Here is a 97,608-nt window from a genome sequence, read left to right on the forward strand (position 1 = left end):
GGAACGGCAAACTTTTATGCAGGTGGCGTCGGTTCGGTTCGTGGTTATGCTTCATCAACCCTTGGTCCGCGTGAAGGTGGAAAGGGCGACGCTGTAGGGGGTAACCGGCGCTTGGTGACCAATCTTGAGTTGTTGTTCCCGATGCCGGGCCTCAAGAACGACAAGTCTGTTCGCTTGAGTGGCTTTATCGACGGTGGTACGGTGTGGGGCGAGCAGGACAAGTTTAACTTCAAGGATTTGCGCTATTCGGCAGGTCTTGCCTTAAGTTGGTTGGCGCCTATCGGGCCGCTGAAATTCAGTTATGCCAAACCGCTCAATAGCAAGCCTGAAGATAAAGTCGAGCGCTTCCAGTTCAGCCTGGGAAAGATTTTCTGAACGGTGCTGGAACATTTTGCGAGGAAATTGCCGTGAAACGCATAAAGCCCCTATTAATTTCGTTGGCCTTGGTGTTGGCGCCAGCAGTGGCGTCTGCCAACGAGCTGAAGATTGGGTTTGTCAATCTTGAGCGCATCATGCGTGAGTCGGCGCCTGCGGTGAAGGCTTACAAGAAGCTGGAAAAGGAGTTCTCTTCCCGCGAGACTGATCTGAAAAAGATCACCGAGCAGATCCGTAGCAAGCAGACGGAGCTCGACAAGGGTGGCTTGACCATGCCAGAGACTGAACGACGCAACAAGGAGCGTGAAACGGTTAAGTTGCAGCAGGATTTTCAGCGTATGCAACGCGAATACCGCGAAGATTTGAACGCCAGAAAGAACGAAGAATTGGCAGGTATTCAGGAACGGGTGTACTCGACGATTCAGAAGATCGCCGATAGCGATAAGTACGATGCCGTTTTACAGGAAGCGGTGTACTACAACCCTAAACTTGATATCACAGACAAGGTTCTCAAGGCTCTGTCAGATAAATAGCATGCCCACGGGACAGATTTGGTGTTTTGCTTGGTTGCCCGATCTGTGCCCGTTTGCTGTAGAAAGGTTTGGTTTTGCCCGCGTCTTCTGTGTCTTATCGTTTGTCCGAGCTGGTTGATCGATTTGGTGGTGAGTGGCTTGGCTCTGATGTTGTGGTTTCCCAGGTGGCTAGTCTGGAGAATGCAGATTCCAGCCATATCAGTTTTCTGTCCAACCCGAAGTATCGCAAGCAGCTCAGTACCAGCCGTGCCGGGGCGATTATCGTTGAAGCCTCGTTGCGAGACGCTATTACGGTCCCGCGCATTGTCTGCGCCAATCCTTATCTCTACTTTGCCAAAGTATCGTCACTATTGAACCCGAGAGGACGCCCTGCGCCGGGCATTCATCCGTCGGCTGTGATCCATTCTTCGGCAGTCGTGGACGCATCAGCCCACATTGGACCGCATGTTTCGATTGGCGAAGGTGTGGTGGTTGGTGCGGATTGCATTTTGCATCCTGGCGTACAACTGGCGGCATACGTGCAACTGGGGTCTGGATGCGAGTTGCATGCAAACGTGGTGATCTACCAGGACTGCATTCTCGGCAACCGGGTGACCCTGCATAGTGGCGCGGTGATAGGTGCCGATGGTTTCGGGCTGGCATGGGATGCCGATCACTGGTTCAAAATTCCGCAGATCGGCCGTGTGCTGATTGGGGATGATGTAGAGATCGGTGCTTCCACCACGGTGGATCGTGGTGCGCTCAATGACACCATTATTGAAGAAGGGGCCAAGCTGGATAATCAGATCCAGATTGGGCACAACGTTGTGATCGGGGCCCACTCTGCGCTGGCCGGCTGCGTTGGCGTGGCGGGGAGTACCCGTATTGGTCGCTATTGCACCTTTGGCGGTAGCGCCATGATCCTCGGTCATCTGGATATTGCAGACAAAGTCAATGTCATGGCTGGCACGCTGGTCGGAAAGTCGATTCGCCAGGCTGGGACCTACACCGGCTGGTATCCCGTACAAAAACATGAGGACTGGCTCACCAATGCGTCGCATTTGCGGCACCTGGATGCGCTGGCCAAACGAGTAAAAGAACTCGAAATCAAAATCGCGCAGCTCGACACCCAAGGCGAGCACAACAAAGAGGGAGACAAACCATGAACGCGATGGATATCCAAGGAATTCTCAAGTTTTTACCCCACCGGTTTCCGTTTTTGCTGGTGGATCGGGTGAAGGAGCTTGAACCCGGCAAGCACATCGTTGCAATGAAGAATGTCAGCATTAATGAGCCATATTTCTGTGGGCACTTCCCGCACTATCCTGTCATGCCAGGCGTCTTGATCGTTGAGGCATTGGCACAGGCTGCCGGTATTCTGTCGTTCAAGACCATGGGCGACGCCCCGGATGAGAAGTCGTTGTATTTTTTTGTCGGCATTGATAAGGCCCGTTTCAAGGCGCCCGTTGTTCCTGGCGATCAACTTGAACTGCGGGTAGAGATCGTGCGGCAGATGCGCGGCATCTGGAAGTACAACGGAACGGCATTGGTGGGGGGCGAGGTGGTTTGCGAAGCCGAGCTGATGTGTGCCAAGCGTGATATTCCGGCAAACGATTCACAGTAAGATTCATCAACCATCGGGGCTACCGGCCCCACTAAGGCGGGTTGGCATGGGTGTTGCGGGCCAGTTCAGGCAGGCCCTGCCAATCTGATGACGATCTCGCAGCTACACCATGAGGCGCATCCGCTGCTGCGTTGGGCTGTGACGTCGGGGGCTAAAGCCCTGAAGACTTCCAGCCGTGCTCAGGCAGCTTGCCCGCCAATCTTCTACTACTCAGCCTCGTTACAGAGGGCTTGTCTTATGCCAAAAATTCATCCAAGTGCGCAGGTGCACCCAAAGGCCGAGCTGGCCGATGATGTCGAGGTTGGTGCGTTCGCTTTCATTGGGGAGTCGGTCACCATCGGTGCGGGCAGCAACATCGGCCCTCATACCGTGATTGAAGGTGTCACTGAGATCGGTACCAACAACCGCTTCTATGGTTCTGCCTCGATTGGCTGCGCGCCGCAGGACAAAAAGTATCGTGGCGAGCCGACGCGGCTGGTGATTGGTAACGACAATACGGTATTTCAGTACGTCACGATATCGACGGGAACGGTGCAGGACGGCGGCATCACCCGGCTGGGAGACGACAACTGGATCATGGCGTATTCGCATATTGCGCATGACTGCCAGCTGGGGAGTCATATCATTCTTGCCAATAATGCTACCCTGGCTGGCCATGTCTACCTGGGGGACTGGGTGTTTCTTGGCGGGTTCACTACCGTTCACCAATTCTGCAAGATCGGCATGCATGCCATGACGGCATTTACCGCTGCCGTATCGCAGGATATTCCGCCTTACATCACCGCAGCGGGCAACCGGGCGGCACCCGCAGGAATCAATAGCGAAGGGCTACGCCGGCGAGGTTTTAGTGCCGAACAGATTACCGAGATCAAGCGCGCCTACAAGATACTCTATCGACAAGGGCTGAGTCTGGAGGAGGCTCGGCGCCAGATCGAGGAGCGCAGCCAGTTGTGTCCTGAGCTACAGGCGTTTGTTGATTTCTTCCCTACCATTACTCGCGGTTTGATTCGTTAGAACCATGTCTCAACAACTCTTCATGGGCGGGGGCTCGCCCCGTATAGCTATTGTGGCCGGCGAAGCTTCCGGTGATGCGCTTGGCGCTGCGCTGGTGCAGGTGCTGTCGCAGCGACTGCCTGGTGCGAAATTTGCCGGCATTGCTGGACCAAAAATGCAGTCCGTAGGGGTATACAGCGCGTTTCCAATGGAAAAGCTGGCGGTGCGGGGTTATCTCGAAGTGTTGAAGAGCTTGCGCGAATTATTGGCCATGCGACGTCAGCTCAAGCAGATGATTTTGCGCGAAAGGCCAGATGTGCTGATCGGAATTGATGCGCCAGATTTCAATTTGGGACTGGAGCTGGCGGCCAAGCGCGCGGGCATTCCTACCATTCACTATGTCAGCCCCTCCATCTGGGCTTGGCGGGGGGAGCGCATTCACAAGATCAAACGGGCAACCAGCGATGTGCTCTGCCTGTTTCCGTTCGAGAAACCCCTGTATGACCAAGTCGGCGCGAATGCCACCTATGTTGGTCATCCGCTGGCTGATGAAATCCCCTTGAAACCCGATCGCGCTGCCATGCGCGAGACACTTGGCTTGTCCCAAAGCTCGCTGATATTTGCCTTGCTGCCGGGGAGTCGGCGGAGCGAGCTGGACTTTCATGCCGAGCTTTTTGTGCAGACCGCGTTGCGCCTGAATCAGCGCTTCCCGACGGCGCAGTTTCTGGTGCCGCTGATCACCCGTGAGACTCGTGAGCAGTTCGAGACCGCACTGTATCGCCATGGCGCGCATGAACTTCCCCTGCGCATGATGTTCGGCCATGCCCATGATGCCATGGTGGCAGCTGATGCCATTCTGGTGGCTTCCGGTACGGCAACGCTGGAAGCCGCTTTGGTCAAGCGTCCGCATGTCATCACCTATCGGTTGTCGAATACTACTTACCGCATGGTGAAGAAGAAGATGCACTTGCCCTATGTCGGTCTGCCCAATGTGTTGGCTGGCCGGTTTCTGGTTCCTGAGTTGTTGCAGGACGAGGCAACGCCCGCCAATCTTGCGCAGGCCCTGGCCAATTGCGTCGAAGACCGCCATCTGGTGGCGGCTTTGGTCGAGAAGTTCGAGGGCCTGCATGAGTCCTTGCGTTGCAACGCGGCAGAGAAGGCAGCGGAGGCGGTTATGCGTCATTTGCAGCGAGGAGCGGCCTGATGTTGGTGTGCGGTGTGGATGAGGCGGGGCGTGGCCCACTGGCGGGCGCGGTATATGCGTCAGCGGTTATTCTTGGGCCGGATCACGGCATTGAAGGATTGGCCGATTCCAAAGCACTGACGGCCGCCAAGCGGGAGCTGCTTGCTGTTCAGATCCGCGAACGGGCCTTGGCGTGGTCGGTGGCGACGGCAACTGTTGCGGAAATCGACCAGCTCAATATTCTCAAGGCGACCATGCTGGCAATGCAGCGGGCGGTGGCCGGGCTCGCCGTATCGCCTGACAAAGTGCTGATCGACGGCAACCGTTGCCCGACCTTGCCCTATGCCTGTGAGGCCATCGTCAAAGGGGATGCCAAGATCAGGGAAATCTCGGCAGCGTCGATTCTGGCAAAGGTGGCACGGGACGCCGAACTACTGGCGCTTGATCAGCAATATCCCGGCTATGGCTTCGCTGAACACAAAGGCTACCCCACGGCAGCCCACCTGGCGGCGCTGGCAGCGTTGGGGCCCTGCCCACAGCATCGCACGTCTTTCGGGCCTGTTCGCGCTTGTCTCGGTCAACGCCAGGGGGAGTTGTGGTAGCGGGCAAGCGCGATCTCACCAGTGAAGGTGGGGTCAGATAAACCTGCAATAAATCAAACCTCTATCGCACACCCCCGTCCCCACCGGCGCGACAAGACCTGCCGCCTGCCGCCAAAAATCGTACCAGCCCGCTATTTTCTGCATAAAAACCTGCTTACTTGAATTTGTCATTCCCGCAAACCGGCATCTAAACTGGACCTGACATGGTTCCGGCCTTTGCCGGCAAAGGAATGTGCGATGTTTGTCGTCGTTGGCTACATCTTCATGGTGGTCTGTATTTTTGGGGCCTATGCCGCGCACGGTGGGCACCTGGGTGTGCTGTGGCAGCCATCCGAAATTGTCATCATCTTTGGCGGGGGGCTGGGCGCCATGATTGTGGCGTATGGCGGCACACCGCTGAAGGCAGTGATCAAGGCACTGCCAAGCGTGTTCAAAGGCTCCAAATTCAACAAAAAGTTTTACATGGACTTGTTTGCACTGATGTTTGAAGTGCTGTCCAAGGTCCGCAAAGAAGGCTTGATGTCGATTGAAGGTGATGTCGAAGATCCGCACTCCAGTCCCTTATTCAGCAAGTATCCCGCTATCGCACATGATCACCACGTCGTCGAATTCATCACTGACTACTTGCGACTGATGGTTGGCGGCAACCTGAATGCCTTCGAAATCGAAAACCTGATGGACGTCGAAATCGAGACTCATCATCACGAGGCGGAAATGCCGGTCAATGCCATTACCAAACTGGCCGATGGCCTGCCGGCGTTCGGTATTGTTGCGGCGGTGATGGGGGTGGTTCACACCATGGGCTCCTTGCACCTGCCACCTTCGGCACTCGGCCAGTTGATTGGTGCTGCGCTGGTGGGCACTTTCATGGGGATTTTGCTGGCGTATGGTTTCGTCGGCCCACTGGCAACCGTGCTTGAAATCAAAGTGGCAGAGAGCACCCGTGTCTTCCAGACAGTCAAGGTGACCTTGCTGGCGAGTCTGAATGGCTACGCACCGCAAGTGGCGGTCGAGTTTGGCCGTAAGGCGCTGGAGTCGGTACATCGCCCGACCTTCCAGGAGCTTGAACAGTACGTGAAGGAAGCGAAGAGCCGCTGATTGATGCTGTGCAGTCCGTTACCGCATAGAGGCAACGACCGATGAGTGATGATTCCCAACGGCCCATAATCGTCAAGAAGATCAAAAAGGGGGGGCATGGACACCATGGCGGCGCCTGGAAGATTGCTTATGCAGACTTCGTGACGGCGATGATGGCGTTCTTCCTGCTGATGTGGCTATTGGGTTCGGTGACCAAGGGCGACCTGAAGGGGATTGCAGATTACTTCCAGAATCCGTTCAAGGTTGCGCTGTCGGGGGGGAGTGGTGCCGGTGAGTCGCAGAGTGTGATGCAGGGGGGCGGCAAGGATCTGACCAAGCAGGCGGGTGATTTTCTGCGCAGCCCGGAGGATGGTAGCCGCCGTCAGTCGAAGCGCGGTGAAGAAGCGACCCGGCTCAAAACGCTGAAGAACAAACTCGACAAGATGATGAGCGACAAGAGTGGCAGTCTGGCGCAATTCAAGGATCAACTGATTCTTGATCTGACACCGGAAGGGCTGCGTATTCAGATTGTCGATCAGCAAAAGCGCGCCATGTTCAAAAGTGGTAGTGCCCAGCTGGAGAATTACACCAAGGACATTCTGCACGCGCTGGCGGAAACCTTGAATTCTGTGCCCAATAGTATGAGCTTGTCCGGCCACACGGATGCAGCAGGCTTTTCCAGTGGCGATCGTGGCTATAGCAACTGGGAATTGTCGGCAGATCGGGCCAATGCCTCGCGACGCGAGATGATCGTTGGGGGGTTGAGCGAAGAGAAGGTGCTCCGCGTTGTCGGGTTGGGGTCAGCGGTTCCTTATGATGTGAAAGACCCGCTGAGTCCGATCAACCGGCGTATCAGCATCATCGTGTTGACGGAGGATGCCGCAAACGACATTCGCAAGCAGGCTGGCAGCGGTGGTGCCGTCAAGGAAGAGGAATTCGGGGCCATTCCCGCTGAGGCGGCCAAAACTGCCGAAACAACGGCCAAGCCGGGGCAGTGATCGGGCATGACTTCAATACTTCTGCGTGCGGTGTTGGTTCAGATCGTTGCCTGCTTGTTGGCGACCTTGGCCAGCTGGCTACTTACCGCGCTGTGGCCGTATTGGCTAGTCACGCAGGCGGCCTTTGCTGTGGGGCTGTCTTGGGCGCTGCGTTTGCCACGCTGGTGGCTGGTGATTCATGCAGGGTTCTTGCCGTTGGCGGTGCAGGCGCTGCAGTGGCAGCTAGACCCGGTCTGGTATCTGTTGGCTTTTTTGCTGGCTTGGTTGCTGTTCGGCGCTGTCTACAAAAACCGGGTTCCCCTGTATCTGAGTAACCAAAGGGCGCTGCAGCGCCTGGATGGCTTGATCGCGCCCGGTGCCAGGGTGGTGGATCTGGGGGCTGGTGTTGGTACGGCGCTCAGTTACCTAGGGCGGCGGCAGGACATTGCCGTGACGGGTGTCGAGCATGCGTGGGTGCCGTGGCTGTTGGCGAGGTTGCGACTGTTGCTGCAAGGGCGAAAAGTGGGATTGCTACGATCAGATCTGATGCAGGTCGATCTTGGGCAGTTCGATGTGGTGTATGCCTTTTTGTCGCCAGCGATCATGCCGGGTCTGTGGCAGAAGGTTCGCAAGGAAATGCAGCCCGGGTCTTTATTGGTCAGCAACAGCTTCGAGGTTCCGGGCGTGACGCCGACACAGGTGATCACCCTTGATGACTGGCGGCATTCCTCTCTTTTCGTATGGCGGATCGAATGACCGGCTTAGTCAAACCGCGTACCTCTGCGCCTTCCGATCCTTGGCTGACATTCTGGGCCAAACGCCCGCTCCCCATTCTGCAATCGACGAAGGCTGCGTTGGCCCAATTTTCCGGACGTGCGGAAACTGCGCGTGCCAATGAAATCACTGCCATAGTGCTGCGCGACCCGCTCCTGACTGCGCACGCCCTGCGCTTCATCAACCAGCGCCCGAGCGCCAGTCTCGCCAGCGAAGTCGTGTCGATAGACAATGTGATCATGCTGATGGGCATCAATGCCTTTATCGGCTTTTCCAAGCTGCCGGCAGTCGAGCAGCTGCTGTTGCCCAAACATGCGCCTCATTACTACCAGCTGCTCAACGAAATCGTTCAGGCCCGCCTGGCAGCCAAGCTAGCCAGAGAGTTTGCCACGCTCCGCTACGATGCAAGGCTTGATGAAATCCACGTAACGGCCTTGCTGGCTCGTCTGCCCTATATGCTGCGCACCATCGAGCCCGGCCTGCCTGAGGCCGCACCCAGGACAGACCTGGAACAGGTTGGCGTCAAACTATTCGAGGCGTGGAAGCTGCCTGAGTCGTTCAGCATTCTGCTGGGGGAGTCAGGGGCGACCCAACGTGCCTTGCTGGAACAGACAGCGATTCGCCTGGCCACCCGGCTACATACGGGCTGGTGGGATGAGCTGGTTGAGGACGACTTGCGCATTCTGGCCGCAACGCTGGGCATTGAGCCGCCAGAGGTCTGGCGCATTGTCAGTGGTACCATGCTGAAGATGGCAGCCAAGGATTGGCCGTATCCACAGGTTCCACCGCCTGCCCGCTGGCTGCCGATGATCCCCGGCCCCTGGCCCAAACCCAAGGTTGCTGCTGCGCAGGCAGCACCTCGCCAGACCTTGCAGGACATCATGCTGCAATTGGTGCAGGCCGGGGAAAGCGGCGCCAGTTTCAACCAGATCATGTCGATTGCCATCAAGGCGATTGCCGTGGGTATCGGGATCAAGCGCATCGTGTTTGCCATACTCATGGCCGGGCATAACTGCCTGAAAACCCGCTATCTGCACGGTGCGCCAAATCAAGACCCCTTGCACGAACTGCAGATTGATCTGACTGCACCGCATATTGTCACCAAGCTGATGCTCAAGCCGCAGAGCATCTGGCTGAATGCTTCCAACCATGCTCAATATGAATCCATGCTGCCGCGCGGACTGCGGCAGACGATTGGTCCTCACGAATTTTTTGCCATGTCTCTGTTTGTTGAAGATAAACCGGTCGGCATTTTTTATGCCGACAACCTGGGTAGTCCCGCCTTGAGCGAGGCGCAATACCATGCGTTCAAGCAAGTGTGCCTGGTTACCGGCAAGTGCCTGACCCAGCAAGCGCGGAGGGTTGAACGATGACAGCCAGCCATCACAGTGGGCGCGAGGTAATCCATTCGCGCCACAATCCCTTGTTCAAACAATTGGTGAAACTGGCCGGCAGCCGACGCGAGCGGGCCAAAGCCGGTTTGGCGCTGCTGGATGGGGTGCATCTGATTGAAGCCTGTATCGACGCAGGCTGGCAGCCGGAAAAGCTCGTGGTATCCGAGGCGCTGGATGAAACCCCGCAGCTGGACGAGTGGATCGAGTGCTGCCACGGCAAGGCCGTCTGGATGGCTGAAGCCTTGTTCCGTGAGATTACCGAGATGGAATGCCCGACCGGCATTCTGGCCGTGGTGGCGATTCCGGCTGCTGCCGCACCCAGGCTCGATGGCTGCTGCCTCGCTCTTGATGGCGTGCAGGATCCGGGTAATGTCGGCTCCATCATGCGTACCGCTGCAGCCGCAGGGGTGGATCAGGTCTGGCTATCAACCGGCTGTGCCGATGCCTGGTCCCCCAAGGTGTTGCGGGCGGGAATGGGCGTGCATTTTTCCTTGCCTGTGCTGGAGAAGGTGGATCTGGTGGCGGCATTGAGCCAGTTTAAAGGCAAGGTAGCGGTTACCAGCTTGAGGCAGGCTACACCGCTTTACGCCACCGACCTGCGCGGCGATTTCGCGATGGTGATGGGCAGTGAGGGCGGCGGGGTGTCGGCGGCAGTTGATGCGCTGGCTAAAGTCCGGCTGACCATTCCGATGAAGCCGGGGGTTGAGTCACTGAACGTCGGGGCGGCTACGGCGGTATGCCTGTATGAGCGGATGCGCCAGCAGGAGTATTCCTGACCCCGGTTGAAAAATGGGCGATGGATTGCCTGGTTCGAGCTGATCTGCCTATCAAGAGGCAGCCACATCCGGCGTCGAGTTAGCGGGTAAAACCATGGCGGCCACTTGGCCGCCATGTTTTTTTAGAGCCGCATTGCAGGCATCAGGTCTGCGGTAACCAGCGGGCGCGAAGGCTGCGCAAGGCGGCCATCAGCTGGCGTCCTGAGTCACTATTGGCTTGCATGACGACATTGCCAGCCAGGCACAGGGCGATGCCGGCAAAGCTGGTCAGGTGCCAGACATAGCCTTCAAACAAGCTGGAGAGCAATAGCGCGATGATGGGTGTCAACACGATCGAATAGGCAGCCTTGGCCGCCCCGATGCGTCCGACCAGGGTCAGATATGCCGCAAAGGCGATGATGGAGCCGAATATCGACAGATAGACCAGCGAGCTGATGTACCGGAGCGAGGTGTCGAAGGTCAGCGACTGCCCGCTTGCCAGGGTGTAAAGCACGCTGGCGGTGCCACCGTAGAGCATGCCGAAGCCGATGGTCGGCAACAGGGGTAGCTGAGCTTGCTGATTGCGTTGGGATACCAGATTGCCCAGCGAGGCGACGCAGGTGGAAGCCAGACCAATACCAACGCCCAACCAGGCATTTTCGCCATTCACATGGGTCAACTCGGGCCAGAACACCAAGGCGACGCCTGCGGTACCCATTGCCGCCCCCAGAACGGAGCGCCGGCTGATCGGCTTGCCAAAGGCCAGACGCATGCCCACCAGATTCAATACCACGATAACGGAGAACAGCACTGCAACCAGCCCCGAGCTGACATACCGTTCCGCCTGATAAACCAGCATGTAATTGAGTCCGAACAGAAACAGCCCTTGTGTCGCCATCCAGCCATGTTCACGCAAGCGGAAGGCCAGTTTCTCGCCTTTGGCCGCGCACCAGATCAGCAACAGGCTGCCAGCCAGCAGAAAGCGATAAGCCACCGATGCCGAGGTAGGCACCGTTCCGTACTGGAAAGTAATGGCCAGCCAGGTTGAGCCCCAGATGACGACAGTGATGAGGTAAAGCAAATAGCTGGGCATGGCTGTTCTTCCGATTGATTTTTGAATTTGATAGGGACATAGCCATGGCAGATTAGGCCGAATGGATAGGAATCAACAGCAACGGCCGGTCAGAACGCCGCATGGCTGTATTGTTAAACAGGCCGTGACGGTTATTCGCGAGCCTGTGTCAACGGAACCTAGCCGCCTGTCGGACTTTCGAAGCGCGGGCGGAATTCACGGGTTGAACAGCCCAGGTTTGCTGGCTTTTTCGTTGCATAGGCTCACTATGCGCCTCAAAAAGCCAGCAAAACGGGTCTCGTTCCCCCGTGTTTCCGCCTCCGCGCCCGAAAGTCTGACAGGCTGCTAGCCAATACGGACGGCGGGGATTGCGGCGGTGCGGGTGCCGGGTATCGCCTCGTTATCCTGTGTGTGGTAGCTCATTACCAGCGACAGCTTGGTCTGCGTGGTCTGGTTGTTGCCGGCGGCGTGAAAGGTCGCGCTATGGAAAAACACGACATCGCCCGCTTCCAGAGACGGGAACACCGCTGTGGCAATCAAGCGTTGGCTTTCCGGCAGATCGGTGCGCAGAAAAGTGCGTTCGTCGAAGTATTCCGCTGGTAGATTGACCCGATGGCTACCTGGAATGAAGCCCAGGCAGCCGTTTTCAGGAAACTCCCGCCCCAAGGCCAGCCACACGGATACCAGATTGCTCTCTTTGAAGCTCCAGTATCGGATGTCCCGATGCCAAAGCGTCTTGCTGGAGTAGCTGGGTTGCTTGGTCATCAAACTGTTGTGGTGGGCCTGGGTCAGGGCGATCGGCTTATCGCCCAGCAACTGCCGGACTTTGGTGGTCATGGCCGGATAGTGTGCCCAGTGCCGGAAGGCTTCGTCACGCTGATAGACCTGCAGCAGGCGCCGGATGGTGCGCCCACCCTCCGCTTCGCGAGATTCGGGCGAGCCGGGGTAATGCAAGTCCGCTTCATATTCCACTGGCGCCAGCCCTGCGGCGAGCCCTGCTCGCGCTGCCTCGGCCACGGCGTTGCGCATTGCTGCATCTGCCAGCCCTCGCACAATCAGAAAGCCTTGTTCGGCAAATTGTTGAACTTCGGTATCGGAAAGTAACAAGGAGGTGTTGAGATCAGACATGGCGGCAGTGACTTGAAACAGGGTTGATGGGGCAGAGAACGGTTTAGTTTAGTGTTAGGCGCTGTTGACGTTTTGTTTCCGGTCGCGCCGGGCCGAGTTTTGGGGCAGGGCGAGGCAGGATGAGTGCAGTTTAGCGAGCTAAATAAGCGAACGCTAACGACGCCATGCCCCAAAAATCGACCCGGCCTTGCGTGGCTGTTGCCGCAAAGCGGCTTACAGCCACGGCATCCCCCTTGCGGGGGCGGAGGGTTTCGCCGGATTTGGGCCTGCTGCCGCGTTGACTGCCAGGCTGTTGGCTTGCAATGCAAGCCTTACAGCCTGTGCGCCCAGACGGGAAATCGCGTGGCTTATCACTAAGCGGCGCGCTTTTTGCCTTGCAGCAGGCCCAAATCCGACGAAACGCGATCCGGAAATAAAACGTCAACAGAGCCTAATTGAAGAAGACATTCGGCCAAGGCACGGCCGGATAAAGGGGCTGATGGCGCAGATCTTCACCTCAGCTTCGCTCAGCCTGCTGGGTAGACCTGCCGCGTTGCAGGAAATTCATCGCCAGGCCGAAATTTGCTGGGAGGTAAAGGGACTCGCACATTGGCGGCAACAGGTTCATAGTGCCGGGTTTTGCCTGACATCGTGGCGAATTATGGAAAACCGCCCCACAACAAACGACGATACCGAAATTCTCGAACTGTTGAACAACTTGATGCACGGTCTGAAATATCAGCTTCAGCAGGCCTTCAATCAGGAGCAGGATGGCCTCACGTTGCTTGAGGCACGGGCCTTGCGCTATCTGGCGCGCAATCCCGAGAGTACTCAGGCCGAGCTGGTGCAGAATTTTGGCAGGGATAAAGCACAGATAGCCCGCCTGATCAGCCAATTGCTTGAACGCGGCTTGCTGCAACGGCAGCCGGATGCGCTGGACCGGCGCTGCCACCGCCTGCAACTGACCGAAGCCGGGCACGCCTTGCAGCAGCAGGTTCATCGACACCGCGCTGCGCTGGCAGCACGAATGCTGGAAGGGTTTGAAGCGACCGAGCGAGAAGTGCTGGTGCAGATGTTTGCACGCCTGCAGGCCAATCTGGGCGAGACCGTTGTAGCGCAGAATCTGGATGGTTGATTACATCAACCAATTCAATTAAATTAGTTGAACTGATCAACTATTGAACGATGACCCGCGGCGTTGCGTCGTGTCTGCTCATCCTATTTCTGCTTTCATGTCTGTTTCCATCCCGCAAGACGTTTCCCGCCAGAATCCCAACTGGTTGATTGCCATTCTGGGTGCCCTGGTAGCCTTTGCTCCGCTGTCGATTGATATGTATCTGCCCGCACTGCCTGAAATGGGGGGTGAATTCGGGGCAAGTGCCGGTCAGTACACGCTCGCGGCGTACTTTATTGGCATGGCGCTGGGTCAGTGCCTGTATGGCCCGTTGTCAGACCGCTTTGGTCGCAAGCTTCCACTTTATGTCGGCCTGACCTTGTATGTGCTGGCGTCTGCGGGTTGTGCCCTGGCGCCAGACCTGCCCAGTTTGCTGGTTTGTCGATTCGTGCAGGCTTTGGGTGGCTGTGCCGGACTGGTGATCCCTTTGGCCATGGTGCGGGATCTATTCGACCCGCAAATGACCGCAAGGGTCTTGTCGCGGTTGATGCTGGTGATGGGGGTAGCGCCCATGCTGGCGCCGCTGGCTGGCTCACAGTTGCTGCAAGTGGCTGGCTGGCGGGCCATTTTCTGGGTGCTGGCGGCCAGTGGCCTGGCGGGTTTGCTGGCGATCCGGTTTGGTTTGCAGGAATCGTTGCCTCCCCAGCTTGTGAAGCCGGTATCGGTTGGCGGGGCCTTGCGCACTTTCGGACAGCTGCTGGCCGATCGCCACTATCTGGGCCATGCCCTTGCCGGCGCCTTCGCCAGTGCCGGCATGTTTGCATACATCGCAGGTTCGCCGTCGGTGCTGATCACGCTGCATGGATTGTCTCCACAGGCGTATAGCTGGGTGTTCGGCATCAATGCGCTGGGCCTGATCACCGCCTCGCAGTTCAATCACCGTCTGCTGGCAACGCGCTCCCCCGAGAAAGTGTTGACGCTGGCGTTGTGGGTCATGGCCGTTTGCGGCCTGGGTCTGTTCGCTGCGGGTATGGCGGCACTGACGCATTCGGCAGGCTTGCTCAGCCTGTTGCTGCCCTTGTTTGGATTTGTGATGCTGATTGGCTTTGTCGGGCCAAATACTTCAGCGGGAGCCATGGCCGGGCAGGCGGGTCAAGCGGGTAGTGCCTCGGCCTTGCTGGGGACTTTGCGCTTTGCGATTGCAACCGTGGCCGGGGCATCGGTCGGCCTGCTCGACGATGGCACGGCACGACCGATGGGTTTGATGATGGCGCTGTGTGGCGGGGCTGCGTTAGCTTGCTATCTTGGCCTGGCCCGATCCAGCCGGGTTGGCCAAACTGCCTGAAACGCCGAACCTGGACTTACTGCGACTCGACGACCAGCCGGGTGTTGATCGGTTGGATTGGCCGGGCATTCATCGGGAACTCCTGACGGAAGCGTGCCAATTGCCGCTCGGAAATCTGCTGCGGATTCTTCATGACGATCCAGCGCACCCCCTCGCTGCAAGGTGGGGTGGTCAGTGAACCCATGAAAGTATAAAAGCCCAGCTTCAGTGGAAGCAGGCTGGCTGCACTGACGTGTGTTTCCTCGTACTGACGGGTTTCGCCATGCTCGGTTGGCATCCTGTCCCACAGGGCTTCGAGGGTTGGATTGTCGCGGCCTTTTTCAAACAACACACCAATCACCGCCAGTCGGCCATCTTCGCTACGGTGGACCAGATGCGCAACCAGCGGAAAGGCCCGACCGTTGATCTGCTCTTCACTCGGGGTGTGAAAGTGAAACTGCAGTAGCTGGTAGCGTTCGCCAAAGGCCGTGATATAGCTGCCTGGGTCATAATTTGCCTGGATGGTATGGCCATTGTTGACGAGGTTGATCTTGGAGATGCCGTAGCTGAATTCGATCTTGTCTATCTTCTGCCCGACGACGCTGGTGATGTTGATCGGTGACTGTTCCTTGCCGTCCCGACACAAACTGTAGGCCGGGTTCATATTCGCCCAGCCAGCTGGCCCGTTTGGTCCACCATACCCCCAGTGCCCGCCGCCACTCGGGCCGCTCTCATGCTCATTCTTTTCGGCAGGCTCCTTGGCCTTGGCAGGTGCCGGCCGGGCGGCAGGTTTGGGGGCAGCGTGAGGCTTGGCGGCGGGTGCTGCCGGCTTGGGTTCATTGGCCAGAGCAGGGGCAGTCAGGCTGGCAGCGGCCAGCGCGCATAGCATAATACGCATCGTGAATCCTCTCAGTTGTTTGATTGGTGCGGTGACCTTGGTATAGCAGGAGATAACCCTCCGGGCCGGGTCGATTTTTCGGGGCGTGGCGTGGTTAGGGTTTGCATATTTAGTTTGCTAAACGGTGCGCACCCTGCTTTGCCCCGCTTCAAAACTTGGCCCGGCGCGACCGGAAAACAGACCGTCAACAGGGCCAAGGCAGAGTGAAGGGCGCTGTACGAGGGCGCTGATGGCGAGGAGGCCGTGGAGGTGCAGATGGATACAGGAATCAGCGTTGAGTTGTTTGCCCCCTGCGGCTGGCAGGTTGGGCAGCATGCCGTTGCCGATGACGCCAAATTGCTGCTGCGCGTGCTGGCCATGCTGGAGTCGGCGCAGCCGGGCGTTGAAGAGGTGATGCGACCGGATGATCAGCACTGGCAGGCGCTGGAGGCGAGGGTGGATCTTTGCCTGCATTTACTCAGCGAGTTGTTGAGTGCCCAATCACCGCCACCGCCTGCAGTGCCGATCAGCCTGTCCTGCGAAGGGGCGCGGTTCATCAGTCCGCATCCGCTAACGCCGGGGGAGCGGGGCGTATGGTCTGTCTGGCTGGCAGATCGGCTGGCCAAGGCGTTACGGCTGGACACCGTCGTAGAAACGTGTCAGCCACACCCGCAGGGGTACCAGTTGCAGGTGCGATTCGCGATCGACGACGAAGCACTGCAGGACTGGGTAGATAAAACCGTATTTCGTCGGCATCGACGAGAAATCCAGCGAATCAGAAAGGCCGAACATGGCATTTGAATTTCCCGCACTGCCCTCATCCTGGCAGGCGTGGTTACAGACCGAAACCACTCAACCCTACTTCAACCAACTACAGCACTTCCTGGCTGCCGAGCTGGCAGCCGGCAAGCAGATATTCCCGGCCGTCGAACATTGGTTTGCTGCGCTGTCGCGGGTTGACCCGCAAGCAGTTAGGGTGGTGATCCTGGGGCAAGACCCTTACCACGGACCCGGCCAGGCCCACGGTTTGAGCTTCTCGGTACCGCCTGGCGTCAGGCCACCTCCTTCACTGATGAATATTTTCAAGGAAATCGAGCGTGATCTGGCCATCGCGATGCCCTCTCATGGCTGCCTCGATGCCTGGGCCGGGCAGGGGGTGTTGCTGCTCAATAGTGTCCTGACGGTGGAGGCGGACTCCGCAGGCTCACACCGCAAGCGCGGTTGGGAGCGCTTTACCGATGCCTTGATCAGCAAGCTAGCGCAGGAACGCCAAGGGATAGTCTTCATGCTCTGGGGTGCCTATGCCGAAGCCAAAGCAGGCTTGATCGACGCTGATCGCCACCTGATTCTACGCTCGGCTCACCCCTCGCCCTTATCGGCCTATCGGGGCTTTCTGGGTAATCAGCATTTCTCCAAGGCCAATCAGTACCTCTCCAGCCGCCACAGCCAGACTATCAACTGGCAACTTTGAGCCACCGATTCGCGATGCCGGTCGGGAAGCTGGGCCGTCATGCGAAAAGTGCTGCGCCACTGAAGACGAGTCTTTACTTGCTGCAGGCACAGTCTAAGCTCGTACATGAGTGCTCACTTATTGCACGGGTTTGGAACCTATTCGAGATCTTGCCGCACGTTCCGATCAGGATTGGCTGCTGAAGGGAGGCCCCGGCGCAGTCAACCCTTCCTGATGCCTGGCGCGGCTTCCCGTCTGGCCAGCGCCGAGAGGGATGGATCTTGATGGGCCCCTCGATATTCACCCTCCCGGCGACACCGGCATGTTTCGTCTTTGGCAATCAAGCATAGGCTTTCGTCTTAATCTGCTGTTTGTCCTGATCGTCACGCTACTGCTGACGGTTTCGGGCATGGTTTCGTATTTCAATACTCGTCATGTACTGGAAGAGCAGTATCAGGAAATCCAGCAGCGGCTGCGTGAGCGCCTGAAAATCAGCTTGCCGCCACCGATTTGGGATCTGGATACCCGCAAGATCGAGCAGAACATCGAGGCCGAGATCAAAAGCCCGGTGCGGGGTATCGAGGTGTACGGCGAAGAGAATACCCTGATGGCCAAACGGGGGGCTGGCAGTAAAGATGCTTCGCTCGACAAGCTGGAATTTCATCTCAGCTATCAGCGAGGCAATGAAAATGCAGAAATTGGACGGGCGGTGGCCTATCTGAGCCGTGACGAGATGAACAGCGCCTTGCGGGTTCAAGTGCTTTATAAATTCGTCGAAATTGTTTTGCTGGACCTGGTGCTGCTGGCTGCTCTGTCCATCAGCCTCTCCCGCAACGTGCTAAGCCCGCTGCGGCAGCTCAAGGAAGCGCTGAACACGGCAGCCGAAGCCACCGACAGCTCGGGTGAGATCCAGCTGCCTGAGGTGCGAAAGGATGAGCTGGGTGAGGTGGCGCGCGGCTTCAACCGCATTTCTCAGCGCCTGGCCGATGATCTTGAAAGACGCTCGGTTGCTGAAGACCAGATTCGCAAAGCCTACGATGAGCTGAAGTCTACCCAGGACAATCTGGTCCAAGCCGAGAAACTGGCTGCGCTAGGTAGCCTGGTGGCAGGCGTTGCACACGAAATCAATACGCCGGTGGGCGTGACGGTGACCAGTGCCACCTTGCTTGCGCAGGAAACTCGCAAGTTCAAGCAGGCGGTGGATGGCGGGGCGGTGAAGAAGTCCGATGTCTTGTCTTATGCCGAGACGGCCAGCGAATCTTCCGAGCTGATTCTGGCCAATGCCGAGCGTGCCGCGCATCTGATCCAGAGCTTCAAGCTGGTGGCGGTAGACCAGACCAGCGAGGCACGTCGTTATTTCGACGTTGGTGGTTATATCGACGAGATCATCACCAGTTTGCGCCCCAAATTCAAACGTACCTCGGTGGCGATCAAGAATGAATGCAGGGCAGACATCCGCGTGGATAGTTACCCAGGGGCATTCGCCCAGGTAGTTACCAACTTTGCCATGAATGCCTTGATGCATGCGTTTGAAGAAGGGCAAGCCGGCTTGCTGACCATTCGCGCCAAGAAGGAGGATGAGCGCGTGGTTATCGAGTTTGAGGATAACGGACGTGGCATATCTCCCGAACACTTACCCCGGATCTTTGAGCCATTTTTTACGACAAGGCGTGGCACCGGCGGCAGTGGCTTGGGTCTGAATATCGTATATAACATCATCACCAAGAAGCTCGGTGGGCAGATTCAGGTGAAGAGCGTGGTGGGCAAAGGAACACTGTTTATTCTGACGCTGCCATTGGCAGCCCCAACGCCTGGAGAACCTAATCATGGCGGCGAATGATGCTTCAAGCGACGATGAAGACTGGCTGGTGGACGATGTCTCCCATCCGGTTGCACAAGGGCCCGCACTGGCCCCCTGGAAGGTGCTGGTCGTAGATGACGAGCCGGATATCCATTCGGTTACCAAGCTGGCAATTCGTAGTGTGGAGTATGCGGGACGCGGCTTGTCCATTCTTGGCGAGATGAGTGCGGAAGGCGGATTCCGGGCATTGCAGGAACATCCTGACGTTGCGCTGGTGTTGCTGGATGTTGTGATGGAAACCGAAGACGCCGGGCTAAAGCTGGTCAAGCGGATTCGTGAGGAGTTGGGCAACAAGCTGACCCGGATCGTGCTGCGTACCGGTCAGCCAGGGCAGGCGCCTGAGCAGGAAGTGATTCTTGGTTATGACATCAATGATTACAAAGCCAAGACTGAACTGACCGCGCAAAAGCTCTATACCACGGTGATTTCTTCTCTGCGTTCCTACGAGACCTTGCTGGCCCTCGAACGCAGCCGACAGGGTTTGAGCAAGATCCTGGAAGGCTCATCCAATCTGTATCAGCTGCACTCGCTGCGAGAATTTGCGTCGGGGGTGCTCAAGCAGATTGGTGCCATATTGAATGTGGGTACCGAAGGCATACTCTGCGTTGCAGAACCCCGCCAGCCTGACTCGCCAGACTTGCAGGTGATCGGCGGTACCGGCATGTTTTCGGACCTCGCCGACTCCGGGCGGATCGGCAACAATCATCCGGTATATCCAATGCTGGCGCGTGCCGCCAACGAGCGGCGCAGCATTTTTGATCATCCGAATGAGGTGCTGTACTTTCCGACGCAGTCAGGGCGAGAGTTCGTAGTGTACTTCACCCCCCCTTGGCCACTGACCGAAGTCGAGCGCGACTTGCTGGAGGTCTACTGCAATCGCATTTCTGCCGCGTTCGACAATCTGTACTTCTATTCACAAATGCAAAGAGCGCAGGAGGCGACAGTGGTCGCCCTTGCTGATTTGGCCGAATACCGGGATAACGATACCGGTGAGCATGTGCAGCGTGTGCAGCGATGGTCTACAGCAATTGCCCAGAGGCTGAAAAGCAAAGGGCTTTACGTTGAGCAGATTACCCCGCGTTTTCTGGAGCTGATTGGCATGGCCAGCATCCTGCATGATGTCGGCAAGGTCGGCACACCCGACCATGTGCTGTTCAAACCGGGCCGGCACGACCCGGATGAGCGCGTCATCATGGAACAGCATGCAAAGGTTGGCGCCTCTATTCTGAAGAAATCTGCTGGACTGGTGGAGGGAACCAGCTACCTCTCCATGGGGGCCGAAATAGCAGGGGGGCACCATGAACATTATGACGGTCAGGGGTATCCTAATCGTCGCAAGGGTGACGCTATCCCCCTGTCTGCCCGCATTGTGGCGGTGGTTGATGTGTTTGATGCCTTGATTCATAAACGGCCCTATAAAGAACCTTGGCCGCTGGAAGAAGCCATCAAGTACATTCAGGATCGCTCTGGCACCCAGTTTGATCCAAACGTGATTGACGTGTTTCTTGAACTGGTCAGAGAGCAACCACCAAATAGTTGCTCATCTGAAGGATAGGTTTTTACGATTTACTAGAAAACGCTTGACGAACCCCCCGAGCCTTTTTATACTGCACGTCCTTTCCCTGATAGCTCAGTCGGTAGAGCGACGGACTGTTAATCCGCAGGTCCCTGGTTCGAGTCCAGGTCGGGGAGCCAAATTTAGAAAAGCCCGGTTTAACCGGGCTTTTTGCATTTTAAGATCCGCCCGCCACGTACTGCGTCTGATTTGCTTGTGCCCACCTCCAGAGTCAGCGCCTGCTTCAGGAATACCCCTTTCACATATGCCAGAAAAATGCCCACCGAAGAGGTGGGCATTGCGTAAATTTCTACGGCTATCGCATCACAGCTTGCTTGGCCAGGGTTAATTATCCAGGTCGGCTTCATCCATCCAGGCTAGCTGGATGGCTTCCAGAATTTTCTCGCCGCAATGCTTAGGGTCGTCACTAAATCCTTCCAGCTTTAACACCCAGTTCATCAGCTCGGTGAATCGAATGGTTCGGGGGTCGATATCTGGGTATGTGTCGGCCAGGGCGATGGCGATGTCGCGCGAATCAGTCCACTTCATGCTTGGTTCTCCTGCTTGATGTCAACAATGGCCAACCCATCTACAACAACGGTCATCTGATGAGGAGTAATGCAGAAAACGCTGTTTGGGGTGCCGGCAGCTGCCCAGACCGATTCGTATTGCAGCAGATCTGCATCCATCAACACGATAGGTGGTTCAAGATGACCGACCGGCGCAACACCGCCAATCGAAAAGCCTGTCTTGTTTCGCACAAATTCAGCATCAGCTTTGGTCAGGGGCTCGCCAACATGCTGACTGACTTTGGCTTCATCCACCCGATTGGTGCCCGATGTAATCACCAGAACTACACGATTCGACAGGGTGCTGCGCAGAATAATTGATTTGGCAATCTGCGCGATGTCACAACCAATTGCCGCAGCCGCATCAGCGGCAGTTCGGGTGGAAGCTGGAAACTCTCGTATTTCCAAGCGCACTCCCTTGGCGGCAAGAGCGCTGGCTACCCGAGCGGAGCTACCTTGGCTTGTCGAGGAATTGTCCATGTTCAGTGACGTTCCGAGGCGTGGTTGATGGTGTATTTGGGAATTTCAACGACCAGATCTTCGTCTGCAACAATTGCCTGACAGGAGAGTCGGGAGGTCGGCTCCAGGCCCCATGCCTTGTCCAATAAATCTTCCTCGATCTCGTCGGCATCGCCCAAGGTCTCGAAACCCTCGCGAACCACAATGTGACAAGTCGTGCAGGCGCAGGACTTCTCGCAGGCGTGCTCGATATCGATTTCATTTTCAAGCAAGGCATCGCAGATGCTGGTGCCGGGTTCTACTTCCAGTACGGCACCATCCGGGCAGAGTACGGCGTGGGGTAGTACAACAATTTGCGGCATGTTTTCCCTTTCGGCGGATGGCAAGTGGTCCCAGCCAGTACTGGTGCCAGGTCTTGCTACCGGTGCTACTTAAGATTTGAAAGTATGGCTTCGTGGGTATTGGGTGGCAGGTTCTGCTGCAGAACGCTCTTAGCCCAATTCATCTATACGTTGACCTGCCAGCGCCTTGCGTACGCCAACATCCATGCGACGAGCGGCAAAAGGCTCGGTGATTCTATTCAGCTGTTCGGTAGCTTCACGTATCGCTTGAATATCTTCACCTTGCTGGCAAATTTCGAGCTGAGTGAGTAACTGCATGATGTTGCCGTGCTCATCCGGCGAGACGAGTGCGCTATCGGTTGCCAGGGCACTGCGTGTTGCATCAAGCAAAGCCTGGGCCTCCACTCGCGCTTCGAGCAGGTTGCGCGCATTTTTGTCTTGCTCTGCATTCTGCATGGAGTCTTCCAGCATCTGAGCAATTTCGTGGTCTGCCAATCCGTAGGAGGGTTTGACGATGATACTGGCTTCGACATTGCTGATCTGTTCTTTAGCGGAAACAGCAAGCAAGCCGTCAGCATCAACCTGGAAAGTGACGCGAATACGTGCGGCACCTGCAGGCATTGGCGGAATGCCGCGCAACTCGAACCGTGCGAGCGAGCGGCAGTCTTGTACCAACTCGCGTTCGCCTTGTAGCACATGAATGGCCATTGCGGTTTGACCATTCTTGAATGTGGTGAACTCTTGCGCGCGCGCAGTGGGAATTGTGCTGTTTCTTGGCACAATTTTCTCGACCAGCCCACCCATGGTTTCGAGACCAAGAGAGAGGGGGATGACGTCCAGCAACAGCCACTCTTCATCCCCACGGTTACCGGCCAAAGCATTCGCTTGCATGGCTGCACCAAGAGCGACCACTTTGTCGGGGTCCAGATTGGTGAGGGGTTCTCGCTTAAAATAGTCGGCGACGGCTTTGCGAACGTGTGGCATGCGGGTGGCACCACCGACCAGCACAACACCTTTGACGTCTTCAGTGGCAAGCTGCGCATCGCGGAGTGCTTTGCGCACTGGCGTAAGGGTTTTCTGCACCAATTGGGCGGTGATGGTCTGAAATGTCTCCGCCGATAATTCCAGATCAATGGCCTCGCCATCGCTGAGTACTGCGGTAATCCGGGTTGTGTGGTGGTCGGTGAGCAGCTCTTTGGCCTCCCTGGCGCGGGATAGCAGAAGCCGCATATCTTTATCGGAAGGGGTGGTGAGGCCCGCCTGCTGCAGAATCCAGCAATACAGGCGCTGATCGAAATCATCTCCGCCGAGTGATGAGTCGCCTGATGTGGCACGTACCTGAAACACTCCGCGTGTCAGTTCTAAGACGGAAACGTCAAATGTGCCGCCGCCCAAGTCGTAGACAACATAGATCCCCTCTGCGGCATTATCGAGACCGTATGCGATTGCAGCCGCAGTGGGTTCATTCAACAGCCTGAGAACATTTAATCCTGCAAGCCGTGCTGCATCCTTGGTCGCTTGCCTTTGCGCATCATCAAAATAAGCGGGGACAGTCACAACCGCGCCAACCAGCTCTCCACCCAGGCTTTGTTCTGCTCTGATTCGCAGCTCGCGCAGAATGTCGGCAGAGACTTCAACCGGGCTTTTTTCGCCAGCAATGGTTTTGATTTTCAGCATGCCAGGCGCATCCACAAAGCGGTATGGAGTGGAGGAGGCATCTGGCAGGTCCGCTACACTTCGGCCCATAAAGCGTTTCACAGAAACGATGGTGTTGCGGGGATCGTCAATCTGGCGCGCTTGTGCTAAATGGCCGACCGTCACGCTGTTGTCCGCCGTGTAATGAACAACGGAGGGAACTAAACCAAATCCTGCCGTATCCGGCAGAACGACGGCGGAGCCACTACGGACGGTCGCGACCAGAGAGTTGGTGGTACCGAGGTCAATACCTACAGCGAGGCGGTGCTGATGGGGGGCAGTAGATTGGCCGGGTTCGGCAATTTGGAGCAGGGCCATGACTATAGTCTCGGGATTCTTGGAGTTTGGATCGGAAAACCTTACGTCATCAAAGCCTGGTGACCGCCATATCCAGGCGGTGGGTAAGGTTAGGGGGTAGTACGCAGCAAGAAGGCTAAAACGGATTGTTTATCCTGATGCGGAGGGCATCCATGAGCATTGACGAAAGGCTGGCGCTTTTCCGTTCAGTCTAGAAGTGCTTCGATGGCATCACCTATTTCCTGCTCAAGCTTCTCGATAAAGCGCAGCTTGCGCACGACCAGCCCAGCACGATTGAAGTCTTGCTTGTCGTCTATCAGTCCGGCGATCAGAGTAGTTAGACTGCGGGATTCGGACCGAAGTTGGGTTGCCAGTGCTTCCAATTCATCTAGATCGTGGGTTTGCTTTGCCTCAGCAATCGCTTCACGCCATTCCATCTGCTGCATCAGGAAATCAGCAGGCATTGAGGTGTTGGTTTCTTCCTGGGTATCAAAACCTTGCAGCTTCAGCAAATATCTAGCTCGCGCCAAGGGCGACTTCAAAGTATGAAAGGCATCATTGATGTGCGTTGCAGCCTGCAGAGCGAATCGTTTGTCAGAATCTGAACCCGTCACGGCGCGGTCTGGGTGGTACTGAGCTTGCAGAGTACGGTACACCGCTTCAATGTCTACTACATCTTGCCGGAATTGAACGGGCAGACCGAATAGTGAAAAGTGATTATCGGAGAAGTCGAAGCTCATGGTTCTCGAATGCGATCAGGAAGTCGGCCGTTCAGGCTGGTGCGCTTATTGCAATGTATAGCTTCACACATTGAAACTTTCACCACAGCCGCACTCGTTCTTTACATTCGGATTGTTGAACTTGAAACCTTCGTTCAGACCTTCCTTGACGAAATCCAACTCAGTTCCGTCTAGATAGGGCAGGCTCTTGGCGTCGGTGAATAATTTCACGCCAAAACTCTCGAATACCAAGTCATCGGGAATCGGCGTATCAACAAACTCAAGCTTGTAAGCCATTCCAGAACAACCTGAGGTCTTGACGGCCAAGCGCACGCCAACACCTTTGCCTCGTTTGGCAAGAAAATTTGCAACATGATTGGCTGCTTTTTCGGAAAGTGTCAGAGCCATAAGATTCACCTATTTCAAACTAAGCGCGCATGAGCAGAGGGGTGACCGGACTAGTCAGTTACCGTGCTTGTTCTTGTAGTCAGCGATGGCTGCCTTGATGGCATCTTCCGCCAGAATCGAGCAGTGGATCTTGACAGGGGGCAGAGCCAGCTCCTCGGCGATCTGGGTATTCTTGATGGCGAGTGCTTCATCAAGCGATTTTCCTTTGACCCATTCCGTTACCAGCGAGCTAGATGCAATCGCTGAGCCGCAGCCGTAGGTCTTGAATTTTGCATCCTCAATGACGCCCTGTTCGTTGACCTTGATCTGTAACTTCATGACATCGCCGCAAGCGGGGGCGCCGACCATTCCGGTACCGACAGACCCGTCACCTTTGTCAAACGAGCCTACGTTGCGTGGATTCTCATAGTGATCGATTACTTTGTCGCTATATGCCATCTCAATACTCCTGAAGCCCACTTCCCATCTGGTGCAGCACGAATTACTAGGAAGGGAACCTGCAATGTTTCGTAAATATCGGGTTCGGTGAAACAGCTGGGCTTAGTGTTCAGCCCACTGCACAGAATTTAGATCAATGCCTTCTTTATACATTTCCCATAACGGGGAAAGGTCACGCAGTTTGCCGATTTTCTGCTTGAGCAATTCCGCCGCAAAATCAACTTCTTCGACCGTTGTAAAGCGGCCAAGGGTAAAGCGGATCGATGAATGTGCCAGCTCATCAGAACGACCGAGCGCACGCAGGACGTATGAAGGTTCGAGACTGGCGGACGTGCAGGCCGATCCGCTGGATACGGCTAGATCCTTGATTGCCATGATCAATGATTCGCCTTCAACATAGTTAAAGCTGACGTTGAGGTTATGCGGAATGCGTTGTTCCATTGTCCCGTTTACGTAAACCTCTTCAATGCTGGAGAGCCCAGCCCAAAGACGGTCCCGCAACATCTGAATGCGCTCCAGTTCGGTAGGCATTTCTTCGCGCGCAATTCGGAATGCTTCACCCATGCCGACGATCTGATGTGTGGCCAAGGTGCCAGACCGCATGCCACGTTCGTGCCCGCCACCGTGCATCTGAGCCTCGAGTCGGACTCTTGGCTTGCGGCGGACATACAAGGCGCCAATGCCTTTGGGGCCGTAGGATTTGTGGGCCGAAAAGCTCATCAGATCAACTTTCAGCGCGGCCAGGTCTATTGCTACCTTGCCGGTGGACTGCGCTGCGTCCACATGAAAAATGATGCCGCGACTGCGACAGATCTCACCAATCTCTGCAATGGGTTGAATCACCCCGATTTCATTGTTGACATGCATGATCGACACCACAATGGTGTCCGGCCGCAGGGTATTTACAAATGCGTCAAGATCCAGCAAGCCATCGGGTTTCGGGTCGAGATAGGTAACCTCGAAGCCTTCGCGTTCCAGCTCACGCATGGTATCGAGCACTGCTTTATGCTCGGTCTTCATGGTGATCAGGTGCTTACCCTTACTTTGATAGAAGTGCGCAGCGCCTTTGATGGCAAGGTTGTCAGATTCGGTTGCACCTGAAGTCCAGACAATTTCCTTAGGGTCTGCGTTGACCAGTCTGGCCACTTCCTCTCTGGCCTCTTCTACGGCCGCTTCCGCTTCCCAGCCGTAGCTGTGTGAGCGTGAGGCAGGATTGCCGAAGTTGTCGGTCAGAAAAGGAATCATCTTTGCCGCGACACGCGGATCGACCGGTGTCGTCGCCGAATAGTCGAGGTAGATGGGGCGCTTTGACATGGTGTGTTTTCTCCAGTTTTCGGATCGGTTGGTACTCAGGCTTCGATGCTCAATGCCGAGCTGCGGCCCCGACGTTTATCCCGTTGATCTTGCAAAATGGTTACCTCGCAACCTTCTTTCTGGCGCTGTCGCTCTATCAGTTGCGCCAGGGTTACGGATGCCAAGTAGTCATAAATGGTGCGATTGAGGTTAGCCCACAGGTCATGGGTCATGCAGCGACCTTCTTCCAAGCAGTTCTCTTTGCCCCCGCATTGAGTAGCATCTAGCGGCTCATCAACGGCAGTGATGATTTCTGCAACGGAAATCAATTCAGGGTTCTTGGCCAAACAATAGCCACCCCCCGGCCCGCGGACACTTTCTACCAATTCGCGACGGCGCAGTTTGCCGAAGAGCTGTTCAAGGTATGAGAGCGAAATCTTCTGTCGTTCGCTGATGCCTGCCAGGGTAACGGGCCCACACCGTTCTCTCAGAGCCAAGTCAAGCATGGCGGTAACCGCAAAACGGCCTTTGGTGGTGAGTCGCATGGGTGACAGAGCCTCTCAGTGATGCGCCTGTTGGTTGCCAAGGGTGCTTGAAAGGGCGTCAAACCTTTGCAAACAACGCAAACTATAGAATACCCCACTGTTTTAGTCAACCATATACCATAGTGGTTTAGTCAACTATTGGAACCTGTTCGCGACTTGCTTTGAAAGAGGTTGACTCTGATGCGGGCGAATGAATCTGTGGCTGTTGGGTACTACCAAATAGCCGAAAGCCGACCTTGCGCTAGCGAGATCGGCTTCCATTGGCAGGAGGTGTTGATGCGAATAATCTTCCCGTTTAACCAAAGAGCCACATCACGTGGTTGATGACCGAATCGACACAAATCCACCAGCCCCCAATGCGGCTTGAGTGCTGAGGCGCCAAGGACTTGGCTGCGAGGATTCGAGGGACACTAGCCATTTTTGCTGGGCAAGTGGGGAATCCAGGGTGGCGCTGTAGAAACCATTCTTCAAAGTCAGTGGCACCAGCTTGTCATGCTCAGACCGGGTAGGGTGAGCCAGTCTCAGTAGAAGCTGCGATGGTAGTGCCTGTTTCATTGTCAGCATGACCCGTAGATCTTTTCCGTCTGCTCCGATCATGACCTGCGCGTCAACTCCTAAAGAGCGGGCTGCTTCGATCCGGTGAATGTCTTTGGCGACTTCTTTACCTCGAACGTAGTAGTCATCAACAACCAAACCATCATCCGATTTGAATGCGAGCCAGAAAGTGGCGATTCCGGCGATTACCGCGACTGCGGGGCCGGCCGCCAGTAGCCAAGGCCATCGATGTTGGTACCAGGCTTCGTGCTTGAGGGCTTGTTGTGAACTCATAGGATTCTTGCTTGTATATATTTCAAGGTTCAAGTTGGGCATCAGCGACCGATGAAGGCGGCTTTTTCCTTTACGGAAATGGAAGGCGCATCGACGGCTTGCACTTCAAACCAGATCTTTTTGCTGCCACGTGTCGCATGTTGCGGCTCCACCTGGACTCGAACACTGGCAACTTCCGCTTCAGCTGGCCCTACTACAATCTCTCGCCGGGTATCACCTTCGATTTTTACGTCAGGCAATCCACCCACGCGGATGACGTAGCGATGCTGTTTCTCGTCAGCATTCTGAATATTCAGCCGGTAGCTGTTTTCAAGCAAACCCTCGTCGGTTTCGCGAACCAGCGCATTACGATCCCGCATCACATTGACTTTAAGGGGGACTCGCATGTAGAGCGAAGCGGCCATGATTGATGTGACAGTAAGCAGGATCAATCCATAACCAATCACCCTTGGACGGGCAATGTGCTTGACGAAATCCTTTTCTGGATAGCCATGCGACAGGGCTTTTTCTGTGGTGTACCGAATCAGGCCTCTTGGGTAGCCCACCTTATCCATGACACCGTCACAGGCATCGATACAGGCGGCGCAGCCGATGCACTCATATTGCAGGCCGTCACGAATATCGATTCCGACGGGGCATACTTGCACGCAAATGGTGCAGTCAATGCAATCGCCCAACCCCTCGGCCTTGTGATCGGTACCTGAACGTCTGCTGCCGCGCGGGTCGCCGCGTTCTGCGTCATAGCTGATAATCAGCGTATCCGCGTCGAACATCGCGCTCTGAAAACGAGCGTAGGGGCACATGTACTTGCAAACCTGTTCACGCATCCAACCGGCATTGCCATAAGTGGCGAAACCATAGAAAAGCACCCAGAAGGTTTCCCATGGGCCAAATGAAAGAGTCGGGACGGCGGCCAGCAGATCGCGAATAGGTGTGAAGTAACCGACGAAGGTGAAGCCGGTCCAGATTGAAAACAGTATCCAGAGTAAGTGCTTGGTCGCTTTCAGCCTGAATTTATGCGCTGACATTGGTGCTTTGTCGAGCTTGATTCGAGCAGGTCTATCCCCTTCAATCCACTTCTCCATCCACAGGAAAATTTCCGTGTAGACGGTCTGTGGACATGCGTACCCGCACCATAGTCGCCCGCCGACTGAGGTCCAGACGAAAAGCCCCAAAGCGCTGATCAGGAGGAGGGAGGTTAGGTAGATGAAGTCTTGTGGCAGGAAAACAAAACCGAAGACAAAGAATTTCCGGTTTACCAGATCGAACAGCAACATCTGCCGGTCATTCCACTGAAGCCAGGCGACGCCATAGAAGAATAGTTGAGTTGCAATAACGAAGAAGATGCGCCAGTTGTTGAAGCGGCCGGTAACCCAGCGAGGGTAGATTTTCTTGTGTGTCTCATAGAGCGCCACCTGTTCCATTTCCACCTCGGCTGGCTCTGACGCAGGCGGAACTACCTTGATGGGAATGCCCTTGAACTCATTCTTCGACATGGTGACTCCTGAAACGATTGTCGCAAGCAAACGGAGGGGCCTGTTTGCGACAAGCGTCTGTATGAAGCGGGGTGACTGGCGCGGCGGGGCCAATAGCCGGTTAACTGGCTATCGGCCCCATGCCAATAACTACATCGTTGCGTTATTTGGCTTTTGCTGCTTCGCCTTCCTGATGTGACAAGCCATAGACGTAGCCCGCCAGCAAATGCACCTTGGCATCACCCAGGAACTCCTTCCATGCCGGCATATAATTTTTCCGACCGTTGGTGATGGTTTCGATGATGGTTGTTTCAGAGCCGCCATATAGCCATGTCTTGTCCGTCAGATTCGGCGCACCAATTGCTTGGTTTCCTTTCCCGTCCGGACCATGACAGGCTGCACAAACGGTCTTGAAGTTGGCTTCACCGCGTGTTGCACGTTCGGCATCGAATTTTTTTCCAGCGATCTTCAGGACGTGGTTGGCAACATCCTTCACGCCCTCTTCGCCAAACTGGGCACCAAACGCAGGCATCTGGCCACCACGACCATTGCTGATAGTTTCAACAATTTTTTCGGGGGAGCCGCCGTAGAGCCAGTCATCGTCGGTCAGGTTCGGAAAACCTTTGGCGCCGTGTGCATCGGAGCCATGACACTGGATACAGTAGGTCATGAAAAGACGCTGACCGATTTCGCGTGCTTCTGTGCTCTTGGATACCGCAACCACATCCTGCTGCATGAATTTGTCGTACAGCGGTTTGATTTCGGCGTCCTTCTTGTCGCGCTCCTGTTTGAATTGCCCGGCAGCAGTCCAGTTGTTGCTTCCCTTCCAGACAACAAGCCCTGGATACAAGACGAGATAGCCAATCGCGAAGAAAATGGTCAGATAAAACAACCACATCCACCAGCGAGGTAAAGGATTGTTGTACTCCTCCAGATCATCATCCCACTTATGACCAGTGACATCTGCTTTCTGGCCTTTGGGTAGCTTGACCACGCTTTGTGAGCGCAGCAGGTACAGCAAGCCAGCCAGGGAAATGACCACGATTGCTGCAATGTAAATTCCCCAAAAACCGCTGCTAAAGTCTTCCATTCTTTTTACTCCAATCCGCGTCCCAGGCGCTTGCCGGGCTTGGGTGTGTCGTCATCGTCTATCGGTTGCTGGGCAGCCTCTTTGAACTTTGCTTGCGCTGGCTTGCCCCAGGCCCAGAAGAAAATCAGGGCAAAGCAAATAAAGCCAGCCAGCGTTACGATTTCACGCAACAGGTTCTGATCCATGATTTACCTCACGTTCTTGAGGGCTAGTCCCAGTCCTTGCAGATAGGCAATGACAGCATCCATCTCGGTTTTGCCTTCGACAGCAGCAGGCGCATCCTTGATGTCCCCATCGGTATACGGCACACCAACCTTACGCAAGGCGGTCATGCTGGCAACAACACGACTACCTTCGAGTTTGTTGTTGGCCAGCCACCAGAAGGCCGGCATGTTGGATTCAGGTACAACGTCCCGAGGGTTCATCAGGTGAACTCGATGCCACTCATCGGAGTAACGGCCGCCCACACGCGCCAAATCAGGACCGGTGCGCTTCGAGCCCCACTGGAATGGGTGGTCGTAAACAGACTCCCCTGCAACCGAATAGTGGCCATAGCGTTCGACTTCTGCCCGGAAGGGGCGAATCATCTGGGAGTGGCAGTTGTAACAGCCCTCGCGCAGATAAACATCTCGCCCGGCCAGTTGCAGGGCGTTGTATGGCTTTACGCCGGGGATGGCCTCGGTGGTGGATTTCTGGAACATCAAAGGCACGATCTCAACAAGACCTGCGACACTGATGATCAGAATCGTGAGCACGATCAGGTAGCCAACATGCTCTTCGATCAGTTTCTGTATTTTTTCCATGTCTGATGTTCTCCCAATCAGGCGTGAGCAGGTGCCACAGCTGGGATTGCTGCGTCTTCAGCACGGCCCGCCATAACGGTACGTGCAACGTTGTAGGCCATCAGCAACATACCGAGGAGATACAGCGCGCCCCCCGTTACCCGCACAATGTAGTAGGGGTAGGTTGCTTTGATTGACTCGATGAAGGCATAAGCCAAGGTACCGTCGGGGTTGGTCTGACGCCACATCAAGCCCTGTGTAACCCCAGCAATCCACATTGCGGCGATATAGAGCACCACGCCAATTGTTGACAGCCAGAAGTGCGTGTCAATCAGACGAACGCTCCACATGGAGTCACGGCCAAACAGACGAGGAATGAGGTAATAGATTGAGCCGATCGAGATCATCGCGACCCAGCCCAAGGCGCCGGAGTGAACGTGACCGATTGTCCAATCCGTGTAGTGAGACAGGGCGTTTACAGTCTTGATCGACATCATCGGACCTTCGAAGGTGGACATGCCGTAGAACGAAAGCGCGGTAATCAGGAACTTCAGAATGGGGTCAGAACGCAGTTTGTGCCAGGCACCCGACAGCGTCATGATGCCGTTGATCATGCCGCCCCAGCTGGGTGCCAGCAGAATCAGCGAAAACACCATACCCAGGCTTTGTGTCCAGTCGGGCAAGGCGGTGTAGTGCAGGTGGTGCGGACCCGCCCACATGTAGGTAAATACCAGCGCCCAGAAGTGAACTACGGACAGGCGGTAGGAAAATACCGGACGACCAGCCTGCTTGGGCACGAAGTAGTACATCATGCCGAGGAACGCTGCGGTCAGGAAGAAGCCCACAGCATTATGGCCATACCACCATTGAACCATTGCATCGACGGCGCCGGCATAGACGGAATAGGACTTCCACATTGAAACGGGCACGGCCAGGCTATTGACGATGTGCAGCAGGGCAACAGCCAGAATGAAAGCGCCGTAGAACCAGTTCGCTACGTAGATGTGCTTGATCTTGCGCTTGGCCAGTGTGCCGAAGAACACCACTGCATAGGCAACCCAGACCAGTGTGATCAGGATGTCGATTGGCCATTCGAGTTCGGCGTATTCCTTGCCTGAGGTAATCCCCAATGGCAGCGTGACAGCGGCGGCCACAATTACCAACTGCCAGCCCCAGAACGTGAAGGAAGCTAGCGCATCGGAAATCAGCCGGACCTGGCTTGTTCGCTGCACAACATAGTAAGAAGTGGCGAACAGGGCGCAGCCGCCAAACGCAAAGATCACCGCGTTGGTGTGCAATGGGCGCAGGCGACCGAAATGGAACCAGGGACCGAAATTCAGTTCAGGCCAAGTCATCTGTGCGGCACAGATGACACCGACCAACATACCTACGATGCCCCAGACGACGGTCATTATCGAAAATTGCCTGATGACCCGGTAGTTGTAAGTTTCTCCCGGGCTGGCTTGACCGCGTCCCCTTGTATCGGGGTGGGATGCGGGGTTGGCTTGCATTGAGGTTCTCCAAAAGTGGCAAAGTCGATTCGACGCAATAGAAAATCGCCACCGTAGTACTTCGTGGCGGTGTGCCCCTCAGTATAGGAAGGGCAAAGGATAGCGGTGCGGCGACACCACAAACGTCAAACAAATGTAAGGCTGGGCGGTTGGGCCCGTGTTGACCCAGATCAAGTTGGCAGGGTCAAGAAGTGTTGCGTCGCAGCAATTTTAAAGGGGGGGATCTGTGGGAAAGGTGCGACAAATCGCCGCATGTATGATGATTTGCTTACTATACCGCTTGACAGCTGTGCATGAAATTAACCTGCTTTATCGAGAAAGATTAGTTAATTCATATGGATAAGGCGTTGTAGTACTTCAGAGGAGTGTTTGCTAGTCAATCGGGCGATGTGGTAACAAATGTTGGGTAAATACATTAGCTAACACTGATGCTCTCGCGAAAAAAGTGACTCGATACTTGAGAGCCGCCCCGTGATTGTGGCCAAGAACGCAACACAGACCTTATTGACCTCTGTCGCGATGACCTGATCCTGCCTCTTGAATAAGGTATCGGACCAAGGCTGGCACCGCTGTAAAGAACTTACCCCAGTATGTTTCTTGCACGGGTGCCGGGTTGGATGACAACTCATGACTCCTTGTCGAGAGGGGGAGGGGTGTCATCGTCATGCAGTATGCGGTGGGCAGGCCCTTCAAGGTCGTCGAACTGGCCCGAGCGCGATGCCCACCAGAACAATGCGCCGATCAGGAATGCCAACAGGACGGACAGGGGAATCAGAAGATAGAGGCTTTGCATCCATCCATTCTGACATAGCCGCCTTATCCAGACACAGGCGGTTATCAGAGTACCTTGCACGCTCGGCGGATCTGACTTGTGGATAACTCCCTGGTCAATTGGCATAGTGCCATGCATGCATGGATTTAAGAGTTTTGACATTTCGGTAAGTTTCATTACCCAGAATTGCCGGGGTACACGAGAAGTCCTCTGGGTTTTCATCAATCGAGATTGCTTATGATCGTGCGAAAATAGAAAAATGCTATTGACTGTTTAGCTTGCTCATTTAAGTTAAATTAACTTCCATTTGGCTTAGTTAAAATGACATGCAAATTTAGATAATGCTAAATTAGGAAATTCTGATTTCCTCTGTATTGGAAATGTCCTGATCAAATTTGCTGATAAATTCTGAGGCGTGGGAATAATTTTCCTTTTTGCGGGAATGGATAATATGAACTAGAAGTTCCGGCAATTGCTCTGTGCTATCTATCGATAAATGGGGTTTTTCCGAGCAGGTATCACTCATTCAAACAATATGGCCAAGAACGGGCAGTGCGAGCTTGGTGGCGATGCAATGGTGCGCATCCTTTGCTACATTGCTGCCCAATTCTGGCTGGGATACCTCACTGGCCAGCCAACTGATCAACAATCTAGGAGTTTTCATGCGCCTCGGAACACCACTTTCGTCTTCTGCCGTCAGAGTCATGCTGTTGGGTAGTGGCGAGCTGGGGAAGGAAGTTGTCATTGCCCTGCAGCGGCTGGGTGTTGAAACCATCGCGGTTGACCGCTATCCCCATGCGCCCGCTCATCAGCTTGCCCATCGCCACCATGTAATCGACATGACGGATCCTTCCGCGCTACGTGAACTGATTGAGCGGGAGCGGCCGCACTTTGTCGTACCGGAGATCGAGGCAATCGCTACTGAGCTCTTGCTGGAAATCGAGCGCGAAGGCGTGGCTGAAGTGATCCCGACGGCCCGTGCCGCCAATCTCACCATGAACCGAGAAGGAATACGGCGCCTTGCCGCAGAAGAGCTGGGCCTGCCGACCTCTCCATATCGTTTTGCTTCCAGCCTGGAAGAACTGCAGGAAGCTGCGGAAGTGGTTGGATTCCCTTGTGTTATCAAGCCTGTCATGTCGTCTTCGGGCAAGGGTCAGTCCGTAGCAAAGAATCCCGACGATCTGGCTAAATCCTGGTCTTATGCCCAGAGCGGCGGGCGCGTTGATCGCGGGCGTGTCATTGTCGAGGGTTTCATTGATTTTGATTATGAGATTACGCAGTTGACGGTTCGTGCTCGGGGGGCGGATGGCGGGATCGAGACGCACTTCTGTGAGCCGATTGGGCATCTTCAGGTGCAGGGTGATTACGTTGAGAGCTGGCAGCCACAGCCGATGTCGCAGGCAGCACTGTTGCGCGCACGAGAGATCGCTAAAGCGGTGACCGATAATCTGGGTGGGCGCGGGCTCTATGGGGTCGAGCTGTTTGTGAAAGGCGATCAGGTATGGTTTTCGGAAGTGAGCCCGCGCCCGCACGATACAGGTTTGGTGACCTTGGCCAGCCAGCGCTTGTCGGAGTTTGAGCTACATGCTCGTGCCATTTTGGGGTTGCCGGTCGATGCCGGCTTACGCAATACGGCAGCCAGCGCGGTCATCTATGGGCAGTTGGAAGCGAAGGCGATTGCGTTTGAAGGGATTGCACAAGCCATGGCGATTCCGATGTCCGACTTGCGTCTGTTTGGTAAACCGGAGTCTTTTGCCCGTCGGCGCATGGGGGTTGCGGTTGCAGCTGGGGAATCGATTGATCAGGCCAGAGAGAGAGCTCGCCATGCGGCATCCTTGGTTCGCCCTGTATCAGGAGAAGCGTGATGACACATCCAGATCAGGCCTCTCAGCCATATCATCTGCTGGGCGGGGAGGCGATTGTGCGGCGGGTGGTAGACCGCTTCTATGACTTGATGGACAGCGATCCTCGTGCCGCCGCGATTCGGGCCATGCACCCTGCCGATTTGACCTCGTCCCGCGACAAGCTGTTTATGTTTCTGAGTGGCTGGCTTGGCGGGCCTTCGCTGTACATGGAGCGCTACGGACACCCAATGCTCAGGGCACGTCATCTGCCGTTTGCAATTGATGAGTCAGCCAGAGATGCCTGGCTGATATGCATGTATCAGGCACTTGATGAAACCCCGATGGAACAGGCGCTGCGCGACCATCTGGAAGAAGCGCTGTTCCGGACAGCGGACTTCATGCGCAACCAATAAGCGGTGATTCGCGTCGGTATGTTTTGGAAACGCTCGTTTACAACTGACAGCAGGCGCGAAAAATCTGGGTTACAAAGCGGGCTTAGGATGAGGCTGTCGATTCAACGAATTTCCGCCTCAGGAGGCCACCATGAAAGCCGTAACCCTCATTACTTCATTTGCCCTGACTCTGAGCGTACTTGCCAGTGGTATTGCTTATTCCGCGCCGGATCATGAGTCAAACGCAGCTGGACACTTTCGGATAAGCACGCTGCAGTCCCAGCTGAAAGCAGCGCATGATGAACTCAAGCTATCTGCTGCGCAGGAGGCGCTGTGGCAGGATGCCGAAAAGTCATCCAAAGCCAACCGGCAGGGAATGCAAGAACGAATGAAGCTGGTGCATGAGCAGATCCAGACGGAGAAGTCCAAAGACATCCTCGACTTGCAGAAGATCTCGGACTTGATGGATCAAAATATGGCCGCAGCGCAGGCCGCGCACAAAGATGGGCGTGAGAAATGGCTGAAGTTGTATGCCAGTCTTTCCGCTGATCAGAAAGTAATTGCCAGCCGTTACATCAAGCAGGGAATGAGCCGTATGGAAAGGATGCGCATGCACGGCATGCATGTGCGGTGATGTTTATAGCCTTTTGATTAAAAAGTACTATCTCTCCATCTCTGCGACGAGCAGTCGACAGGCCTCTCTTGCTTCAATATTGCGAGCCAACCCGTTAACGGTTGGCTCTTTGCCATTTGGCGAGGCTGAAATTGTCGCCGCCGTAAGATGGGGCCCGCATGCACAGCTTTCCGACGACTAGACTGGGCGCTAAAATCGACTGAATAAACCCTGCAAAGCGTTGGCGCATATGCTTACCGGGCATGCCATCAATGCTGTATTTCCACTCAATCCGGGTCTTCTAAGGTTTCTTGATGCGCTTTCTTCTGAGCAATGATGACGGTTATTTTTCCCCCGGACTGGCTGCATTGGCCAAGGCGCTCCAACCTCTGGGCGAAGTCATCGTAGTTGCCCCAGCTCGTGATCGCTCCGGTTCCAGTAACTCTCTTACGCTGGATCGCCCCCTTTATTTACGCCAGGCAGCTTCCGGTTTCTATTATGTAGATGGCACGCCGACAGACTGCGTGCATCTTGCCGCCACAGGTCTGCTGGATGGTATGCCGGATATGGTGATTTCCGGCATCAATAACGGCGCCAATATGGGCGACGACACCATTTATTCCGGGACTGTTGCTGCAGCAACCGAGGGGTATTTGCTCGGTATCCCGTCCCTCGCATTGTCCCTGATCGAGCACGGCAGTCCTTATGTTGAAGACGCTGCCAGAGTTGCGGCGGACATCGTGCACCGCATGTGTGAGGAGCCGAGCCGAGGTGCCTTGCTTCTCAATGTGAATATCCCAAGCTTGCCATACCAGGAGCTGAAGGGCTGGCAGGTCACCCGTCTTGGGCGGCGCCATAAGGCTGAGCCTGTGGTCAAGGCACAAGATCCTCGCGGCAACACCGTTTACTGGGTTGGGCCGGTTGGTTCGGCCCAAGATGCCGGGGAGGGCACCGATTTCAACGCGGTTGCCAATGGTTTCGTATCGATAACCCCCTTGCAGATTGACTTGACTGCACATCGTCAACTGGACTTCGTAAAGACATGGCTAACAGCGTGAATGCTGATTACTCGGGCATCGGCATGACCTCGGCCCGTACCCGTGGCCGAATGGTTGAACGGTTGCGGACTCAGGGCATCAAAGATGAATCAGTGCTTGCAGTTATGGGGGCTTTGCCCCGGCATGTGTTTGTCGATGAGGCGCTGGCTCACAGAGCCTATGATGATGTCGCCCTGCCAATTGGACACGGTCAGACCATCAGCCAACCCTACATTGTTGCGCGAATGTCTGAGCTGGCAGTGAGTGCGTTGCGCCGGGAACGCGTGCTGGAAATCGGCACTGGCTGTGGGTATCAATCAGCCGTGCTTGGCAAATTGTTTAAAACGGTCTTTTCTGTTGAGCGGATTGCTTTGCTGCTCGACAAGGCACGCAGCACGCTGCGTGAATTGCAAGTCAATAATGTGCGCTTGCGACATGCTGATGGTCATTTGGGCCTGCCGGAATCAGGCCCTTTTGACGTTGTAATCATGACAGCTGCTGCATCCCATTTACCGCTATCGCTGCTGGAGCAACTGGCACCAGGTGGGCGGTTGATTTTCCCTTTAGGTACTACAGACCAGGAACTTCGCGTGATAGAGCGAACCCCTGATGGATTTGTCGAAGTGCGCTTGGAGAAAGTGCGTTTTGTCCCCCTTTTGCCCGGTCTGGCCTGAAAACTCATCCTGATCACTCAATTTGCTGATGCTGCCAGAACCCACTTGGCTGGCAGGCATCAGCGCACCCAATTCAAATAGGGAGTTACTCCGTGAAAAACTGGCGATTTGCAGCTCTGTCTTCTTTGGTCCTTGCCGCCTGTGCAACTACTCCCCAAACCCCGGCGCCGATTGTTGATAAAACACAGCCTGGTGCCCGTACGAGCACCCCTCCCGCGCCCGCAGCAACAAGCCGCCCAGCAGCCCCTGCAAGCACTCAGGATGGTAAAGATGGGGATTGGCGGCCTAAGACCTATACCGTCAAGAAGGGCGACACGCTGTACAGCATTGCACTTGAGCATGGCTTGGACTACCGGGAGGTTGCTGAGTGGAACCAGTTGCCGGACGTCAATTTGATCAAAATAGATCAGATCTTGCGTTTAACCCCTGGGGATCCGGCGACGGTACCAACCCAGGCTGCTGTGGTGATCAAGCCAGTCAAACCGGATTCTGCTATTTCCGTTACCTCTGTAGAAACTCCAAAACCTGCCGATAGCATCACCATTACGTACCCCAAGGCTATCAAGCTGCCCTACAGCAAAGAGGCTGAGGCAACATTGGCCGCCCAGGCGGAAGGTTCGATAGGAGTACCGAAAACACCGGGCAAGCCAGAAGTAAAAGTTGAAACCAAGCCAGAAAATAAAACCGAAATAAAACCCGAAATTAAAAACACGCCAGTAACTCCAGAAGCAAAGCCTGTTATAAATGGCGCCACTGGTGATGAGGAAGTAAGTGGATGGATTTGGCCGACTGTCGGTAAATTGCTATCACCGTTTAGCGAAACCAACAAAGGAATCGATTTATCTGGAAAAATGGGGCAACCAGTACTTGCGGCAGCGGGTGGAAAAGTCGTATATAGCGGCAGTGGCTTGCGCAGTTACGGCAAGTTGATCATTATTAAACACAATAGAACATACCTATCAGCGTATGCTCATAATAGTCAGCTTTTGGTAAGGGAGGGGGATAACGTGAAGAAGGGAGATAAAATCGCCGAAATGGGAAATTCGGATGCTGACCAGGTGAAACTGCATTTCGAGATCCGGCGATTTGGAAAGCCGGTGGATCCAACCAAATACTTAACGGCAGAAAAACCATGAACAACGCACTCGACACCATTGAAGAAGAGTTGGTTGAAGATGAGCTGATGGATGGAGATGACACCGAAGGAGAGGCAGAATCAGAGGAGCAGGCAGCTGAAGACTCCGATGCCTATTCGCCCGAGACGTCAACGGGTGACGTCACCCAGATCTATCTGAATGATATCGGTCATAATGCTTTACTCACACCTGACCAGGAACGTGAGCTGGCGAGACGGGTAGTGCAGGGGGATTTCGATGCGCGGCAGAAAATGATCGAGCACAATTTGCGCTTGGTCGTGAACATTGCCAAACATTACATCAACCGTGGCATGGCGCTACTGGATCTGATTGAGGAGGGAAACATTGGCCTCATGCATGCGCTGGAAAAGTTCGACCCCGAACGTGGCTTCCGCTTTTCTACTTATGCAACCTGGTGGATCAGGCAGAGCATAGAGCGCGCGATCATGAATCAGTCACGAACAATTCGACTGCCGGTTCATGTGATCAAAGAGCTCAACGTTTATCTGCGAGCGCAAAGGCACCTTGAAGCCCAGATGGGTAGGGAGCCCACCATAGAGGAGGTTGCCTGCCTGGTTGATAAGCCTGTCGAGGAAGTCCGCAGGGTAATGAATCTCAACGAGCGCATGGCTTCACTCGACGCCCCTCTTGATATTGACCCTATGCTGTCTATCGGTGAGTCCATTCCGGATGAACAACACGATGGCCCTGATGTCATCTTGCAGAATGCAGAAATTCAGCGTTATGTCAGAGACTGGTTGAAACAGTTGAATGACAAGCAGCGAATGGTGATCGAGCGGCGGTATGGGTTGAATGGCTACGACATCTGCACGCTTGAAGACTTGGCGTCGCATCTTTCGTTGACTCGGGAGCGAGTGCGTCAGATCCAGATTGAAGCGCTTGAGAGCTTGCGCCGATTATTGCGGCGCCAAGGGGTATCGAGGGATGTCTTGCTTGGGTAAGGCATAGCATTTTCATCCGGACAGGTTCGGCAAAAGTCGGGGAGATCCCGACTTTTTGCATTTTTACGGTTCTCATGATTCGGTGGGGGGCGGCTTGAGTAATTTGGAGAATTAAAGTATTCTGCTCGGTTTTCACCCTTGCCTTACCGACTAGCGCATGACGGAAGGCTACAAACCGTAAGGAGAGCGCATGCGACACTACGAAATCGTGTTTATCGTGCACCCCGATCAAAGCGAACAAGTACCCGCAATGATCGAGCGTTACAAGACGATGATCACCACTGAAGGCGGAAAGATTCATCGCCTGGAAGATTGGGGCCGTCGCCAGTTGGCATACCCGATCCAGAAAATTCACAAGGCACACTACGTTCTGATGAACATTGAAGTTGGCCAGGGCACGCTGGATGAGCTCGAGCACGCTTTCAAGTTCAACGACGCAGTTCTGCGCCACCTGACAGTAAAGATGTCCGAGGCCGTTGTTGAGCCTTCGCCGATGATGAAGGAAGAGAAGTCGAAGTCCTTGACCACGGCACCTGCGGGTGAGTCCAAGGAAGCTGCGGCAGCTTAATTTAAAAGCGGTCGGAGTTTGACATCGATACCTTTCGCAATACCGTTGTAATTACCGGACTCATATCCGATCTGTCTATCTTGCGTTATACCCCTGCAGGGATTCCTGCTGTTGAGTTCAAGTTGATGCATGAGTCAACGCAGAATGAGGCAGGAGCTGAACGACAAGTGGCATGTGAAGTATGTTGCATTGCACTTGGAGATCCCGCTGTTGCTCTTAGTACTCGCATGGACGGGTGTAGATTAAAAGTTAAAGGTTTTTTAGCTGCGCGCAATATGCGCTATCGAAGCAGCTTGGTATTGCATGTAACTGATTACGGTGAATGAAATATGTTCAATAAAGCTCGTGGCAAAAATGGTAAGACTGGCAAGCCAGCTGCTCGCCAGATGTTCAAGCGCCGGAAATTCTGTCGCTTTACGGCAGAAGGCGTAAAAGAAATCGATTACAAGGACATCAATGTTCTGAAAGATTTCATCGGCGAGAATGGGAAGATCATTCCTGCTCGTATCACTGGCACTAAAGCGCGTTATCAGCGTCAGCTGTCCACCGCTATCAAGCGCGCACGTTTCTTGGCGCTGATGCCGTATACAGATCTGCACTAAGCGCCAGGAGAGAACGACTATGCAAATTATTCTGCTTGAGAAAGTAGCTAACCTCGGTCAGCTGGGTGACGTGGTTAAGGTTAAGGATGGCTACGCCCGCAACTTCCTGATCCCTCAAGGAAAAGCGAAGCGTGCGACGGATGCTGCTCTGAAAGAGTTTGAAGCGCGTCGTGCAGAGCTGGAAAAGCGTCAGGCTGAAATTTTGGCAGATGCTCAACAGCGTGCTGCCAAACTGGAAGGAGCGACTGTTTCGATCAGCCAAAAGGCGGGTGTTGATGGTCGCCTGTTCGGTTCAGTAACAAACCACGATATCGCCGAAGCGATCTGCGCTTCGGGTGTTCAGGTTGTTAAGGCGGAAGTTCGTTTGCCAGAAGGCCCGTTCAAGGCTGTTGGTGAGTACGAAGTTACCGTAGCACTGCATCACGACGTTGTGGCAAATGTGAAAGTTGCTGTTGTAGCGCAATAATCGACACTGCTGTAACTGAATCAGAGCAAACGGGGTTCGAGAAATCGAACCCCGTTTGCTTTTTGTGGTTTCGCCTTGCAAAAGATGTTGGCGCACTATAATCCAGAGTGCTGGCAGGCTGCCGAGTTGCTGGCAACTGCATATTTTGCCGACACACAGCGACTGAATAAATTAGATGTCAAGGCACACTAACCCTACAGAGATTGCCCGTGAGACGCTCAAGCAATTGGCTTTGAGACGGATTACCCCTACGCCTGAACAATATCGTGAGATCTATAACGAAATTGCAGGGGTTGATGATAGTCAGGCCGGCCCGCACCCCCTCGTCAAGGCGCTGGTTCAGAATCTCAAGAAATTGCCAAAGATGTCCCCTGAAGTGGAGAGGCATCTTGGGCAGATTGAGCAAGCGGCCATGGCTTACGAGTGGCAGCATATTCCACCGCTGGTTATCAAGTGTGTCGAGTTGCAAGGGGGGCAGGCCGCCCTTACTCGTACGTGGGCGGAGCTTATTCATGAGTTGATTACCCAATGGGAACGGCGTAGCCCCCACTACAACACCAAGAAAAAGAGCGAGACTTTAGGTAAGGTCTTGTTGAATTTTGGCAACTATCCGAGCTTGTTAAATGAGAAACTGGATGCCTTGCTTAGAGGATGGGCAGAGGGGGCGTCTGATTTGGTTGGGATTGAAACGGTCGAGCAAGCCGCTTCTGTAGACTTCGCCAGCGATCTTGCCTCGAGTGAGATGCCTGATTACGCAGGATCTCGCTTGCAGCCCTCCGGTGAGGCGCAGCCAGGAATGGACTGGCAGCCATGGCGGGAGATTTTGGTCCGAACCTTGCAGGTCGGTGTGGCGGACAGGTTGTCACACTACCCTGAATTGAAAGACGAGGCCGTCAGCTTGACCGAGGCAGTCACTGCAGTGACGAGCGAAAAGGGGTTGGATCATGTTGCGGTGAGGCTCAAAAAATTCTGGATCAAGCTGGAACTGCAGACTGAGCGGGAGCAGCGTCTGACCAAGGGCTTGGTCAATCTGCTTATGCTATTGGTTGATAATCTGTCGGACCTGGTTGGTCAAGAAGCCTGGGTGACAGGGCAAATCGAGGTGGTCCGGGCCATGCTGGGAGAACAACTCAGCATGCGCCGCCTGTATGACATCGAAACTGGCTTCAAGGATGTGTTGTACAAGCAAGGCTTGTTGCGACATAGCCTGGATGAGGCGCAGGCCAAGCTCAAAGACATGATTGCCCTGTTCATTGATCGCCTGGGGTCTATGGCAGACAGCACAGGTGGTTATCACGACAAAGTCTCGGGTTACGCAGAAAAGATCCAGGCTGCCAGCGATATCCCGGCGCTCAAACAAGTGCTTGATGAGCTGATGCAGGATACGCGACACATGCAACTGGATATGAAGCGTTCTCATGATGAACTGGTTGCAGTGCGGCAACAGGCACAGACCGCCGAGCAGCGTATACACGAGCTTGAGTCTGAATTGCGTTCCATTAGCGAGAAGGTCAGGGAGGATCAGTTGACTGGGGCCCTGAATCGTCGAGGGCTGGATGATGCATTTTCGACTGAACTGGCTAGGGCATCTCGAAATGGTACGCCGTTGTGTCTGTCACTGCTGGATATTGACAACTTCAAAAAGCTCAACGACCGATTTGGTCATCAGACTGGCGATGAGGCGCTGATCCATCTGGTCCGGGTGGTGAAAGAGACTATCCGTCCGACAGATCTGATTGCGCGCTATGGGGGGGAAGAATTTGTCATCCTGTTGCCGGATACTCCGCTGGAAGAGGCGGAGAGCGTCATGCGGCGGGTTCAGCGGGATCTGACCAAGCGGTTCTTTCTCCACAACAACGAACGCATCCTGATCACATTCAGCGCAGGGGTGACTATCTACTATCCTGGCGAATCGCAAGAGGATGCGATCGAGAGGGCGGATCAGGGAATGTATCAGGCCAAGAAATCTGGCAAGAATCAGGTAGTCTCGGTACCTGGACAGGCGACGTCTTCAGCAGCCTAGCCTGGTTACCTTTTCAGTAGCTATTTGATTTCAATGAAAGCCAGTCGCTTCGAGCCTGTGCCAATTTTCTTCGTATCAGATCCCCATACACAAACTGTTTGCCCCGCTTGGCGTCGTTTGAAAGAGCGCTGACAGGATTTGTAGCTGAGCGCATGTCTGTTGGGCGTGAATGTTAATTTAGGCGCTGCGTCCAGTGCCCAATAGCTGAACCTCTACAAGGCCCGGATCTTGGGCCTTGGCTTATTCTGATTCAAGTCTAACCCTATGGATGGGTCGAGTTTGGGGGCATAGCGTCGTTGGAGTTCGCTGACTTGGCCTGCTAGATCGCTCTCGCCCGGCTCAGCTTTGCCGCAAAACTTGACCCGGCGTGACCGGAAACAAAATGCCTACAGGGTCTGGAGCTGGTGCCGAGGCTCAGCCGGCGCCGGCGTAACCAAGTTGGCGCCAGCCTTCATACACCGTAACGGCGACTGCATTGGATAAGTTCAAGCTGCGGTTATTCGGGCGCATCGGCAGGCGAAGCCAGTCGGCCTGAGGAAATTGCGCCAGTATTTCTTGCGGTAAGCCGCGGCTCTCCGGGCCGAACAGAACGGCATCGCCGGTCTTCCAGTCAAGATTTGCTGGCCCGCGGCTTCCCTTGGTGGTGCAAGGAAACAATCGCGAAGGCTGCACGGTTTGCAGAAAGCTAGCGAAGTCGGCATGACGATTCACCAGCGTAAGGTCGTGGTAGTCCAGTCCGGCACGTCGTAAATGCTTGTCGTCAAAATTAAAGCCAAGCGGCTCAATAAGATGCAAGCGACAACCGGTATTTGCACACAGGCGGATGACATTGCCGCAATTCGGGCCAATTTCGGGCTCAAACAACACCACGTCGAACAAGAAGTCTGATTGCATTGTAGGGCGGGGTCCTCATAAAACAGGCGGGCAGGGTAGCGGGTCCAGCCTCAGTCGTCTACCGGGAGCGTCATACCTTCTTTGACTTCCTCCATCACGACATAGCTGCGAGACTCAACCGCGCCGGGTAGCTTCAGCAGAATGTCACCAAGCAGCTTGCGATACTCGCTCATCTCGCCGATACGGGCCTTTATCAGATAGTCGAAGTCGCCCGATACCAGATGACACTCGACCACGTTGGGCAGCGCCAGCGCATCCCGTCGAAACGCTTCAAATAGATCACCGGATTTTACTGACAGGCGTAGTTCAACAAACACCAGTAGCCCAAGCCCAAGTGCTTTGGGATTCAGGCGGGCATAGTAGCCTTCAATGACACCCTCTCGCTCAAGGCGCTTTACCCGCTCGCTGCAGGGCGTTGTGGACAGACCAATCTTCTCTGCCAACTCTGTCATGGACATACGGCCATCAGCTTGCAGCAACCTGAGAATTTTTCGGTCAAGTCGATCAAGTTCTCTGACTGTCAGGGATTTTCTTCGCATAACTGACCATTCATAAGATATTTTGCTAATAGTAAGATATTTTATGAAAGCAATTACTGGAAAATAAGCAATAAACTAGCGGAAATTGCTTTTGTTGGTTTTGATGTGGAGGAATTGGCGTGAAAATTGCGGTGCTTGGAAGTGGTGTGATCGGGGTGAGCAGTGCTTATTACCTGGCCAAACAGGGGTTTGAGGTAGTGGTGGTTGATCGCCAGCCGGCACCGGCGGAGGAAACCAGTTTTGCCAATGCCGGGCAGATTTCTCCCGGGTATTCCGCCCCCTGGGCGGCGCCTGGCATCCCGTTGAAGGCCATGAAGTGGCTGTTTCAGCGTCATGCCCCTCTAGCCATGAAGTTGGACGGGAGCTTGTTCCAGTTGAGCTGGCTGGCCAAGATGCTATCTAACTGTACGCATGCTCGTTATGCCGTCAATAAAGAGCGGATGATGCGCTTGGCGGAATACAGCCGCGATGTTATCCGCGAATTGCGGCAGGACATTGGCCTGCAATATGAAGGGCGTGCGCAAGGTACTTTGCAGGTGTTCAGAACCCAGGCACAGCTGGATGCGGCACATAAGGATATTGCGGTTCTCAAGCAATGTGGTGTGCCCTATCAATTGCTGACGCCACAGCAGTGCGTGGAATATGAGCCGGCTTTGGCTTTGGTTGCCAGCAAGCTGACAGGCGGCTTGCGTCTGCCAAACGATGAAACCGGTGATTGCCGTCTGTTTACTCAGGGCTTGGCGGAGGCCGCAAAGGCGCTTGGGGTGACTTTCCGTTTTGGCGAGACGATTCAGGCGGTCGAGATGGCTGGAGGAAAGGTGTCGGGCGTCCGCTTGGCCTCTGGGTTGCTGCATGCGGATGCCTATGTGCTGGCCTTGGGTAGCTACTCCACCTCGCTGGCTCGTCAGATTGGACTGGATATTCCGGTCTATCCGGTTAAGGGCTACTCACTGACCGTGCCCATCACCGATTCCAATATGGCCCCTGTATCTACGGTTATGGATGAAACTTACAAAGTGGCCATTACCCGCTTTGACAACCGGATTCGGGTCGGTGGCATGGCGGAGCTGGCGGGCTTTGATCTTGGTTTGAACCCGCGCAGGCGCGAAACGCTGGAGCTAGTAGTAGGGGATCTGTTCCCGAAAGGTGGGGATATCCCGGCGGCCAGCTTCTGGACGGGGCTGCGGCCAATGACCCCCGATGGCACGCCAATTCTCGGCCGGACGCCTATCGACAATCTGCTACTCAATACCGGACACGGCACGCTGGGCTGGACCATGGCTTGTGGTTCCGGTCGGGTACTGGCGGATATCGCGGCTGGACGCAGCCCGGAAATCCGTGCTGACGATCTGGCGATTGAACGCTATTTTCAAACTACCCCTATGCCATACCGGCCAAGCCAGGTTCAAACCGCTGGCCGATAAGAGAAGTCCATGTCCAGACCTGCTGTTGCAACAATTCGTTTAGATAACCTAAGACATAACTATCAGTTGGCCCGCCAACTACACGGTGGGCGGGCATTGGCTGTCGTTAAGGCCAATGCCTACGGTCATGGTGCCGTCGAATGCAGCCGGGCCTTGCTTGGCCTGGCCGATGGCTTTGGCGTTGCCTGCATTGAAGAAGCCCTGCAACTACGTGAGGCCGGAATCCAGGCGCCTATCCTGCTACTTGAGGGGTTTTTCTCTGAGGATGAGCTCCCACTGATCGCGCAGCATCGTCTGTGGACGGCGCTGCACTCCCCTGAGCAGCTGGCTATGCTGCAGGCATGGCCGGGAAAAGAACGCTTTCCAGTATGGCTGAAGCTCGACTCAGGAATGCATCGGCTGGGCTTTGATGTGGCAGGATTCCGCTCGGCTTTTGCGACTTTGCAGCAATTGGATTGTGTTGAAGACATCGTATTGATGTCGCATTTTTCCCGTGCGGATGAATTAGCCTGTGATGATGCCGAACGCCAGACTGCCTTGTTTGACGAGGCGAGGCGCGGTTTGGAGTCCGAAGCCAGCTTGAGCAACTCGGCGGGCATTCTTGCGCAGCCCCTTGCACAGCGCCAATGGGGGCGTCCCGGCATCATGCTGTACGGTGCAACCCCTCTGGATGGCGACCATGCTCTGGCCAGCCAGTTGCGGCCGGTCATGCAGTTGCAGTCTGAGGTGATTGCGTTGCATCGTGTGGCGGCTGGTGAGCCGATTGGTTACGGGCACCGTTGGGTGGCGCCGCGAGACACCTTGTTGGCAACGGTTGCCATGGGCTATGCCGATGGGTATCCACGCGCTACCGCCAATGGTTGCCCGGTTCTGGTGGACGGACAATTGGCCAGCATTGCTGGCCGGGTGTCGATGGATATGATCATGGTCGATGTGACCGCCGTGGTGGATGCCCGTGTTGGCAGCAAGGTGTTGCTGTGGGGTGAGGCACTCAGGCCGGAGCTGGTTGCCGCCCACGCTGGGACCATTCCTTACGAGATGTTTTGTAATATCAAACGCGTGCGATTCGAGTATCAGGGTGGCTGAGATGTTGGTTAGCCCAAAATACTGATGTGTGCAAAGGCCGGAGATTTCCGGCCTTTGTTGTTCGTGGCGAGTAATGCTAGAAATTTCCGACGAAAAGCCGCTTCAGCAAGCCCAGCTTGATGTCATCGGTTTCATCAAGCCCTAACCTTTCCAGATAGCGTTCAGGCACCGGTTTGTCGTTGAACAGTCCCTTGAACAGGCTGCGCGCCAGCGATATCGGGCTGTCGGCAGCGTGCTTGAGTCGTTGCAGTGCACGGATGATGACTAGTTCATCCTCAGTAAAGTCTGTGCCAAAAGGGAAGTCTGGCAGCACGCCATTGTGCTGCCAGGGGCTGATCCGGTTCTCCAGAACTTCAGGCAAATTCAGACGCTGCTCTTCAGGGATCTGATAATTCGTCTCAATCTTGCCGTTTTCCTTGGCGGCGGCGAGCAGCTCATCCTGAAACCGGCTATCGGTAATAGCCAGAAGGCGCTTGATGACCTCGCTATCGCTGCGGCCGCGAAGATCGGCGACACCATACTCGGTAATCACCATGTCGCGCAGATGACGCGGAATGGTGGTGTGGGCGTAATTCCAGACGATGTTCGAGCGAACCTCCCCCTTGCTAAGACGTGTCGCACGCAGCATCAAAATAGAACGGGCACCTGGCAGGGCATGTGCCATGGCGACAAAGTTGTACTGCCCCCCGACGCCGGATACCAACTGCCCCGAATCCAGGCTGTCCGACACAGCGGCGCCCAGCAGTGTCACCATCATCGTCGTATTAATGAACCGGGCATCGCGTCGTTGAATTCGTGCAATCTGCTCCTGGCCATATAACTGATTGATATAGCCGATTCGGCTCATGCAGATCTTGCTGAGCTGCTCGCGCGGCATGTCGCGCAGGCGCTGATAAAAGTCACGAGGCCCAAGGAAGAAGCCGCCGTGCATGGCGGTGCCATGTTTAAGGCGATCGCCAAGGCAGTGCTCGACCAGGGCATCAAAGGCTTCGGGCAGGTCCAGACGCGATGACAACAGGCCATGCGTGCAGACGATCATGCCATCGCGCCAGCCAATCCCTTCCCGGAAGATGCCAAAGTGCACCAACCACTCCACATTGGCGGCAGTCAGTGGCGATTGGATCAGGCCGGCTTCCAGCAGCGCCATCAAGGTAACGGGCCGTACCTCTAGCGATATGCGCCCCTGATCCAGCAAGGTCTGCAACGGCGCATCACTAAAGACTTCGCGCTTGATGATGCCGGCTTCCATTAAATGCAGAAAGCCGTTGACCAGCATTTCGGAACAGCCATACAGCCCCAGATCAAAGGGGCCGGTTTCGGCGGTGGTGGGAATCGTGCCGCCTGACAGTTCACAGAGCAGCTGGTTATAGCGCGCCGGCTCCTGATGGCGAACGATCAAAGCCTGGCATATGGCATCCCCTAATGAACCAATCCCGATCTGCAAGGTACCCCCATCCTTGACCAGGCTGCTGGCGTGAACGCCTATCGCGTAATCCTGGGCTGTTACTTTCATATTGGGTGGCGCAAAGAGATCATGTGTGGCTTTCGGATCCGTCACAATGAAGTTGAATAAGGCGGGGTCCACCTCCGCATCATTCGGCATATAGGGCAGTTGATCGTTGATAACCGCTACGGTCAGCACCTTACGCAGCGGCTCCGCACGCAGCAGGTCCAGCGCATCCAGTGTCACATCGGGGTTGGATGACAGGGAGAGGCGAAGTGTGTCGCCTTCGCCCTGTGCGGCAACGGCCTGTGCCAGGACGTTTACGCCGTTGAGCAGCATGTCGCGGGCGGCATGGCTGTAGTTGCTGTAAACGTAGTGCTGCTGGGCGTTGGCATTGTTGAGATATTCGCCGGTCTTCAGGAAAAATTCGCAAACCTCAACATTGCTCGGCAGACTGCCGTTGCGCAGATCGATGACATAGTCCAGATCGGGATAGTCGCCAAAGACGCGTTCTGCAAATGGCTCCAGAAAGCGCTTTTCCAGCTCGCTATGGCCTTGCGGGCGTTCCAGCGACAATGCGGTGAAAATGGTCAGATGCAGGACAGGGTTGTCTTTTACTCGCTGATACAGTGCATTGACGAAGGTATTGGGTTTGCCAATCCCCAGCGGGATGCCGAGAACGATCCGATTGCCTGTTTCGGTGATGACGGCATCTACAGCAGTTTCTATTGAATCAAAATAGTCTGGATGGGGCATGATGTCCTCTAGTGCGCAAACCGTGTGCCTCCACGATAGCAAACCATCGCAGAGTGGATTTGATCTGGAACAGGTTTGCGAAGCCTGTACGTGGGCTAAACAAGCGATTCTTAACACCGCAGCCGGCCCAAAACCGGTGAAATTCTCTGGAGTGGGTTGGCTTTGTGGGAATGGTGTGGTTAGGGAGGCGTCTATTTTAGCTCGCTAAATCGCACTCGCTCTGCCCGCACGGTGGCTGGGGCTTTGCCCCTTACCCTACACGGCCTGCTTCTTAGGGGTATTGTCCTGTTCCGAAACTCGGCCCGGCGCGATCCGAAAATAAAATGCCAACAGTGCTTGGCGATCAATCTTTTTATGACGATGAATGATCCTGCTATAGAAATTATCAATGTCTCTGCCGTGTCGCATCGCGCCAATGCACCGGCTCTGCTATTTATCCACGGCGCTTATGCTGCTGCCTGGTGCTGGAATCAGGGATTCATGAGTTATCTGGCCGAATCCGGTTATGACTGCTATGCCCTGAGCCTGCGAGGGCATGGTGGAAGTGGTGGTCACGAAGTGTTGTCACTCGCGAGCCTGGACGACTTTCAGCGTGATATTGCCAAGGCGATAGAACAAATCGCACGGCCGGTTGTATTGATTGGTCATTCGATGGGCGGTTTCCTGGCGATGCGTCACGCACGCCAGCACCCGGTCGCCGGCTTGGCGTGCCTGGCCCCAGTGCCTCCGGAGGGATTGATAGGCTCCACCCTGCATCTGATGTGCTGGCATCCGGCCTTGTTGCTTGAATTGAACTGTGTGCAGTACGCAGGGCAGGCACCGCAATTAAGCAAGCTCAGAGACTTGCTGTTTTCGAGTGACTTGCCGGATGAGCGATTGTTGGCATTTGCCCGCCAGTTTCAGCGAGAGTCGGACCGAGCGATACTGGATCTGTCGATGCAGGCTATGAGTTATCTATGGACGGCCTGTCAGCGACCGCAATGTCCGTCTATCGTTCTGGGTGGGGGGGATGACGTGCTGATGCCCGCACATCAGATTCACTCCGCCGCCTGTGCGCTGGGTGTGCGGGCTGAGTTCATTTCGGGCGTGGCGCACGTCATGATGTTGGACATGCGGTGGCAGCGGGTTGCGGAACGACTGAAGGTCTGGCTGGAGGCACTATAAATGCGATGGATGGCGGCCGTACTCTGCGCAATCATGCTGGTTGGCTGTGCCAGCAGCCCAACGCGGCCGCCCGTTGGGAAAACGAATCGTGTTGTCAGCAGGCCTGATGCACCGCAGATCAATCCTCACGAGGGCGCGCGGGAAATTGTGATGTATGCCTTGGGTTTGATTGACGTCGGTTATCAGTTTGGTGGGAAAAATCCTGAAAGCGGCTTGGACTGCAGTGGGATGGTCGCTTTCATTTTCAAGAATGCTTTGGGGTTGGTGCTTCCCCACAACGCGGCAGAAATTGCCCGAACGACCCGACCGATTGAGCGCAAACAACTGGCGGCCGGGGATCTGGTGTTTTTCAATACCCGCAACAAGCCGTTCTCGCACGTCGGCATCTACATCGGTGATGACAAATTCGTCCACGCACCGAGTACCAACGGGCGTATCCGTATCGACTCCATGAAGGCGAACTACTTCGCGCAGCGCTACGAAGCCGCGCGAAGCGTATTTTGATAAACAGCAAGGTAATTTGGCTTCACGCATTGCGACGCTGAAGAGCCTTACCTTGCAACGCAACGGCAGAACCTAGCCCAATCTGTGAGTAGCCGCTCGCTGCAGACGATCTTCAATGGCCAGCCACGCCGGGCCTGCTGGTGGTGTCTCCAGCAATAGCAAGTCAAAGCCCTGACGGTCGAATTCCCGCAATGTGGCATACAGAATCCGAGCGTAAGACTCAGCATCTTCCGGCATGGTTTGGCCGTAAACCCCGGCCGGGTAGCTGACTGTTGGTGACCGGTGCAGCAAGGCCACACGCTTGCCGGCTGCCGTGCGCTGGATGGCTTCGGCAAGCAACAAGGGCAGGGCGCCGATGGTTAGTGGCGTATGCGGGGCATAGTGTGAATCAAGCAAGCCGGATACCCGAATCTTGGCGGTGTCTGACCGCCGATGATGAACCAGTTTGCATCCCAATACCGCTTCAATCGCTTCAGCGGGAATACCACCCGGACGCAGTAACGTTGGTTCATCGGTTGTGAGGCCGACGATGGTGGACTCGACCCCGATCCGGCAGGGACCGCCGTCAAGAATCAGCGGCAGGGCATGACCGAATTCAGCCGCGACGTGGCTGGCCAAGGTCGGGCTGACGTGACCGAAGCGATTGGCGGAAGGTGCTGCGAGGCCGCCGCCAAATCGTGTTAGCAATTCATGGGTCAGCGGGTGAGCAGGGGCTCGCAGGCCAACGGTGTCTTGGCCGCCTGTCACGGCATCTGAAACGCCGGTCTGCCTGGGTAAGATCAGCGTGAGGGAGCCTGGCCAGAATGCGGCCGCAAGTTGGTAGGCAACCTCCGGAATATCACGAGCCCACTGGCTCAGCTGTTCGATGCCTGCAATATGCACAATGATCGGATGGTCGGAAGGCCGGCCCTTCATGGCGAAAATTTTCGCGACAGCATCCGGTTGGCTGGCGTCGGCAGCGAGGCCATATACGGTTTCGGTGGGGATCGCAACCAGATCTCCCTGGCGCAGTAATGCCAGGGCCTGGTCGATGTCGGTGCTGATGTGAGTCATGGCGGGCAACAATCATCTAAAGCCTGATTATACCCTGCCCGCCGTATCTGCTTGTCGGGGAGGCTGAATTCGCCCGGCTCAGGATTTTGAGGTGATTATTGATCAGCCAGAACGCCGCGCCAGAACTGCTTGAGCGCAGAGGTCAATTCGGTGGCGAAGTCGGGTGCAAGCAGGCGTAATGCAGGCCGCATCATGACTTCGCGCATGGCATCGGGGTAATCCAGCAACTGCCAGAGGCCGAGTGTCAGCGCGTAGGTGCGTACCATGAGGCGGGCACCCGAGCCGGTTTCGAGTACTGATAGCGCTGATTCGAGCGCGTTGCCAGTGCGCTCCAGCCGCTGTGCAAGCTGCAGCTTGAAGTTATAGACATGATCCTGAGCCAGGTTTTGCTCCAGAACACTGTTGGCCATGGCGGCCAGACGCAGAAACTCTGGGTGTTCCTGCAGATATTTTGCGTAGAACTCCAGAAACAGGTTGACTCGTTCCCACGGGGTTCCGCTGGCAGTGAGGAAATGTTCTGTCAAACGGTCGAGCAGCGCCGAGAATTCCTGATCCAGCAAAGCGGTGAAGATTTCCTCCTTGGTCTGGAAGTACAGATAAACGGTGCCCTTGGCCAGCCCGGCTGCCTCAGCGATCCGGCTGACTGCTGGGAGTTGGCGAGTGTCCTCCAGATAGAGGCTGCGGGCAGCCGCCAACAGGCTGTCGCGTCGGGCTTGTTTGTCTTCATCAGCAATGGCGCGTTGTTTCATGGGTGTCTGTCCGAGTCAGTGGTTCATGGGGGCGATATTGTCGCCAGCCGGGTTGCCTGTCTAGTCTATTGGGCGGAGCCATTGTCGAATGAGCCTGTACGGGCGGGTCTTTAGGCTTTGTTGGTGTTTTTATATAACATATTGATTTTAATCATAATTAAGAGATTTTAAATTCAAATCCCTTATTTAAAATCAATCGCTTGCATGAAAACGTCAACAGAGTCCAGGGCTCTAACTTTGATTGCACGAGGATGATTGCTGGCAATCAGTTCTTCATCAGCTGGTAAGCGATTTTGCTTTGTAAGGATCTTGGTGCCAGCCGATTGCCGAATATGGTTAATTTATTGCCAAGGCCGGGGATGACGCTTGGCTTGCCACAAAACAACGCAGCCAACCCGGCATCGACAACGGGACGTGACTGCATCATGAACAGCCTCTGATAAGGGGTGGTACGTTGCCCGGCTGCAGCCAAAAAGCCGGTCGCACTGACGCCAGGGGAGAGTACGCTGAGTTTGACCTTATGCGGCTTCAGTTCTTCATGCAGCGCTTCCCCAAACAACAGTACATAAGCCTTTGAGGCGCCATAAGCAGCGTAGGTGGGTGTTGCCTGATAGCCTCCAATGCTGGCAACCAGCAGAATGTGCCCCTCTCCACGTTGGATCATGCTGCGGGCAAACAGATGCGTTAGCTCGGTCAGACTAAGTATGTTCAGCTGCAGCATATCCAGGGTCGCAGCCAAGGGCTGTTCGACGAACGGACCGTAAAGTCCGCACCCGGCGTTATTAATCAGGATATCGACATTGATTTTCTTTTGATCCAAATGTTGCTTGAGCGCAAGACCACTGCCGGGCAGTGCGAGGTCGGCAGCCTTGAGTTCTACTGCAACGTTGTGTCTGGCGCTAATGGTTGCCGCAAGCTGCTGCATGGGTTCCTGACGACGTGCAACCAGTATCAGATTGGCGCCTCTCTCGGCCAAGGCATGGGCAAAGTCGATACCAAAGCCGCTGGAGGCCCCGGTAATCAAAGCCCACTTGCCGGTGAGTTTCTCCATATTGTTCTCCTGATAGGGTGTTTTTAAAATTTCTCTGGCCGCGTATTTTTATGACTTGCGGTCACTTTATATTTAGACAGCACAGGATAAGCCGTCAATAGCCAAGCATGGATATTCAGTATTTTGCGAAACGAGTGAGCTGATGATTCAGACCTTTAATCTTGCAAAGCGGCGGATTCATCCCCATCTACAGCGTGCGCTGCGCTATAATCGCCCCCTTGTCCGTCGAAAACGGGTGTAGTTTTTGAGCGGCGCAGTACCAAGAAATAAAGGACACCATCATGCCTATCTACGAATACGCTTGTTCCGCTTGTGGCCATCATGCCGATGTATTGCAGAAATCATCGGATGCTCCGTTGACGGAGTGCCCGGCTTGCCATCAGGCAACATACGCCAAACAGCTGTCTGCCGCAGGCTTTCAGCTGAAGGGCAGCGGTTGGTATGCCACCGACTTCAAGGGTGGCAGCTCCTCTGCCTCCTCTACGAAAACCGAATCCAGTAGTGAAGGCTCGGGCGGTTCCTGCCCTGGCGGCGGTTGCGCCTGCCACTGACCGGGATCTTTGACCATCAAAACAATGAAACGCTATTTCATCACCGGTCTGCTGATCTGGGTTCCTCTGGGTATCACCCTATGGGTCATTAGTGTGCTGGTCGGCACGCTTGATGACTTATTGTTCTTGCTCCCCCGTCGCTATCAGCCAACCGAGTGGCTGGGCTTCCATATTCCGGGTTTTGGCGTCATTCTGGCTTTAAGTATCGTCTTATCTACGGGCTTGCTGACGGCGAACATTCTTGGCCAACGTCTGGTGACGATGTGGGAAGAGATTCTGGCGCGTATTCCGGTGGTGAAGTCGATTTATGGCAGCGTAAAGCAAGTATCCGATACGCTGTTTTCTGGTAGTGGCCAAGCTTTCCGGAAAGCCCTGCTGGTACGGTTTCCGCATCAGGATGCTTGGACGATTGCGTTTCTGACAGGCTCTCCTTCTGGTGAGGTCGCCAGCCATCTTGGGGAGGAGCATGTGTCGGTTTATGTTCCGACGACGCCCAACCCGACGTCGGGCTATTTCGTCTTGGTCCCCAAGCGCGATACCTTCGAGCTGGAAATGAGTGTAGATGATGCACTCAAATATGTAATTTCCATGGGGGTGGTCGCACCCAGCCCCAAGGCAGCCGAGCTGCGTCTGCAGTCTGGCGACGAGCATAATCGCAAGGGCTAGGCGGCCACCCCGCTTAGCCCGTCAATCGCCGACCTTTCGGCCCCCTGTTTTTCTAGTTTCCTGACTTTGTCGCCATTACCATCCAAATTAGGGGTTTACTCATGCGTACCGATTATTGCGGCTTGATCGACAAGCGTTTTCTTTCTCAAACCGTCACCATTAAAGGCTGGGCGCATCGCCGTCGCGATCATGGTGGTGTGATTTTCATTGACTTGCGTGATCGTGAGGGTCTGGTGCAAGTTGTGATTGATCCGGATACTCCGGAGGCATTCAAGATTGCGGATACTGTTCGCAGCGAGTTTGTGCTGGAGATCAAGGGTATTGTGCGCGCGCGTCCGGAGGGGACGACCAATGCCAATCTGGTTTCTGGCGAGATCGAAATCCTGGCCAAGGAGATCAGTGTTCTCAACAGCGCGGTGACGCCGCCGTTCCAGATTGATGATGAGCATCTGTCTGAAATGACCCGTCTGCAGCATCGCGTGATGGATTTGCGTCGTCCTGCGATGCAGAAAAACCTGCGTTTACGCTATAAGGTTGCCTTGCTGGTACGTAATTTCCTCGATTCTCGTGGCTTTATCGATGTCGAAACCCCGATGCTGACGCGTTCGACGCCGGAAGGCGCGCGCGACTATCTCGTGCCTAGCCGGGTCCATGACGGTCAGTTTTTTGCGCTGCCGCAATCGCCTCAGCTGTTCAAGCAGCTGCTGATGGTGGCAGGCTTCGACCGTTATTACCAGATCACCAAGTGCTTCCGTGACGAAGATTTGCGTGCCGATCGTCAACCCGAATTCACTCAGATCGATATCGAGACTTCCTTCCTCGACGAAAACGAGATCATGGACATTATGGAAGACATGGCTCGCCATGTGTTCATGGAAGCCATTGGCGTGGACTTGGGCAAATTCCCGCGCATGCAGTACGACGATGCCATGTTCTACTATGGCTCGGATAAGCCAGATATGCGCGTTAGCCTCAAGTTCACAGAGCTGACCGATGTGATGAAGGAAGTACCTTTCAAGGTATTCAGTGGGGCCGCCAATATGGCAGGCGGCCGAGTAGTGGGCTTGCGGGTGCCGGGTGGTGCAGCGTTCAGCCGTTCCGAGATTGATGCCTGGACGCAATTTGTTGGCATTTATGGCGCCAAGGGATTGGCTTATATCAAGGTCAACGACGTCACCCAGCCGAACGAAACCGGATTGCAGTCGCCAATCGTCAAGAATCTGACGGAAGCCGCGCTGAAAGCAACGCTGGAACGTACTGGCGCACAAAATGGCGACATTATCTTCTTTGGTGCAGACAAGACCAAGGTGGTAAACGAAGCCATCGGCGCTTTACGTTTGAAGATCGGCCATGAGAAGGGCGAGGCGGGCGGATACTTCGTCAGAGAGTGGCGCCCGTTGTGGGTTGTTGATTTCCCGATGTTCGAGTACGACGAAGAAGACAAGCGCTATGTCGCTTGCCACCACCCCTTCACCTCGCCCAAGGTTGAGCATATTGAGCTGCTGAAGACCAATCCGGGCCAGTGCAAGGCGCGCGCTTACGATATGGTGTTGAACGGCTGGGAAATTGGCGGTGGCTCGATTCGTATCCATCGCGCCGACATGCAATCCACCGTATTTGATGCTTTGGGTATTGGGGAAGAGGAAGCCCGCAACAAGTTTGGCTTCTTGCTCGACAACCTGGCCTATGGCGCGCCGCCACATGGCGGTCTGGCTTTCGGATTGGATCGTTTAGTGACCTTGATGACAGGTGCCGAGTCGATCCGTGATGTGATTGCCTTCCCGAAAACACAGCGCGCACAGTGTTTGTTGACTAATGCACCTAACGCAGTGGATGAGAAGCAGTTGCGTGAATTACATATCAAGTTGCGCAACCCAACTCAAGTGGCTTGATCGCTAAGTCGTCAGAGGTTGAAAGAAAATCGGCGCCGTGTGCGCCGATTTTTTTATCTATTCCTGCTTCAGCAACAATAGGCTCGGTTGACATTTTTGTCTTCGGGCCGTGTTTCGTTGGATTGGGGTCTAGTGCAAGGCGAAAAGTGCGACGCTTTGCAGCAACTGCCACGCAAGGGCCGGGGTCGATTTTTGAGTATGGCGCTGTGAGGGTTCGCTCAGCTGTAATCACCCTGCTGTGTGTAGTGGTTGGAATTTTGGCACATTAACCTCAATGGGCTATGCCTCGTGGCTATTGCCCAACCCCGAAACTCATTCGGCGTAACCAGAAGCAAAACGTCAACAGCGCTACGTCATTGGCGAGATTTTCACGGAGAGCGGTGGTCGTAAAGTCGATCAATTCTCGCGCTTGTACCATCCTGAATCAGGGTGTTTAAGGCATTTTCCATTTGACGGATCAAGCTGTCCGGAGCTTCGAGATTACAGGCCAGATAGAGGTCGGCATGATTAAACGAGAGCAAGGGCATAATGTCTCCTGCCAGGCCGCGTCTAGCCAGCAGTTGGGCGCCTTCGTAGCGTCCAGATGCCCATAGATCAATCCGACCTGCCATCAGCTTACCAGGATTGAGATTGTCATCCGGTGCCGTGTCTACCCGATAGCCCTTGCTCCGGAAGTAATTATCCCGAATGTCTCCGTTATACGTGCCAATTACATAAGCGCGGGCATCTTCCAGCGATCGCAAAGAGATTTTCCGTTCAGCTTTGCCGTAAAGCACCCAGTCGGTGGAGGCGAGTGGCCCAATCCACTTGAATAGCGGTTCGCGTTCTTTGGTGCGGGTCGTTGCAAAGACGCAAGTCAGCTTCTGTGTCAGCGCCATCTCATAAGCGCGGCGCCAAGGCAACAAGTCGATCTGGTAGCGTATACCGGTCTTTTCCATCATCAGGCGTACCTTGTCAGCGGCAATGCCGACGATTTTGCCATCGACCAGCATATTGAAAGGGGGTGAGTCCTCAGTGTTCAGCGTAACCAAAAGGGGCGATGCGGCACACACCCCCCATAGCAGGGTCGTACACGCGAAGACGGTTTGCAGTTTTGGCATAGCTGGTCCCCACTTTATCTGCTGGCGTGGATTGCGTGATGAGTGCTGAGTTATGACTGTTTAATGATCTGTGGCGAGTGATCGTTACGTAAGTGACGGGGCACACAGATTGAATGTACGACAGCTACTCCTCCATTCTGCGTGGTTGAAAAGTCGGACGGTTGCAGTGCTTTGCGATTCAGCCCAGGTGCTCACCGACGTTGCCATCTATAGAAGTGTAGAGAGTCAAGGTGATTTTGTCGGATCCCCATGATAAGTGGTGATAGGTTGTTTGACACTGTTAAATCAAAGAAGACCATATGGCGGGGTGGCAACCGCTTGCATTGATGTGCTCAGGTTTTGAACAGCCACCAGTGGCAAGCAAGTGATGGAGCTTATTGAGTCGTGATGAGAGGGTGATGAGCGCAAACCAAGGGACATTGATAATCGCGCTGCAGCGAGGGTTGGTTGGGGCTGCCGCACTCTGGCCATGCTATGGCAATGCTGCGACGGCTGAGCCGAGGACATGGCCGGTGGCTGTGACCTGGCTGCTAGGCTTGGTGATTGGGGTGTGTGCAGGAGGATTCTGGCAGAGGGCAAGTATTCGAAAACAGCAGAGTGAGATGGTGATCGCTCTGCGGCAAGCGATGCAGGAGGGTGATTTTGCTGCACGTCTGCGGTTGGCTGACCATGCTTCCCAGCCACAACTGGCCGAAATATTCAACGAACTGATGGCTACCATGGATATTCAGGACAGGGTCTGGCAACGTGACAGGCGTTTGTGGCAGGCGACACTTGATGCCGCCCCCGTTGCTATCTGGGTCAAAGATCTGGCAGGGCGTTACGTCCTGGTAAACCAGCGGGCGAAGATCAGCTTGGGGGAATCGTGCCTGGGCCAGACGGACAGCGAGCTAATGAGTGCGGAACTGTCTGCCAGTGAACGCCAGGACGATCGTAACGTCCTGCTAGGACAGCCGCGCTTGCCGGACGTGGTTAAACGAAACATTAAATTTGCAGTGCTGGATGCCGACGGGCAGCCCATGGCGGTCTGCGGCGTGGAGGGGGACTTCGAGGATGGGAGAGTGGGGTGACTTACCTCCTTCGGCGCGTCACCCAATAGAAAGGTTGCTGGCGAGCTGGGCGATTCTGGACGACTCGCCCATCATGATCAGCATGTCTCCCGACTCAATCCGCATAGTGGGGGAGGGGTTGAAGTGGTAGCCCGATCCACCAGTTCGATGCACTGCCACCAGCGATACGCCTTCGACATCCAGCAGATTCAGCTCATCCAGAGACCGGCCGATATGAGGGGAATTGTGCGGAATGCCGATTTCCTCCACACGGATGGACTGATCCTTAGCACGTAGCATCATGTCCAGAAAGGTCACTACCGATGGCCGTACCAGTTCCGACACCATGCGCAAGCCACCAATGAAGTTGGGGAGGACCACACCATCTGCGCCGACGGAACGCAATTTCTGTTGCGATGACTCGTCCACCGCTTTGGCGATGATGCGCATATCCTTGTTCAGGCCTTTGGCGGTCAATACCAGAAACAGGTTGTCTGCATCGGTGTGCAGTGTCGCAATCAGGCCGGCAGCCCGTGCCACACCGGCCTGAAGCAATGCCTCGTCCTGGGTGGCGTCACCTTCGATAGTCAGGATGCCACGGTCACGCAGGCTCTGGATCTTGGCTGGATCGGCTTCTACCACGACATAGTGGCGGCCTGTCTTTTCAAGTTCCTCAACGGCATAGAAGCCTGTCGAGCCATAACCGCAGACGATGTAATGGCCTGACAGCCGGTTGATGGCTTTGGTCATCTTGGTTCTCCGAATCGCATGGGTTAACTCTCCTTCAATGACCAAAGCCGCTAGCGATGTCACGGAATACAGCAGCACGCCCGAGCCGAACAAAATCAGCACAATGGTGAACAGCCTGCCCTCATGGGTGAGGGGGTGGGTTTCGCCATAGCCAATCGTCGCCAGCGTGATGACCGTCATGTAAAGCCCATCAAACCAAGACCAGTCTTCAACCCAGACATAGCCGGCACTGCCAAAGACCAGTACGGCACTGGTCAGCAGAGACAGGCGGAAAATCTGGGTATAGATCTGGCGCATGGGTGAGTGCATAAGCTGTGATGCAATCGGGTTAGTGTCGAGTACTGGTGGCGCTGATGACCGAGTCGGCAGCAAAGAGCTGGGCAACGTCTACGGCGTCGAAGGCATATGCCTGGTTGCAGAATTCGCAACGGACCTCCACCTGCGCCTGCTCCGCCAGAATGGCGTCAGCTTCTTCCTGCCCGACCAGTTTCAGCATATTGCCCACCCGTTCCCGCGAGCACCGGCAGCCGAAGTGAGGGTGTGTCTCACCCAGTAGACGAACGGTTTCTTCGTGGAACAGGCGATGCAGCACCTCCAGTGATGGCAGCTGCAGCAACTCGTTCGATGTAATGGTGGAAGCCAGATGACCAATCCGGTTCCAGGCGTCCGGGTCGCCATGCCCGGCGGGCAGTTTTTGAATCAGCAAGCCAGCAGCGCGCTCGCCCTCACAGGCCAGCCAGATGCGGGTATCCAGTTGTTCCGAACGCTGCATATAGTGCTCGATGATCTCTGCCACGCTATTCCCGTCGAGACCGACAACGCCCTGGTAGGTCTGGCCGCCGTCTTTCGGATCCAGCGTCAGCACGCAACGTCCTCGACCCAGCAATGCGGGCAGGGTAACGCCTGCTGCGGCCGACCAATCGGCATCGTGCTCCCACTGCGCGGTGGCGCGGACTGTCAGATCAGACTCGCATTCAATGGCGATGAGCTTGATCAAGCTGGTGCCATGAAATTGCATGACCAGTGACCCTTCAAATTTAAGGGTGGCCGATAGCAGGGTGGCTGCAGCGGTCAGCTCGCCAACCAGCTGGTGTAGCGGTGCCGGAAATGCGCGGCGCGACACAATTTCACGCCAACTATCGGACAGTTGCACGATTTCACCGCGCACTGGCGCGCCTTCAAACAGAAATCGCTGCAGGGTATCTTGACTCATGGTGTTTCCTTGTCTTGGTCGATGTTGACCGTGTAAAGCGTGCAAGGGGATGCAGAGTTGATATCAAACTCGCAACCCGCTTCGATGCCAATCCGGGCGATATCGGCGGCGGTCAGCTCAGGTTGACCATATATGGCATGCATAGCACCCAAGGCATAATCGCGGCCACTGCCAATCGCCCAGAACTGGCGGTATTCATAAACTTCCCGCATCGAAAAGACACCGAAGATGCCGCCCCTGTTGGCGATCAACACGGTCATCTGGCTCGATTCATAAGGATCATTTTCTTCCTCATCGGTTTGCAGGAAAAAATCTTCCTTGAGCTTGGGATGTAGCTTTCTGAAGCTCTCGAAGACGTTCACCCGACTTTGAAAATCCAGATTACGGGTGCGCCCCAGTGCGGACTGGAGCACCAGATCATGCGCTGCCGCACCGCAGATGGCGAAGTAGCTGTCATGAGCTTGGAAAATCTTATCCGGCCAGGCATCAAAGCGTGCGCCTAGCCGGGTATCGCCAAAAGTGCTCTGGCTATCGGCAGCAATGGCGATCTGTTGATTCTTGCGTACAACAACAATAGTGGTCATGGGTAGTCCTGAAGGCAGATCTTTGTATGCGATGCCCATTAGGGGCATCTTGGACATTGACCGGCTTGCAAACAAATGTGGGCGGGTGTGCTCAACACAAGCCTGGCACCGGGCTGAGTACGTAGCATCTGGGTCGGAACACAGGCACTCGATCGATGCGACTGAAGACAAAACGTCAACAGAGTCTCAGAACGCGCTACTTGTGGTCTCGTGCAGGTGGCGCCAGATGACGCCAAGTGGTGCAGTCGGCTCCGCCGCGAGCAGGGCGGTACAAATGCGGGATGGCTTCTCGTCGGAATGACGCTCGCGATACCGCACCATGCAATTGCCCGACTCCCGCCAGATTACTTGGGGCGATTTGATGCTGATCACAAGCCCCGGCAGGCTGCCATGCTGCTCGGGTAGACAGTCCAGATAATGTCCCGCCGAGTGTACAGAACCATCTGGCGCTACCAGGCGAAAATCCTGTCGCCATACTTGGCGGATGCGATTGAGTGTTGCTTCGGACTTGGGGATCGCTCCGCTATACCAGTCTTGAAAGAAGCGATGCAAGGCAATGACTTCGCCAAGCCAGTCCGGGCCGGAATGCTCGGGCAGTTTGCCGCCGGCAATCTGGATGGCCCGCTGCAAGGCGTAAGCGACGGCCTGCTTGCGTACAGATTGCCGGTCTCCATGGAAATGCTTGGTTTCTGTTTCGATTTTCTCCGAAGTTGCAAAACCAAAGCATACTGTCCCCACAGGCTTTTCGACCGTGCCACCCTCCGGGCCGGCGATGCCGGTGATCGAAACCGCCAGATTGGCGCCGCAGCGGTACAGGGCACCACAGGCCATTTCTCCCGCCGTGGCATTGCTGACAGCGCCAAAGCCAGCCAGTGTGGTCGGGAGTACCCCCAGCCAGTCTGTCTTGATCGAGTTGGCGTAGGCGATGACCCCCCCAACAAACCAGCGCGAGCTACCGGCAATCGCGGTCAAGACCTCGCCCATGCCACCGCCGGTGCAAGACTCGGCGACCGTCAGCATCCAGCCTCGCTGTAGCAGACAATCACCAAGATGACCGGCAAGACCGGCGAGTTCGTTACTGTTGGGATGTGCCAGAAAGTTCGACATAGCGCCGGTATGCGGCTATCAAGCCATTGGTGGATGCGTCATGTTCTGTTGCCGCATGGGGGGAAATGAGCTCAGGAACGATCTTCTTGGCCAGCTGTTTGCCAAACTCGACTCCCCATTGGTCGAAGGGGTTGATGCCCCAAATGGCAGCCTGACTGCAGATCTTGTGCTCGTACAGCGCCATCAGCATACCCAGTGTATAGGGTGATAGTTCACTGAAAAGCAATGTGCTGGAAGGCTGATTGCCTGGGCAGACCTTATGCGGGGTCAGCCGCTCGATCTCCTCTTCAGGCAAACCATTGGCACGGAGTTCTGCCCGAACCTCGGCTTCGGTCTTGCCCCACATCAGTGCTTCGCTCTGCGCCAGGCAGTTGGCAACGAGCTGCGGATGGTGGTCTGGCAGGGAGTGAGAGGGGCGTGCCGACACGATGAAGTCGATAGGCACCAGACGTTGACTTTGATGCAATAGCTGGAAAAAGGCGTGCTGGCTATTGCTACCCACTTCGCCCCAGATGATGGCGCCGCTTGCATGATCAAGCGCGACGCCTTCAGTCGATACCCGTTTGCCGTTGCTTTCCATATCCATCTGCTGCAAGTAGGCAGGGAAACGTGCCAGTCGGTCGTCATAAGGCACCAGGGCGTGGCTTTCTGCTCCCCAGAAACTGATGTACCAGATGGACAGCAAGGCCATCAGTACCGGCAGGTTCTGATCAAGGGGGGTGTTGAAGTAATGCGCATCCATCGCAGCCGCGCCCTCCAGAAAGGCTTCAAAGCCTTCCCAGCCCAAGCCGCAAGCCAGCGACAGCCCGACTGCCGACCAAACTGAATATCGACCCCCTACCCACTCCCAGAATGCAAAGATGTTCTCGGGGGCGACGCCAAACTGTTCGGCGGCCTGACGGTTGGTGGTAATGGCGACAAAGTGCTGTGATACGTTTGCAGCCGACGACGACTGTAGCAGCCAATTGCGGGCTGACTGGGCATTGGTGGCCGTTTCCAGGGTCGTAAAGGTCTTCGATACCACCGCAAACAGTGTGGTTGCTGGATTCAGTCCGGCCAGCGTTCGGGCCAGCTCTCCGCCATCGAGATTGGCGACAAAGTGCAACCGTGGCCCGCCCGTCAGAAACGGGCGCAAAGCCTCCGCAGCCAGTCTGGGGCCCAGGTCCGACCCGCCAATGCCAATGTGGACCAGATCCGTGATGGCCTGACCGTCATAACCCAGCCGCTCGCCACAGCGAATCGCTTGAACGAATTGCTGCATTTGCTGGCGTACGGCCAGAATCTTGGCATGAATACCGTCCCCGGTTAGTGGAAGGCCAGAATCCGGCCGAAAGCGCAGGGCGTGGTGCAGGGCGGCCCGTCCTTCTGAGCGATTGACTTTTTCCCCCTGCTTTAGCGCTTGCATCCACTCAGGCAATCCCGCCTGTCTTGCCAGCGACAACAACAGATCCTTGGTTTCAGACGTGATCCGATGCTTCGAGAAGTCAAACAACAGGCCATCAAGCTGTAGCGAGAACTGTTCAAAACGCAGAGGGTTGGCTGCAAACAGCTCCCGCATTGAGGTCTGGGCAAGAGACTGCTGGTGCTGGGTCAGTGCAGCCCACTCGGCAGAGTGGCTGATCAAGCTCACGCTGGCACCTTGAGGAAATGCTCCCGGTAATACTTGAGTTCGTCTATCGACTCATAAATATCAGCCAGAGCCTCGTGCTTGCCGTGCTTGACCAAGCCCTTGGCCAAGTCTGGCCGCCAGCGCTTCATCAACTCTTTCAGTGTCGAAACATCAAGGTTGCGATAGTGGAAATGTGCTTCCAGCTGTGGCATCCAGCGTGCAAGGAAGCGGCGATCCTGGCAAATCGAGTTACCGCACATGGGTGAGCTACCCTTGGGAATGTGCGGGGCGAGAAAGTCGAGCATCTGTTGCTCAACCATGGCATCGCTCAGCGTCGAAGCCTTTACTTTGTCAATGAGGCCTGAGCGGCCATGGGTGTTCTTGTTCCAGTCATCCATGCCGTCGAGTACGGCATCTGATTGATGAACAACCAGCACGGGGGCTTCGGCAACCGTATTGAGTTGCGAGTCGGTGACTACGATGGCGACTTCAATGATCCGGTCGCTGTCTGGCTGGAGACCAGTCATTTCCATGTCGATCCAGATGAGGTGTGTGGGGTCTTGTGCCATAATCCGCAGCCTGTCAAATTTTCTAGAAAAAGCCGATTATTTTCGCATAAGCGGCTTGCCAACGTCAGCATGACCTCATCTGGCTTTACAAATCTGTTTCTTATTGTTCTTGCGTTATACACATTGGTTCAGCTGGGGCTGAAGTGGCGACACATACATCATGTGGATCGCCATCGCCACGCCGTTCCCTCGGAATTTGCCGAAAGCATTACTTTGGCGGAACACCAGAAGGCTGCGAGCTACACCATCGCCAAGTCAAAACTGGCAATGGCCATGACCCTTTGGGATGGATTGGTTTTGCTTGGGTTGACACTGGGCGGCGGGGTTGGGTTGCTTGACGGCTGGTGCCGCAGCGTGTTCAGTCCAGAGTCTCCCTACTGGCTTGTTCCCATGGCTACGCTATCCACCGTTACTACTCTGTTGTCATTGCCTTGGTCTTTGCTTGTTCTGATCGGAATGAAACTGTTTGGGGGGTATGCTTCACTTGATTTGTTTTGGCATAAATACCTCTCATTGGGGGTGCTGTCTGGAACGGCTTTGGTCTTCGCGGTTGTGTTGTCGACAGCTTTGTTTTCGATGCCATGGTCACTGTATTCCACTTTTGGGCTGGAACAGCGATTTGGTTTTAACAAAACCACTGTAAAAATACTCACGATTGATGTACTCAAATCCATTAGTTTGGGCTGGGTTTTTGGCATACCGCTGGTGACGGTCATCATCTGGTTGATGGAAAGGATGGGAGCCTATTGGTGGGTATACGCTTGGGCCGTCTGGGTAATTTTTGGCTTGTTGATCATGGCGATTTACCCGCACTTCATTGCGCCGATTTTCAATAAGTTCGTACCTCTGGAAGATGTTGCTCTCAAAGCGCGGATTGAGGGATTGCTCAAGCGCTGTGGCTTTTCAAGCAATGGCGTCTTTGTCATGGACGGATCCAGGCGCTCGGCTCACAGCAATGCCTATTTTTCTGGTTTTGGCCGCAATAAACGGATCGTTTTTTACGACACCTTGATCGAAAAGTTATCGCCCGAACAGATCGAAGCGGTGTTGGCGCACGAACTTGGCCATTATCGACGTCACCACATCATCAAGCGTATGGTCATGCTATATGGCTCAGCATTCGTCTTTATGTTTGTGTTGGGTCTGCTCAAGCAATCTGCCTGGTTCTACGAAGGGCTGGGGGTTGCGCAACCCAGCACCGCTGCTGCCTTGATGCTGTTTATGCTGGTGTTGCCGGTTTTCACTTTCATGCTTGATCCGATCAGCAGTCTTTTGTCTCGCAGACATGAATTTGAAGCCGATGCGTATGCGGCGAGTCAGTCGAGTGCCCAGGCGTTGATCTCTGGCTTGGTCAAGCTCTACCGTGATAACGCCAATACGGTGACACCAGATCCCCTGCATTCCGCAGTTTACGATTCCCATCCACCTGCGGCGATTCGTGTCGCTGCGCTCAAGAAGATTGCTTAGGAGCCATTTCATGTCACTTGCTCAGGAACGCTGTCTGGCCACTGTTGATCCGATTTCTGTAGAGGCGTTGCCGTCGCTGCTTGATCAGTTGAATGGATGGGTCGTCGAAGAGGGGAAGCTGGTAAAGCTGCATCGTTTTGCCAACTATTACGAGACATTGGCATTCGTCAATGCATTGGCATGGATTGCCCACCGTGAAGATCATCACCCCGAGATGTATGTGACTTACAACAGCTGCAAAGTTGAATTTGCAACCCACTCGGTTGATGGGTTGTCCCGCAATGACTTCATTTGCGCCGCAAAAGTTGATGCCCTTGATTTTCCGGCATAAATGATGACTCAGCGTGCCCGCATTGTTGCCAGCCACGGCAAGTCTTATATCGTTGAGTTGCCGGATGATCGGCGGCTTTCTGCTTCTGTTCGTGGCAAGAAAACCCACTTTGCCTGCGGTGATTGGGTGGAAGTCAAAGTACTGAATGCAGAGCAGGCTGTCATTGAAAAGCTGTTGGCGCGTGAGAGTTTGCTCTATCGGTCTGACTTGTGGCGGGAGAAATTGATTGCTGCCAATGTCACCCAAATCGTCATTGTGACCGCCCCGGTACCCAGTTGTTATGAAGAGCTGATCAGTCGTTGCTTGCTTGCTGCGGAGGCGGTTGGCATCAAGGCATTGATTGTGGCGAACAAGTCAGACCTTCCAGAGTTCGATGTCTTGCGTAAGCTGCTGCAACCGTACCTCGCTTTGGGGTACTCGATGATCGAACTGTCTGCAAAGGGTGATATCGCACCGCTACGTCACGCCCTGCAGGGGGAAGTCTCGGCCTTGGTTGGGCAATCGGGTATGGGCAAGTCAACATTGGTCAACGCCTTGCTGCCGGGCCAGGATGTCAGGACGGCAGAGATTTCCACGGCACTGGATTCAGGCAAGCACACGACTACCCATGCCAGCCTTTACCACTTACCTGACGGTGGCGAACTGATCGACTCTCCCGGCATGCAGGAATTTGGCCTCAGACATTTGAAAGTTGACGAACTGACCCGCATGTTCCCGGAGTTCCGCCCCTATCTTGGCGAGTGTCGTTTTCACAACTGTCGCCACAAGGCAGAGCCTGGCTGTGCATTACAGGCGGCACGTGATCAGGGATTGGTGTTACCGCAGCGCTTGTCACTGCTGCAGGCACTGTTTGATGAAGTTTCATCTTGACGTTTTAGCCAAATCGTCGATGTTTGGTTTTGTTTTCTCAGTGAATCGCTGCTAGAATCCCATTTCTATCCGACTAACTACCATAGAAAGACAGGACTGATACAGATGCCTAGTGTTCGCGTAAAGGAAAATGAACCCTTTGAAGTAGCGATGCGCCGATTCAAGCGCGCGGTGGAAAAAACCGGTTTGCTCACAGAACTGCGCTCACGCGAGTTCTACGAGAAGCCAACTGCCGAGCGTAAGCGTAAGCTCGCCGCTGCTGTAAAGCGCCACTACAAGCGTCTCCGCAGCCAAATGCTGCCGCCGAAGCTGTATTAAGCATCCCCGTCGGCTTTGCCGACTTGGCTGGTTCTACCAGTAAATGCGAAGGCCGAGTGGGCAACCACCCGGCCTTCTGCATTTGAAAGCTCGAAACCAACAACTTTGAAACAAGGACGAGTCATGAGCCTCAAGCAACAAGTTACCGATGACATGAAAACTGCCATGCGCGAGAAGGATACCTCGCGCTTGTCCACTATTCGCCTTTTGCTGGCAGCAATGAAGCAAAAAGAAGTTGATGAAAGAGTCGAGCTGACCGATACGGATATTGTTGCCATCATCGACAAGATGCTGAAGCAGCGTCGCGACTCCATTACCCAGTATGAGGCGGCAAATCGTACTGATCTGGCAGATCAAGAACGGCTGGAAATGACGATTCTTATGGGGTATATGCCAGCACAGTTGTCAGAAGCGGAAGTGGCTGCCGCGGTAGATGCTGTAATCGCCGAACACGGCAAGACACCAGCTGCCATGGGTAAAATTATGGCCGCCTTGAAGCTGCAGTTGGCAGGCAAGACTGATTTGGCGGCTGTATCTGCAATGGTTAAGGCCAAGATGGCTTGATAAAAATCTAGCCGGAACAAACCCCGTGATCCCAGAGGACTTTATTCAGGATTTGCTCAACCGCGTTGATATTGTTGACGTGGTGGATAAATACGTTCCTCTCAAGAAGGCAGGCCAGAATTACCAAGCCTGCTGCCCATTCCATAAAGAAAAGTCCCCATCTTTTACGGTTAGCCCAACCAAGCAGTTTTACCACTGCTTTGGTTGTGGTGCGCACGGTTCGGCGTTGGGCTTCCTCATGGAGTATAGCGGCCTTGGTTTTGTGGATGCTGTGACTCAGCTTGCTGAGTCGGTCGGTATGCAAGTACCAAAGAACCAGCCAGAGCAGGGGCGATCTGTTGTTGAGAGCAAGCGCCCTACGCTGGTGGAGGCGTTAACTGCGGCGATGCACTACTACCGCGAGCAGCTGAAGCGTTCACCTGCTGCCATTGAGTACCTTAAGCAACGTGGCCTGTCCGGGAAAGTGGCCGCAAAATTTGGATTGGGCTTTGCGCCAGCTGGTTGGCAGAATCTGCAAGTCGTTTTTACTGATTATGGCAACAGTACCATTTTGCTAGATGCGGGATTGGTGATCGACAGCGAAGAAAAGGGCAGGAGATATGACCGATTTCGTGACCGGATCATGTTCCCCATATTTGATCAAAAAGGGCAGGTTGTCGGCTTCGGCGGCAGGGTTCTGGTAAGTGCTTCGGGAGGGAAGGGTGATCCAAAGTATCTGAATTCCCCGGAAACGGCAGTTTTTGAGAAGGGTAAAGAGCTGTATGGCTTGCCGCAAGCCCGTCAGGCCATCCGCGATCACGACAAAGTTCTGGTGGTTGAGGGGTATATGGATGTGGTCGCACTGGCCCAGCATGGTGTTGAATATTCGGTAGCCACTTTAGGGACGGCTTGTACCCCGGATCACGTGCGACGTTTGTTTAGGTTGGCCGATGAGGTGATCTTCTGTTTTGATGGCGACTCTGCGGGACGCAAGGCAGCGTGGCGGGCCCTCGAGAATTGCCTGCCGCAAGTTGTAGATGGAAAATCCATCTCATTCTTGTTGCTTCCGGCAGAGCATGATCCGGACAGCTATGTAAAGCAGTTCGGCAAAGAGGCGTTCGAGGACTTGATCAATCTAGAGGCTATTGGATTTGTAACCTTTGCTGTGCGCGAATTGTCGAACCAAGCCGATCTGGATACCAGCGAAGGGCGTGCCCGCTTTCTTCATCTTGCAAAGCCGCTGACAGAAGCTATTCGGGCACCAGCACTGAGAACCATGCTGCGCAAGGCGGTGGCAGAGAGGGCGGGGATCGAAAACGACGAATTGAGGTTGGCTTTTGGTGAGAAAGCTTCCCCTTCTGCGACGTTTCCGACAGCAAAATTCCGCTGGAATAAAGACGCAACAAAGGTACGGCCAAAGATTATTCGACGCCCACTGGTCCCGGTTGAGCGACGGCTATTGCAGCTGGCATTGCTTGCCCCGCAGCTGCTGCAATCAGCACCTGTTGCACTTGGAGAGGTGGACTCGCAGGAATTGCAGGCATTGGCTTTACTCCTTGAATTTACCCAGCGCAACCCAAATATACTCAATGGCGCGAATGCTATTGAAGCTATTCAGAGGCAATGTGGTGACTTGGATTTGGGCCAAGTTCTATCTGAAAGCCTGAGCCTGTTCGAGAGGTTCGGGCAAGAAGAGCTGCAGGCAGAGTGGCTGGCCCAACAGGCCATCTACCGGCAAAGCCTGAGCCGACCATCTACACTGGATCGTAAAGGTCAGCTCGAATACAAGGCCGCTCATGGCGGATTGACCGACGCAGAACGAGACGAATATCGGATGTTATTGCTGTCTGCTCGTGACGCTAAGGTCTGATCCCCCCTCGCAGGACATACCATATCTGCAGGATTATTTTTACTGGCAAACATGGCAAGGATTGCGATATAATTCGCGGTTTTCCCGTTTCAATTTCAGGTACCGAGATCACACATGGCGGCAGATCAAGATATCGACAAGCTCGAAGGTCGGCAATCCGACACAAAAATGGACGCCGAAGTACGCAAAGCTCGTTTCAAGAACTTGATCGTTCTCGGAAAGGAACGTGGCTACCTGACTTACGCTGAAATCAACGATCATTTGCCAGAAGACATGCTGGACGCCGAACAAATCGAAGGCGTTATCAGCATGATCACCAATATGGGCATTCAGGTTTACGATGAAGCCCCTGATGCCGAGACGTTGTTGATGTCAGACTCAACACCGTCCGTGGCGGATGACGATGCTGTAGAAGAGGCAGAGGCAGCGCTGTCTACGGTGGACTCCGAATTCGGTCGAACGACTGACCCGGTGCGCATGTATATGCGTGAGATGGGCTCAGTGGAGTTGCTGACGCGTGAAGGCGAAATTGAAATCGCCAAGAGGATCGAAGAAGGCCTCAAACACATGATTCAGGCCATTTCGGCCTGCCCAACGACAATTGGACAAATCCTCAGCTTGGTGGATCGGGCTTTGGTAGATGAAATCCGCATTGATGAAGTTATTGATGGATTTATCGATCCGAATGCAGTTGAGGAAGAAGAGCCTGTTGAAATTGCAGAACCTGAAAACGACGAGGATTTGGCGGTTGATGCGGGCGCTGAAGAGGAGGATGAGGATGGCGAAGGTGGTAGCGCTGTCTCGAATGCTAATCTTGAAGAGTTGAAGGCTCAGGCTAAAGAGCATTTCCAATTAATTCGTGAATTATTTGATGAAATGTGTAAGGTTTTGGCAAAGCCCGGCACTCAGAATAAGCGTCACCTTGAATTGCAGTCTCAGATTTCTGCTGAATTCATGAAGATTCGCTTTTCTGCGCGTCAAGTTGAAGCATTGTGCGATCAGTTGCGCAGCATGGTCGATGAAGTTCGCGGATATGAGCGCGAAATTATGGACATTTGCGTGCAAAAGGTTAAAATGCCTCGCGATCATTTCATCAAGGTATTTCCTGGGAATGAAGATAATCTGAGCTGGGTGTCTCAGGAAATTAGCGCAGGCAAGCTCTATTCTCCCGTATTAAATCGCTATCAGCATGCCATTATGGAAAAGCAGTCCAAATTGGCGGAACTGCAAAAGCGTGCGATGATTCCGATTAAAGATCTTAAAGAGATTAATCGGCAAATGTCGACGGGCGAGGCAAAAGCCCGCCGCGCCAAGCGGGAGATGATTGAAGCCAACTTGCGTCTGGTTATCTCGATTGCCAAGAAATATACGAACCGTGGCTTGCAGTTCCTTGATTTGATTCAGGAAGGCAATATCGGTTTAATGAAAGCAGTAGATAAGTTTGAATATCGCCGTGGGTATAAGTTCTCTACATACGCTACATGGTGGATTCGTCAGGCAATTACTCGTTCGATTGCTGATCAGGCGCGAACCATTCGAATTCCGGTTCATATGATCGAAACGATCAATAAAATGAACCGCATTAGCAGGCAAATTTTGCAGGAAACCGGGGTTGAACCAGATCCAGCGTTGCTTGCAGATCGAATGGAAATGCCTGAGGAGAAGATTCGAAAAATTCTCAAGATCGCAAAAGAGCCGATTTCCATGGAAACCCCGATTGGTGATGACGATGATTCGCATCTAGGGGATTTCATTGAGGACTCTGTGACCATGGCGCCAGTTGAGGCTGCGGTGTATGCGAGTTTACGTGATGCGACGCGTGAGGTGTTGGATACATTGACCCCGCGTGAGGCAAAAGTGTTGCGTATGCGTTTTGGTATTGAAATGAATACTGATCATACTCTGGAGGAAGTTGGTAAGCAGTTTGATGTTACTCGTGAGCGTATCCGTCAAATTGAAGCCAAAGCATTGCGAAAGCTACGCCATCCAACTCGTTCTGAGCGGTTACGTAGTTTCCTTGATGCGAACGGAAATGAGATTACTTAATGTAGAGTAGTTTTGGGGCCTGTAGCTCAGTTGGTCAGAGCAGAGGACTCATAATCCTTTGGTCCAGGGTTCAAGTCCCTGCGGGCCCACCAAATAAAACAAGCACTTAGCGTAAAAAACTAAGTGCTTGTTTTGTTTTTTGCTCCGCAAATCTCTATTTGGTGGGGTCGATTGGGTTATCTTTTCGATTGCAAGCATAGTGTTCCGTCATTGTTAAATGAACGATGCCTAAGCTGTTTCTGTGTCGCGAATATTACCGGCCTGCTCAGATTTTTCGTTCCGATCCTTGCCCGGAGATCTCGAAATTGAACCCGTTCAATCGCGGTAGCTGGTTTAGGCGAGGCAAGTATTGCTGCCTCTTTGGCTTTATCGAAGCGTTTGCGTAGCAGTAGTGATCAAGTTATTTCGGACGCTGTGATAGATGGATGACCAGTCATTTCCGCTCGAAAGCGTTGGGAGGCTGGTAAGCCAATTTGGAGTACAACTGGCGAGTGTTGGGGGACTCAATAATGTAGTCGGCAATATCACGAATGGCCTCATCCTGATTGGCATAATTCTGTCGCCAGATACGCTCCATTTTTAGACTAAGTAAAAAGCGCCCCATCACTGCATATTCCAGCAATTGCCCTTGCGGCTCATACGGCAATTTGGAGCTGGCCTCGAACGCCCTGCCTCCCTGCAAGGGGGATGTCGTGGCTGCAAGCCGCTTTGCGGCAATGGCCACCCAAGGCTGGGGTCGATTTTTGAGTTGGCCTCGCTAGGGTTCGCTTATTTAGCCTACTAAGCTTCACTTACCCTGCCTAGCCACACCCCAAAACTCAGCCTGGCGCGACTGTGAGCCTAATGTCAACAGAACCTAGGTTATAATTACCGGTTTTCCGCAAGCCCGATCAGGGAGCATGAACATGGAAGCCGAACGCATCAATCAGATTGAAAGCCAACTGGCCGACCTGGCCACCCGTAACGAAGAACTGCGGAGGTATCTTTGACTACGCCAACAAGAAAGATCGCCTAGAAGAAGTCACCCGCCTGACTGAAGATCCGGACATCTGGAACGACGCCAAACGTGCTCAGGAGCTGGGTCGTGAACGCAAGTTGCTCGAAGGCGTAGTCGTCAACATCGACAGCATCGCCCAGACCATTGCAGACAGCCGCGATCTCTTCACTATGGGGCGTGAAGAAAACGACAACGATACCCTCGAAGCCGTTGCCCTTGACGTCGCAGACATCGAGGCCAAAGTAGCTGACCTCGAATTCAAGCGGATGTTCTCCAACCCGATGGACCCCAATGCCTGCTTTCTGGACATCCAGTCTGGCGCTGGCGGCACCGAAGCCCAAGACTGGGCGGGTATGCTGCATCGTATGTATATGCGCTACTGTGAGCGCAAAGGTTTCACCGTAGAAGTCATCGAAGTATCGGAAGGCGAAGTGGCGGGTATTACCAGTGCCACCCTCAAGATCACTGGCGAATACGCATATGGCTTTATGCGCACGGAAACTGGCGTGCATCGGCTGGTGCGGGTATCACCGTTCGACTCGAATGCCCGTCGCCATACCTCTTTCTCGTCGGTCTTTGTCTACCCTGAAGTCGATGACAGTATCGAGATCGACATCAACCCGGCAGACCTGCGCATCGACACCTTTCGCGCTAGCGGCGCAGGCGGTCAGCACATCAACAAGACGGACTCTGCCGTCCGTATGACCCACCTGCCAACAGGCATCGTGGTACAGTGCCAGAACGACCGCTCGCAACACCGCAATCGTGACGAAGCCATGCAGATGCTGAAAGCACGGCTCTACGAGCTGGAAATGCGCAAGCGCAATGAAGAAAAGCAGGCCCTCGAAGCCACCAAGTCCGATGTGGGTTGGGGCCACCAGATCCGCTCTTACGTCTTCGACCAGTCACGCATTAAAGATCTGCGTACCGGCTACGAAGTTGGCAACATTAAGGGTGTGATGGATGGCGACCTTGACGGCTTTATCGAAGCCAGCCTGAAGCAAGGCGTCTAAACGCCACCGCCTGCGCCCACCCGCCGGTTCCCGGCGCAGGCCTTCCCACTTTTTCCCGGAGAACCGCATCATGTCTCAATTCCTGATCGTGACCGTCATCGGTGATGACAAACCCGGCCTGGTCGAACAATTGTCCGCTGCCATTAGCGCACAAGGTGGCAACTGGCTCGAAGGCAGCATGTCGCGGCTGGCCGGAAAATTTGCCGGCATTGTCAAAGTGGGCGTACCCGCTGACAAAGTTGCCAGCCTGCGCGAAGCACTCGGCGCCCTTCCGTCACTCAAGGTAACCGCCGAGCTCTCGGATGAATGTACAAATCGCAGCGCCCGTCGCCTGACCTTGTCACTGGTAGGCCTAGACCGGATTGGCATCGTCCGCGAAGTATCGCAAGCCTTGGCTCGCCACGCCGTCAATGTCGAAAAGCTTGCCACCCATACCAGCAGCGCTGCCATGTCCGCAGAGATGCTGTTCCATGCCGCCGCTGAACTGACCGTGGCCGAGGGTTTCGACACCACCGCCCTGCAGCGCGATCTGGAGCGGCTATCGAATGACCTGATCGTAGACATCACCCTAGGCGAATCCGCCTGAAACCCTGAATTATTTACCGTAAACAGACCTGTACCATGAGCGAAGAAACGCAAGCCCTACCCCAAGACGACAATCACATCATCGCCGAACGCCGCGCCAAACTGGCTGAAATCCGCAAATCGGGAGTTGCCTTCCCTAACGATTTCGAGCGCCGCGACCTGGCCGCCCTGCTGCACGCCAAATATGGTGAGAAAACTGCCGAAGAACTCGAAGCCGCTGGCGTCGAAGTTGCCGTAGCCGGCCGCATGATGTTGAAACGTGTGATGGGTAAAGCCAGCTTCGCCACGATTCAGGATGGTTCCGCCCGTATCCAGCTGTTCATCAGCAACGATGGCGTTGGCGAAGCCGTACATGGCAGCTTCAAACACTGGGACCTCGGCGACATCCTTGGCGCCAAGGGCCTGCTGTTCAAAACCAAGACCGGTGAACTCACCATCAAAGTCAGCGAACTGCGCCTCCTGACCAAATCCCTGCGCCCCCTGCCAGGTGACTGGTATGGTCTGTCGGATCAGGAGCAAAAGTATCGTCAGCGCTACCTTGATCTGATCACCAACGAAAACAGTCGCGCCACCTTCGTCAATCGCTCGAAGATTGTGCAAAAGGTGCGCGAAGTCATGGTTGGCGAGGGTTACCTCGAAGTTGAAACGCCAATGATGCACGTCATCCCCGGCGGTGCCGCTGCCAAGCCTTTCGTTACACATCACAACACCCTGGACATGCCGCTATTCCTGCGAATTGCCCCAGAGTTATACCTGAAGCGGCTGGTGGTGGGCGGTATGGAGCGTGTGTTTGAAATCAACCGCAACTTCCGTAACGAGGGCATGAGTACCCGTCACAACCCCGAATTCACCATGATGGAGTTCTACGAAGCCTACGCCGACTACCGCCGGATGATGGAGCTGACTGAACACGTCATTCGCGAATCAGCACGAGCGGTTCACGGCCATGCCGTCGTCGAATACCAAGGCAAGATTGTTGACCTCTCAAAGCCATTCGAGCGCCTTACCGTCGTGCAGGCCATCATCAAGTACAACCCGCAATACACCGAGGAACAGCTGAACGATCGCGCTTGGCTCAAGGCAGAAATCGAAAGGCTGGGTGGCAAGCTGTTTGTCACCGATGGCATCGCCGGTCTGCAATTCAGCCTGTTCGAGGAAACCACCGAAACCAAACTGTGGGAACCCACCTACATTATCGACTACCCGGTCGAAATCTCGCCTTTGGCACGCGGCTCCGACAGCCGTCCTGGTGTTACCGAGCGTTTCGAGTTGTTCGTTGTTGGCCGCGAATTAGCCAACGGCTTCTCCGAACTCAACGACCCGGAAGACCAGGCCGAGCGCTTCCTGGATCAAGTCAAGCAAAAGGACGCTGGCGACGACGAAGCCATGCACTACGATGCCGACTACATCCGTGCGCTGGAATATGGCATGCCCCCGACAGGTGGTTGTGGCATTGGCATCGACCGTCTGGTCATGCTGTTGACCGACGCCCCCTCCATTCGCGACGTCATCCTGTTCCCCCAGATGCGCCCGGAGTAAGCTAGTAGCGTTGTATAAACAAGAACCGCCCGATATAATGTGCGGCTCTTCGCCGTTGTAGCTCAGTTGGTAGAGCAACTGATTCGTAATCAGTAGGTCGGGTGTTCGATTCACCTCAACGGCACCACCCAAACTTTTACGAGTTGGGTAGAAACAGACAAACCCCTTGATACTGCTCGGTTTCAAGGGGTTTTTTGTTGCCTGTCCTCCTGCCATTCCCCCGCCTTTACACCCCCTTTTCGACGCCTTCTACGCCAGAATTACGCCTCGTTTACGCCAAAATTTAGGGGGTTCTTGTGCATCGACGGCCAGTTGTAGCTAGTAGCTATTGAGCCCCCCTTTGTCACACCCATTGCCTGATTGCCGCCACATGCCCCGGCAGCGTCGGGGTGAGCTTTGACATGGGAAGCATCAATCTTCAGCCACTCAAAGTCCGGGGCAGAGATCAAACCGTTCATGCAGTTTTCCCGGACGCCCTTGTTGTGCCATTGGTAAAAGCGTCGATGGGTGTTTTTTTAGTCGCCCAGATCGGGAGGAGGATTCCTTCATGGTGCACCTGTCTGCAAAATCCATAAAATGTCATGTATAAACAATGTGTTGCATTTGTCTGCCTCAACCCAATCTCCTCGTCGTCCCGGAAGAGGCGGCTCCAGTAGGAGCTAGGTTGCTTCGGATATGTCATGGCGACGATACGCTGGCACAGCTATGGATTCGGATGTCATTGTCAAATATTTAATACCTGAACGTTCTTGTGACGACACCTTCTTGCGAACTGCGTGAACGACTCATCAAAACCCCCTTGAACACCAATAAGCACGGTAAACCAACTGCGCCTTCTGCGTAGACCTCGCAGCTCAACCAGAACCCTCTCGCCAAATACGTACAAGTGGTGTTTTCTGTTTTTGCCTGTTATTGACCAGATTTGTACGCGCGCCCATAAACCTAGCATTGATGCGGGGTGACGGCAGGGAGTTAGTCCGTACAATTGGATTTGTACGAACTTACCTGCAAACAGGCAGCACACGGCAGCCCCCATTAATGCAAAACGCCAATGCCGCGTTAAACCTCAACGACAGCATTGGCGTGGTGAAAGAGCGGGTTGCCAGGGAGTGGTTCTGGCAACGACCGCTTAGTCCTGCACGGTGTACACCAACTTGTAGCGCTTGGCGGACAGCATTTCATCCAGATGCTTACCGTAGCCAACAAAGAGATTTGCTCCTTTGATCGACGAAATATCCAGGCTGGAAGTGAGGCGAATCGACGTGGTATCCAAAACTCCCCAGTAGTAATGAGGCACCTCATCTATTGATACAGGGGCCCATCCCTTCTGGGTATAAGCGTAGAGTGCACCGTTATGAGACAACAGCACGTAGATAGCCCCACCTTTCCCTGCAAAGTCTTCCCCAATATTGAGCTTCACATCGATTGTCTTACTCTTTAAAGAACCCACCGCTGCCGCAGATATCGGCACAGTAAAGTCGTCTGTCGTATAAACCTCGAAAGTACCTGTTGCATCATTGAATGACAAAGTAGCTATTGATTTATCGCCAGCGAGTAAAGAAGCCCGGGCACGAACGCGAACCTTGTCGCCTCTATTTACTAGGCCAGGTTCGTTGGTAAATGCACTATCGTTAATCGAATATTCGCCGCCGACCACTGAAACAGGCGTGGGTTTGCTGATGCCCGTAACAGTTATTGATTTAGAAGTACCCCACTCCCCACTCTTGACGTTGAATGCCGGAAGAAATTCAAAAGGATTTACGCGCTCAAACTCTTTTTCAAACCTAAATGCCGTAATGGTGTTATATACCCCCGATCTTGCATATTGACCACCATTAAAGGCCACCAAATAATCATCACTAATAGCAGTTGAATTTATGATATTAATACTCGGATGATACGTTTCAGGAATCTTCCACAAGATATCCCGCGTCGCCAAGGCGCCGTTTTTATTTAGTTTAAAACCATACATACCAGCCAAGCAAGGGAAAAAAAGCGTTGAATCCGTAAAGGCAAACCCTAATTCACTTTTCGAGTAACTATCATAATTGCAACCGCCAATCTGCATATAGCTAATTACTCGAGCCGAACGTTCCTCTAGTCCAACTAAATTGTGAAAATTAAGGTTCTCGGCATCTGGGAAATAGACTGACTCGCGTAGATACACCACCCCTTTCCCGGAAATCATCTGGAAATAGTTCCCTGCAAAGGTCCAATCAACAGATCTGGTTTTTAAATTAAAAGAAACCGCCGTTCCATCAATAAGCGCCAAAAGATTGCCTTGCTGCCCAAATAAAAGTGGAGAAAAAACACTATTCCCTTTATGCGGAATTTGATACAGAATTTCGCCTGTGTATATACTATATGCATTCAAATTTCCGTTGAAATAAATGTATAACTCATCATCTTTTATGGCTATTTCAGGCTGAGACTGGGGCAAGACCGCACTCCATACCTCGTCCCCATTAGAGGCATTGTTGGCGTATAAAATATTACGCCCATTGGGCACATCCTGCGCCATGGAAAATATCATTCCATGCTTGATTATGGATCGAGAAAAAGTATTTCCATTCAGATCTTTGGCTGTTCTAGAGTAAATTTTGTCGCCATTATTGGCGTCATAAACCGACACTCCATTGCCTGTCAAATATAATTTCCCATCCACAAAGGAAAGTGAAAATTTATTGTCTTTCGGTAAAGATTCATCTTCCAAATCAAGGGGGGATGTCCAACTCATCTTTCCATCGGACAAATTAATTGCATTAATTTTATAGCGATGCGCATCTTTATCATAAGAAATAAAAAACACTTTTTCTTGTGCAATAACGGGAGAGGGCCCCAAAATATCTGATCGGCCAGAAATTTCCCAAATTAATTTTGGTTTGGTATCTGTATAAGAGACTGGTACATAGTCTGAGTATCTTGTATTTCCTTGATATGTCTGCCAATCCTGCGCCAAGACCAAAGACGAAGCCAAAGTCAGCATCAGCGTGCCAAGCGATTTGAATAGTGGTGTGAAAGACATGGTGCGATGGAATCAGATCAAAAGGGGCTAGATTGTATTTCAGTCAATTGACTGACTGCAAAAGTACTTTTTCACAACGTCTCATTCGAAACAAGCACTGAGACTTACTCAGTCAGCTCATTTCCCCCCCATCCTCGCCAGCAAATCACTCGCTGGCGTCCGGGTCTTCGCCAGCGGGTTGGCTTGATCCAGTGTGCTGGCCTTCTTCTTCATCGCCAGCTGGGTGTAAATCCGGGTGGATTGGGCTGAGCTGTGGCCCATCAGCGCACTGGTTAGCCCCTCTGGCGTGTCCGATTCCGTGAGTTCCGTACCGAATAGATGGCGCAGCGCATGCGGGTGAGTCAGTAATCCCACCATTGATGGGGGTGAAGGCAGGGAATTAGTCTATGCAATAAAATTTGTATGAACTTACCCGCAAACAGGCAGTACACCCCATCCAAGTAAAACGCCAATGCCGCGTTTAACCTCAACGACAGCATTGGCGTGGTGAAAGAGCGGGTTGCCAGAGCGTTGCCCTGGCAAGGACAGCTGCTTAGTCCTGCACGGTGTACACCAGCTTGTAGCGCTTGGCGGACAGCATTTCTTCTAGGTGCTTACCATAGCCGACATAGAGATTTGCCCCCTTGATCGACGAAATGTCCAGGCCGGAAGTGGCTCGAATTAAGGTGTTGTTCAAAGTCCCGCGGTAATACTGAGGAATGTTGCTCATGGATGCTTGAACCCATCCCTTCTGGGTATAAGCGTAGAGGGCGCCGTTATGAGACAGCAGCACATAGATGGCACCACCCTTACCCACAAACTCCTGCCCAATATTGAGCTTAACGTCGATTGTCTTGCTCTTTAACGAACCTTCGGCTGTCGCTGAGATCGGCACGATTGATTCGTCTGCGGCCTGAACCTCAAAAGTACCGGCTACGTCATTCAGCGACAACGTTGCTTTTACTTTATCGCCCGCCAGGAAAGACGCTTGGGCACGAACACGAATCTTGTCGCCGCTTTTGGCTAATCCGGTTTCGTTGGTAAAGGCCCCCTCATTAATCGAATATTCGCCACCAACAACTTTGACAGAAACCGGGTTATTGACACCCGAAACGGTTATTGGCTTCGACGTACCCCACTCACCAGGTTTGATATTGAATGCCGCAGCAAATTCAATAGGGTCCGCACGCTCGACCAATTTCTCAAACTTATAAGTACTAATGGCTTTATGTTTTCTTTCCTTGTCCTCACTCGTTCGGGCACCACCACGATTAAAAACCACCAGGTAATCATCACTAATGGCCATGGCACCAAAATAATCGGCTTCTGAATCTATTTTTCCTGGTAGTGTCCACAATGGGTCTGCCCGCATCAAATTGCCGTTTTCACCCAATTTAAAACCATGGATTCCATTTCGGCAAGAAAATAACAATGTTGAATCAGTAATTACCATGCTGGAAACAAGTTCCGAATTATATAAACTATAACTGCAGTTTCTTACTTCCGAACCATATAAAATGGCGCCAGTCTTTTCATCAAATACATCAAACCCCTCATCGATAAAATTTCCTCCAGGCTCGTGCTCAGATCTAGTTAGATGGCGCATATAAACCGCACCATTTCCAGAAGCCAGGTAATTGTATTTCCCCCCTTTTGTCCAATTAATGGACTTTTCTTTTGGGCTAAAGGATACGCCGCCATTACCATCAAGAGCGAATATATTCCCAGAGTCCCCAATCAGAAATGGCGGTAACAAATATTGCCCAACAAACGGCACTTGATACAATGCTTCACCCGAGTGAGTATCAATTGCATTCAGTTTTCCCGCAAAAAAAGCGTACAGCTCATTTCCCTTGATGACTATCTCAGGGTAATAATTAAATGGTATCTCAGGCAGTGCTGTATTCCAAACTTCATTACCATTTTCAATATCATTGGCATGCAGGGTATGTTTGAACTTTGAATTGCTGGAGGGATCTCTTGAAAGATCGATGGAAATGGAATATACCATGCCATCCCTGAATGTGGGCCTACTAAAATGATTGTTATTTAAATGCCACGATGGCCTTGAATAAATCATCGAGCCATCAGTGGCGTTATAGGCTGTAATTCCGTTGCCCGTTAGAAACAGCTTGCCATCTACATAAGAAAGTAGGAGCTTGTTTTCGCCCAGCCCATACATCCCATAAAAATTAATCTCACTCTTCCAGGCTATGCTGCCATCTTTTAGATTGACTGCATAAAGCATACCTCGGCTCAGAGCCCTATCGTAGGCAGAAAAATAAATCTTGTTTTCCGCAATGACGGGCGAAGGGGAAGTAATGTCGGGAAAATCGGTTCTTTCCCAAATTAACTTTGGTTCCGCATCCGTAAAGGAAACGGGTACGTATCCCGTATGATTTTCATTTCCATAGAGTGTTGGCCAGTCCTGCGCCAATACCAAAGATGGAACCAGTGTCAGCATCAAGGTGCCAGCTGATTTAAGCAACGGTGTAAAAGACATGATGCAGCGAATAAGGGGGAAAAAAGGGCTAGATTGTATTTCGGTCAATTGACTGACTGCAAAAGTACTTTTTCACAACGCCTCATTCGAAACAAGCACTGAGACTTACTCAGTCAGCTTATTTCCCCCCCACATCCTCGCCAGCAAATCACTCGCTGGCGTTCTGAAGGCGCTCGGCATTGGCCAGCGACATCACATCCGGCAGTGGCTTGCCTGCCTTCGGATACGCCAGCCGGCTGGCCGGATTGATGGCCATATGCTGGGTCTTGTGCAGCCAGGCATAAAAGCCACGGATACAGCTGATATAGGGAATGCGCGAGCGGGCGTGCAGCTTGTGATGCTTGTTCAGATGCACCCCGGTAAACAGAACCAGATCATCTTCGGTTACCGCGCAGGGATCTCGATCCCCCAGGAAAGACCGGAAGCGGGCCAGGATGTCGGAATAGGCCGCGATGGTGCGCGGGCTGCAGCCTTCGCTATTGCGTTTGACCGTTGGGTGGCGCGTACCGAATTTGCCTGACCGTGGTGGTTGCGTCGGGTTCAGACGCCGAAGGCAATGACATGGTCGATTTCGAGCCGGATGCCGATCGCCTCGCCAATGGCGTGATCGTGGTGGCTGGGAACCAGGCTCAGCACGGTCTGGCCGCTGGGGAGGGAGAGGGTGTACAGGAACTGGGCGCCACGAAAGGCTTTCTTGACCACGCGTGCCTGCATAGGGCTGGTGTCGTCATGCAGGATGTCGTCGGGGCGTAGCAGCACCTGCACGGCTTGGCCGGGGCGAGCCTGGCAGACCGGCCAGCATGGCCGATGCCCGAGCTGTGGGTCGGCATTGAACTCAATATCGCCAGCCGCCGTGACGACTGCCGGCAGAAAGACGCCTTCGCCGATGAAGTCGGCGACGAAGCGTTCTGCTGGCTCGTGGTAGAGCTTGTAAGGCGTGTCCCACTGCAGCAGCCGGCCGGCGTGCATGACGCCTACCTTGTCGGCCAGCGAGAAGGCTTCGTGCTGGTCGTGGGTGACCAGCAACGCAGTAATGTCGCGACTCTTCAGGATGTCGCGGACTTCCTGATTAAGTCGCTCGCGTAGCTCGACGTCGAGATTGGAAAAAGGTTCGTCGAGCAGGAGCAGTCGGGGGGCTGGGGCGAGTGCTCGTGCCAGGGCTACCCGTTGCTGCTGGCCACCCGACAGGGCATGGGGATAAGCGTTGGCGACCTCGGTCAGCTGAACGACTTCCAGCAGCTCTTCGACGCGTCGTTTTTGCTCGACTTTGTCGAGACGACTAAGCCCGAAGCGGATGTTGTCGGTGACGTTGAGGTGGGGGAATAGGGCGTAATCCTGAAACACCATGCCGATTCCGCGTTGCTGTGGTGTCCATTCCTGACCGGAACTGGCAACTTGTTGACCATCGAGGATGACCCGGCCGGCGGCAACCGGTTCGAAACCGGCAATGGCGCGCAAGGCTGTTGTCTTGCCACAGCCGGAGGCACCCAGCAGGCAGCCGATTTCACCGGCCTGCAGGCTGAAACTGAGCCCTTCCAGTACCCGTTTCGGGCCAAAGTTGACGTTGATCTGATCGAGGGTGAGCAGGGTGTTGGGCATGAGTGCGTGCAAGGAAAAGGTCAGCGGTTTTCAGTCTGGCGTGCCAATAGTGCCACGGGGATGAGGCCGACCACCACGATGGCGAGTGCTGGCAGGGCGGCTTGTTCCCACTGGCCTTCGGAGGTCATTTCGAATACGCGGACAGACAGGGTGTTCCAGCCAAAGGGGCGGGTCATCAAGGTGATGGGCATCTCTTTCATGACATCCACAAACACCATGAGTGCTGCTGTGAACAGCCCGCCGCGCAGCAGTGGTAGGTGCAACCGCCACAGCATCTCTCGCCGGCCCAGGCCCAGGGACGCTGCAGCGGCTTCCTGATTGGGCGTAATGCGTTGCATGGCGGCCTGGGTGGGTTCGAACGCGACGGCCAGAAAACGGGCTGCATAGGCCAACAACATGACGACAAGCGTACCTTTGAGTATCTGCGGGGGCGTCTGCCAGCCAAGGGCCTGCAATGCTGCGATCAGCTGGTTATCCAGTGCGGCGGTCGGGATGAAGACACCGACAGCCAGCACGCTGCCCGGTATGGCATAGCCAAGTGTCGCCAGACGTGCTGCCAGCCTTGCGGAGTGGCCGTCACGACCGCGCACGGCATAGGCCAGTAGCAGGCCGAGTGTGACAACCAGCATGGCCGCACCGCCAGCCAGTAAAACTGAGTGCCAGATGAAGCTGATATACCGGCTATCGAAATCGGTTTTGATGACGGTGGCAGCCCACTTCAATAGTTGCCCGCACGGAATGAAGAAAGCCAGTGCCAGAATCAGCAGGCAAGCGGCAGTGGCGGCCACCGCCCTGAGCCCCTGCAGACGGATTGGCTGGGCGGGGCCGCTACGGCCTGCGCCATGGTAGCGTTTGTTGCCACGGGCCTTCTGCTCGAACAGGGCGAGCGCCAGAACCGCCATCACCAGTAAGGAAGCCAGCTGCGAGGCAGCTTTCAGGTTGAACAGGGCGAACCAGGCCTTGTAAATGGCGGTGGTGAACGTGTCGTAGTTGAAGGTGGCGACGGTGCCGAAATCGGCGAGGGTTTCCATTAATACCAATGAGACACCGCCCACCAGCCACGGGCGTGCCATTGGCATGGCGACGCGCCAGAAGCCCTGACGCCGGCTCAACCCCAGCACGGCTGCGGCTTCCAGTGCGCGCCGGCCCTGAGTCAGAAAGGCATTGCGCGCCAGCAGGTAGACGTAGGGGTAGAGCGCCAGGGTCATTGTCAAGATCACCCCGCCGCGCGAACGGATGGGCGGAAACCAGCGGCTGTTGTCAAACCATTCGCGCAACAAGGTTTGCAATGGCCCGGTGAAGTCATACAGGCCGATCTGCACGCTGGCCAGCACGTAGGCCGGCATGGCCAATGGCAGGGCAAGTAGCCAGGCAAAGTGCCGGCGACCCGGGAAGTCATAGACGGCGGTTAACCAGGCTAACGACACCCCCAGCAGCAAAGTGCCGATTGCCACGCCACCAGCCAGCCAGGCGGTGTTGATCAACAATTGTGGCAGGACATAGTCGGCCAGATGCGCCCAGATATCGGTCTGAGGGTCGGCCAAGCTGGCAAGCACCACCAGCAGCGGCACCAGCGTGATGGCGGCAATCAGCCAGGCTATGCCGGGTTGCAGATTCCAGCGTCTGGGGGGGGATGCCTGGGCTTGGGCGGTGAGTGAAAGCGTCATGAAGGGTCGGGCTCTCAAAACGACAAACCCCGCGTAAGGCGGGGACGTAGGTCAGCCAATGGCTGAGCGGACATCAAAAAGCTGTTCTCTGAAGGAGGGGCCGTTGCCATTGAGGTCGGGCAGTGCGCGGAACCTTGACGCATCTGGATGGATGACGCCTTGGTGCCCGCGCACTGATCGCAAAATATTGCAAGGGCTTATCCGGAGTTGGCCATGTATTGATGCCGTCTCGCCTATGCCGCAAAAAAACAGGCCAGTGATGGCTTATTTATAGCCTGCCCGATCCATGAGTTTGACGGCATTCGCTTGTTGCTCGCCGGCGACCTTCACATTGATGTAATCGTGCTTGAAGCTGCCCCAGGAAGCCACATAGGGATCGGGCTTCACCTTGGGGTTGGCCGGGTACTCCATATTGACGTCGGCCAGCAGGTTCTGGGCCTTCTCGCTGGACATCCACTCCAGCAGCTTGATGGCGCCTTTCTCGTTCTTGGCGTGCTTGGTTACGCCAGCGCCAGAAATATTAACGTGTACGCCTGAAGTCGTTTGATTCGGCCAGAACAACGACACCTTGAGCTTGGGGTTCTTATCCAGCAGGCGGCCGTAGTAGTAAGTGTTGGCAATGCCGACATCGCATTGGCCGGCGTCGATCGCTTCCAGCAGCTTGGTGTCATCCGAGAAAGGATCGGCTGCCAGATTGGCTACCCAGCCCTTCACAACCTGCTCGGTTTTCGCCTCGCCAAGGCGACTGATCAGGGTGCCAACCAGCGACTGGTTGTAAACCTTCTTGGCACTACGCAGGCAGAGACGGCCTTTCCACTTGGGGTCGGCCAGATCTTCGTAGGTGGAAAGGTCGGTTGGCTTGACCCGCTTGGTGTTGAAAAACACCGTGCGAGCACGAACCGACAAGCCAAACCAGTTGCCATCCGGATCGCGCAGATGGGCAGGGATATTGGCGCTCAGTGCGGCTGACTGCACAGGCTTGAGCAGACCCATCTGGGTGGCCTGCCACAGATTGCCGGCATCTACTGTCAGCAGAATGTCGGCTGGGGTATTGGCACCTTCGGCCTTGATTCGTTGCATCAGCGCGCCTTCGTTGTCGGTCACGAACTTCACCTGCACGCCGGTTTCCTTGGTGTATGCATCAAACAAGGGCTTGACCAGCGATTCGATTCGGGCTGAATACACAGTGACTTCTTCAGCGGTAGCCGAACCAACCAGCGCCAGACTCAGCGCACCAAGCAGCAGGGATGATTTCATTGCAACAACTCCGTTTGTAAAAAGACAGGCGGTGAAAGATGTTGTGCAATTGTACAGGAATAGGAATCCTTCTCACTATCGTCTGACTCGCCCTGGGTGAGCAGGCCAAGCACTTTTTTGGGGGCAAGTCATGGCAAAAGGTGGGTTTCCGGGTGACAGGTTGAAGTTCACCTTTTTCTTTATTGCTCTGGTCATCGGGTGCGGCTGGCAGCTGGGAGGTGGAGCCAGTATGGCGCGCTGGTTATGGTTGTGGCCGGCGCTGAGTAGCAGCCAAATGGCGTTGGCCTATGGTTGCGGTCGCCCGGGATGGGTCATGGGGAAGCAACGCCATGGCGGGTTCAGTATGTGTCTTCTGTTAACGGGCCTGCCCTGGCTTCTTGTGACCTGGATAGGTTTTCGCGTGCAGCGTGCGCTTACCTCCGAAAAGGCCTGCAACGAAATACCGGGTACCCATATCAGCATCGGTTGCTATCCTGATCGAGCCCTTGCACGGGAGTTTGATCTGATCATTGATCTGACCTGTGAATTTCCGGCATCTGGCGCGGGCGCCCCGCAGCGCTACTTGTGTTTCCCCAATCTTGACGGCGTAGCCCTCAGTGAGATTCCTGCCGACCTCACGCTGACCAGAGAGCAGAAAGTCCTGATTCATTGTGCGCAGGGTCATGGCCGTAGCGCCATTCTGTTGGCGCTGCTGCTTGCCAGATCTGGCCTGACCGCAACGCCAGGCCAAGGTCTTGAGCAGATTCAGGCCGTGCGCCCGCTGGCTAGGCCCAAACGCTCGCAGCGGCAGCAGCTGCGCTGACAAGCGGGGTGGCATCGGACGCGGACAATCGGTGTAGTATCCTGCCGGTTTACCCCGGCCTCTATCGATTGTTTCAGTACTTCAAACTTGGCAGCTTGATGCCGCAGGGGTTTTCTCCAGACTCTATTGAGTGTCTTGTTTTTAAATAAAAGAAAATATGCATTTCGTCCCTTCTAAAAGAATTTCTATTCTGTTGATGTTGGTGGTGTTTGTAATCAGCTGGATTCAGCCGATATGGCCGCTTGAGCAAGCTTTGCATAGCTCACTCACAATTGTTGCCTTTTTTCTTTTAGGGTTTTATGTAAAGCGTCACAAGATTTCCGATTTCGATTTCTTTTTGATTATGATTTTTCTCTGTGTACACTCAATTGCCGCGCGCTGGCTTTATTCAAATACCCCCTATGATCAATGGTTGCAAAGTGCCTTGGGATTCTCATTCAAGAAAAGTCTGGGGTGGGAGCGAAATAATTTCGATCGCCTTGTGCATTTTTTGTATGGATTTTGCTTTACGCCGGCAATCCTCTCGCACGTAACAAATCAATTGGGCTGCGCCAAAAGAGCAGCATTTTTACTGGCGGTGTCACTGATTATGATTACCAGTTTATGGTACGAATGGTTTGAGTGGTTGATTGCAATGGTGCTCTCGCCCAGCAATGCCGAAGCCTACAATGGGCAGCAAGGCGATATGTGGGATGCACACAAGGATATGCTAATGGCAACAATTGGAAGTTTGATGTGGGCTAAATATTCTCTAGCAAATCGTTGAGAGGTGGCTTTGAGTGATGGGGATTTATGTAATCGATGCTTGTTGCGGCATATTGCACTAAAGCTGGGCGAGATGGTTTATTTGCCTGCAAATATGTTATCCAGTCAGGGTTTTTTAACAGATTTGATGGCGAGTGAAAACATTTTTCAATGCCCTGCCAAGCATTTATACTGCCCGGCCACATATCCAATTTTGAAGATCTGGAGTTATGAATGAAAAAGGCCATCACTGTTCTTGCCTGTGCAGTCTCCATTGTGCTGGGCGGATGTGCCGGAACTGCCGCCGTTGTTCGATCTGAGTACCGGCTTTCGGAGGGTGAGAAGGTTGCCTTCACGGTATCGGCACCGGCAGATCTTGGAGAGGAGGCGCGTGGCATCCTCAATGCACGGCTAACCGAAAAACTTACCGCGAATAGCTTGTTGGCCACTACGGCAGATGCAAGTGCCCGCGAGCTGGAAATCCAGGTTACGAACTATCGGATGCGTCATGGCGCTGCACGCGCACTGCTCGGCATTATGGCCGGAACGGACAATATACAAAGCACCATCAAGGTGAAGAACAAGGCATCCGGCGCTGTGCTGTCTGAATTTCAAATCGAATCAAAAAATCCGACGGCCTGGGGAACTTCGAAGAGCATGATTGAAGAACACGCCGACAAAATCGTTGATACCCTCGTTGGCGCCAAGAAATAAAGTTCTTTAAGGCGTCGTATATAGCCTGTCTTGCGAAGCGTTTCCTTTGGTCTGTTTGCAGGGCCTTGGAGTGAAATGGGCTGAGTTTTCAGCCCATTTTCGCAATGGCCACCCCCTTCTTGTTACGCACTCTCTCCTCCGCTCTTCATTCCTCATCTGCAACGACAGTTGCGTTGACTGGTTTTTTGCGCTGACGCGGTAGCATGCGCTGATGACAGTCATTGCCGAGAAATTTCTTGCATTACCGCCAATCAGCCATGAATTTCCTAGACTGCTATAGGCACGCAGATTCGACCGGATGACGGCGATTACATGCGGGGCGGCGTGATAACGAGGGCGGAAGCGGCTCCGGGTGGGTAGGGGGGGGACTATGGCAATTCAGTTACCGATTCTGGTGGTCGATGATCAGGCGCCGATGCGGCAGGCGATCGTGTCGGTGTTGCGCGAGATGGGCTACGGCCTTACGCAGGAGGCTGATTGCGCCGATGCCGCCATGCAGCAGCTGCGGGCTGGGGGCATTCATGCGGTGATCTCGGACTGGAATATGCCCGGAATGTCGGGGCTGGAGTTGTTGCGCTGGGTGCGGGGGGAGCCACGGTATCTGCACCTGCCTTTCATGCTGGTGGCGGCAGAAACTTCGCGGGAAACCATTCGGCTGGCTTTCGAGGCGGGTGCCAGTGACTATCTGATCAAGCCTTTCACCGCCAACAACCTGAAAGAGCGGGTGCGCCGCCTGCTGGGGGCGGATGCCCCGGTGGTGGCGCCTTGTCCGGCGGTGCCGGTGGCCTCGCCCAGAGTGATCGGCGAGATGGAGTCGATGGCCGCCCTGTCACGGATGAAGGCATCGAGCGTGCTGATTGTCGATGATGTGCCGACCAATATCGAGGTGATGACCGGCCTGCTGAAGGCTGAGTACACGATCAAGGTAGCGGTGAGCGGCGCCAGGGCGCTGGAGATTGCCCGCTCGACCACGCCGCCAGATCTCATTTTGCTGGATGTGATGATGCCGGATATGGACGGCTTCGAGGTGTGCCGGCAACTCAAGGCCGATCCGACCACGCGGGATATTCCGGTGATCTTTTTGTCGGCACGGGATGCCGGGGATGATGTGGCCGCTGGACTGGAGCTGGGGGCGGTCGATTATGTGACCAAGCCAGTCAATCCGGTCGTGCTGAGGGCGCGTTTGCGTACCCATCTTAAATTGCGGAATGCCTTTGCCGATCTGGAGCGCCGCAACCGCGCGCTGGTCGAGAGTGCTGCACTGCGTGACGATGTGGAGCGGATTACGGCGTATGACCTGAAAAGCCCGCTGGCAGCGATTTTGCAGCATGGCGAGATGCTGCTGGGGGCGCCGGATCTGCAATCCTGGCAGCAGCAGTCGGCCCAGGCGATTGTGCGAGCCGCCCGCCTGGGCCTGGATCGGGTCAGTCAGTCGATGGATCTGTTCAAGCTGGAAACCGGCCGGTTCAAGCTCGATGTGCGAGCCGTGTCGCTGCCAGACTTGCTGAACGATGTGGTGGGCGATGTGCTGGCGGTCAGTGGCCGCCAGGTGCCGATCCGGCTGGAGTTGCCGAAAGGTGTCGATGCGGCAGATTTCCGGGTGGGGGCGGAGCGGGGATTGTGTCTGGCCCTGTTTGGTAATTTGCTGCGCAATGCCATTGAAGCCAGTGCCGATGGCGAAGACGTAAAGCTGGTGCTGTCACGGCAGGCGACACAGGTGTTGGTGGAGATCCGTAATGCTCAGGGTTTGCCTGATGCGATGCGGTCGCAGCTGTTTGAAAAGTATGCCAGCCATGGCAAGCCGGGGGCCCTGGGGTTGGGCGCGTATGCCGCCCGGTTGTTTGCGTTGGCGATGGGGGGAGGGGTGGAGTTGCTGGCGGACCCGGCTGGCGGCACCCGTCTGCTGGTGAGCTTGCCGGCCCAGTCATGATGAGGCTGGCATGGTTGGCGTGACTGGCACGAAAATTCGGGCACACCCATCCGGCGTTGCCATGCAGCGCCTGGCGCTCTCGTTGGTTGCCTTGATCTGGCTGGGGTCACTGGCCGTCTATTTCTGGCAGGAACATCGTTTGCAGCAAGCAGCGCAGATCGAGGCGCTGGAGCGGGAGTTCCGCAAGCATGCTGACAAAGTGGCTGCAGCCATTCTCAATGCCAATAATCATCTGACCCGCCTGAAAAGCTGGACCGAAGACCGGTTGGCAGGGGATGCAGTGGCCGTGCCGTTACGGCTTGATATTCAGCCGGGCCGCAATGGCAGTCTGTTGCTGGCACGGCGTCAGGCCGAGGCGCCACCCGCAGCGGCGGCAATCACCACATTTGATCCCCGGACTGCCACTGAAATGCGCCAGGATCTGCTGCAGCTGCTGCCGGGGTGGTTTGAGTGGGTGGCAGCCAGTCACCAGGTGGATCGTCATCTCACGGCTACTTACCTGCTGGCTACCGATCGTTCGCTGGCGGCGGCACACCCGTTTGCCATGGCTGAGGCGATGAGCCTGCAATACCCGATGCGACCCTATGTCGATCAGATCGAGGCGTTTTCAAGACGGCTTGGCACGCGTACGGCAGATCGCGAGGGCATTGCCTGGAGCAAGCCGCGTCGTGACCTGCGAAGTGCCGGCTGGGTAACCACGGGCCGGGTGGCGATCCAGTATCAGAACCAGACTGTGGCGGTTATCGCCAGCGATCTGGCCGTCGAAGCACTGTTCGAGGGCCTGCGCCGCGATACGGCTGATTTTGGCGGCTATGCACTGCTGACTGAAGATGGTTCGGTGGCGACGACGTCGCATGCGGATTTTCTGCGCTTGATGGCGCAACCCGCTTCCGAAGCCCTGCCACCGGCTGTGGCGGCGGGTTGGCGCGATTCTGCCGGTCAGATCGCGCGCCGTAGCGGCTACTACTACACCAGCCAGGCACTGCCCGGCATTGGCTGGACCTTGGTTGGTTATGTGAGCGATGCGGAGTTGGCGGGGCTGCTCTGGTCGGCAGACAAGCTGCGGCTGGTCGGCTGGTTGATGGCCTGCCTGCTGACGGTGCTGGTGCTGTGGTTGCTCGATCGGCGGCTGATTGGCCCAGCACTGGCGGCGCAAAGTCGGCTGAGTGAGAACGAGGCCAAGTGGCGGACCATTCTTGAACAGGCCCCCGATGCCATTCTGGGGATCGACTCGACGGGTCGGGTGGCGTTTACCAACCCGGCGGCCGAGCGGCTGCTGGGAGTGGGTGCAGGGACATTGCGCGGGAGCCCGGTTGCGCAATTGCTGCCCACCCTCAATCCGGCCGATCTGCAGCACCCGACCCCCGCCGGACGGGCTATCGAAATGGTGGTGCGGGCCGGAGGGCGGGGCAGCGTGCCGGTTGAGCTGTCGCTGGCGGTTTATCAGCAGGAGGGAGCCTGGCTGGCGACCGCATTCATTCGTGATGTCTCGGTGCGCACTGCACAACGAGTGTCCATGCAAAGGGCGATTGACGACGCCGGGGCAGCGCATCAGCAATTGCGGGATATGAGCGATGCCTTGCCTTGCGTGGTGTTCCAGCTTGAAACCGCTGCCGGTGAGCTGCAGCGCATTAATTTCATCAGTCGGCAGGTGGCGGCACTGCTCGGATACATGCCGGAGCAGCTGCAACGGCAGCCGGCACTATTACTGCAGGGCCTGCCGCCGGACCAGCGCCGCCTGTTGCAGCAGGCTTTCGAACGGGCGATGGCTTCCGGGCAGTCCCTGCAGATCGACTTGCCGATCACGCTCGCCAGCAAGCCGGGCTGGCAGCGGATCGAGGCGATGCCTAAAGCCGGGGCGGACGGGGTGACGGTATGGAACGGCTATTGGCAGGACGTCACGGCCGTCAAGACGTTCGAGCAACAGCTGGCCAACCAGCTGGAGTTTCAGACCCAGCTGATCGACGCCTTGCCGAATCCGGTGTTCGTCAAGGGGCTTGATCGCACCCTGACCCGTTGTAATACCGCTTTTGAAACCAGTTTCGGTCTGCGCAAAGGTCAGCTGGCTGGTTGTCAGTTTGCCGAACTGAACTTGATGGCCGAAGAGCTGGCGCGCCTGCTCGATGGTGATGACGAGAAGATTCTGGCGCAGCCTGATCTGGTGATCCGCCGCGAAATCCAGCTGCGCTTTGCCGACGGCAAGCAGCACGCCGTGCTGTATGCGCTGCAGGCGCTGCGCCAACCGGATGGCCAGGTGGGGGCGCTGGTTGGAGTGATGGTGGATGTGAGCAATCTGCAATTGGCCGAGCGGCGGATCAGCGAGGCGGAATCGCGCTTGCGGCAGCTGACCGACAACCTGCCGCTGGCGGTCTACCAGTTCAAGCTGATGCGTGGCATGCCGGCCTTTCCGTTTGCCAACGCCTATTGGCGGCAGATTGGCCTGGAGCCGGCGCAAGTGGTCGAGGATGCCGACCGGGTGTTTGCCTTGATCGTGCCGGAAGACTTGCCGGCGGTGCAGGCGTCGATCCAGCAGGCGATTCAGAACGCCAGCCCCTGGTTGCAGGAGTGCCGGATCACGGCGGCCGACGGCAGCATCCGCTGGATGCGCGGCGAGTCGCAGCCGGTGACGCTGCCCGATGGCAGTCTGCTCTACAACGGCTACTGGCAGGACATCACCGAGATCAAACGCACCACGCAGGAGCTGGAGCTGGCCAAGCTCGAGGCAGAGTCGGCAACCCAGGCCAAGTCGATGTTCCTGGCCAATATGAGTCATGAGATCCGTACGCCAATGAATGCCATCATCGGCCTGGCCCATCTGGCGCTCGAAACCGAGCTGGCACCCAAGCAGCGCGATTACGTGCAGAAGATTCATGAAGCGGGCCTGTCCTTGCTTGGCATCCTTAACGACATCCTCGATTTCTCGAAGATCGAGGCCGGTCGGCTCGACATCGAATGCATTCCGTTTGATCTGAACGAGGTTTTCTCGAATGTGGCGACAGTGACCGGCCATACCGCCGTCGACAAAGGGCTGGAGTTCCTGATCCGCTCGCCACGCAACCTGCCGGGCAAGCTGCTGGGAGATCCGCTGCGTCTGGGGCAGGTCTTGATCAATCTGGCCAATAACGCCGTTAAATTCACCGCCAGCGGTGAGGTGGAAGTGGCTTGCGTGGTGCTGGGGCAAACCGCCAGCCAACTGAACCTGCAGTTTTCGGTTCGCGATACCGGCATCGGCATCAGCGATGAAGAGGCGAGCCGACTGTTCAAACCATTTACCCAGGCCGACGGCTCGACCACCCGTCGCTATGGGGGTACGGGTCTTGGTCTGTCGATCTGCCGGCGCCTGCTGGCCTTGATGGACAGCAAGCTGACCCTGCAAAGTCAGCCGGGGCAGGGAAGTTGTTTTCAGTTCTGCCTGACGCTGCCGTGGCAGGCCGACGCGGAAGCGGCTGCCTGTCTGGTGCCGCCTGGACTGGTCGGCATGCGCGCACTGGTGGTCGATGACAACCCGCTGGCGCGGGAAGTGCTGGCCGATGCCCTGGCACCCTACAAATTGCGGGTGGATTGCGCCGACAGCGGCCTGGCTGCGCTGACCGCGATACGGGGGGCCAGCCAGTCCCCTTACGGCCTGATTTTTCTGGACTGGCAGATGCCGGAGCTGGATGGCATCGACACGGCCAGAGCGATCCGGGCGGAAGCGGGAGGACAGTCCCCCTACCTCATCATGGTGACGGCTTACGCTGGTGCGGATATGGAGGAGCGGGCGCGGGAGGCCGGCGTGCAAGCCCTGCTGCCCAAGCCGCTGACACCCTCATCGCTGCATGATTGTTTGCTGCACCAGTTCGGTAACCAGCCGATACCGCTGACGGGGCATGCGCCTGCCGGTCCGCTATTGCAGGGACTGCGGGTCTTGCTGGTCGAAGATCATCCGATCAATCAGCAGATTGGCTGCGAGCTGCTGACATCGGCGGGCGTGCAGGTTGAGGTCGTGGCGGACGGTGCGGCGGCAGTGGCCCGTCTGCAGGCCGAGGCCGATGATGCGTTCGATCTGGTCCTGATGGATCTGCAAATGCCGGTGATGGATGGGCATGAGGCAACACGGGCGATCCGGGCCGAGCGGCGTTTTGATCGTCTGCCCATCGTGGCCATGACGGCACATGCCCAGTCGGAAGAGGCAGAGCGGTGCCGGGCCGAAGGCATGCAGGCGCATCTGACCAAGCCTATCGACCCGAAACAGCTTTTTGCCACGCTGGCCCGGTTGACAGGACGGTCTGCACCGCCTGCCGATACCACTGTTGCCCCGGTCGCCTCGGCAGTCCTCTCCTCCGATAGCCAGTCAGCGCTTGTTCTGGACCAGGAGGCCGGGCTGGCGCGGGTGGCAGGAAATCGTCCGCTGTATGAGCGCCTGTTGCAGCGCTTTGTGCAGACCCATGCCGACACCCGTTCGCAAATTGATGCGGCCTTGGCGGCGGGCAGCATTGGTCATGCCATCCAGCTGGTGCATCGCAGCAAAGGCGTGGCGGGCAATATTGGCGCCGAAAGGCTGCATGCTGCCGCCAGGCTGCTCGAAATGGCTTTGCGTGACCGAGATGCCACGGCGCTCGTTGCCAGCCTGACGCGGTTTGACAGCGCATTTGCCGAGCTGCAGCAAGTCTTGCAGCCTACCTTGCAGGCGCTGGCGGCGCCTGACGGCCCACTGCTGGATGATAGCGACTACGCGATAGCCCTGAACCGCCTGCGTAGCCTGTTGCGCGACTCTGATAGCGAAGCCCTGGATCAGTTCGCCCTGTTGCGGCTCAGTCTATTGGCGCGCTGCGGCACCACCTTCACCCTTCAGCTTGAACGTGCCCTGCAAGGTTATGACTTCAGCGCTGCGCTGACCCTGTTGGCCGAGACGATCCAATAAGCCCGGCTGGGCCATGCCCCGGTGCCTTGTTTCAGGCTGCCTTCCTAAAAAACGCGCTTCGCAAAAATGGATCAATAGAGTCTTGGCATGGCTTTTGCTGTGGTGCGGAAAACAGGAGGGAATCATGCTCAAAGTCGTGCTGATCTGCGATGGCTCGGGCCGGACTGCGTTACTGGCAGAAGCGCTCGCCGGGTGTGGGATCACGCTGCTGGCACAGCTGGGCCCCAGTCCGGCGCTGGCGGCGCAGGTGCAGCAACTGGCGCCGGACGTGGTGCTGATCGACAACGATGCGCCGGCCCGCGATACGTTGGAGTCAATCTGCATTGCCAGTCGTGCCAGTGAGCGACCGGTGGTGATGCTGACCGCAGATGGTCGCCGCGACACCATCCGGCAGGCTCTTGCGGCAGGTGTCGCGGCGTATGTCGTGGGCGAGGTGCCGCATGATCGAATGGAAACCCTGCTATGGGTGGCGATAGAGCGCTTCGCTCTGGAGCGGGAACGACAGCAGGAGCTGGCTACGGCACGTCAACGGCTGGCAGACCGGCAATGGGTAGATAAAGCCAAAGGCTTGTTGATGCAGCTGCGCGGCCTTGATGAAGACGCTGCCTATCGCCTGCTGCGCGAGCGGGCCATGCAGGCCCAGCGCCGGATTGGTGATGTAGCGCGTGAAATGGTGGAGGTGGCCGGCTGGCTGGGCAAGCCGGGCGGACCTGAAGTCGGGCCGCCGGCGGAGTGATGCCTGCAAAGCCCCCTGCAGGGCGCCATTCCAGTGCAGCCCTGCGCAGCTTTGGTGCGGTGCAGCGAGCCGGAAGGAAGGCTCGAACGCAATTTTCACGATGTTTCGGGGGGAATCTAGGCTCTGTTGACATTTTATTTCCGGATCGCGTTTCGTCGGATTTGGGCCTGATGCAAGGCGAAAAGCGCGCCGCTTAGTGGGCTAAGCAAGCGATTTTTTACGCGGCAGCAGGCCCAAATCCGGCGAAACCC

At 55.1% G+C, this 97,608-nt stretch carries 94 protein-coding genes and 3 tRNA genes (1 of these 97 cut by a window edge); 57 read left to right on the forward strand and 40 right to left on the reverse strand.

All coding sequences use genetic code 11. The features are described 5' to 3' along the window. The 12 genes from bamA to PZA18_RS11275 form a co-directional block, all read left to right on the forward strand. A protein-coding gene (bamA, locus tag PZA18_RS11220; RefSeq protein ID WP_284100937.1) for an outer membrane protein assembly factor BamA crosses the window boundary here: on the forward strand, window positions 1-375 show its end. It extends 1,914 nt beyond the left edge of the window; only the last 375 of its 2,289 coding nucleotides appear in the window; the start codon falls outside the window, past its left edge; its stop codon occupies window positions 373-375. A 32-nt stretch (window positions 376-407) separates the two neighbouring features. After that, window positions 408-908, forward strand: coding sequence for an OmpH family outer membrane protein (locus PZA18_RS11225; protein WP_284100938.1), 501 nt, complete (start codon window positions 408-410; stop codon window positions 906-908). Between the two features lie 89 nt (window positions 909-997). Next, window positions 998-2,053: a UDP-3-O-(3-hydroxymyristoyl)glucosamine N-acyltransferase gene (gene lpxD, locus PZA18_RS11230; RefSeq protein WP_284100939.1), complete on the forward strand. Its 1,056-nt coding sequence runs from the start codon at window positions 998-1,000 to the stop codon at window positions 2,051-2,053. Further along, entirely contained in the window at window positions 2,050-2,511 is a 462-nt protein-coding gene (gene fabZ / locus PZA18_RS11235; protein ID WP_308447366.1) for a 3-hydroxyacyl-ACP dehydratase FabZ, read from the forward strand. The genes lpxD and fabZ overlap by 4 nt, the downstream gene beginning before the upstream one ends. A gap of 237 nt (window positions 2,512-2,748) precedes the next feature. Further along, entirely contained in the window at window positions 2,749-3,525 is a 777-nt protein-coding gene (gene lpxA, locus PZA18_RS11240; RefSeq protein WP_284100940.1) for an acyl-ACP--UDP-N-acetylglucosamine O-acyltransferase, read from the forward strand. A gap of 4 nt (window positions 3,526-3,529) precedes the next feature. Further along, entirely contained in the window at window positions 3,530-4,708 is a 1,179-nt protein-coding gene (gene lpxB / locus PZA18_RS11245; protein WP_284100941.1) for a lipid-A-disaccharide synthase, read from the forward strand. Then, window positions 4,708-5,289, forward strand: coding sequence for a ribonuclease HII (gene rnhB, locus PZA18_RS11250; protein WP_284100942.1), 582 nt, complete (start codon window positions 4,708-4,710; stop codon window positions 5,287-5,289). The genes lpxB and rnhB overlap by 1 nt, the downstream gene beginning before the upstream one ends. Window positions 5,290-5,526: 237 nt before the next feature. Continuing rightward, window positions 5,527-6,387, forward strand: coding sequence for a flagellar motor stator protein MotA (gene motA, locus PZA18_RS11255; protein ID WP_284100943.1), 861 nt, complete (start codon window positions 5,527-5,529; stop codon window positions 6,385-6,387). A 41-nt stretch (window positions 6,388-6,428) separates the two neighbouring features. Then, window positions 6,429-7,364 carry a flagellar motor protein MotB gene (motB, locus tag PZA18_RS11260; protein WP_284100944.1) on the forward strand — a complete coding sequence of 312 codons (936 nt, stop codon included), beginning with the start codon at window positions 6,429-6,431 and terminating at the stop codon, window positions 7,362-7,364. A 6-nt stretch (window positions 7,365-7,370) separates the two neighbouring features. After that, entirely contained in the window at window positions 7,371-8,099 is a 729-nt protein-coding gene (locus tag PZA18_RS11265) for a methyltransferase domain-containing protein (protein WP_284100945.1), read from the forward strand. Then, window positions 8,096-9,490, forward strand: coding sequence for an HDOD domain-containing protein (locus PZA18_RS11270; RefSeq protein WP_284100946.1), 1,395 nt, complete (start codon window positions 8,096-8,098; stop codon window positions 9,488-9,490). Before PZA18_RS11265 ends, PZA18_RS11270 begins: the two co-directional genes overlap by 4 nt. Continuing rightward, a complete protein-coding gene (locus PZA18_RS11275; RefSeq protein ID WP_284100947.1) occupies window positions 9,487-10,287 on the forward strand; it encodes a TrmH family RNA methyltransferase in 801 nt (266 codons plus the stop codon). The genes PZA18_RS11270 and PZA18_RS11275 overlap by 4 nt, the downstream gene beginning before the upstream one ends. Window positions 10,288-10,429: 142 nt before the next feature. On the opposite strand, the gene PZA18_RS11280 is transcribed toward PZA18_RS11275, so the two are convergent. Next, window positions 10,430-11,359 (reverse strand): DMT family transporter, encoded by a 930-nt coding sequence (locus tag PZA18_RS11280; protein ID WP_284100948.1) that lies wholly within the window; start codon window positions 11,357-11,359, stop codon window positions 10,430-10,432. 324 nt (window positions 11,360-11,683) lie between these two features. Then, window positions 11,684-12,466, reverse strand: coding sequence for a phytanoyl-CoA dioxygenase family protein (locus PZA18_RS11285; protein WP_284100949.1), 783 nt, complete (start codon window positions 12,464-12,466; stop codon window positions 11,684-11,686). A 478-nt stretch (window positions 12,467-12,944) separates the two neighbouring features. Here PZA18_RS11285 and PZA18_RS11290 point away from each other — a divergent pair, with 478 nt between their 5' ends. Both PZA18_RS11290 and PZA18_RS11295 read left to right on the forward strand, forming a co-directional pair. Further along, window positions 12,945-13,580 (forward strand): MarR family winged helix-turn-helix transcriptional regulator, encoded by a 636-nt coding sequence (locus PZA18_RS11290; RefSeq protein WP_284100950.1) that lies wholly within the window; start codon window positions 12,945-12,947, stop codon window positions 13,578-13,580. A gap of 70 nt (window positions 13,581-13,650) precedes the next feature. Next, window positions 13,651-14,904 carry a multidrug effflux MFS transporter gene (locus PZA18_RS11295; RefSeq protein WP_284100951.1) on the forward strand — a complete coding sequence of 418 codons (1,254 nt, stop codon included), beginning with the start codon at window positions 13,651-13,653 and terminating at the stop codon, window positions 14,902-14,904. A gap of 16 nt (window positions 14,905-14,920) precedes the next feature. Here the strand turns inward: PZA18_RS11295 and PZA18_RS11300 are convergent, their stop codons facing one another. After that, the gene (locus PZA18_RS11300) at window positions 14,921-15,781 is read right to left on the reverse strand and encodes a carbonic anhydrase (protein ID WP_284100952.1); all 861 of its coding nucleotides are present in this window, start codon (window positions 15,779-15,781) and stop codon (window positions 14,921-14,923) included. A 255-nt stretch (window positions 15,782-16,036) separates the two neighbouring features. Here PZA18_RS11300 and PZA18_RS11305 point away from each other — a divergent pair, with 255 nt between their 5' ends. The 5 genes from PZA18_RS11305 (at window position 16,037) to PZA18_RS11325 (ending at window position 20,766) form a co-directional block, all read left to right on the forward strand. Next, window positions 16,037-16,561 (forward strand): PilZ domain-containing protein, encoded by a 525-nt coding sequence (locus tag PZA18_RS11305; RefSeq protein WP_284100953.1) that lies wholly within the window; start codon window positions 16,037-16,039, stop codon window positions 16,559-16,561. After that, window positions 16,551-17,231 (forward strand): uracil-DNA glycosylase, encoded by a 681-nt coding sequence (gene ung / locus PZA18_RS11310; RefSeq protein WP_284100954.1) that lies wholly within the window; start codon window positions 16,551-16,553, stop codon window positions 17,229-17,231. Before PZA18_RS11305 ends, ung begins: the two co-directional genes overlap by 11 nt. A 253-nt stretch (window positions 17,232-17,484) precedes the next feature. Beyond that, window positions 17,485-19,050: a sensor histidine kinase gene (locus PZA18_RS11315; RefSeq protein WP_284100955.1), complete on the forward strand. Its 1,566-nt coding sequence runs from the start codon at window positions 17,485-17,487 to the stop codon at window positions 19,048-19,050. Then, window positions 19,037-20,626: a DUF3369 domain-containing protein gene (locus tag PZA18_RS11320; RefSeq protein ID WP_284100956.1), complete on the forward strand. Its 1,590-nt coding sequence runs from the start codon at window positions 19,037-19,039 to the stop codon at window positions 20,624-20,626. The genes PZA18_RS11315 and PZA18_RS11320 overlap by 14 nt, the downstream gene beginning before the upstream one ends. Window positions 20,627-20,690: 64 nt before the next feature. Then, a tRNA-Asn gene (locus PZA18_RS11325) sits at window positions 20,691-20,766 on the forward strand. A 205-nt stretch (window positions 20,767-20,971) separates the two neighbouring features. Here the strand turns inward: PZA18_RS11325 and iscX are convergent. The 16 genes from iscX to ccoS all read right to left on the reverse strand — a co-directional run bounded on the left by iscX (window position 20,972) and on the right by ccoS (window position 33,869). Then, window positions 20,972-21,175 carry a Fe-S cluster assembly protein IscX gene (gene iscX / locus PZA18_RS11330; protein ID WP_284100957.1) on the reverse strand — a complete coding sequence of 68 codons (204 nt, stop codon included), beginning with the start codon at window positions 21,173-21,175 and terminating at the stop codon, window positions 20,972-20,974. Continuing rightward, window positions 21,172-21,675 (reverse strand): YbaK/EbsC family protein, encoded by a 504-nt coding sequence (locus tag PZA18_RS11335; protein ID WP_284100958.1) that lies wholly within the window; start codon window positions 21,673-21,675, stop codon window positions 21,172-21,174. The genes iscX and PZA18_RS11335 overlap by 4 nt, the downstream gene beginning before the upstream one ends. A 2-nt stretch (window positions 21,676-21,677) precedes the next feature. Beyond that, a complete protein-coding gene (gene fdx, locus PZA18_RS11340; RefSeq protein ID WP_284100959.1) occupies window positions 21,678-22,016 on the reverse strand; it encodes an ISC system 2Fe-2S type ferredoxin in 339 nt (112 codons plus the stop codon). Window positions 22,017-22,145: 129 nt separating this feature from the next. Next, complete coding sequence (gene hscA / locus PZA18_RS11345) at window positions 22,146-24,008, reverse strand: Fe-S protein assembly chaperone HscA (RefSeq protein WP_284100960.1); 1,863 nt, start codon at window positions 24,006-24,008, stop codon at window positions 22,146-22,148. Window positions 24,009-24,193: 185 nt separating this feature from the next. Further along, a complete protein-coding gene (hscB, locus tag PZA18_RS11350) occupies window positions 24,194-24,727 on the reverse strand; it encodes a Fe-S protein assembly co-chaperone HscB (RefSeq protein WP_284100961.1) in 534 nt (177 codons plus the stop codon). Window positions 24,728-24,790: 63 nt separating this feature from the next. Further along, window positions 24,791-25,114, reverse strand: a complete 324-nt coding sequence (iscA, locus tag PZA18_RS11355) for an iron-sulfur cluster assembly protein IscA (protein ID WP_284100962.1) — start codon at window positions 25,112-25,114, stop codon at window positions 24,791-24,793. A gap of 54 nt (window positions 25,115-25,168) precedes the next feature. Beyond that, the gene (iscU, locus tag PZA18_RS11360) at window positions 25,169-25,552 is read right to left on the reverse strand and encodes a Fe-S cluster assembly scaffold IscU (RefSeq protein WP_284100963.1); all 384 of its coding nucleotides are present in this window, start codon (window positions 25,550-25,552) and stop codon (window positions 25,169-25,171) included. Between the two features lie 102 nt (window positions 25,553-25,654). After that, window positions 25,655-26,866 carry an IscS subfamily cysteine desulfurase gene (locus PZA18_RS11365; RefSeq protein ID WP_284100964.1) on the reverse strand — a complete coding sequence of 404 codons (1,212 nt, stop codon included), beginning with the start codon at window positions 26,864-26,866 and terminating at the stop codon, window positions 25,655-25,657. A 35-nt stretch (window positions 26,867-26,901) separates the two neighbouring features. Continuing rightward, window positions 26,902-27,390: a Fe-S cluster assembly transcriptional regulator IscR gene (gene iscR, locus PZA18_RS11370; protein ID WP_284100965.1), complete on the reverse strand. Its 489-nt coding sequence runs from the start codon at window positions 27,388-27,390 to the stop codon at window positions 26,902-26,904. Window positions 27,391-27,702: 312 nt separating this feature from the next. Then, window positions 27,703-28,218: a FixH family protein gene (locus PZA18_RS11375; RefSeq protein ID WP_284100966.1), complete on the reverse strand. Its 516-nt coding sequence runs from the start codon at window positions 28,216-28,218 to the stop codon at window positions 27,703-27,705. Window positions 28,219-28,259: 41 nt separating this feature from the next. Continuing rightward, entirely contained in the window at window positions 28,260-29,714 is a 1,455-nt protein-coding gene (gene ccoG, locus PZA18_RS11380; RefSeq protein ID WP_284100967.1) for a cytochrome c oxidase accessory protein CcoG, read from the reverse strand. Window positions 29,715-29,856: 142 nt separating this feature from the next. Next, the gene (gene ccoP, locus PZA18_RS11385; RefSeq protein ID WP_284100968.1) at window positions 29,857-30,783 is read right to left on the reverse strand and encodes a cytochrome-c oxidase, cbb3-type subunit III; all 927 of its coding nucleotides are present in this window, start codon (window positions 30,781-30,783) and stop codon (window positions 29,857-29,859) included. A gap of 5 nt (window positions 30,784-30,788) precedes the next feature. After that, window positions 30,789-30,968 carry a cbb3-type cytochrome oxidase subunit 3 gene (locus PZA18_RS11390; RefSeq protein ID WP_284100969.1) on the reverse strand — a complete coding sequence of 60 codons (180 nt, stop codon included), beginning with the start codon at window positions 30,966-30,968 and terminating at the stop codon, window positions 30,789-30,791. A 3-nt stretch (window positions 30,969-30,971) separates the two neighbouring features. After that, a complete protein-coding gene (gene ccoO, locus PZA18_RS11395) occupies window positions 30,972-31,586 on the reverse strand; it encodes a cytochrome-c oxidase, cbb3-type subunit II (protein ID WP_284100970.1) in 615 nt (204 codons plus the stop codon). 17 nt (window positions 31,587-31,603) lie between these two features. Next, window positions 31,604-33,076: a cytochrome-c oxidase, cbb3-type subunit I gene (ccoN, locus tag PZA18_RS11400; RefSeq protein ID WP_284100971.1), complete on the reverse strand. Its 1,473-nt coding sequence runs from the start codon at window positions 33,074-33,076 to the stop codon at window positions 31,604-31,606. Between the two features lie 625 nt (window positions 33,077-33,701). Continuing rightward, on the reverse strand, window positions 33,702-33,869 hold the full coding sequence (gene ccoS / locus PZA18_RS11405; RefSeq protein WP_284100972.1) for a cbb3-type cytochrome oxidase assembly protein CcoS: 168 nt from the start codon (window positions 33,867-33,869) through the stop codon (window positions 33,702-33,704). A gap of 641 nt (window positions 33,870-34,510) precedes the next feature. Here ccoS and purT point away from each other — a divergent pair. The 12 genes from purT to PZA18_RS11465 all read left to right on the forward strand — a co-directional run bounded on the left by purT (window position 34,511) and on the right by PZA18_RS11465 (window position 44,165). Next, window positions 34,511-35,713 (forward strand): formate-dependent phosphoribosylglycinamide formyltransferase, encoded by a 1,203-nt coding sequence (gene purT / locus PZA18_RS11410; RefSeq protein WP_284100973.1) that lies wholly within the window; start codon window positions 34,511-34,513, stop codon window positions 35,711-35,713. After that, on the forward strand, window positions 35,713-36,105 hold the full coding sequence (locus PZA18_RS11415; protein ID WP_284100974.1) for a group II truncated hemoglobin: 393 nt from the start codon (window positions 35,713-35,715) through the stop codon (window positions 36,103-36,105). The genes purT and PZA18_RS11415 overlap by 1 nt, the downstream gene beginning before the upstream one ends. A gap of 130 nt (window positions 36,106-36,235) precedes the next feature. Next, the gene (locus tag PZA18_RS11420; RefSeq protein WP_284100975.1) at window positions 36,236-36,718 is read left to right on the forward strand and encodes a periplasmic heavy metal sensor; all 483 of its coding nucleotides are present in this window, start codon (window positions 36,236-36,238) and stop codon (window positions 36,716-36,718) included. A 293-nt stretch (window positions 36,719-37,011) separates the two neighbouring features. Further along, window positions 37,012-37,755, forward strand: coding sequence for a 5'/3'-nucleotidase SurE (gene surE, locus PZA18_RS11425; protein WP_284100976.1), 744 nt, complete (start codon window positions 37,012-37,014; stop codon window positions 37,753-37,755). A 23-nt stretch (window positions 37,756-37,778) separates the two neighbouring features. Beyond that, entirely contained in the window at window positions 37,779-38,408 is a 630-nt protein-coding gene (locus PZA18_RS11430; protein ID WP_284101027.1) for a protein-L-isoaspartate(D-aspartate) O-methyltransferase, read from the forward strand. 92 nt (window positions 38,409-38,500) lie between these two features. Further along, window positions 38,501-39,544 carry a peptidoglycan DD-metalloendopeptidase family protein gene (locus tag PZA18_RS11435; protein ID WP_284100977.1) on the forward strand — a complete coding sequence of 348 codons (1,044 nt, stop codon included), beginning with the start codon at window positions 38,501-38,503 and terminating at the stop codon, window positions 39,542-39,544. Further along, complete coding sequence (gene rpoS / locus PZA18_RS11440) at window positions 39,541-40,506, forward strand: RNA polymerase sigma factor RpoS (RefSeq protein ID WP_284100978.1); 966 nt, start codon at window positions 39,541-39,543, stop codon at window positions 40,504-40,506. The genes PZA18_RS11435 and rpoS overlap by 4 nt, the downstream gene beginning before the upstream one ends. A 190-nt stretch (window positions 40,507-40,696) precedes the next feature. Then, window positions 40,697-41,074: a 30S ribosomal protein S6 gene (gene rpsF, locus PZA18_RS11445; protein WP_284100979.1), complete on the forward strand. Its 378-nt coding sequence runs from the start codon at window positions 40,697-40,699 to the stop codon at window positions 41,072-41,074. A 50-nt stretch (window positions 41,075-41,124) separates the two neighbouring features. Continuing rightward, a complete protein-coding gene (gene priB, locus PZA18_RS25465) occupies window positions 41,125-41,400 on the forward strand; it encodes a primosomal replication protein N (RefSeq protein ID WP_284101028.1) in 276 nt (91 codons plus the stop codon). 3 nt (window positions 41,401-41,403) lie between these two features. Beyond that, window positions 41,404-41,676 carry a 30S ribosomal protein S18 gene (gene rpsR, locus PZA18_RS11455; RefSeq protein ID WP_284100980.1) on the forward strand — a complete coding sequence of 91 codons (273 nt, stop codon included), beginning with the start codon at window positions 41,404-41,406 and terminating at the stop codon, window positions 41,674-41,676. 19 nt (window positions 41,677-41,695) lie between these two features. Beyond that, window positions 41,696-42,142, forward strand: a complete 447-nt coding sequence (rplI, locus tag PZA18_RS11460) for a 50S ribosomal protein L9 (RefSeq protein WP_284100981.1) — start codon at window positions 41,696-41,698, stop codon at window positions 42,140-42,142. A 175-nt stretch (window positions 42,143-42,317) separates the two neighbouring features. Next, on the forward strand, window positions 42,318-44,165 hold the full coding sequence (locus tag PZA18_RS11465) for a sensor domain-containing diguanylate cyclase (protein WP_284100982.1): 1,848 nt from the start codon (window positions 42,318-42,320) through the stop codon (window positions 44,163-44,165). 414 nt (window positions 44,166-44,579) lie between these two features. Here the strand turns inward: PZA18_RS11465 and PZA18_RS11470 are convergent, their stop codons facing one another. Both PZA18_RS11470 and PZA18_RS11475 read right to left on the reverse strand, forming a co-directional pair. Beyond that, the gene (locus PZA18_RS11470; RefSeq protein ID WP_284101029.1) at window positions 44,580-45,044 is read right to left on the reverse strand and encodes a tRNA (cytidine(34)-2'-O)-methyltransferase; all 465 of its coding nucleotides are present in this window, start codon (window positions 45,042-45,044) and stop codon (window positions 44,580-44,582) included. Between the two features lie 65 nt (window positions 45,045-45,109). Further along, window positions 45,110-45,598, reverse strand: a complete 489-nt coding sequence (locus PZA18_RS11475; protein ID WP_284100983.1) for a winged helix-turn-helix transcriptional regulator — start codon at window positions 45,596-45,598, stop codon at window positions 45,110-45,112. Between the two features lie 119 nt (window positions 45,599-45,717). On the opposite strand from PZA18_RS11475, the gene PZA18_RS11480 reads away from it, so the two are divergent. Together PZA18_RS11480 and alr are read left to right on the forward strand one after the other, a co-directional pair. Then, entirely contained in the window at window positions 45,718-47,022 is a 1,305-nt protein-coding gene (locus PZA18_RS11480) for a D-amino acid dehydrogenase (RefSeq protein WP_284100984.1), read from the forward strand. Window positions 47,023-47,031: 9 nt separating this feature from the next. Then, the gene (alr, locus tag PZA18_RS11485; protein ID WP_284100985.1) at window positions 47,032-48,108 is read left to right on the forward strand and encodes an alanine racemase; all 1,077 of its coding nucleotides are present in this window, start codon (window positions 47,032-47,034) and stop codon (window positions 48,106-48,108) included. Window positions 48,109-48,184: 76 nt separating this feature from the next. Here the strand turns inward: alr and PZA18_RS11490 are convergent, their stop codons facing one another. Next, window positions 48,185-50,308, reverse strand: a complete 2,124-nt coding sequence (locus PZA18_RS11490) for an acetyl-CoA hydrolase/transferase C-terminal domain-containing protein (RefSeq protein ID WP_284100986.1) — start codon at window positions 50,306-50,308, stop codon at window positions 48,185-48,187. Window positions 50,309-50,662: 354 nt separating this feature from the next. Here PZA18_RS11490 and PZA18_RS11495 point away from each other — a divergent pair, with 354 nt between their 5' ends. After that, on the forward strand, window positions 50,663-51,472 hold the full coding sequence (locus PZA18_RS11495) for an alpha/beta hydrolase (protein ID WP_284100987.1): 810 nt from the start codon (window positions 50,663-50,665) through the stop codon (window positions 51,470-51,472). After that, a complete protein-coding gene (locus PZA18_RS11500; protein WP_284100988.1) occupies window positions 51,473-51,976 on the forward strand; it encodes a C40 family peptidase in 504 nt (167 codons plus the stop codon). 72 nt (window positions 51,977-52,048) lie between these two features. Here the strand turns inward: PZA18_RS11500 and PZA18_RS11505 are convergent, their stop codons facing one another. The 3 genes from PZA18_RS11505 to PZA18_RS11515 all read right to left on the reverse strand — a co-directional run bounded on the left by PZA18_RS11505 (window position 52,049) and on the right by PZA18_RS11515 (window position 54,829). After that, the gene (locus PZA18_RS11505; protein WP_284100989.1) at window positions 52,049-53,029 is read right to left on the reverse strand and encodes an L-threonylcarbamoyladenylate synthase; all 981 of its coding nucleotides are present in this window, start codon (window positions 53,027-53,029) and stop codon (window positions 52,049-52,051) included. Window positions 53,030-53,124: 95 nt separating this feature from the next. Continuing rightward, window positions 53,125-53,778: a TetR/AcrR family transcriptional regulator gene (locus tag PZA18_RS11510; RefSeq protein WP_284100990.1), complete on the reverse strand. Its 654-nt coding sequence runs from the start codon at window positions 53,776-53,778 to the stop codon at window positions 53,125-53,127. Between the two features lie 265 nt (window positions 53,779-54,043). Further along, window positions 54,044-54,829, reverse strand: coding sequence for an SDR family NAD(P)-dependent oxidoreductase (locus tag PZA18_RS11515; protein WP_284100991.1), 786 nt, complete (start codon window positions 54,827-54,829; stop codon window positions 54,044-54,046). 281 nt (window positions 54,830-55,110) lie between these two features. Here PZA18_RS11515 and PZA18_RS11520 point away from each other — a divergent pair, with 281 nt between their 5' ends. The 3 genes from PZA18_RS11520 to aspS all read left to right on the forward strand — a co-directional run bounded on the left by PZA18_RS11520 (window position 55,111) and on the right by aspS (window position 57,938). After that, entirely contained in the window at window positions 55,111-55,380 is a 270-nt protein-coding gene (locus tag PZA18_RS11520; RefSeq protein WP_284100992.1) for an FmdB family zinc ribbon protein, read from the forward strand. 24 nt (window positions 55,381-55,404) lie between these two features. Then, complete coding sequence (locus PZA18_RS11525; RefSeq protein WP_284100993.1) at window positions 55,405-56,046, forward strand: DUF502 domain-containing protein; 642 nt, start codon at window positions 55,405-55,407, stop codon at window positions 56,044-56,046. A 101-nt stretch (window positions 56,047-56,147) separates the two neighbouring features. Continuing rightward, the gene (gene aspS / locus PZA18_RS11530) at window positions 56,148-57,938 is read left to right on the forward strand and encodes an aspartate--tRNA ligase (protein ID WP_284100994.1); all 1,791 of its coding nucleotides are present in this window, start codon (window positions 56,148-56,150) and stop codon (window positions 57,936-57,938) included. Window positions 57,939-58,306: 368 nt separating this feature from the next. Here aspS and PZA18_RS11535 read toward each other — a convergent pair whose 3' ends face one another. Then, complete coding sequence (locus tag PZA18_RS11535; protein WP_284100995.1) at window positions 58,307-59,038, reverse strand: substrate-binding periplasmic protein; 732 nt, start codon at window positions 59,036-59,038, stop codon at window positions 58,307-58,309. 602 nt (window positions 59,039-59,640) lie between these two features. On the opposite strand from PZA18_RS11535, the gene PZA18_RS11540 reads away from it, so the two are divergent. After that, window positions 59,641-60,108: a PAS domain-containing protein gene (locus PZA18_RS11540; protein WP_284100996.1), complete on the forward strand. Its 468-nt coding sequence runs from the start codon at window positions 59,641-59,643 to the stop codon at window positions 60,106-60,108. Between the two features lie 18 nt (window positions 60,109-60,126). Here PZA18_RS11540 and PZA18_RS11545 read toward each other — a convergent pair whose 3' ends face one another. From PZA18_RS11545 to orn, 6 genes are all read right to left on the reverse strand, one after another. Continuing rightward, entirely contained in the window at window positions 60,127-61,134 is a 1,008-nt protein-coding gene (locus PZA18_RS11545; protein WP_284100997.1) for a potassium channel family protein, read from the reverse strand. A 31-nt stretch (window positions 61,135-61,165) separates the two neighbouring features. After that, entirely contained in the window at window positions 61,166-62,050 is an 885-nt protein-coding gene (gene hslO / locus PZA18_RS11550; RefSeq protein WP_284100998.1) for an Hsp33 family molecular chaperone HslO, read from the reverse strand. Further along, a complete protein-coding gene (locus PZA18_RS11555) occupies window positions 62,047-62,634 on the reverse strand; it encodes an Ntn hydrolase family protein (RefSeq protein WP_284100999.1) in 588 nt (195 codons plus the stop codon). The genes hslO and PZA18_RS11555 overlap by 4 nt, the downstream gene beginning before the upstream one ends. 186 nt (window positions 62,635-62,820) lie before the next feature. Continuing rightward, window positions 62,821-63,741: a nicotinamide-nucleotide amidohydrolase family protein gene (locus PZA18_RS11560; RefSeq protein ID WP_284101000.1), complete on the reverse strand. Its 921-nt coding sequence runs from the start codon at window positions 63,739-63,741 to the stop codon at window positions 62,821-62,823. Next, window positions 63,710-65,371, reverse strand: a complete 1,662-nt coding sequence (pgi, locus tag PZA18_RS11565; protein WP_284101001.1) for a glucose-6-phosphate isomerase — start codon at window positions 65,369-65,371, stop codon at window positions 63,710-63,712. The genes PZA18_RS11560 and pgi overlap by 32 nt, the downstream gene beginning before the upstream one ends. Further along, entirely contained in the window at window positions 65,368-65,919 is a 552-nt protein-coding gene (gene orn / locus PZA18_RS11570) for an oligoribonuclease (protein WP_284101002.1), read from the reverse strand. The genes pgi and orn overlap by 4 nt, the downstream gene beginning before the upstream one ends. Here orn and PZA18_RS11575 point away from each other — a divergent pair. From PZA18_RS11575 to PZA18_RS11610, 8 genes are all read left to right on the forward strand, one after another. After that, the gene (locus tag PZA18_RS11575) at window positions 65,911-67,386 is read left to right on the forward strand and encodes a M48 family metallopeptidase (protein ID WP_284101003.1); all 1,476 of its coding nucleotides are present in this window, start codon (window positions 65,911-65,913) and stop codon (window positions 67,384-67,386) included. The genes orn and PZA18_RS11575 overlap by 9 nt on opposite strands. A gap of 10 nt (window positions 67,387-67,396) precedes the next feature. Further along, entirely contained in the window at window positions 67,397-67,717 is a 321-nt protein-coding gene (locus tag PZA18_RS11580) for a 4a-hydroxytetrahydrobiopterin dehydratase (RefSeq protein ID WP_284101004.1), read from the forward strand. 3 nt (window positions 67,718-67,720) lie between these two features. Then, window positions 67,721-68,587 (forward strand): ribosome small subunit-dependent GTPase A, encoded by an 867-nt coding sequence (rsgA, locus tag PZA18_RS11585; protein WP_308447369.1) that lies wholly within the window; start codon window positions 67,721-67,723, stop codon window positions 68,585-68,587. A 105-nt stretch (window positions 68,588-68,692) separates the two neighbouring features. Further along, window positions 68,693-68,905, forward strand: a complete 213-nt coding sequence (rpsU, locus tag PZA18_RS11590) for a 30S ribosomal protein S21 (protein WP_284101006.1) — start codon at window positions 68,693-68,695, stop codon at window positions 68,903-68,905. A gap of 123 nt (window positions 68,906-69,028) precedes the next feature. Beyond that, on the forward strand, window positions 69,029-69,469 hold the full coding sequence (locus PZA18_RS11595; protein WP_284101007.1) for a GatB/YqeY domain-containing protein: 441 nt from the start codon (window positions 69,029-69,031) through the stop codon (window positions 69,467-69,469). 25 nt (window positions 69,470-69,494) lie between these two features. Then, window positions 69,495-71,318, forward strand: a complete 1,824-nt coding sequence (dnaG, locus tag PZA18_RS11600; protein ID WP_284101008.1) for a DNA primase — start codon at window positions 69,495-69,497, stop codon at window positions 71,316-71,318. A 114-nt stretch (window positions 71,319-71,432) separates the two neighbouring features. Continuing rightward, a complete protein-coding gene (gene rpoD / locus PZA18_RS11605; protein WP_284101009.1) occupies window positions 71,433-73,364 on the forward strand; it encodes an RNA polymerase sigma factor RpoD in 1,932 nt (643 codons plus the stop codon). Window positions 73,365-73,379: 15 nt separating this feature from the next. Then, window positions 73,380-73,456, forward strand: a tRNA-Ile gene (locus PZA18_RS11610). A 341-nt stretch (window positions 73,457-73,797) separates the two neighbouring features. Here PZA18_RS11610 and PZA18_RS11615 read toward each other — a convergent pair. Continuing rightward, window positions 73,798-74,088 carry a hypothetical protein gene (locus PZA18_RS11615; RefSeq protein ID WP_407951183.1) on the reverse strand — a complete coding sequence of 97 codons (291 nt, stop codon included), beginning with the start codon at window positions 74,086-74,088 and terminating at the stop codon, window positions 73,798-73,800. A gap of 181 nt (window positions 74,089-74,269) precedes the next feature. Between PZA18_RS11615 and prfB the strand changes: the two genes are divergently transcribed. The 4 genes from prfB to PZA18_RS11635 all read left to right on the forward strand — a co-directional run bounded on the left by prfB (window position 74,270) and on the right by PZA18_RS11635 (window position 77,625). Further along, a protein-coding gene (gene prfB / locus PZA18_RS11620) for a peptide chain release factor 2 (RefSeq protein ID WP_284101010.1) occupies window positions 74,270-75,374 on the forward strand; the annotation gives its coding sequence in 2 pieces (ribosomal slippage) (window positions 74,270-74,350 and window positions 74,352-75,374; 1,104 coding nt in all). A gap of 70 nt (window positions 75,375-75,444) precedes the next feature. Continuing rightward, window positions 75,445-75,960, forward strand: a complete 516-nt coding sequence (locus PZA18_RS11625) for a glycine cleavage system protein R (RefSeq protein ID WP_284101011.1) — start codon at window positions 75,445-75,447, stop codon at window positions 75,958-75,960. A gap of 35 nt (window positions 75,961-75,995) precedes the next feature. Further along, entirely contained in the window at window positions 75,996-77,498 is a 1,503-nt protein-coding gene (gene lysS, locus PZA18_RS11630; RefSeq protein ID WP_284101012.1) for a lysine--tRNA ligase, read from the forward strand. Between the two features lie 51 nt (window positions 77,499-77,549). Further along, window positions 77,550-77,625 (forward strand) — tRNA-Thr (locus tag PZA18_RS11635). 1,002 nt (window positions 77,626-78,627) lie between these two features. On the opposite strand, the gene PZA18_RS11640 is transcribed toward PZA18_RS11635, so the two are convergent. From PZA18_RS11640 to PZA18_RS11675, 7 genes are all read right to left on the reverse strand, one after another. Continuing rightward, on the reverse strand, window positions 78,628-80,523 hold the full coding sequence (locus tag PZA18_RS11640) for an outer membrane protein assembly factor BamB family protein (protein ID WP_284101013.1): 1,896 nt from the start codon (window positions 80,521-80,523) through the stop codon (window positions 78,628-78,630). 117 nt (window positions 80,524-80,640) lie between these two features. After that, window positions 80,641-80,880 (reverse strand): tyrosine-type recombinase/integrase, encoded by a 240-nt coding sequence (locus PZA18_RS11645; RefSeq protein ID WP_284101014.1) that lies wholly within the window; start codon window positions 80,878-80,880, stop codon window positions 80,641-80,643. 175 nt (window positions 80,881-81,055) lie between these two features. Beyond that, window positions 81,056-83,053, reverse strand: a complete 1,998-nt coding sequence (locus tag PZA18_RS11650; protein WP_284101015.1) for an outer membrane protein assembly factor BamB family protein — start codon at window positions 83,051-83,053, stop codon at window positions 81,056-81,058. Window positions 83,054-83,153: 100 nt separating this feature from the next. Continuing rightward, window positions 83,154-83,549, reverse strand: coding sequence for a phage integrase N-terminal SAM-like domain-containing protein (locus tag PZA18_RS11655; protein WP_308447370.1), 396 nt, complete (start codon window positions 83,547-83,549; stop codon window positions 83,154-83,156). Continuing rightward, window positions 83,546-84,604 (reverse strand): ABC transporter ATP-binding protein, encoded by a 1,059-nt coding sequence (locus PZA18_RS11665; RefSeq protein ID WP_284101017.1) that lies wholly within the window; start codon window positions 84,602-84,604, stop codon window positions 83,546-83,548. Before PZA18_RS11665 ends, PZA18_RS11655 begins: the two co-directional genes overlap by 4 nt. A 20-nt stretch (window positions 84,605-84,624) precedes the next feature. After that, window positions 84,625-86,271, reverse strand: coding sequence for an ABC transporter permease (locus tag PZA18_RS11670; RefSeq protein ID WP_284101018.1), 1,647 nt, complete (start codon window positions 86,269-86,271; stop codon window positions 84,625-84,627). A 264-nt stretch (window positions 86,272-86,535) separates the two neighbouring features. After that, a complete protein-coding gene (locus PZA18_RS11675; RefSeq protein ID WP_284101019.1) occupies window positions 86,536-87,528 on the reverse strand; it encodes an extracellular solute-binding protein in 993 nt (330 codons plus the stop codon). A gap of 400 nt (window positions 87,529-87,928) precedes the next feature. Between PZA18_RS11675 and PZA18_RS11680 the strand changes: the two genes are divergently transcribed. The 6 genes from PZA18_RS11680 (at window position 87,929) to PZA18_RS11705 (ending at window position 97,357) form a co-directional block, all read left to right on the forward strand. Continuing rightward, complete coding sequence (locus PZA18_RS11680) at window positions 87,929-88,330, forward strand: protein-tyrosine phosphatase family protein (RefSeq protein ID WP_284101020.1); 402 nt, start codon at window positions 87,929-87,931, stop codon at window positions 88,328-88,330. 157 nt (window positions 88,331-88,487) lie between these two features. Next, window positions 88,488-89,096, forward strand: a complete 609-nt coding sequence (locus tag PZA18_RS11685; RefSeq protein WP_284101021.1) for a DUF2238 domain-containing protein — start codon at window positions 88,488-88,490, stop codon at window positions 89,094-89,096. 212 nt (window positions 89,097-89,308) lie between these two features. After that, entirely contained in the window at window positions 89,309-89,788 is a 480-nt protein-coding gene (locus PZA18_RS11690) for a DUF4410 domain-containing protein (RefSeq protein ID WP_284101022.1), read from the forward strand. Window positions 89,789-90,158: 370 nt separating this feature from the next. Continuing rightward, complete coding sequence (locus PZA18_RS11695) at window positions 90,159-91,718, forward strand: response regulator (protein ID WP_284101023.1); 1,560 nt, start codon at window positions 90,159-90,161, stop codon at window positions 91,716-91,718. Between the two features lie 10 nt (window positions 91,719-91,728). Further along, window positions 91,729-96,621, forward strand: a complete 4,893-nt coding sequence (locus tag PZA18_RS11700; RefSeq protein ID WP_284101024.1) for a PAS domain-containing hybrid sensor histidine kinase/response regulator — start codon at window positions 91,729-91,731, stop codon at window positions 96,619-96,621. A gap of 124 nt (window positions 96,622-96,745) precedes the next feature. Next, the gene (locus PZA18_RS11705) at window positions 96,746-97,357 is read left to right on the forward strand and encodes an ANTAR domain-containing response regulator (RefSeq protein WP_284101025.1); all 612 of its coding nucleotides are present in this window, start codon (window positions 96,746-96,748) and stop codon (window positions 97,355-97,357) included. The last annotated feature ends 251 nt before the right edge of the window (window positions 97,358-97,608 follow it).

The sequence above is a fragment of the Parachitinimonas caeni genome (assembly GCF_030129945.1).
Taxonomy (GTDB): Bacteria; Pseudomonadota; Gammaproteobacteria; order Burkholderiales; family Chitinimonadaceae; genus Parachitinimonas; species Parachitinimonas caeni.

What these genes read in the sequence shown, in the direction of transcription:
- PZA18_RS11560 (WP_284101000.1), bottom strand. Translation starts at nt 63,741, where the DNA reads ATGTCGAACTTTCTGGCACATCCCAACAGTAACGAACTCGCCGGTCTT.
- PZA18_RS11670 (WP_284101018.1), bottom strand. Translation starts at nt 86,271, where the DNA reads ATGACGCTTTCACTCACCGCCCAAGCCCAGGCATCCCCCCCCAGACGC.
- rpsF (WP_284100979.1), top strand. Translation starts at nt 40,697, where the DNA reads ATGCGACACTACGAAATCGTGTTTATCGTGCACCCCGATCAAAGCGAA.
- rplI (WP_284100981.1), top strand. Translation starts at nt 41,696, where the DNA reads ATGCAAATTATTCTGCTTGAGAAAGTAGCTAACCTCGGTCAGCTGGGT.
- PZA18_RS11305 (WP_284100953.1), top strand. Translation starts at nt 16,037, where the DNA reads ATGGATACAGGAATCAGCGTTGAGTTGTTTGCCCCCTGCGGCTGGCAG.
- PZA18_RS11335 (WP_284100958.1), bottom strand. Translation starts at nt 21,675, where the DNA reads ATGGACAATTCCTCGACAAGCCAAGGTAGCTCCGCTCGGGTAGCCAGC.
- PZA18_RS11365 (WP_284100964.1), bottom strand. Translation starts at nt 26,866, where the DNA reads ATGTCAAAGCGCCCCATCTACCTCGACTATTCGGCGACGACACCGGTC.
- PZA18_RS11285 (WP_284100949.1), bottom strand. Translation starts at nt 12,466, where the DNA reads ATGTCTGATCTCAACACCTCCTTGTTACTTTCCGATACCGAAGTTCAA.
- PZA18_RS11540 (WP_284100996.1), top strand. Translation starts at nt 59,641, where the DNA reads ATGGTGATCGCTCTGCGGCAAGCGATGCAGGAGGGTGATTTTGCTGCA.
- hscA (WP_284100960.1), bottom strand. Translation starts at nt 24,008, where the DNA reads ATGGCCCTGCTCCAAATTGCCGAACCCGGCCAATCTACTGCCCCCCAT.
- hslO (WP_284100998.1), bottom strand. Translation starts at nt 62,050, where the DNA reads ATGAGTCAAGATACCCTGCAGCGATTTCTGTTTGAAGGCGCGCCAGTG.
- PZA18_RS11430 (WP_284101027.1), top strand. Translation starts at nt 37,779, where the DNA reads ATGACCTCGGCCCGTACCCGTGGCCGAATGGTTGAACGGTTGCGGACT.
- rpoD (WP_284101009.1), top strand. Translation starts at nt 71,433, where the DNA reads ATGGCGGCAGATCAAGATATCGACAAGCTCGAAGGTCGGCAATCCGAC.
- orn (WP_284101002.1), bottom strand. Translation starts at nt 65,919, where the DNA reads ATGGCACAAGACCCCACACACCTCATCTGGATCGACATGGAAATGACT.
- rnhB (WP_284100942.1), top strand. Translation starts at nt 4,708, where the DNA reads ATGTTGGTGTGCGGTGTGGATGAGGCGGGGCGTGGCCCACTGGCGGGC.
- ung (WP_284100954.1), top strand. Translation starts at nt 16,551, where the DNA reads ATGGCATTTGAATTTCCCGCACTGCCCTCATCCTGGCAGGCGTGGTTA.
- PZA18_RS11685 (WP_284101021.1), top strand. Translation starts at nt 88,488, where the DNA reads ATGCATTTCGTCCCTTCTAAAAGAATTTCTATTCTGTTGATGTTGGTG.
- PZA18_RS11415 (WP_284100974.1), top strand. Translation starts at nt 35,713, where the DNA reads ATGACACATCCAGATCAGGCCTCTCAGCCATATCATCTGCTGGGCGGG.
- PZA18_RS11320 (WP_284100956.1), top strand. Translation starts at nt 19,037, where the DNA reads ATGGCGGCGAATGATGCTTCAAGCGACGATGAAGACTGGCTGGTGGAC.
- PZA18_RS11300 (WP_284100952.1), bottom strand. Translation starts at nt 15,781, where the DNA reads ATGCGTATTATGCTATGCGCGCTGGCCGCTGCCAGCCTGACTGCCCCT.
- PZA18_RS11390 (WP_284100969.1), bottom strand. Translation starts at nt 30,968, where the DNA reads ATGGATCAGAACCTGTTGCGTGAAATCGTAACGCTGGCTGGCTTTATT.
- PZA18_RS11520 (WP_284100992.1), top strand. Translation starts at nt 55,111, where the DNA reads ATGCCTATCTACGAATACGCTTGTTCCGCTTGTGGCCATCATGCCGAT.
- PZA18_RS11475 (WP_284100983.1), bottom strand. Translation starts at nt 45,598, where the DNA reads ATGCGAAGAAAATCCCTGACAGTCAGAGAACTTGATCGACTTGACCGA.
- ccoO (WP_284100970.1), bottom strand. Translation starts at nt 31,586, where the DNA reads ATGGAAAAAATACAGAAACTGATCGAAGAGCATGTTGGCTACCTGATC.
- PZA18_RS11280 (WP_284100948.1), bottom strand. Translation starts at nt 11,359, where the DNA reads ATGCCCAGCTATTTGCTTTACCTCATCACTGTCGTCATCTGGGGCTCA.
- iscR (WP_284100965.1), bottom strand. Translation starts at nt 27,390, where the DNA reads ATGCGACTCACCACCAAAGGCCGTTTTGCGGTTACCGCCATGCTTGAC.
- rsgA (WP_308447369.1), top strand. Translation starts at nt 67,721, where the DNA reads ATGACTCAGCGTGCCCGCATTGTTGCCAGCCACGGCAAGTCTTATATC.
- PZA18_RS11265 (WP_284100945.1), top strand. Translation starts at nt 7,371, where the DNA reads ATGACTTCAATACTTCTGCGTGCGGTGTTGGTTCAGATCGTTGCCTGC.
- PZA18_RS11375 (WP_284100966.1), bottom strand. Translation starts at nt 28,218, where the DNA reads ATGAGTTCACAACAAGCCCTCAAGCACGAAGCCTGGTACCAACATCGA.
- PZA18_RS11510 (WP_284100990.1), bottom strand. Translation starts at nt 53,778, where the DNA reads ATGAAACAACGCGCCATTGCTGATGAAGACAAACAAGCCCGACGCGAC.
- PZA18_RS11495 (WP_284100987.1), top strand. Translation starts at nt 50,663, where the DNA reads ATGACGATGAATGATCCTGCTATAGAAATTATCAATGTCTCTGCCGTG.
- PZA18_RS11490 (WP_284100986.1), bottom strand. Translation starts at nt 50,308, where the DNA reads ATGCCCCATCCAGACTATTTTGATTCAATAGAAACTGCTGTAGATGCC.
- PZA18_RS11275 (WP_284100947.1), top strand. Translation starts at nt 9,487, where the DNA reads ATGACAGCCAGCCATCACAGTGGGCGCGAGGTAATCCATTCGCGCCAC.
- fabZ (WP_308447366.1), top strand. Translation starts at nt 2,050, where the DNA reads ATGAACGCGATGGATATCCAAGGAATTCTCAAGTTTTTACCCCACCGG.
- fdx (WP_284100959.1), bottom strand. Translation starts at nt 22,016, where the DNA reads ATGCCGCAAATTGTTGTACTACCCCACGCCGTACTCTGCCCGGATGGT.
- PZA18_RS11580 (WP_284101004.1), top strand. Translation starts at nt 67,397, where the DNA reads ATGTCACTTGCTCAGGAACGCTGTCTGGCCACTGTTGATCCGATTTCT.
- PZA18_RS11515 (WP_284100991.1), bottom strand. Translation starts at nt 54,829, where the DNA reads ATGGAGAAACTCACCGGCAAGTGGGCTTTGATTACCGGGGCCTCCAGC.
- PZA18_RS11505 (WP_284100989.1), bottom strand. Translation starts at nt 53,029, where the DNA reads ATGACTCACATCAGCACCGACATCGACCAGGCCCTGGCATTACTGCGC.
- PZA18_RS11525 (WP_284100993.1), top strand. Translation starts at nt 55,405, where the DNA reads ATGAAACGCTATTTCATCACCGGTCTGCTGATCTGGGTTCCTCTGGGT.
- iscU (WP_284100963.1), bottom strand. Translation starts at nt 25,552, where the DNA reads ATGGCATATAGCGACAAAGTAATCGATCACTATGAGAATCCACGCAAC.
- PZA18_RS11625 (WP_284101011.1), top strand. Translation starts at nt 75,445, where the DNA reads ATGTCTCAATTCCTGATCGTGACCGTCATCGGTGATGACAAACCCGGC.
- rpsR (WP_284100980.1), top strand. Translation starts at nt 41,404, where the DNA reads ATGTTCAATAAAGCTCGTGGCAAAAATGGTAAGACTGGCAAGCCAGCT.
- iscX (WP_284100957.1), bottom strand. Translation starts at nt 21,175, where the DNA reads ATGAAGTGGACTGATTCGCGCGACATCGCCATCGCCCTGGCCGACACA.
- motB (WP_284100944.1), top strand. Translation starts at nt 6,429, where the DNA reads ATGAGTGATGATTCCCAACGGCCCATAATCGTCAAGAAGATCAAAAAG.
- PZA18_RS11595 (WP_284101007.1), top strand. Translation starts at nt 69,029, where the DNA reads ATGAGCCTCAAGCAACAAGTTACCGATGACATGAAAACTGCCATGCGC.
- ccoS (WP_284100972.1), bottom strand. Translation starts at nt 33,869, where the DNA reads ATGCAAAGCCTCTATCTTCTGATTCCCCTGTCCGTCCTGTTGGCATTC.
- iscA (WP_284100962.1), bottom strand. Translation starts at nt 25,114, where the DNA reads ATGGCTCTGACACTTTCCGAAAAAGCAGCCAATCATGTTGCAAATTTT.
- PZA18_RS11705 (WP_284101025.1), top strand. Translation starts at nt 96,746, where the DNA reads ATGCTCAAAGTCGTGCTGATCTGCGATGGCTCGGGCCGGACTGCGTTA.
- surE (WP_284100976.1), top strand. Translation starts at nt 37,012, where the DNA reads ATGCGCTTTCTTCTGAGCAATGATGACGGTTATTTTTCCCCCGGACTG.
- PZA18_RS11555 (WP_284100999.1), bottom strand. Translation starts at nt 62,634, where the DNA reads ATGACCACTATTGTTGTTGTACGCAAGAATCAACAGATCGCCATTGCT.
- PZA18_RS11500 (WP_284100988.1), top strand. Translation starts at nt 51,473, where the DNA reads ATGCGATGGATGGCGGCCGTACTCTGCGCAATCATGCTGGTTGGCTGT.
- motA (WP_284100943.1), top strand. Translation starts at nt 5,527, where the DNA reads ATGTTTGTCGTCGTTGGCTACATCTTCATGGTGGTCTGTATTTTTGGG.
- PZA18_RS11465 (WP_284100982.1), top strand. Translation starts at nt 42,318, where the DNA reads ATGTCAAGGCACACTAACCCTACAGAGATTGCCCGTGAGACGCTCAAG.
- PZA18_RS11645 (WP_284101014.1), bottom strand. Translation starts at nt 80,880, where the DNA reads ATGGTGGGATTACTGACTCACCCGCATGCGCTGCGCCATCTATTCGGT.
- purT (WP_284100973.1), top strand. Translation starts at nt 34,511, where the DNA reads ATGCGCCTCGGAACACCACTTTCGTCTTCTGCCGTCAGAGTCATGCTG.
- PZA18_RS11695 (WP_284101023.1), top strand. Translation starts at nt 90,159, where the DNA reads ATGGCAATTCAGTTACCGATTCTGGTGGTCGATGATCAGGCGCCGATG.
- ccoG (WP_284100967.1), bottom strand. Translation starts at nt 29,714, where the DNA reads ATGTCGAAGAATGAGTTCAAGGGCATTCCCATCAAGGTAGTTCCGCCT.
- PZA18_RS11675 (WP_284101019.1), bottom strand. Translation starts at nt 87,528, where the DNA reads ATGAAATCATCCCTGCTGCTTGGTGCGCTGAGTCTGGCGCTGGTTGGT.
- PZA18_RS11690 (WP_284101022.1), top strand. Translation starts at nt 89,309, where the DNA reads ATGAAAAAGGCCATCACTGTTCTTGCCTGTGCAGTCTCCATTGTGCTG.
- rpsU (WP_284101006.1), top strand. Translation starts at nt 68,693, where the DNA reads ATGCCTAGTGTTCGCGTAAAGGAAAATGAACCCTTTGAAGTAGCGATG.
- PZA18_RS11700 (WP_284101024.1), top strand. Translation starts at nt 91,729, where the DNA reads ATGGTTGGCGTGACTGGCACGAAAATTCGGGCACACCCATCCGGCGTT.
- lysS (WP_284101012.1), top strand. Translation starts at nt 75,996, where the DNA reads ATGAGCGAAGAAACGCAAGCCCTACCCCAAGACGACAATCACATCATC.
- PZA18_RS11270 (WP_284100946.1), top strand. Translation starts at nt 8,096, where the DNA reads ATGACCGGCTTAGTCAAACCGCGTACCTCTGCGCCTTCCGATCCTTGG.
- PZA18_RS11640 (WP_284101013.1), bottom strand. Translation starts at nt 80,523, where the DNA reads ATGTCTTTCACACCACTATTCAAATCGCTTGGCACGCTGATGCTGACT.
- PZA18_RS11545 (WP_284100997.1), bottom strand. Translation starts at nt 61,134, where the DNA reads ATGCGCCAGATCTATACCCAGATTTTCCGCCTGTCTCTGCTGACCAGT.
- ccoP (WP_284100968.1), bottom strand. Translation starts at nt 30,783, where the DNA reads ATGGAAGACTTTAGCAGCGGTTTTTGGGGAATTTACATTGCAGCAATC.
- lpxA (WP_284100940.1), top strand. Translation starts at nt 2,749, where the DNA reads ATGCCAAAAATTCATCCAAGTGCGCAGGTGCACCCAAAGGCCGAGCTG.
- PZA18_RS11535 (WP_284100995.1), bottom strand. Translation starts at nt 59,038, where the DNA reads ATGCCAAAACTGCAAACCGTCTTCGCGTGTACGACCCTGCTATGGGGG.
- PZA18_RS11290 (WP_284100950.1), top strand. Translation starts at nt 12,945, where the DNA reads ATGGCGCAGATCTTCACCTCAGCTTCGCTCAGCCTGCTGGGTAGACCT.
- PZA18_RS11315 (WP_284100955.1), top strand. Translation starts at nt 17,485, where the DNA reads ATGGATCTTGATGGGCCCCTCGATATTCACCCTCCCGGCGACACCGGC.
- PZA18_RS11665 (WP_284101017.1), bottom strand. Translation starts at nt 84,604, where the DNA reads ATGCCCAACACCCTGCTCACCCTCGATCAGATCAACGTCAACTTTGGC.
- aspS (WP_284100994.1), top strand. Translation starts at nt 56,148, where the DNA reads ATGCGTACCGATTATTGCGGCTTGATCGACAAGCGTTTTCTTTCTCAA.
- lpxB (WP_284100941.1), top strand. Translation starts at nt 3,530, where the DNA reads ATGTCTCAACAACTCTTCATGGGCGGGGGCTCGCCCCGTATAGCTATT.
- PZA18_RS11420 (WP_284100975.1), top strand. Translation starts at nt 36,236, where the DNA reads ATGAAAGCCGTAACCCTCATTACTTCATTTGCCCTGACTCTGAGCGTA.
- rpoS (WP_284100978.1), top strand. Translation starts at nt 39,541, where the DNA reads ATGAACAACGCACTCGACACCATTGAAGAAGAGTTGGTTGAAGATGAG.
- ccoN (WP_284100971.1), bottom strand. Translation starts at nt 33,076, where the DNA reads ATGCAAGCCAACCCCGCATCCCACCCCGATACAAGGGGACGCGGTCAA.
- alr (WP_284100985.1), top strand. Translation starts at nt 47,032, where the DNA reads ATGTCCAGACCTGCTGTTGCAACAATTCGTTTAGATAACCTAAGACAT.
- hscB (WP_284100961.1), bottom strand. Translation starts at nt 24,727, where the DNA reads ATGAGCTTCGACTTCTCCGATAATCACTTTTCACTATTCGGTCTGCCC.